At 69.2% G+C, this 110,357-nt stretch carries 98 protein-coding genes and 2 pseudogenes (2 of these 100 cut by a window edge); 47 read left to right on the top strand and 53 right to left on the bottom strand.

The features are described from left to right. Positions 1 to 1,117, top strand: partial view of an adenylosuccinate lyase gene (gene purB, locus Talka_RS03140; protein WP_143889656.1) — the 3' portion only. It extends 341 nt beyond the left edge of the window; 1,117 of the gene's 1,458 nt are visible here — the last part of the coding sequence; the start codon falls outside the window, past its left edge; it ends in the stop codon at positions 1,115 to 1,117. Positions 1,118 to 1,164: 47 nt separating this feature from the next. On the opposite strand, the gene Talka_RS03135 is transcribed toward purB, so the two are convergent. Next, positions 1,165 to 1,644: a DUF3717 domain-containing protein gene (locus Talka_RS03135; protein ID WP_143889655.1), complete on the bottom strand. Its 480-nt coding sequence runs from the start codon at positions 1,642 to 1,644 to the stop codon at positions 1,165 to 1,167. Positions 1,645 to 1,760: 116 nt separating this feature from the next. Further along, the gene (locus Talka_RS03130; protein WP_143889654.1) at positions 1,761 to 3,368 is read right to left on the bottom strand and encodes a M48 family metallopeptidase; all 1,608 of its coding nucleotides are present in this window, start codon (positions 3,366 to 3,368) and stop codon (positions 1,761 to 1,763) included. Positions 3,369 to 3,407: 39 nt separating this feature from the next. Here Talka_RS03130 and moaC point away from each other — a divergent pair, with 39 nt between their 5' ends. Further along, the gene (moaC, locus tag Talka_RS03125) at positions 3,408 to 3,920 is read left to right on the top strand and encodes a cyclic pyranopterin monophosphate synthase MoaC (protein ID WP_143889653.1); all 513 of its coding nucleotides are present in this window, start codon (positions 3,408 to 3,410) and stop codon (positions 3,918 to 3,920) included. Positions 3,921 to 3,956: 36 nt separating this feature from the next. Here the strand turns inward: moaC and Talka_RS03120 are convergent, their stop codons facing one another. The 7 genes from Talka_RS03120 to rsmI all read right to left on the bottom strand — a co-directional run bounded on the left by Talka_RS03120 (position 3,957) and on the right by rsmI (position 13,417). Next, positions 3,957 to 4,808 (bottom strand): 3-hydroxybutyryl-CoA dehydrogenase, encoded by an 852-nt coding sequence (locus tag Talka_RS03120; protein WP_143889652.1) that lies wholly within the window; start codon positions 4,806 to 4,808, stop codon positions 3,957 to 3,959. Between the two features lie 68 nt (positions 4,809 to 4,876). Next, entirely contained in the window at positions 4,877 to 6,568 is a 1,692-nt protein-coding gene (locus tag Talka_RS03115; protein WP_143889651.1) for a putative bifunctional diguanylate cyclase/phosphodiesterase, read from the bottom strand. Between the two features lie 11 nt (positions 6,569 to 6,579). Continuing rightward, the gene (locus Talka_RS03110) at positions 6,580 to 8,160 is read right to left on the bottom strand and encodes a methyl-accepting chemotaxis protein (protein WP_143889650.1); all 1,581 of its coding nucleotides are present in this window, start codon (positions 8,158 to 8,160) and stop codon (positions 6,580 to 6,582) included. Between the two features lie 302 nt (positions 8,161 to 8,462). Further along, a complete protein-coding gene (phaP, locus tag Talka_RS03105; protein WP_143889649.1) occupies positions 8,463 to 9,020 on the bottom strand; it encodes a TIGR01841 family phasin in 558 nt (185 codons plus the stop codon). Between the two features lie 115 nt (positions 9,021 to 9,135). Further along, positions 9,136 to 11,805 carry a bifunctional acetate--CoA ligase family protein/GNAT family N-acetyltransferase gene (locus Talka_RS03100; RefSeq protein ID WP_143889648.1) on the bottom strand — a complete coding sequence of 890 codons (2,670 nt, stop codon included), beginning with the start codon at positions 11,803 to 11,805 and terminating at the stop codon, positions 9,136 to 9,138. Then, positions 11,802 to 12,455 (bottom strand): DUF502 domain-containing protein, encoded by a 654-nt coding sequence (locus tag Talka_RS03095; protein ID WP_143889647.1) that lies wholly within the window; start codon positions 12,453 to 12,455, stop codon positions 11,802 to 11,804. Before Talka_RS03095 ends, Talka_RS03100 begins: the two co-directional genes overlap by 4 nt. Before the next feature lie 41 nt (positions 12,456 to 12,496). Then, on the bottom strand, positions 12,497 to 13,417 hold the full coding sequence (rsmI, locus tag Talka_RS03090) for a 16S rRNA (cytidine(1402)-2'-O)-methyltransferase (protein ID WP_143889646.1): 921 nt from the start codon (positions 13,415 to 13,417) through the stop codon (positions 12,497 to 12,499). Between rsmI and Talka_RS03085 the strand changes: the two genes are divergently transcribed. From Talka_RS03085 to Talka_RS03055, 7 genes are all read left to right on the top strand, one after another. Further along, complete coding sequence (locus Talka_RS03085; RefSeq protein ID WP_143889645.1) at positions 13,416 to 13,841, top strand: YraN family protein; 426 nt, start codon at positions 13,416 to 13,418, stop codon at positions 13,839 to 13,841. The two genes, rsmI and Talka_RS03085, sit on opposite strands and share 2 nt — an antisense overlap. Before the next feature lie 18 nt (positions 13,842 to 13,859). Further along, positions 13,860 to 14,465: an SIS domain-containing protein gene (locus Talka_RS03080; RefSeq protein ID WP_143889644.1), complete on the top strand. Its 606-nt coding sequence runs from the start codon at positions 13,860 to 13,862 to the stop codon at positions 14,463 to 14,465. Then, positions 14,462 to 15,133 carry a BON domain-containing protein gene (locus tag Talka_RS03075; RefSeq protein ID WP_143889643.1) on the top strand — a complete coding sequence of 224 codons (672 nt, stop codon included), beginning with the start codon at positions 14,462 to 14,464 and terminating at the stop codon, positions 15,131 to 15,133. Before Talka_RS03080 ends, Talka_RS03075 begins: the two co-directional genes overlap by 4 nt. Before the next feature lie 82 nt (positions 15,134 to 15,215). Continuing rightward, on the top strand, positions 15,216 to 16,106 hold the full coding sequence (locus Talka_RS03070) for a sulfite exporter TauE/SafE family protein (protein WP_143889642.1): 891 nt from the start codon (positions 15,216 to 15,218) through the stop codon (positions 16,104 to 16,106). Between the two features lie 168 nt (positions 16,107 to 16,274). Beyond that, on the top strand, positions 16,275 to 17,126 hold the full coding sequence (soxA, locus tag Talka_RS03065; protein ID WP_143889641.1) for a sulfur oxidation c-type cytochrome SoxA: 852 nt from the start codon (positions 16,275 to 16,277) through the stop codon (positions 17,124 to 17,126). A gap of 17 nt (positions 17,127 to 17,143) precedes the next feature. Next, on the top strand, positions 17,144 to 17,815 hold the full coding sequence (gene soxX, locus Talka_RS03060; protein WP_143889640.1) for a sulfur oxidation c-type cytochrome SoxX: 672 nt from the start codon (positions 17,144 to 17,146) through the stop codon (positions 17,813 to 17,815). An 8-nt stretch (positions 17,816 to 17,823) separates the two neighbouring features. After that, positions 17,824 to 18,852 carry an MBL fold metallo-hydrolase gene (locus Talka_RS03055; protein WP_143889639.1) on the top strand — a complete coding sequence of 343 codons (1,029 nt, stop codon included), beginning with the start codon at positions 17,824 to 17,826 and terminating at the stop codon, positions 18,850 to 18,852. 168 nt (positions 18,853 to 19,020) lie between these two features. Here the strand turns inward: Talka_RS03055 and Talka_RS03050 are convergent, their stop codons facing one another. Genes Talka_RS03050 through Talka_RS03040 form a run of 3 tightly spaced genes read right to left on the bottom strand, consistent with a single transcriptional unit; the run spans position 19,021 to position 22,176 of the window. After that, positions 19,021 to 19,944: an NAD(P)-dependent oxidoreductase gene (locus tag Talka_RS03050; protein WP_143889638.1), complete on the bottom strand. Its 924-nt coding sequence runs from the start codon at positions 19,942 to 19,944 to the stop codon at positions 19,021 to 19,023. A gap of 6 nt (positions 19,945 to 19,950) precedes the next feature. Continuing rightward, the gene (locus Talka_RS03045) at positions 19,951 to 21,087 is read right to left on the bottom strand and encodes a PilT/PilU family type 4a pilus ATPase (protein WP_143889762.1); all 1,137 of its coding nucleotides are present in this window, start codon (positions 21,085 to 21,087) and stop codon (positions 19,951 to 19,953) included. Positions 21,088 to 21,132: 45 nt separating this feature from the next. After that, positions 21,133 to 22,176: a type IV pilus twitching motility protein PilT gene (locus tag Talka_RS03040; RefSeq protein ID WP_143889637.1), complete on the bottom strand. Its 1,044-nt coding sequence runs from the start codon at positions 22,174 to 22,176 to the stop codon at positions 21,133 to 21,135. Between the two features lie 72 nt (positions 22,177 to 22,248). On the opposite strand from Talka_RS03040, the gene Talka_RS03035 reads away from it, so the two are divergent. Next, on the top strand, positions 22,249 to 22,980 hold the full coding sequence (locus tag Talka_RS03035; RefSeq protein ID WP_143889636.1) for a YggS family pyridoxal phosphate-dependent enzyme: 732 nt from the start codon (positions 22,249 to 22,251) through the stop codon (positions 22,978 to 22,980). Positions 22,981 to 23,040: 60 nt separating this feature from the next. Here the strand turns inward: Talka_RS03035 and putA are convergent, their stop codons facing one another. Next, positions 23,041 to 26,673 carry a bifunctional proline dehydrogenase/L-glutamate gamma-semialdehyde dehydrogenase PutA gene (gene putA / locus Talka_RS03030; RefSeq protein ID WP_143889635.1) on the bottom strand — a complete coding sequence of 1,211 codons (3,633 nt, stop codon included), beginning with the start codon at positions 26,671 to 26,673 and terminating at the stop codon, positions 23,041 to 23,043. Positions 26,674 to 26,777: 104 nt separating this feature from the next. Here putA and Talka_RS03025 point away from each other — a divergent pair, with 104 nt between their 5' ends. Continuing rightward, the gene (locus Talka_RS03025) at positions 26,778 to 27,281 is read left to right on the top strand and encodes an Lrp/AsnC ligand binding domain-containing protein (protein ID WP_143889634.1); all 504 of its coding nucleotides are present in this window, start codon (positions 26,778 to 26,780) and stop codon (positions 27,279 to 27,281) included. 11 nt (positions 27,282 to 27,292) lie between these two features. Next, positions 27,293 to 29,125 carry a chorismate-binding protein gene (locus Talka_RS03020; protein WP_143889633.1) on the top strand — a complete coding sequence of 611 codons (1,833 nt, stop codon included), beginning with the start codon at positions 27,293 to 27,295 and terminating at the stop codon, positions 29,123 to 29,125. Positions 29,126 to 29,184: 59 nt separating this feature from the next. Here Talka_RS03020 and Talka_RS03015 read toward each other — a convergent pair whose 3' ends face one another. From Talka_RS03015 to Talka_RS03005, 3 genes and pseudogenes are all read right to left on the bottom strand, one after another. Further along, entirely contained in the window at positions 29,185 to 29,529 is a 345-nt protein-coding gene (locus Talka_RS03015) for a RidA family protein (protein ID WP_143889632.1), read from the bottom strand. Between the two features lie 34 nt (positions 29,530 to 29,563). Further along, a pseudogene (locus tag Talka_RS03010) lies at positions 29,564 to 29,881 on the bottom strand (delta(1)-pyrroline-2-carboxylate reductase family protein); the annotation flags it as partial. A gap of 24 nt (positions 29,882 to 29,905) precedes the next feature. Next, on the bottom strand, positions 29,906 to 31,600 hold the full coding sequence (locus Talka_RS03005; RefSeq protein WP_143889631.1) for a sensor histidine kinase: 1,695 nt from the start codon (positions 31,598 to 31,600) through the stop codon (positions 29,906 to 29,908). 158 nt (positions 31,601 to 31,758) lie between these two features. Between Talka_RS03005 and Talka_RS12270 the strand changes: the two genes are divergently transcribed. The 4 genes from Talka_RS12270 (at position 31,759) to Talka_RS02985 (ending at position 35,457) form a co-directional block, all read left to right on the top strand. Next, positions 31,759 to 32,169 carry a DUF2946 domain-containing protein gene (locus tag Talka_RS12270; RefSeq protein WP_143889630.1) on the top strand — a complete coding sequence of 137 codons (411 nt, stop codon included), beginning with the start codon at positions 31,759 to 31,761 and terminating at the stop codon, positions 32,167 to 32,169. A 259-nt stretch (positions 32,170 to 32,428) separates the two neighbouring features. Beyond that, positions 32,429 to 33,847, top strand: coding sequence for a c-type cytochrome (locus tag Talka_RS02995; protein WP_246100543.1), 1,419 nt, complete (start codon positions 32,429 to 32,431; stop codon positions 33,845 to 33,847). A gap of 210 nt (positions 33,848 to 34,057) precedes the next feature. Then, positions 34,058 to 35,071 (top strand): hypothetical protein, encoded by a 1,014-nt coding sequence (locus tag Talka_RS02990; RefSeq protein ID WP_246100542.1) that lies wholly within the window; start codon positions 34,058 to 34,060, stop codon positions 35,069 to 35,071. A gap of 11 nt (positions 35,072 to 35,082) precedes the next feature. Then, on the top strand, positions 35,083 to 35,457 hold the full coding sequence (locus Talka_RS02985) for a c-type cytochrome (protein WP_143889629.1): 375 nt from the start codon (positions 35,083 to 35,085) through the stop codon (positions 35,455 to 35,457). A gap of 69 nt (positions 35,458 to 35,526) precedes the next feature. On the opposite strand, the gene Talka_RS02980 is transcribed toward Talka_RS02985, so the two are convergent. Then, positions 35,527 to 37,026 carry an FAD-linked oxidase C-terminal domain-containing protein gene (locus Talka_RS02980; RefSeq protein ID WP_143889628.1) on the bottom strand — a complete coding sequence of 500 codons (1,500 nt, stop codon included), beginning with the start codon at positions 37,024 to 37,026 and terminating at the stop codon, positions 35,527 to 35,529. 192 nt (positions 37,027 to 37,218) lie between these two features. Here Talka_RS02980 and Talka_RS02975 point away from each other — a divergent pair, with 192 nt between their 5' ends. Continuing rightward, complete coding sequence (locus tag Talka_RS02975; protein ID WP_143889627.1) at positions 37,219 to 37,644, top strand: Hsp20/alpha crystallin family protein; 426 nt, start codon at positions 37,219 to 37,221, stop codon at positions 37,642 to 37,644. A gap of 56 nt (positions 37,645 to 37,700) precedes the next feature. On the opposite strand, the gene Talka_RS02970 is transcribed toward Talka_RS02975, so the two are convergent. From Talka_RS02970 to purU, 3 genes are read right to left on the bottom strand one after another with little or no spacing between them, the layout of a single operon-like run. Beyond that, on the bottom strand, positions 37,701 to 38,573 hold the full coding sequence (locus tag Talka_RS02970) for a LysR substrate-binding domain-containing protein (RefSeq protein WP_143889626.1): 873 nt from the start codon (positions 38,571 to 38,573) through the stop codon (positions 37,701 to 37,703). Between the two features lie 16 nt (positions 38,574 to 38,589). Continuing rightward, positions 38,590 to 40,056, bottom strand: coding sequence for an ATP-binding protein (locus tag Talka_RS02965; protein ID WP_143889625.1), 1,467 nt, complete (start codon positions 40,054 to 40,056; stop codon positions 38,590 to 38,592). Positions 40,057 to 40,110: 54 nt separating this feature from the next. Further along, on the bottom strand, positions 40,111 to 40,959 hold the full coding sequence (purU, locus tag Talka_RS02960) for a formyltetrahydrofolate deformylase (protein WP_143889624.1): 849 nt from the start codon (positions 40,957 to 40,959) through the stop codon (positions 40,111 to 40,113). A 105-nt stretch (positions 40,960 to 41,064) separates the two neighbouring features. Between purU and glmU the strand changes: the two are divergent. Continuing rightward, positions 41,065 to 42,483: pseudogene (gene glmU, locus Talka_RS02955) on the top strand (bifunctional UDP-N-acetylglucosamine diphosphorylase/glucosamine-1-phosphate N-acetyltransferase GlmU); the annotation flags it as partial. 92 nt (positions 42,484 to 42,575) lie between these two features. Here the strand turns inward: glmU and Talka_RS02950 are convergent. Beyond that, entirely contained in the window at positions 42,576 to 43,112 is a 537-nt protein-coding gene (locus Talka_RS02950) for an Lrp/AsnC family transcriptional regulator (protein WP_143889623.1), read from the bottom strand. Between the two features lie 131 nt (positions 43,113 to 43,243). On the opposite strand from Talka_RS02950, the gene glmS reads away from it, so the two are divergent. Beyond that, positions 43,244 to 45,160: a glutamine--fructose-6-phosphate transaminase (isomerizing) gene (glmS, locus tag Talka_RS02945; RefSeq protein WP_143889622.1), complete on the top strand. Its 1,917-nt coding sequence runs from the start codon at positions 43,244 to 43,246 to the stop codon at positions 45,158 to 45,160. Between the two features lie 199 nt (positions 45,161 to 45,359). After that, positions 45,360 to 46,325 carry a metal ABC transporter solute-binding protein, Zn/Mn family gene (locus Talka_RS02940; RefSeq protein WP_143889621.1) on the top strand — a complete coding sequence of 322 codons (966 nt, stop codon included), beginning with the start codon at positions 45,360 to 45,362 and terminating at the stop codon, positions 46,323 to 46,325. 27 nt (positions 46,326 to 46,352) lie between these two features. Here the strand turns inward: Talka_RS02940 and selD are convergent, their stop codons facing one another. Then, on the bottom strand, positions 46,353 to 47,429 hold the full coding sequence (gene selD / locus Talka_RS02935) for a selenide, water dikinase SelD (protein ID WP_143889620.1): 1,077 nt from the start codon (positions 47,427 to 47,429) through the stop codon (positions 46,353 to 46,355). A 29-nt stretch (positions 47,430 to 47,458) separates the two neighbouring features. On the opposite strand from selD, the gene mnmH reads away from it, so the two are divergent. After that, a complete protein-coding gene (gene mnmH / locus Talka_RS02930; protein WP_143889619.1) occupies positions 47,459 to 48,523 on the top strand; it encodes a tRNA 2-selenouridine(34) synthase MnmH in 1,065 nt (354 codons plus the stop codon). 10 nt (positions 48,524 to 48,533) lie between these two features. Here mnmH and Talka_RS02925 read toward each other — a convergent pair whose 3' ends face one another. The 6 genes from Talka_RS02925 to ugpB all read right to left on the bottom strand — a co-directional run bounded on the left by Talka_RS02925 (position 48,534) and on the right by ugpB (position 55,857). After that, positions 48,534 to 50,768: a TonB-dependent receptor plug domain-containing protein gene (locus Talka_RS02925; protein ID WP_143889618.1), complete on the bottom strand. Its 2,235-nt coding sequence runs from the start codon at positions 50,766 to 50,768 to the stop codon at positions 48,534 to 48,536. 145 nt (positions 50,769 to 50,913) lie between these two features. Then, complete coding sequence (gene ugpQ / locus Talka_RS02920) at positions 50,914 to 51,708, bottom strand: glycerophosphodiester phosphodiesterase (protein WP_143889617.1); 795 nt, start codon at positions 51,706 to 51,708, stop codon at positions 50,914 to 50,916. A 16-nt stretch (positions 51,709 to 51,724) separates the two neighbouring features. Continuing rightward, on the bottom strand, positions 51,725 to 52,741 hold the full coding sequence (gene ugpC, locus Talka_RS02915) for a sn-glycerol-3-phosphate ABC transporter ATP-binding protein UgpC (protein WP_143889616.1): 1,017 nt from the start codon (positions 52,739 to 52,741) through the stop codon (positions 51,725 to 51,727). A gap of 18 nt (positions 52,742 to 52,759) precedes the next feature. Beyond that, positions 52,760 to 53,614 carry a sn-glycerol-3-phosphate ABC transporter permease UgpE gene (gene ugpE / locus Talka_RS02910; protein ID WP_143889615.1) on the bottom strand — a complete coding sequence of 285 codons (855 nt, stop codon included), beginning with the start codon at positions 53,612 to 53,614 and terminating at the stop codon, positions 52,760 to 52,762. Positions 53,615 to 53,623: 9 nt separating this feature from the next. After that, positions 53,624 to 54,505: a sn-glycerol-3-phosphate ABC transporter permease UgpA gene (gene ugpA, locus Talka_RS02905; protein ID WP_143889614.1), complete on the bottom strand. Its 882-nt coding sequence runs from the start codon at positions 54,503 to 54,505 to the stop codon at positions 53,624 to 53,626. Positions 54,506 to 54,537: 32 nt separating this feature from the next. Continuing rightward, positions 54,538 to 55,857 (bottom strand): sn-glycerol-3-phosphate ABC transporter substrate-binding protein UgpB, encoded by a 1,320-nt coding sequence (gene ugpB / locus Talka_RS02900; protein ID WP_143889613.1) that lies wholly within the window; start codon positions 55,855 to 55,857, stop codon positions 54,538 to 54,540. A 251-nt stretch (positions 55,858 to 56,108) separates the two neighbouring features. Here ugpB and Talka_RS12215 point away from each other — a divergent pair, with 251 nt between their 5' ends. Further along, a complete protein-coding gene (locus Talka_RS12215; protein WP_221933840.1) occupies positions 56,109 to 57,386 on the top strand; it encodes a methyl-accepting chemotaxis protein in 1,278 nt (425 codons plus the stop codon). Here Talka_RS12215 and glpD read toward each other — a convergent pair. After that, positions 57,377 to 58,903 carry a glycerol-3-phosphate dehydrogenase gene (gene glpD / locus Talka_RS02890; protein WP_246100541.1) on the bottom strand — a complete coding sequence of 509 codons (1,527 nt, stop codon included), beginning with the start codon at positions 58,901 to 58,903 and terminating at the stop codon, positions 57,377 to 57,379. The genes Talka_RS12215 and glpD overlap by 10 nt on opposite strands. A 124-nt stretch (positions 58,904 to 59,027) precedes the next feature. On the opposite strand from glpD, the gene Talka_RS02885 reads away from it, so the two are divergent. The 5 genes from Talka_RS02885 to Talka_RS02865 all read left to right on the top strand — a co-directional run bounded on the left by Talka_RS02885 (position 59,028) and on the right by Talka_RS02865 (position 64,406). After that, a complete protein-coding gene (locus Talka_RS02885) occupies positions 59,028 to 59,822 on the top strand; it encodes a DeoR/GlpR family DNA-binding transcription regulator (protein ID WP_143889610.1) in 795 nt (264 codons plus the stop codon). An 8-nt stretch (positions 59,823 to 59,830) separates the two neighbouring features. After that, on the top strand, positions 59,831 to 61,369 hold the full coding sequence (glpK, locus tag Talka_RS02880) for a glycerol kinase GlpK (protein ID WP_143889609.1): 1,539 nt from the start codon (positions 59,831 to 59,833) through the stop codon (positions 61,367 to 61,369). An 11-nt stretch (positions 61,370 to 61,380) separates the two neighbouring features. Beyond that, positions 61,381 to 62,157: a hydroxypyruvate isomerase gene (gene hyi, locus Talka_RS02875; protein ID WP_143889608.1), complete on the top strand. Its 777-nt coding sequence runs from the start codon at positions 61,381 to 61,383 to the stop codon at positions 62,155 to 62,157. Next, positions 62,136 to 63,446, top strand: coding sequence for a glycerate kinase type-2 family protein (locus tag Talka_RS02870; protein WP_143889607.1), 1,311 nt, complete (start codon positions 62,136 to 62,138; stop codon positions 63,444 to 63,446). Before hyi ends, Talka_RS02870 begins: the two co-directional genes overlap by 22 nt. 132 nt (positions 63,447 to 63,578) lie before the next feature. Beyond that, on the top strand, positions 63,579 to 64,406 hold the full coding sequence (locus tag Talka_RS02865) for a sulfite exporter TauE/SafE family protein (protein ID WP_143889606.1): 828 nt from the start codon (positions 63,579 to 63,581) through the stop codon (positions 64,404 to 64,406). Here Talka_RS02865 and cobA read toward each other — a convergent pair. The 7 genes from cobA to Talka_RS02830 form a co-directional block, all read right to left on the bottom strand. After that, positions 64,387 to 65,148, bottom strand: a complete 762-nt coding sequence (gene cobA / locus Talka_RS02860; protein ID WP_143889605.1) for a uroporphyrinogen-III C-methyltransferase — start codon at positions 65,146 to 65,148, stop codon at positions 64,387 to 64,389. The two genes, Talka_RS02865 and cobA, sit on opposite strands and share 20 nt — an antisense overlap. Before the next feature lie 4 nt (positions 65,149 to 65,152). Beyond that, on the bottom strand, positions 65,153 to 66,436 hold the full coding sequence (locus tag Talka_RS02855; RefSeq protein WP_143889604.1) for a sulfate adenylyltransferase subunit 1: 1,284 nt from the start codon (positions 66,434 to 66,436) through the stop codon (positions 65,153 to 65,155). A 28-nt stretch (positions 66,437 to 66,464) separates the two neighbouring features. After that, positions 66,465 to 67,424, bottom strand: a complete 960-nt coding sequence (gene cysD / locus Talka_RS02850) for a sulfate adenylyltransferase subunit CysD (protein WP_246100540.1) — start codon at positions 67,422 to 67,424, stop codon at positions 66,465 to 66,467. Continuing rightward, positions 67,421 to 68,227 carry a phosphoadenylyl-sulfate reductase gene (locus Talka_RS02845; RefSeq protein ID WP_143889602.1) on the bottom strand — a complete coding sequence of 269 codons (807 nt, stop codon included), beginning with the start codon at positions 68,225 to 68,227 and terminating at the stop codon, positions 67,421 to 67,423. Before Talka_RS02845 ends, cysD begins: the two co-directional genes overlap by 4 nt. Further along, positions 68,224 to 68,712: a DUF934 domain-containing protein gene (locus tag Talka_RS02840; RefSeq protein WP_143889601.1), complete on the bottom strand. Its 489-nt coding sequence runs from the start codon at positions 68,710 to 68,712 to the stop codon at positions 68,224 to 68,226. The genes Talka_RS02845 and Talka_RS02840 overlap by 4 nt, the downstream gene beginning before the upstream one ends. After that, positions 68,709 to 70,442: a nitrite/sulfite reductase gene (locus tag Talka_RS02835; protein ID WP_143889600.1), complete on the bottom strand. Its 1,734-nt coding sequence runs from the start codon at positions 70,440 to 70,442 to the stop codon at positions 68,709 to 68,711. The genes Talka_RS02840 and Talka_RS02835 overlap by 4 nt, the downstream gene beginning before the upstream one ends. Before the next feature lie 101 nt (positions 70,443 to 70,543). After that, entirely contained in the window at positions 70,544 to 70,975 is a 432-nt protein-coding gene (locus Talka_RS02830; RefSeq protein WP_246100539.1) for a sirohydrochlorin chelatase, read from the bottom strand. 193 nt (positions 70,976 to 71,168) lie between these two features. Between Talka_RS02830 and aptA the strand changes: the two genes are divergently transcribed. Further along, positions 71,169 to 72,488: an omega-aminotransferase AptA gene (gene aptA, locus Talka_RS02825; RefSeq protein ID WP_221933850.1), complete on the top strand. Its 1,320-nt coding sequence runs from the start codon at positions 71,169 to 71,171 to the stop codon at positions 72,486 to 72,488. Between the two features lie 16 nt (positions 72,489 to 72,504). On the opposite strand, the gene metW is transcribed toward aptA, so the two are convergent. Beyond that, a complete protein-coding gene (gene metW, locus Talka_RS02820) occupies positions 72,505 to 73,092 on the bottom strand; it encodes a methionine biosynthesis protein MetW (protein WP_143889598.1) in 588 nt (195 codons plus the stop codon). Then, positions 73,089 to 74,294 (bottom strand): homoserine O-succinyltransferase MetX, encoded by a 1,206-nt coding sequence (gene metX, locus Talka_RS02815; protein WP_281289638.1) that lies wholly within the window; start codon positions 74,292 to 74,294, stop codon positions 73,089 to 73,091. The genes metW and metX overlap by 4 nt, the downstream gene beginning before the upstream one ends. A 407-nt stretch (positions 74,295 to 74,701) precedes the next feature. Between metX and Talka_RS02810 the strand changes: the two genes are divergently transcribed. Further along, positions 74,702 to 75,076, top strand: coding sequence for an RNA recognition motif domain-containing protein (locus Talka_RS02810; protein ID WP_143889596.1), 375 nt, complete (start codon positions 74,702 to 74,704; stop codon positions 75,074 to 75,076). Here Talka_RS02810 and lptC read toward each other — a convergent pair. The 4 genes from lptC to Talka_RS02790 form a co-directional block, all read right to left on the bottom strand. Beyond that, positions 75,070 to 75,723, bottom strand: coding sequence for an LPS export ABC transporter periplasmic protein LptC (gene lptC / locus Talka_RS02805; RefSeq protein WP_185970040.1), 654 nt, complete (start codon positions 75,721 to 75,723; stop codon positions 75,070 to 75,072). The two genes, Talka_RS02810 and lptC, sit on opposite strands and share 7 nt — an antisense overlap. Beyond that, a complete protein-coding gene (locus Talka_RS02800; protein WP_143889594.1) occupies positions 75,714 to 76,262 on the bottom strand; it encodes a KdsC family phosphatase in 549 nt (182 codons plus the stop codon). Before Talka_RS02800 ends, lptC begins: the two co-directional genes overlap by 10 nt. After that, a complete protein-coding gene (locus Talka_RS02795; protein ID WP_143889757.1) occupies positions 76,262 to 77,170 on the bottom strand; it encodes a KpsF/GutQ family sugar-phosphate isomerase in 909 nt (302 codons plus the stop codon). The genes Talka_RS02800 and Talka_RS02795 overlap by 1 nt, the downstream gene beginning before the upstream one ends. 98 nt (positions 77,171 to 77,268) lie before the next feature. Next, on the bottom strand, positions 77,269 to 78,915 hold the full coding sequence (locus tag Talka_RS02790) for an ATP-binding protein (RefSeq protein ID WP_143889593.1): 1,647 nt from the start codon (positions 78,913 to 78,915) through the stop codon (positions 77,269 to 77,271). A 160-nt stretch (positions 78,916 to 79,075) separates the two neighbouring features. Here Talka_RS02790 and Talka_RS02785 point away from each other — a divergent pair, with 160 nt between their 5' ends. From Talka_RS02785 to Talka_RS02750, 8 genes are all read left to right on the top strand, one after another. Continuing rightward, complete coding sequence (locus Talka_RS02785; RefSeq protein WP_143889592.1) at positions 79,076 to 81,058, top strand: monovalent cation:proton antiporter family protein; 1,983 nt, start codon at positions 79,076 to 79,078, stop codon at positions 81,056 to 81,058. Positions 81,059 to 81,069: 11 nt separating this feature from the next. After that, positions 81,070 to 81,615, top strand: coding sequence for an adenine phosphoribosyltransferase (locus tag Talka_RS02780; RefSeq protein ID WP_143889591.1), 546 nt, complete (start codon positions 81,070 to 81,072; stop codon positions 81,613 to 81,615). Between the two features lie 113 nt (positions 81,616 to 81,728). Then, positions 81,729 to 82,220, top strand: a complete 492-nt coding sequence (locus Talka_RS02775) for a chemotaxis protein CheW (RefSeq protein ID WP_143889590.1) — start codon at positions 81,729 to 81,731, stop codon at positions 82,218 to 82,220. A gap of 55 nt (positions 82,221 to 82,275) precedes the next feature. Further along, a complete protein-coding gene (locus Talka_RS02770) occupies positions 82,276 to 83,586 on the top strand; it encodes a methyl-accepting chemotaxis protein (protein WP_281289637.1) in 1,311 nt (436 codons plus the stop codon). A gap of 21 nt (positions 83,587 to 83,607) precedes the next feature. Beyond that, positions 83,608 to 85,413, top strand: a complete 1,806-nt coding sequence (locus Talka_RS02765; protein ID WP_143889588.1) for a methyl-accepting chemotaxis protein — start codon at positions 83,608 to 83,610, stop codon at positions 85,411 to 85,413. Between the two features lie 211 nt (positions 85,414 to 85,624). Further along, entirely contained in the window at positions 85,625 to 87,574 is a 1,950-nt protein-coding gene (locus tag Talka_RS02760; RefSeq protein ID WP_143889587.1) for a methyl-accepting chemotaxis protein, read from the top strand. 151 nt (positions 87,575 to 87,725) lie between these two features. After that, positions 87,726 to 89,837, top strand: coding sequence for a putative bifunctional diguanylate cyclase/phosphodiesterase (locus Talka_RS02755; protein WP_185970039.1), 2,112 nt, complete (start codon positions 87,726 to 87,728; stop codon positions 89,835 to 89,837). A gap of 38 nt (positions 89,838 to 89,875) precedes the next feature. After that, entirely contained in the window at positions 89,876 to 91,381 is a 1,506-nt protein-coding gene (locus Talka_RS02750) for a M20/M25/M40 family metallo-hydrolase (RefSeq protein WP_143889585.1), read from the top strand. A 37-nt stretch (positions 91,382 to 91,418) separates the two neighbouring features. Here the strand turns inward: Talka_RS02750 and Talka_RS02745 are convergent, their stop codons facing one another. Genes Talka_RS02745 through Talka_RS02735 form a run of 3 tightly spaced genes read right to left on the bottom strand, consistent with a single transcriptional unit; the run spans position 91,419 to position 93,419 of the window. Continuing rightward, positions 91,419 to 91,817, bottom strand: a complete 399-nt coding sequence (locus Talka_RS02745) for a HEPN domain-containing protein (RefSeq protein ID WP_143889584.1) — start codon at positions 91,815 to 91,817, stop codon at positions 91,419 to 91,421. After that, entirely contained in the window at positions 91,814 to 92,200 is a 387-nt protein-coding gene (locus Talka_RS02740) for a nucleotidyltransferase domain-containing protein (protein ID WP_143889583.1), read from the bottom strand. The genes Talka_RS02745 and Talka_RS02740 overlap by 4 nt, the downstream gene beginning before the upstream one ends. Positions 92,201 to 92,225: 25 nt before the next feature. Then, on the bottom strand, positions 92,226 to 93,419 hold the full coding sequence (locus tag Talka_RS02735) for an MFS transporter (RefSeq protein ID WP_143889582.1): 1,194 nt from the start codon (positions 93,417 to 93,419) through the stop codon (positions 92,226 to 92,228). A gap of 151 nt (positions 93,420 to 93,570) precedes the next feature. On the opposite strand from Talka_RS02735, the gene gshA reads away from it, so the two are divergent. The 4 genes from gshA to Talka_RS02715 are packed head-to-tail and all read left to right on the top strand — an operon-like array spanning position 93,571 to position 98,159. Further along, positions 93,571 to 94,866, top strand: a complete 1,296-nt coding sequence (gene gshA / locus Talka_RS02730) for a glutamate--cysteine ligase (protein WP_143889581.1) — start codon at positions 93,571 to 93,573, stop codon at positions 94,864 to 94,866. A gap of 43 nt (positions 94,867 to 94,909) precedes the next feature. Further along, the gene (locus Talka_RS02725; RefSeq protein ID WP_342781037.1) at positions 94,910 to 96,790 is read left to right on the top strand and encodes a potassium transporter Kup; all 1,881 of its coding nucleotides are present in this window, start codon (positions 94,910 to 94,912) and stop codon (positions 96,788 to 96,790) included. Positions 96,791 to 96,816: 26 nt separating this feature from the next. Continuing rightward, on the top strand, positions 96,817 to 97,785 hold the full coding sequence (gshB, locus tag Talka_RS02720; protein ID WP_143889579.1) for a glutathione synthase: 969 nt from the start codon (positions 96,817 to 96,819) through the stop codon (positions 97,783 to 97,785). A 2-nt stretch (positions 97,786 to 97,787) separates the two neighbouring features. After that, complete coding sequence (locus tag Talka_RS02715) at positions 97,788 to 98,159, top strand: VanZ family protein (protein WP_246100538.1); 372 nt, start codon at positions 97,788 to 97,790, stop codon at positions 98,157 to 98,159. Here Talka_RS02715 and Talka_RS02710 read toward each other — a convergent pair. Next, positions 98,104 to 98,451 (bottom strand): DMT family transporter, encoded by a 348-nt coding sequence (locus Talka_RS02710; protein WP_143889578.1) that lies wholly within the window; start codon positions 98,449 to 98,451, stop codon positions 98,104 to 98,106. The two genes, Talka_RS02715 and Talka_RS02710, sit on opposite strands and share 56 nt — an antisense overlap. 31 nt (positions 98,452 to 98,482) lie before the next feature. Then, positions 98,483 to 100,003 (bottom strand): MFS transporter, encoded by a 1,521-nt coding sequence (locus Talka_RS02705; RefSeq protein WP_143889577.1) that lies wholly within the window; start codon positions 100,001 to 100,003, stop codon positions 98,483 to 98,485. 32 nt (positions 100,004 to 100,035) lie between these two features. Between Talka_RS02705 and pyrF the strand changes: the two genes are divergently transcribed. After that, positions 100,036 to 100,902 (top strand): orotidine-5'-phosphate decarboxylase, encoded by an 867-nt coding sequence (gene pyrF / locus Talka_RS02700; protein WP_143889576.1) that lies wholly within the window; start codon positions 100,036 to 100,038, stop codon positions 100,900 to 100,902. A gap of 6 nt (positions 100,903 to 100,908) precedes the next feature. Here the strand turns inward: pyrF and Talka_RS02695 are convergent, their stop codons facing one another. From Talka_RS02695 to sucC, 3 genes are all read right to left on the bottom strand, one after another. Continuing rightward, a complete protein-coding gene (locus Talka_RS02695) occupies positions 100,909 to 101,673 on the bottom strand; it encodes a PP2C family protein-serine/threonine phosphatase (RefSeq protein ID WP_143889575.1) in 765 nt (254 codons plus the stop codon). Positions 101,674 to 101,759: 86 nt separating this feature from the next. Continuing rightward, on the bottom strand, positions 101,760 to 102,653 hold the full coding sequence (gene sucD, locus Talka_RS02690) for a succinate--CoA ligase subunit alpha (RefSeq protein WP_143889574.1): 894 nt from the start codon (positions 102,651 to 102,653) through the stop codon (positions 101,760 to 101,762). A gap of 28 nt (positions 102,654 to 102,681) precedes the next feature. Continuing rightward, positions 102,682 to 103,851: an ADP-forming succinate--CoA ligase subunit beta gene (sucC, locus tag Talka_RS02685; RefSeq protein ID WP_143889573.1), complete on the bottom strand. Its 1,170-nt coding sequence runs from the start codon at positions 103,849 to 103,851 to the stop codon at positions 102,682 to 102,684. Between the two features lie 152 nt (positions 103,852 to 104,003). Here sucC and argC point away from each other — a divergent pair, with 152 nt between their 5' ends. Next, the gene (argC, locus tag Talka_RS02680) at positions 104,004 to 104,924 is read left to right on the top strand and encodes an N-acetyl-gamma-glutamyl-phosphate reductase (RefSeq protein ID WP_143889572.1); all 921 of its coding nucleotides are present in this window, start codon (positions 104,004 to 104,006) and stop codon (positions 104,922 to 104,924) included. A 10-nt stretch (positions 104,925 to 104,934) separates the two neighbouring features. On the opposite strand, the gene Talka_RS02675 is transcribed toward argC, so the two are convergent. Together Talka_RS02675 and Talka_RS02670 are read right to left on the bottom strand one after the other, a co-directional pair. After that, the gene (locus tag Talka_RS02675) at positions 104,935 to 105,885 is read right to left on the bottom strand and encodes an alpha-E domain-containing protein (RefSeq protein WP_143889571.1); all 951 of its coding nucleotides are present in this window, start codon (positions 105,883 to 105,885) and stop codon (positions 104,935 to 104,937) included. A 20-nt stretch (positions 105,886 to 105,905) separates the two neighbouring features. Continuing rightward, a complete protein-coding gene (locus Talka_RS02670; RefSeq protein ID WP_143889570.1) occupies positions 105,906 to 107,354 on the bottom strand; it encodes a circularly permuted type 2 ATP-grasp protein in 1,449 nt (482 codons plus the stop codon). Between the two features lie 69 nt (positions 107,355 to 107,423). Between Talka_RS02670 and Talka_RS02665 the strand changes: the two genes are divergently transcribed. Continuing rightward, positions 107,424 to 108,170, top strand: coding sequence for a proteasome-type protease (locus Talka_RS02665; protein ID WP_143889569.1), 747 nt, complete (start codon positions 107,424 to 107,426; stop codon positions 108,168 to 108,170). A gap of 16 nt (positions 108,171 to 108,186) precedes the next feature. Here Talka_RS02665 and Talka_RS02660 read toward each other — a convergent pair whose 3' ends face one another. After that, positions 108,187 to 108,378 (bottom strand): hypothetical protein, encoded by a 192-nt coding sequence (locus Talka_RS02660; protein ID WP_143889568.1) that lies wholly within the window; start codon positions 108,376 to 108,378, stop codon positions 108,187 to 108,189. Positions 108,379 to 108,564: 186 nt separating this feature from the next. Between Talka_RS02660 and Talka_RS02655 the strand changes: the two genes are divergently transcribed. From Talka_RS02655 to lnt, 3 genes are all read left to right on the top strand, one after another. Then, a complete protein-coding gene (locus Talka_RS02655) occupies positions 108,565 to 109,233 on the top strand; it encodes a GNAT family N-acetyltransferase (protein ID WP_143889567.1) in 669 nt (222 codons plus the stop codon). 124 nt (positions 109,234 to 109,357) lie between these two features. Further along, on the top strand, positions 109,358 to 110,161 hold the full coding sequence (locus Talka_RS02650) for a CorC family transporter (RefSeq protein WP_143889756.1): 804 nt from the start codon (positions 109,358 to 109,360) through the stop codon (positions 110,159 to 110,161). After that, a protein-coding gene (lnt, locus tag Talka_RS02645; protein ID WP_143889566.1) for an apolipoprotein N-acyltransferase crosses the window boundary here: on the top strand, positions 110,158 to 110,357 show its 5' end (the start). Its footprint extends 1,420 nt past the window's final position; only the first 200 of its 1,620 coding nucleotides appear in the window; its start codon is at positions 110,158 to 110,160; its stop codon lies beyond the right edge, outside the window. Before Talka_RS02650 ends, lnt begins: the two co-directional genes overlap by 4 nt.

Genomic DNA, 110,357 nt, shown 5'->3' with positions numbered 1-110,357 from the left:
GCTGGGCGTGCCGGGGGTGTTCGCCGGCTGGCCGGAGCTGCAGCGCGTCGGCGAGTTCGTGCACTTCGCCTGCACCAGCGAGGACATCAACAACACCAGCCACGCGCTGCAGCTGCAGGCCGGCCGCGCGGTGCTGCTGCAGGGCTTGGAGGCGATCGTGGCGCGGCTGCGCGAGCTGGCGCATGCGTGGGCCGAGGCGCCGATGCTGTCGCGCACGCATGGCCAGACCGCCAGCCCCACCACGGTGGGCAAGGAGCTGGCCAACGTGGTGGCGCGGCTCGAGACGGCGCGCGAGCGCATCGCCGCAGTGCCGCTGCGCGCCAAGATGAACGGGGCGGTGGGCAACTACAACGCGCACCTGGCGGCCTACCCGGAGGTGGATTGGGAAGCGTTTGCGCGCAGCGTGGTGGAAACGCCGGCGCCGGGGCCGGACACGCCGCCGGAGGCGCCGATCGGCCTCGGGCTGACGTTTCAGCCCTACAGCATCCAGATCGAGCCGCACGACTACATGGCCGAGCTGTTCGACGCCGTGGCGCGCAGCAACACCATCCTCGTCGATCTGGCGCGCGACGTCTGGGGCTACATCAGCCTGGGCTACTTCAAGCAGAAGCTCAAGGCCGGCGAGATCGGCTCCTCGACGATGCCGCACAAGGTCAATCCGATCGACTTCGAGAACGCCGAGGGCAACCTGGGGCTGGCCAACGCGCTGCTGCGCCACCTGAGCGAAAAGCTGCCGGTGAGCCGCTGGCAGCGCGACCTGACCGACTCCACCGTGCTGCGCAACATGGGCGTGGCGCTGGGCTACGCGGTGCTGGCGCACCAGTCGCTGCTGACGGGGCTGGCCAAGCTGGAGCTCAACCCTGCGGCGCTGGCGGCCGACCTGGACGCCGCGTGGGAGGTGCTGGCCGAGCCGATCCAGACCGTGATGCGGCGCTACGGCGTGCCGGGCGCCTACGAGCGGCTGAAGGAGGCCACGCGCGGCCAGCAAGTCACGCGCGAGGCGCTGCACGCGCTGATCGACGGCTTGCCGATTCCCGACGCGGAAAAGGCGCGCCTGCGCGCGCTCACCCCCGCCGGCTACACCGGCAAGGCTGCCGAGCTGGCGCGGCGGATTTGACGGCGCGCCGGGCCCGCCCGGGCCAGCGTGCGGCGGCCGCGCGGGCGTCAGGGGGCCGGGCGGGTTGCGTCCGGCGGCGCGACGGGGGCCGTGCAGGGTTCGGACGGCGCGTTCGCGCCCCGCCGTTCCACCGCCCGCTCGGCGTAGAGGTTGAAGCGCCAGGCGCTGCCGTCGCGCGTGATGCGACGCCAGACGGCGCGCTTCTCGCCCGGGGTCATCGCCGGCCAGCGCGTCACCTCCTCGTGCGTGCGGCCACAGCCTTTGCAGACCGCATCGCCCTGGTTGGTGGAGCAGATGGCGATGCACGGCGTGTCCGGCGTGGTGTCGTACCACGCTTTCCAGGCCGCCCAGGCGGCGCGCGGCATGGTGCGCTCATCCGCCTCGTCTTCGCCATAGTGGATCAGCAGCGCATAGACCTCCGCCAGCGCGCGCAGCGGCGCGGGCAGCGTCACCCCGTCGGGCGAGGGTTCGCGCTGGCGCCAGTAGTTGATCGCAGCCTCGATGTCGGAGATGTGGATGCCGGCCATGGGCGTCGTCGTGTCGGCGGTGCGGGCGCACCCGTGGGGTGCGGGACGCGGATGATAGCGGCTGCGCCGCCCGGGCGCGCCAGCCGCTCCACAGCCACGGCAACGGGTGGCCGCCATCAGCGTCGCCGCCGCGCCGCTTCCTGCTCGCGCAGCAGCGTCTCGACGTGGCGCACGCGCGCGTCCAGCACCGCCAGTTCCTGCCAGTCTTCGCCGCGTTGCTGGGCGGCCAGCCGCTGCGCGGCGCGAAAGCGCTCCAGCGCACCGGCGTAGTCCAGCTGCGCCAGCCGCGCCTCGCCCTCGGCGCGGCCGGCGCGCACCGGCTGGCCGAGCGCGCGTTGCAGGCCCGCCAGAGCGTCCCAGGCGGCGCCGTCGTGGGGGTGCTGCACGCACCACGCCTGCAGCCGCGCGGCGGCGTCGCGCGCCAGCTCCCCATCCGTCAGCGCCGCCGCTGGCGCGGCCAGCAGCAGCGCGGCGCGCGTGCCGTCGGCCAGCGCCGCACGCACCAGCCCCGGCAGGCGCGCGCGCTCGGGCGTTGGCAGCGCCGGCTCGGCGTGCAGCCGGGTCAGCAGCTCCAACTGCAGTGCGTCGGCGGCGCGGCGCAGCGCGGCGCTGCCGCCGGCGTCGCGCAGGGCCGCCAGCGCCCGCAGCGCGCCGTCCACGTCGCGCAGCAAGCCGGCAGCCAGCGCCGCCGCATAAGCGCTGGCGGCGTCATGGATGCGGGTTTGGGCGTGCACGCGCAGCCGCTCGGCGCTGGGGTCGGCCAGCACGCGCGCGCGCGCCGCCATCGCTTGGTGCCAGTCGGCGGGCGCCGCAGTGGAGGCGGCGCCCTGGACAGGCAGCAGCCCCAGCCGCGCGCGCATGTCGGCGATGCGCTCGCTGGTCAGCGGGTGGCTGCGCAGGTAGGGGAAGCTGCCGTCGTCGTTGAGGCGCGCGGACTGCTGCAGCCGCTCGAACATGCCGATGAAGCCATGGCCATCAAACCCGGCGGCCAGCAGCACCGCCAGGCCGAGCCGGTCGGCCTCGCGCTCCATGTCGCGCGAGAAGTTGAGTTGGCCCTGCAGCGCCATCGCCTGGCCGCCGGCGATGGCGGCGCTGGCGATGTCGGCGTTCCTGGCGGCGCTGGCGGCCAGCGCCCCCAGGATCATCGCCGCCAGCACCAGCGGCGCCTGCTGGCTCTGGCGTGTCAGCAGCCGGGCGATGTGCCGCTGCGTGACGTGGCAGAGTTCGTGCGCCAGCACGCTGGCCAGCTCCTCGGGCCGCTGGGTCACGCCGATCAGGCCCAGGTGCACGCCGAAGTAGCCGCCCGGCAGCGCAAAGGCGTTGACGGTGGGGTCGCGCCCGAGCAGCAACCGCCAGGCGTAGCGCTGCGCCATGTCGTCGCTGAGCTCGCCGCGCTGGCGCGCGCCGTCCAGCAACGGCGTCCACAGCGCCTGCAGCAGTTCCTGCAGCGGCGCATCGTCCAGGTAGGCCGGGTCGCGGTAGAGCGCGCGCGCGATCTGGTCGCCCAGCTCGCGCTCCTCGGCCAACGTCATGTCGCCGCCGTCGCCCAGCGCCGGCAGCGCCGCCTGCGCGCGCGCCGGGCCCGCCAGCCACGGCAGCAGCGCGGCGGCGGTGGCGGCGCCGAAGGCGCTGCCGAGCACCGTGCGCAGCCAGTCGCGCCGGTGCAGGCAGCCGCCCACCGGACGCCAGCGCGGCGCGCCGCGCTCGCTTGTCGTTGTGCTCATGCCCCGTATGATGCGGCAAACCGCGCGACAATTCCGCGCATGGATACGCCGACGACCTCCTCGCCGCTGACCCACTTCGACGCGCAGGGCCAGGCCCACATGGTGGACGTGGGCGCCAAAGCCGCCACGCACCGCATCGCCGTGGCCGAGGGGCGCATCCGCATGCAGCCGGCCACGCTGGCGCTGATCCGGCAGGGCAGCGCGAAGAAGGGCGACGTGCTGGGCGTGGCGCGCATTGCCGGCATCATGGCGGCCAAGCGCACCAGCGACCTGATCCCGCTGTGCCATCCGGTCGCGCTGACGCGCGTGGCGCTGGAGCTCGAGCCGGAGGATGAGCCGCCCGCGGTGCGCGTGCGCGCCACGGCGGAGACGGTGGGCCCCACCGGCGTGGAGATGGAGGCGCTGACCGCGGTGCAGGTGGCGCTGCTGACGATCTACGACATGTGCAAGGCCGCCGACCGCGGCATGGTGATCGGCGACGTGCGCCTGCTGGAAAAGCATGGCGGCAAGTCCGGCTCCTTCGTCGCTGGGCCGCGGCCGCCGGCGGTCTGAGCCGCCCCGGGGCCGTCCGAACCCCGGGCGCGGCGGTCAGGCGTAGGTATAGACGCCGCGGCCGGTCTTGCGGCCCAGGCGCCCGGCGGCCACCATTTCCTTCAGCAGCGGGCAGGGACGGTACTTGCTGTCGTTAAACTCGGCGAAAAAGACGTTCATCACCGCCAGGCACACGTCCAGCCCGATCATGTCGGCCAGCGCCAGCGGCCCGATCGGATGGTTGCAGCCCAGCTTCATGCCGGCGTCGATGTCCTCGGGGCTGGCCAGCCCCTCGGCCAGCACGAAAAAGGCCTCGTTGATCATCGGCACCAGGATGCGGTTGACGACGAAGCCGGGCGCGTTCTTGACCGTGATCGGCGTCTTGCCGAGCTTGAGCGCCAGCTCGCGCACGGCGTCGTGCGTGGCGTCGCTGGTCTGCAGGCCGCGGATGATTTCCACCAGCGCCATCACCGGCACCGGGTTGAAGAAGTGCATGCCGACGACGCGCTCGGCCCGAGCGGTGACGGCGGCCAGCTGCGTGATGCTGATCGAGCTGGTGTTGGTGGCGATGATGGCCGCGGGCGCCAGCAGGCCGTCGAGCTGGCGCAGGATGCGGATCTTGAGCTCGAGGTTTTCGGTGGCGGCCTCGATGACCAGCGGCGCGCCCCGCAGATCGTCGTAGCTCGTCGAGGTGCGGATGCGCGCCAGCGCGGCGTCCTTGTCGGCGGGGCCAATCGCGCCTTTCTTGATGAGGCGATCCAGGCTGGCGGCGATGCCCTGCTGCGCCCGCGCCAAGGCGGCTTCGTGCACATCGATCAGCGTGACCGGCAGCCCGGCCTGCGCGCAAACCTGCGCGATGCCGTGCCCCATGGTGCCGGCGCCCACAATCCCGACGGAGGAAAACGTCATGGACTCAACCCCTGATGCGTTCGCAACCAACAGCCAACATCATACGGGGCGGCCCGGCGGCGGGTCTGTCAACTGGCTGACATGGTCAGCGGCTGATCGCGCCGCGCCAGCGCTTCCAGGGCTTGCGCCGGCATCGGCGGCGCCCAGGCAAAGCCTTGAAAGCGCTGACAGCCCAGGGTTCGCAGCCGCTGCCATTGATCCGGCGTTTCCACCCCTTCGGCCACGCAATCGACCTGCAGCGCCTGGCCGATGGCCAAGATGGCCTGCACGATCGGTTCGGCGCGCGGGGCGCGGCCCAACGCGGCGATAAAGGCGCGGTCGATTTTGAGTTCCGCCAGCGGTAGCGCCAGCAGCCGCTGCAGCGAGGAGTAACCGGTGCCGAAGTCGTCCAGCGACAAGCCAAACCCCAGCGCGCCCAGCTCATCCAGGGTGCGCTGCACCTGAGCTTCATCGTCAAAAACGGCTTCCTCGGTGATTTCCAGCCGCACCTGGCCGGGTCGCAGCGCTGCAGGTTGCAGCAACGTGCGCAAGTGCGTCACCAAATCCGGACAACGAAATTGCTGCGGACTCAAATTGCACGACAGCTGCAGCCGGGCCAGCAAGGGGTCGGCTTGCCAGCGCTGCGCCAGCTCCAGCGTTTGGCGAATGGCGGTCAAGCCGATGGCGGGGGCCAAGCCGAGCTCCACCGCCGCCGTCCAGAACGCGCCCGGGGGCAGGCAGCCGCGTTGCGGATGCAGCCAGCGCAGCGAGGCTTCCGCGCCGACCAGATGACCTTGCGCATCGACCTGCGGTTGCAGGTGGATGGTGAACTGCCCAGCTTCCAAGCCCTGGCGCAAGTCTTGGCTGAGCTGCGCCAGCGTCCAGTCGCGCCCATGCGGCAGCGCGGCCTCATCCACCACCGCCGCCGAGCCGTGCCGCTTGGCGTGCACCAGCGCGAGGTCGGCGCGCGCCAGTTCCTCGTCCGGGTTGGCGGCAGGCACGCAGCAGACGCGCACGCCGGCGCGCAGGCGCACCCGAACGCGGTGAGGGCCGACGGCGAATTCCTGCTCGGTGGCTTGGCGCAGCCAGCGCTCGATCAGAGCGGCGGCGCCATCGGCGTCGGGCGTTTCGACCAGCAGCACAAACTCGTCGCCGGTCCAGCGAAACACCTCCGCTTGGGCGGGCGCGCGCTCCTGCAGCCGCTGCCCCACTTGATGCAACAGCTCATCGCCGACGCGGAGGCCGGCGGTGTCGTTGAGGATGTGAAAGCGCTCGATGTCGGCGATGGCCAACACGTGCAAGCGGGAGGGGTCGCAGGCTGGCGCGGCGCCGCTGAGGCGTCGGCGCAGCGCCTGGCCGTTGCGCAGACCCGTAACGGGATCGTAAAACGCCAGGCGCTGCAGTTCGCGCTCGTGGCGCAGCTGGGGACGGATGTCGCGTAGTCGCCCAACGTAGTAGCGCCGTCCGTGCTGGTGCACTTCGGTGACCGAAAGCATCACATCCACGTTTTCGCCGTTGCGGTGGCGCGCCTGCAAGACTCGATCCTGGCCGATGATGCGCGCCTGCCCCGTGCGGGCGTAGGCTTGCAGGTAGCCATCATGGCGGCCCGCGTGTTCGGGCGGCATCAGCACGCTGACGTTGCAGCCGCGCAGCTCCGCCTCGCGCCAGCCCAGCAGCCGCTCCAAGCCCGGGTTGACCAGCTCGATGGCGCCGCATTCGTCGATGACGACGATGCCGTCTTCCAGCGAGCGGATCAGCGCCTGAAAAAATTCCGAGCGCATCGGGGCAAGCCTCAGGGCTGATCGATGCGAAACAGCCCCACGCCGTGTTGCAGTTGCTGGCTTTGCTCGCGCAAGGCGGCGGCGGAGGCGGCCACCTGCTCCACCATCGCGGCGTTGCGCTGCGTGATGTCGTCCAGCTGCTGCACCGCTTGCTGCAACTGCCCCAGGGCCGCCAGCTGCTGCTGGCTGGCGTTGGCAATTTCTTGCGCCAGCGCGCGCGCCCCGGCCACGTCGTCTTGCAGGCCGACGATGCGCAGGCGCGTGCGGTCGGACTGCTCAGCGCCGTCGGCGATGGCTTGCACGGCCTCTTCGATCAGGGCTTTGATGTCTTTGGCGGCTTGGCCGCTGCGCTGCGCCAGCGCGCGCACCTCGCTGGCCACCACGGCAAAACCGCGCCCGGCCTCGCCAGCGCGCGCTGCTTCCACCGCGGCGTTGAGCGCCAGGATGTTGGTCTGAAACGCAATATTCTCAATGATGTGCGTGATCTGCGCAATGCGCTCGGCGGTGGCGCGGGTGCGTTCCATGGCCGCGCGCAGCGCCTCAGTCTGCTGCACGGCTTGACGGGCGGCGTCGCTGGCGGTCTGGGTTTGCTGCGCGGCCTGCTGCGCCGATTGAGTCGTGGCGCGCACCGTCTCCAGCAGCTCGGTCAAGCTGGCGGCGGATTGTTGCAGGCTGCTGGCCTGCGCCTCACTGCGGCTGGACAGCTCTTGATTGGCGGCGGCGATTTCTTGCGCGGCGGCGTCCAGCCGGGCGGCTTCGTCGCGAATGTCGCGCACCACTCCGAAAACGTTCAAGCCCGCCTGGCGCAGCGCGCGCAGCAGTGAGCCAAACGGCTCGGGCGCCTGGGTGGACTCGCGCGCCAGGTCGAGGTCGCCGCCGGCGATGCGCCGCGCCAGTTCGTGCGCACGCTGCCCCGGCGCCAGCGTGCGCGCATGCAGCCAGCGCCACAGTGCCAGAGCCAGGCCGATGTCGATGCCCAGCTCCAGCAGCAGCGGCAACCGTGGCACTCCGAGCAACGCTGCGGCATGGTGCCCGAGTAAAGCGGAGACGGTCAACATCCCCAGCAGCGCCAGCAAAATCCAGCCCGAGAGACTGGGGCGCAGCAGCCGCATCAGCGCGGCGCGCCAGCCGAGCGGCACCGGCTGGCCGGCGCGCAGCGCCACGGTGCGGCGGCCGGTTTCGGCTTCGCGTCGCAGGCGGGCGTAGAGCGCTTCGGCGGCGGCGATCTGTTCAGGGCTGGCTTCGGTGCGCACCGACAGGTAACCCACCGGCTGGCCGCGGTGCAGCAGCGGCGTGGCGTTGGCCAGCACCCAGTAGTGATCGCCGTTTTTGCGCCGGTTTTTGACCAAGCCGCTCCACGGCTGACCGGCCTTGAGGGTGGCCCACATGTCCCGAAAGGCCTCAGCCGGCATGTCGGGATGGCGCACGATGTTGTGCGGCTGGCCGAGCAGCTCCTCACGGCTAAAGCCGCTGACCTCCACAAACATCGGGTTGCAATACGTGATGCGCCCTTTGAGGTCGGTGGTGGAGACGAGCGTGTAGCCTTTGGGGAAGGGGTAAAGCCGTTGGGTGACAGGGAGATTGACGCGCATAGGGACACACGCCTTTTTAAAAATTGATGATACCTTTCGCGGGGGGGCAATAGAGTTTGCCTATTTTGTCGCTTTGGTGATAGTTCTAATTTTAGGAAAGGCTTTTCGGGGTATGTCTATTGTGGCGATCCCCCAAGGGTTTGAACCGATGGCGCGGCGATGACCGCCGCCTGTTTGTCGTTTTTGATTCATGGGATGGTCAAACAGGTGAAATAAAAAACCACCCCAAGGGTGGGGTGGTTTCGACGCGCAAGCGCGGCGTCGCGCTGGCGGCGGTGCCGAAAGCGGCGTGGATGCGGCGATCAGGCCGCCGCCGCTTTGCTGCTGGAACGCGGCGCCTTGGTGGCGGCCACCGCGGTGTTGGCCACGGCTTTCAGATTGGCGTCGGCCAGCTCTGCGGCCTGCTTGACCGCCTTTTGCACCGACTCCATCGCCGCCGCGGCGGTGCTGACGGCCTGCTTCATGGCCGCCACCGCAGGCTCGGCGCCTTGCGGCGCGTTTTTCACCAGGCCGTCCAGCGCCGCCAAAAATTGTTTGTGGGTTTCTTGCGCTTGCGCTTCCAGCACTTTGGCCCACTCGGCCTGCACGCCGGAGGCGATGTCATACATTTGGCGGTGGTAGGCGGCCACCCGCTCGCCCATCGGCTGCAGCATGGCGTTGTGCAGCGCCACCAGGTCCTGCATATCTTTGACGGCCAGCGCGGTCTGCGTGTGCTCGGCGGTTTCGGACAACAGGGTTTTGGCGGTCTGCAAATTTAGCTCAGCCAGCTTTTCCACGCCGGCGAAGGTTTTGTCGGCCAGGTCAAAAACGGTGGCCACGTGCTTTTTGTGCAGCGCGACGATTTGCTCGACGGTCATCATGGCGGGACTCCTCGTGGGACAGGGAATGTTGCAGTGCAACAAAGCCGAAGTATAGGGATCCCGTGTGACAACGCAAGGGCTTTGGTTGCGTTGCAACAAACGATCCGACGAACGGTCAAGCCGCGGCAGGCTCGGTTTGCAGCGGCAGCTCCACCCAGCGCAAATCGGGGTCGTGCGGGTGCGGCTGCACCTGAAAGCCCAAGCGCGCCAGCAGCGCCAGCATGGCAGTGTTTTCGCGCAGCACCTGGCCGACGATGCGGCGCGTGCCGTGCGCGCGCAGGTAGCGGATGAGTTTGTCCATCAGGATGCGCCCCAGTCCACGGCCTTTGAGGTCGGAGCGCACCAGGATGCCGTATTCGGCGCTGTCGTTGTCGGGGTCGCACAGCGCGCGCACCACGCCGATGGTTTCCTCGCCGCCGCCGTCGGTGCGCGCGCGGGTGGCGATGAAGGCCATTTCGCGGTCGTAGTCGATTTGCGTCAGGCGCGCCAGTTCGGTGTGCTCAAAGCTGCGGCGGGTGTAGAACAGCCGCAGGCGCAGGTCTTCGGCATCGACTTGGTCGAGGAAGGCCCGGTGTTGCGCCTCGTCTTCCGGTCGAATTGGGCGCAGCGTCAGCGGCTGGCCGCCCCAAGTGAGGGTTTCGATCAGTTCCTGGGGGTAAGGCCGGATGGCAAAGCGCGCCGCGCCACCCGGGCGGCTGGCGCTGACGCGCACGCGCGCATCCAGCGCCACCGCGCCGTGCGCATCCACCACCAGCGGGTTGATGTCGAGTTCGGCGATCTCCGGCACGTCAGCCAGCAGCTGTGCCACCGCCAGCAGCGCGGCGTGGATGCTGGGCCGGTGCGCCGGCGGCACGTCGCGCCAGCCGCGCAGCAGCCGGGCGATGCGCGTGCGTTCGATCAGCGCCTCGGCCAGCGTGACGTTGAGCGGCGGCAGCGCCACCGCACGGTCGCCCAACACTTCCACCGCCGTGCCGCCAGCGCCAAACAGGATCACGGGGCCGAACAGCGGATCGATGGTGGCGCCGACGATCAGCTCGTGCGCGTGGCGGCGCTGCACCATCGGCTGCACCGCAAAGCCCTCCAGCCGCGCTTGCGGGCGCGCCGCGGCCACGCGCTGCAGCATCGCCGCGGCGGCGCTGCGCACCTCCTCAGCGTCAAGCAAGTTCAGCCGCACGCCGCCGACGTCGGATTTGTGCGTGATGTCGGGCGAGAGGATCTTGAGCACCACCGGATAGCCCAGCGCCTCGGCGGCTTCGACCGCGGCTTGCGGCTCGGGCGGCACTGGGCGCACCGGCGTGACCGGAATGCCAGCCAGCGCCAACAGCTGCTTGGCCTGTGGCTCGGTCAGCCACTCGCGCCCTTCGGCCAGCGCCTGCCGCACCAGCGCCTGGATTGCCGGCAGGTCCAGCCCAATGCCGGGCGGCGCTGGCGGCGTCTCCAGCAGCTCGGCCTGGTGGCGGTGATACTGCCGCAAGAAGGAAAACGCCCGCACCGCTTCTTCGGGCGTGGCAAAGTCGGGGATGCCGGCGCTGCGGAAGCGCTGGCGCGCGGTCTGCACCGCGCCGCTGCCAAGCCAGCAGCCCAGCACGCGCGGCGGGCGCTCGCTGGCCAATGGCAGCAGTGCCTCGGCGACCTCGTCGCTTGGCACGATGGCGGTGGGAGCCTGAATCAGCAGGATGGCGCTGTCACGGTCTTCGCGCAGGATGCGCAGCGCCTCCACGTAGCGCTGCGCCGGCGCGTCGCCGATGATATCGACCGGGTTGGCGCGCGACCAGTTGCCGGGCAGCACGGCATCGAGCCGCTGGATGAGGGTTTCGTCCAGCGCGGCCAGCTCCACCCCCATGTGGGCCGCGGCATCGGCGGCCATGACGCCGGCGCCGCCGCCGTTGGTCAGGATCAGCAGCCGCTCGCTGCGGTTGTCGCGGAAGCGCGCCAGGATTTCCACTGCCAAAAACAGCTGGTGCAGCGTGTGCACCCGCAGCATGCCGGCGCGCGAGATGGCGGCGTCGAACACGTCGTCGGCCCCCGCCAGCGCGCCGGTGTGCGACGAGGCCGCGCGCGCCCCCTGCGCCGAGCGGCCGGCCTTGACCAGCACCACCGGCTTGTTGCGCGCCGCAGCGCGCGCCGCGGACATGAATTTGCGCGGCGCGCTGATGGATTCCACATACATCAAAATGGCGCGCGTGCGCGGGTCGCTGGCCAGGTAGTCCAGCATGTCGCCGAAGTCCACATCGGCGTGCTCGCCCAACGAGACAAAGTGCGAAAAGCCGATGCCGCGCTGGCCAGCCCAATCCAGCAGCGCGGTGACCAGCGCGCCGGACTGCGACACGAAAGCGATGTTGCCGGGCGCGGCGTTGGCGTGCGCGAAGCTGGCGTTGAGGCCCAGGTGCGGCACCAGCATGCCGATGCAATTGGGCCCGAGGATGCGCAGCGTGTGCGGGCGCGCGGCCTGCAGCATGGCCTGCTTCTGCTCGCGGCTGAGGCCCGCGGTGATGACGACGGCGGCGCGGCAGCCGCGCGTGCCCAGCTCACCGATCAGCCCTGGCACCGTGGCCGGGGGCGTGCAGATCACCGCCAAATCAGGCGCGGCAGGCAGCTCGGCCACGCTGGCGGCCACGGGGGCGCCCAGTTCGGGGCGGCGCGGATTGACCGCCATGAGCTCGCCCTGAAAGTGGCCCAGCAGATTGCGCCAGACGGTGGCCCCAACGCTGCCAGGGCGGTCGGAGGCGCCCACGACGGCCACCCGCTGGGGCTGAAACATCGCTTCGAGGTTGCGCACGGTCATGGGGCGAGCTCCTTGGACGGTGAGCGAACGGATGGATTGGGGTTGGCAGGCGACGCCGAGGGCGTCGCGCCCGGCGCCATCCAGGCGATCAGCGACTGGCGCATGGCTTCTTCCACGCTCATGGCGATCGGCGTCACCCAAGCCCGCGGCACGAACATGGTGTAGCCCCCGATCATGTAGCCCATCGGCAGATAGACCGCGACGCGGTCGCCGCGCAAAAAACCTTCTGGCAAACCGTGGTCGTGGGGGCGGGTCACCAGGCCGACCACCTCCCACTCGGCGCCGGGCGGGCGCACCACCACCACCTGTTGCGCCGGGCGGTCGTGGCGGTGTGGGGCAAAATAGTCGGCAAAGCTTTTCAGCGAGGTGTAGATGCTTTTGACCACCGGCAGGTTGGTGAACGGCAGCTCGATCCAGCCCAGCACCCGCGAGGCTGCTTGGCTCGACACCAAGACGCCCACCAGCAGCACCAGCGCCAGCGTCAGCACCAGCCCCAGGCCAGGGAAATAAACTTCGCCGATCAGCGGGCGCAACAGTTGCAAGGCCAGCCGCTCCGAGCCGACCACCAGCGCCCACAGAAGGTAAAGCGTCAGCGCCAACGGCAGCAACGCCAGCAAGCCGCGCAGCAGCAGTTGGGACAGGCGTCGCATCATGGGCTCGTGACCCCAGCCGGGGCGTGGACGATGGGTTGTTATTCGGCGGCGGCGGCTGCCGCATAAAGCGCTTCCCGCGGCACGCCGGTGAGCTTGGCCGCCAGCCGAGCGGCCCGTGCGGGCGGCAATTCCTCCAGCAGTAACGATAGCACGCGTTGCACCTCGGGCGTGACAACTTCGTGATCGTGCCGCTGATCCATGTCAAAGGGATGAAGCAGCAGCGTGAATTCTCCTTTGCGGCGCTGCGGGTCGGTGGCCAGCCAGCCCGGCAGTTGCGCGCACGGCAGCGTGACGATTTCCTCGAATTGCTTGGTCAGCTCGCGTCCGACCGTGACCCGTCGCGAGCCCAGCGCGGCCAGCTCGCCGGCCAGTCGATCGATGCGGTGCGGCGCCTCCAACAGCAGCAGCGCGGTGGGCACAGCGGCCCAGCGCTGCCAAGCTTCAGCGCGCGCGCGCCCCTGAGCTGGCAAGAATCCCACCAGCGTCACCGCGCCGTCGGTCAGCCCCGCCACGCTCAGCAGCGCGGTGACGCTGCTGGCGCCCGGCACCGGCGCGCAGCGCAAGCCGGCGGCCTGCACCGCGGCGCAAAGGCGAGCGCCGGGATCGCTGATGCCGGGCGTGCCGGCGTCGCTGACGTAGGCGATGCGCTGGCCGGCGCGCAGCCGCTCCACCACGGCTGAGGCCGCGGACGCTTCGTTGTGCTCATGCAACGCCAGCAACGGACGCTGCAAGCCGTAGCCGGCCAGCAGCTGCGCGGTGCGGCGCGTGTCTTCGCACGCCACGGCATCGGCCAGCGCCAGCACGTGCAAGGCGCGCAGCGTGATGTCGGCGCGGTTGCCAATGGGGGTGGCCACCACATACAGCGTCCCCGCCGGATAATGTTGGCCGGCAGCCAGTTCGACCCAAGGCGGCGCACCCGTGTGCCGGGGCGGCGCGGCGGCGCAAGCACGATCGGCCATGTCAGTGTTCTCACTTCGCGACGACAAAGTCGGCGCTTCCACCACCAAGGCGCGCGGCGACGCCGCCGAGGCGCTGGCGCTGCGCTACTTGCTGGCGCAGGGTTTGCGCCTGGTGCGACGCAATGTGCGCACACCCGGACGCGGCGGTGGCGAGCTGGATCTGATTATGGCCGAGCCCGATGGCACGCTGGTGTTTGTGGAAGTCCGCCAGCGCAGCCGCGCCGACCACGGCGGCGCAGCCGCCAGCGTCAGTTGGCCAAAGCGGCGCCGCATCATCGCGGCGGCGCGGCATTTCTTGCTGCGGCTGGGCCGCTTGCCCCCGTGCCGGTTCGATGTGGTGGTCATCGATGGCGAGCTTGACGGCGCCGCGCCGCCGCGCATCGAATGGCTGCGCGCGGCCTTCGACGCCGAGGGTTGGAGCTGACCGCGTAAGATTGGGGTCATGCTCACCCCGCGCATCCAGCAACACTTTGTGGAAGGCGCCGACTTGCACTACCAGTGCGCGCAGGCGCTTGCGCCAGCGTTGGAGGCGGCGGCGATGACGCTGGTGCAGTGCCTGACGGCCGGCGGCAAGGTCTTGATCGCGGGTCACGGTGCGGCCGCGGCGTTGGCGCCGCTGTTGGCCGCGCAGCTGGTGGGTCGCTTTGAGCGCGAACGGCCCGAGTTGCCGGCGGTGGCGGTTGGCGCGCCGCTGGCGCCGGCGGCGGTCGCGGCGTCGCCCGAGGCGGCGGCCTGGTTCACCACGCGGCAGCTGCGGGCGCTGGGGTTGCCTGGCGACGTGTTGGTGTGGCTCAGCGCTGCGGCGCCCGGCGAGGAAGCGGTGGCGTGGGTGCAGGCGGCGCACGAGCGCGACATGACGGTGGTGGCGTTCACCAGCGCGCGGGCAGGCGATGTGCCCGATGCGCTGCGCGACGGCGACGTGTGGGTCGCGGTGCCGGCGGAGCGCCCCGCGCGCGTGCTGGAGGCGCAGTTGGCGGCCCTGCATGCTTTGTGCGATGCGCTGGATGCGCAGCTGCTGGGCGAAGAAGAAATGGAGGTGACCGGATGAAGTCGATCCCGAAACGAGCGCTGCGGCGCCACGCGGCGCTGGGGCTGCTGATGGCGGCCACGCTGGGCGGATCGTTAAGCGGCTGCGCGCCGCTGGTGGCCGGAGCCGCGGTGGGCGGCACGGTGCTGGTGGCCACCGACCGCCGCACCACCGCCACCCAGCTGGAGGATCAAACCATCGAGCTCAAAGTCGCCAATCGCGTGCGCGAGCAGCTGGGCGAGCGCGCGCGGGTCAACGCCACCAGCTTCAACCGCAAGGTGTTGCTGACCGGCGAAGTCGCTTCGGAGGCCGACCGCCAGGCCGTGTTGCGCATCGTGCAGGGCGTGGAAAATGTGATGGGTGTGGTGGACGAGCTGGCGGTGATGGGCTCGCCGTCGCTGTCGGCGCGCTCCTCCGATGCGTTGCTGACGGCGCGCGTCAAGGCTGCTTTTGTCGATGCGCGCGACTTGTCGGCCAACGCGATCAAGGTCACCACCGAACGCGGCACGGTGTATCTGATGGGGCTGGTGACGGCGCGCGAGGCGCAGCGCGCCGCCGAGGTGGCGCGCGCCGTGCCCGGCGTGCAGCGCGTGGTGCGCGTCTTTGAAATCATCAGCGAGGCCGAACTGGCGCGGTTGCAGCCGCCTGCGCCCAAGCCGGACGAAGGCGCCGCAAGCGGGGGGCACTGAAAATCCCGCCGCCACCCAAGCGGTGTGGGTGGTGCGACTTTCCTCCTTGCGCCTCTCGATATCCATGTAAGATGATAACGAGATGCGCGTCGATCCATCGAAACCTTCGGCCTCGCCCGCCACGGGTGAGGCGGCTTTGTTGATCCCTTCTCGGTTGAGGATTCCCAGCGCCAAGCGCGCGGCCTTCGTTTGGGGTGCTGCGATCGGAACGCTGGGCGGTCTGGTCGGCCTAGGGGGAGCCGAATTTCGCTTGCCGGTTTTGGTGGGGCGCTTCGGCTGGGCCACGCTGTCAGCCATCGTGGTCAACAAAATCATGAGCCTGATCGTGGTGCTGGCCGCGCTGGCGATGCGCGCGCTGGCCGTGCCGCTGGAGCTGCTATGGACGCATGCTTCGGTGGTGCTGAATGTGCTGGCTGGCAGCCTGGTGGGCGCGTGGTGGGCCGCAGGGTGGGTGATGCGGCTGCCCCGGCGAGTGCTCGACGCGGTGGTTGGTGGGCTGTTGGTGCTGCTGGCGTTGTGGATGCTGGGGCATGCTTGGCACCCTGAATGGAGCGGCGCGGCGCTGCACGGGATGACGCCGCTGGCGCGTGTGGGGCTGGGCGTGGTCGCAGGCATGGCGATCGGCGCCGTGGCCGCGGTGCTGGGGGTGGCTGGCGGCGAGCTGCTGATTCCCACCCTAGTGCTGCTGTGGGGGCTGGACGTGAAGCTGGCCGGCAGCCTGTCGTTGTGCATCAGTTTGCCCACCATGCTGGCGGGCTTGCTGCGCTACCGCCGAGGGCCAGCCTGGCAAGCCGCGATGGCGGCGCGGGGGTGGTTGCTGGTCATGGCGGCGGGTTCGGTGTGTGGGGTTGCACTTGGGGTTGCGGCGCTGGGTTGGATTCCCGCCCGGCCCTTGCTTGCTCTGCTGGCGCTGCTGCTGCTGATCTCGGCAATCAAGGTGTTTGGCCACGCGCGCCGCGCGGTTGGGGGTTGACTCCAGCTGGGCGAGGGTGGGTCTCTTAGGGTTTTCGATATCTTCATTTAAAGATAACGTCTGCTATATTCGTGATTGCTTATAGAGTGAAGGCAACGCAGCGCTGGGCGGTCGCAGGTTTCAAGCGAGGCCGCAACCGAGCGCGGCAAGCCAAGGAGAACGCCGACGATGAGCAAGCAGCGCACATTCCGGAGCGGTCGCCACGCGGCGTGGGCGGTGGCCCTGCTGGCCTGCAGCTGGGTGGCGATCGCCAAGGCGTCCGACGACCAGTTCGCCGCCTTTCGCGACATGCTGTCCGAAGACAACCCCGGAGAGTTCTGGATCGACGCGGGGCGCGAGCTGTTCCACAAGCCCCGCGGCCCCAAACAGCGATCCCTGGAGGCGTGCGACTTCGGATTGGGTCCGGGCGTGCTCAAAGGGGCATATGCCCAATTGCCCCGCTATTTTGCCGATACAGGGCGGGTGCAAACGCTGGAGGGGCGTTTGGTGACCTGCATGGTGCGGCTGCAGGGGTTTAAAGAAGAAGATATTCTGCGTCCAACTTATTTGAATTCGGCCGAAGAAAACAGCCGCCGCGATGAGTTGACGCAGCTGGCTGCTTATGTGGCGTCCCAATCGAATGGCATGCCGTTCAAGCCGCCGATGCAGCATCCCAAAGAAAAGCAAGCGTATGCGCTTGGTGAATACGTGTTTCACCGCCGCATGGGCATGATGGATTTGTCTTGCGCCCATTGTCATGGCGAGCGCGCGCGGGGTCAGCAGCTGCGTGGCGTGGATTTGCCCATCATGACCGATCCCGCCACCGCCGGCAAAGTCACAACGGCCTTCCCTGCCTATGTGCTGAAAGATTCCAACGTGCGCACTTGGTGGTGGCGTAACCATCGCTGCAATCTGGCGATGCGGCTGCCGTGGCTCAAGCTGGGCTCTGACATCGATGCGGCGCTGACGCTTTATCAAGTCATGACCGGCAGCCAAAGTGGTGCGCCGATTCAAGTGCCGGGACTCAAACCCCGCGCCTAAAACGAGGAAGGGAGCTGATGAAGACGATGTCAACTCCATGGCTGATGCGCCGCATGTGCGCCGCGACGGTGCTTGTTTTGGGCGTCTGGGACGTATCAACGGCGTACGCACAATCCAGTGTCAAAGTGGATGAGCGTGCCTTTGTGCGCGCGGCCAAGTCCAGTTATCTGGCGGCTTCGCCGCAAGAGTGGCAGCGCCTGTTTGATCCCACTTTGGCGATTTGCAACGCGACAGGGGATGCGCCGAACGAGCGGCAGGCGCTGCAAATCATGAAGCGCGAGCAAGCCTCGATCCATTATCCGTCCAATGGCCAACTGATGGGCGATTGGCGCCGCGGCAAGGAATGGGCTGAGCAGACCCACGGGGGGCGGATCGGCATCGCAGGGTTTGCTGATGCGGATGATCCGCGCAAGCCCAACGGCGCCAATTGCTATGCATGCCATGCCATCGATCCGGCGTTTCCCCAGGCCGGCAATATGGGGCCGCCGCTGACCCATTACGGACGCCTGCGAGGGGTGACCCCCGAGGTGGTGCGCGCCACCTACGACAAGATTTTCAACGCCAAAGCCACCAACCCATGTTCGATCATGCCGCGCTACGGCGGCAAAGATCGATTGTTGACACCTGAGCAAGTAGCCGACATTGTCGCGTTTTTGCTCGATCCGCAGTCGCCGGTCAACAAGGAGTAAGTTCCACCATGCACACAACGACAAAGCCGTCCCGTTGGTCGCGCCGCGCCGTGATGGGTTGGGGCGTGGCCGCCGGGTTGGCCGGCTTGGCCAGGGCCGCCGCTGCGGACTGGCCGCTGGTCGGCAGCGACCCTGCTCGAGGGCCCGCGGTACCCGACGTGCCAGCGCGCCGCTTTTCCGAGCACGTTTGGGGTGTGATTGCGCGCGAAGCCATGCCCACCGAAGACAACCTTGGGCTTTTTACCAACAGCTACTTCATCATCACCCGCAAAGGGGTGGTGGTCTATGACACCGGGGCGTCGATGCAAATCGGCGAGATGCTGATTCGCCAACTGCGGCGCATCACGTCCAAGCCCGTGGTGGCAGTGATCAACTCGCATTGGCATGGCGATCACTGGCTTGGTAACCAAGCCTTTGTGGAAGCGTTTGGGCGTGATTTGCCGATCTATGCCTTACGCGGCTGTCGTGAGGGCACCCAAGGCGCCATTGGCGAGGAATGGGTGCGACGGCTGACTCAATGGACGAATCAAGCGATCCGTGGCACGCAGGCGGTGCCGCCGAATCGCGATCTTGAGCATGGCCAAGTGCTCGATTTTGGCGATGTGCGGTTGCGGGCGCACCATTACACGCCCTGTCACACGCCTTATGATCTCAGCATGGAGGTGATCGGCGAGGGTGTGACGCTCATCGGTGACGTCGCAACGAATCGTCGCATTTCCAATATGGAAGATGGCTCGTTTGAGGGTGCGATCGAATACATGAAGCGCATCGAAGCGCAAACGCGCACCCGTTTATGGTGCTCCGGTCATGGCGAGCCGGATGCAAGCCAAGTGCGTTGGAATAGAACATTGTTTGAAGGAATTTGGGAAGCGGCGTTGGAAGCGGCGAAAGATGCCGCAGGGCCTGAACAGGCCAAAGCCTTGGCTCTGCGCCATCCTAAAGTCGTGGCCACTCGGCCCGGCACGATCGGCTTTGCTGCCAATATTGGCAAGTTTTGTTCGCTCGCTTATCTGGAGGCCGAGAAAAAGGCTTTTTAAAGCAAGCGAACAGCGCGCCGACATGCGCGTCCTGCACGAATCCTGGCTCTCCGGCGCTAAGGAATCACTGTCAGACACTGGCGCTGGTTTGGAGGGCGGCCTGTTGGGGCCGCCCTCATTTTTTGCAAGCGGGCGATGCGCTGGTGGGGCGTGAGCCGGCTTGGCGCTTCAGCGCAGGCGGCGGATCAGGCTGGAGGTGTCCCAGCGCCCGCCGCCCATGGCTTGCACGTCGGCGTAGAACTGATCCACCAGCGCCGTGACAGGCAGGCGCGCGCCGTTGCGCCGCGCTTCTTGCAGCACCAGCCCGAGGTCTTTGCGCATCCAATCCACCGCAAAGCCAAAGTCAAAACGGTCTTCCAGCATGGTGAGGCCGCGATGATCCATCTGCCAGCTCTGCGCCGCGCCTTGCCGGATCACCTCTAGCACCCGTGGCATGTCCAGGCCAGCACGTTGGCCGAAGGCGAGGGCCTCCGCCAAGCCCTGTAACAGGCCGGCAATGCAAATTTGATTGACCATTTTGGTCAGCTGGCCAGCGCCGCTGGGCCCCAGGTGCGTCACCGCGCGTGCGTAGGCCATCATGACGGGGCGCGCGCGTTCGAACGGTTCGGCATCGCCGCCCACCATAATGGTGAGCCGGCCCTGCTCGGCGCCAGACTGCCCGCCCGACACTGGCGCGTCGAGAAAATGGCAGCCCAGGGCCTGCGCGGCGGCATGCAGCTCGCGCGCCACTTCGGCAGAGGCCGTGGTGTGATCCACCAGCACGGCGCCAGCGTCCACACCGGCTAGGACGCCATCCGAGCCAAGGATCACGCTGCGCAGATCGGCATCGGCGCCCACGCATGTCATCACGAATGCCGCGCCCTGGGCCGCTTCGCGCGGGGTGGTCGCGACCCGCACGCGGCACTGTCCCCGCTCGGCCATGGCCTGCGCCAGAGCTTCGGCCTTGGCCATGGTGCGGTTATAGACCGTGACCTCATGGCCGGCCAGCGCCACGTGTGCGGCCATGGGCCAACCCATGACCCCAAGGCCGATGAAGGCCACGCGCTGGGCTGGGATAGGTTCGTAGGCGGTTTTGGGTTGAACGGTGGGCATCGGCTTTCAAAGGATTTGCAGGTGCTCGGTGCCTGCGGCCAGGTCGGTGTTGCGGGCGCGGCGGCTTTCCAGCTTGATGCGCAGCTTCAGGTCGGTTTGCGAGTCGGCGTGGCGCACCGCCTGCTCATACGAGATGAGCCCGGCTTCGAAGGCGTCGAACAGCGCTTGGTCAAACGTTTGCATCCCCAATTCGGTGCTGCGCTTCATGATGTTTTTGATGCCCTGGATGTCGCCTTCCATGATGAGGTCGGCGATCAGCGGGGTGTTGAGCAGCACTTCGACGATGGCCACCCGACCCTTGCCGTCTTCGCGCGGCAGCAGACGCTGCGCCACCATGCCGCGCAGGTTCAGCGAGACATCCTTGAGCAATTGAGCATGCCGCTCGGGCGGAAAGAAGTTGATGATGCGCTCCATGGCCTGGTTGGCGCTGTTGGCGTGCAGCGTGGCCAGGCAAAGGTGGCCGGTTTCGGAAAAGGCGATCGCGTGTTCCATGGTCTCGCGATCGCGGATTTCGCCCATCAAAATCACGTTGGGCGCTTGGCGCAGCGAGTTTTTCAGCGCGATTTCCCAACTGTCGGTGTCCAGCCCCACCTCGCGTTGCGTGACGATGCAGTTTTTGTGCGTGTGCACGAACTCCACCGGATCCTCGATGGTGACGATGTGATCGTGCGTGTGCTCGTTGCGCCAGTCCACCATCGCGGCGAGCGTCGTGGATTTGCCGGTGCCGGTGCCGCCGACGACGATGCAAATGCCGCGTTTGGCCAGCGCCAGCTGCTTGAGCACTTGCGGCAGCCCCAGCTCATCAATGGTGGGAATTTTGGACGGAATGGTGCGCAGCACCAAGCCAACCTTGCCCATTTGCACGAAAGCGTTGACGCGAAACCGCCCGATGCCAGCGGGGCTGATGGCGAAGTTGCACTCCTTGGTGCGTTCAAATTCCGCCGCCTGCTTGTCGTTCATGATGGCGCGCGCCAGCGCCTGCGTGTGCTGACCGGTCAGCGGCTGTGGCGAGATTTTGGTGATGACGCCATCGACTTTGATCGCCGGAGGAAAATCAGCCGTTAAAAACAAGTCGCTGCCGCCGCGGCTGAGCATCAGCCGCAGCAGCTCGTGCACGAAGTGGGTGGCCTCGTCGCGTTCCATGGCTGGGGCGGACTGCGGGGTGTTCACGGCGGGATCTGCATGCGGTCAAAGCGGAAAATTCTCGGGATTTTTGGCTTTGCCACGCGCCTCGGCTGCGGTGATGGCGTTGCGCCGCACCAGCTCGATCAGCGCCTGATCCAGGGTTTGCATGCCGTATTGCTGGCCGGTTTGGATGGCCGAATACATTTGCGCCACCTTGTTTTCGCGAATCAGGTTGCGGATGGCGGGCGTGCCGATCATGATTTCGTGCGCTGCAACGCGGCCTTTGCCATCGGCGGTCTTGAGCAGCGTCTGCGAGATCACCCCCACCAGCGACTCCGACAGCATGGCGCGGATCATTTCTTTTTCCTCGGCCGGAAAGACATCGACGATGCGGTCGATGGTCTTGGCCGCGCTCGACGTGTGCAGCGTGCCAAACACGAGGTGGCCGGTTTCGGCGGCGGTCATCGCCAACCGGATGGTTTCCAGGTCGCGCATTTCGCCCACCAGGATGACGTCGGGGTCCTCGCGCAGCGCTGAGCGCAGCGCAGCGGCGAACGAATGCGTCATCGGCCCCACTTCGCGTTGGTTAACCAGGCATTTTTTGGATTCGTGGACAAATTCGATCGGATCTTCGATCGTCAAAATGTGCCCGTAGGCGTTTTCGTTGCGGTGGTTGACCATGGCCGCCAGCGTGGTGGATTTGCCGGAGCCGGTGGGGCCGGTGACCAGCACCAGCCCGCGCGGCTTCATCGCCAGTTCGGCAAAGATGCGCGGGCAGCCGAGTTCCTCCAGCGTCAGCACTTTGGACGGGATGGTGCGAAACACCGCGGCGGCCCCGCGGTGCTGGTTGAACGCGTTGACGCGAAAGCGCGACAGACCCGCAATCTCAAACGAGAAGTCCACCTCCAAAAACTCTTCATACGCCTTGCGCTGCGCGTCGGTCATGATGTCATAGACCATCGCGTGCACCTGCTTGTGATCGAGCGGCTCGACGTTGATGCGGCGCACGTCGCCGTGCACCCGTATCATCGGCGGCAGGCCGGCTGAGAGATGCAAGTCGGAGGCTTTATTCTTGACGGCAAAGGCCAACAGTTGCGTGACGTCCATCCTCGCTCCCTACCCGGATGGGGTTGAGTTGTAGGCGGCTTGCTCCACACCCGTGGAATCCAACGCACCATTATGGCAACGATTGCGGATCGCCTCCAAGCCGTGCGTGAGCGCATCGCGCGCGCCTGCGCTGCCGCCGGGCGCGACCCGGCCGCGGTGCGGCTGCTGGCGGTGTCCAAGACCTTCGGCCCGGCGGCGGTGGCCGAGGCCGCTGCCGCCGGCCAGCGCGCCTTCGGCGAGAACTACGTGCAGGAAGGCGTGGAGAAGATCGCCGCGCTGCGCGAGGCCGGCGTGGCCGGCCTGGAGTGGCACTGCATCGGGCCGCTGCAGAGCAACAAGACACGGCTGGTGGCCGAGCACTTCGACTGGGTGCAGTCGGTCGATCGGCTCAAGATCGCGCAGCGCTTGAGCGCGCAGCGCCCGGCGCACTTGCCGCCACTGCAGGTGTGCCTGCAGGTCAACGTCGATGGCGCGCCGACCAAGGCGGGCGTGGCGCCGGCCGAGGCGCTGGCGCTGGCGCAGGCGGTGGCGGCGCTGCCGCGGCTGCGGCTGCGCGGGCTGATGGGCATCCCCGACCCGCAGCCGGATGCGGCGGCGATGCGGCGCGTGTTCGCGCAGGCCGCGCAGCTGTTTCACCAGCTGCGCGCGCAGCTCGGCGCGCCCGAGGACTTCGACACGCTGTCGATGGGCATGAGCGACGACCTGGAGCTGGCCATCGCCGAGGGCAGCACGCTGGTGCGCGTCGGCAGCGCGATCTTCGGGCGGCGGGCCTACGCCGCCGAGTCGGCTGACCCGGCGGCTTGAGCGGCGCCGGACCGCGCCCCGGTCGCGGCGGTCGTGCCGGGCACCGGCGTCGGCCGCGCCTCAGTCCAGCGCCATCAGCGTGGCGTTGCCGCCAGCGGCGGCGGTGTTGACGCTGACGCTGCGCTCGGTCAGCAGCCCCGCGGGCGGCTGCGCCGCGTCGGGCGCGCCGGTGACGACCGGCACCACCGGCCCGGGCCGCGCTGCCAGCGCCTGCTGCAGCGCCACCAGCCGCTCGGCGTCGCCGTCGAACCACGCCACCTCCGGCGCCGCCGGCAGGGCGGCCAGCGCCGCGTCCAAGGGGGCGGCCTCATCCAGCTCCAGCGGCTGGCCGCCCAGCGCCTGCACCACGTCGGCCATCGCGCGGCGCGTGGCGGCCTCGCGTGCCACGCACAGCACGCTCCGGCGCGGCCGCAGCGTCCAGGTGTCGCGCTGGCCCGTGGGGCCGCGCAGCACCACCGGCGCGCGCCAGTCCGACGGTTCCTCCGCCCCGACGAAGGCGCGCGCCCGTGCCACCGCGTCGGCGGGCGGGTCGGCCAGCAGCCGGTAGAGGTACAGCGGCCCGCCGGCCTTCGGCCCGGTGCCTGAGAGCCCTTCACCGCCAAACGGCTGCACCCCGACCACCGCGCCGATCATGTTGCGGTTGACGTAGTGGTTGCCGGCGCGTACCCGCTGCGTCAGCGCCTCGATCGTCTCGTCGATGCGGCTGTGCACGCCGAACGTCAGGCCGTAGCCGGTGGCGTGGATGGCCTCGATCAGCGCCGGCAGCTGCTCGCGCCGCCAGCGCAGCACGTGCAGCACGGGGCCGAACACCTCGCGCTCCGGCAGGCGCAGGCCGTCCAGCTCGATCAGCGTCGGCGGCACGAAGGTGCCGGCCTGCGCCTGCGGCGGCAGCGGCAGCTGCCAGACGGCGGCGCCGCGCGCGCGCATCGCCTCGACGTGGGCGACGATGCCGGCGCGCGCCGCTTCGTCGATCACCGGGCCGACGTCGGTGGCCAGCCGGGTGGGCGCGCCCAGGCGCAGCTCGCGCATCGCGCCGCGCAGCATCGCCAGCAGGCGCGGCGCGGCCTCCTCCTGCACGCACAGCACGCGCAGCGCCGAGCAGCGCTGGCCGGCGCTGTCGAACGCGGAGGCGAGCACGTCCTGCACCACCTGCTCCGGCAGCGCCGACGTGTCCACGACCATGGCGTTCTGGCCGCCGGTCTCGGCGATCAGCGGCACCGGCTGCGCGCGCCCGTCCGCGCCGGTGCGCGTGCGGCCCGCCAGTGCCCGCTGCAACAGCCGCGCCACCTCGGTGGAGCCGGTGAACACCACGCCGGCGATGCGCGCGTCGGCCACCAGCGCCGCGCCGACCGTCTCGCCGGGGCCGGGCAGCAGCTGCAGCACGTCGCGCGGCACGCCGGCCTCGTGCAGCAGCGCGGTCATGCGCGCGGCCACCAGCGGCGTCTGCTCCGCCGGCTTGGCCAGCACCGGGTTGCCGGCGGCCAGCGCGGCGGCGATCTGCCCGGTGAAGATCGCCAGCGGAAAGTTCCACGGGCTGATGCACGCCACCGGCCCGAGCGGCCGGGCCGCGCGCGGCCAGTGCGCGTCGGTGATCTGCGCGGCGTCGAAGCGCAGGAAGTCGATCGCCTCGCGCACCTCGGCCACCGCGTTGGCGGCGGTCTTGCCGGCCTCGCGCATCAGCAGCGCCACGAACGCCGGCATCTGCGCCTGCAGCGCATCCGCCGCACGGCGCAGGATGGCGGCGCGCGCCTCGGGCGCGGTGGCGGCCCAGCGCGGTGCGGCGGTCTGCGCCGCGGCCACGGCGGGGGCGACGTCGTCGGGGCTGGCGTCCACCACCGTGCCGACCCCGTCGCCGTGGTCGGCGGGGTTGACGACGGGGCGCGCCGCGCCTCCGCCAGCGGGCGTCAGCCCTTCAGCCAGCAGCGGGCTGGCGTGCAGCGGCGCGGCGCGGCTCGCGTCCAGCGCGCGCTGCAGGGTGGCGAGCGTCCCTTCGTCGTTCAGATCCAGCCCGGCGCTGTTGACGCGTGCCTCGCCATACAGCGCCGCCGGGGCCGGGATGCGGGGATGCGGCAGGCCCACGGCACCTTGCGCGCGCGCCCAGCCCTCGACGGTGGCCACGGGGTCTTCCACCAGCGACGCGAGCGGCACGGCCACGTCCGCGATGCGGTGCACGAACGAAGTGTTGGCGCCGTTTTCCAGCAGGCGGCGCACCAGGTAGGCCAGCAGCGTCTCGTGCGTGCCGACCGGGGCGTAGATGCGGCAGGGGCGGCCCAGGCCCCCGGCCTCCACCGGCGCCACCACCTGCTCGTAGAGCGGCTCGCCCATGCCGTGCAGGCACTGGAACTCGTACTGGTGCGGGTGCCAGGCGGCGGGGTCGGCCATCTCGTGGATCGCCGCCAGCGTCTGCGCGTTGTGGGTGGCGAACTGCGGGAACACCGCCTCCGGCGCGGCCAGCAGCCGCCGCGCGCAGGCCAGGTACGCCACGTCGGTGTAGGCTTTGCGGGTGTAAACCGGGTAATCCAGCCCGTCGAGCTGGGCGCGCTTGATCTCGCTGTCCCAGTAGGCGCCCTTGACCAGCCGCACCAGCAGCCGCCGCCCGCTGCGCCGCGCCAGCGCGATCACATGATCGACCACCGCCGGCGCGCGCTTCTGATACGCCTGGATGACGAAGCCCAGGCCCGCCCAGCCGGCCAGCGACGGCTCGTGCGCCAGGCGCTCGAGCAAATCCAGCGACAGCTCCAGCCGCTCGCTTTCCTCGGCGTCGATGTGCAGGCCGATGTCGACGGCGCGCGCCGCTTCGGCCAGCGTGCGCAGCCGCGGGTAGAGCTCCTCCATCACGCGCGCATACTGGGCGCGGCTGTAGCGCGGGTGCAGCGCCGACAGCTTGATCGACACGCCCGGGCCGTCGATCACGCCGCGGCCGGCGTTGGCCGCGCCAATGGCCTCGATCGCGGCGTGGTAGGCGTCGAAGTAGCGCTGCGCGTCTTCCTCGGTCAGCGCCGCCTCGCCGAGCATGTCGTAGGAGTAGCGAAAGCCCTGCGCCTCGCGCGCGCGGGCGCGCTGGAGCGCCTGCTCGATCGTCTGCCCGGTGACGAACTGCTCGCCGAGCAGCCGCATCGCCATGTCCACCGCGCGGCGGATCAGCGGCTCGCCGCCCTTGCGCAGCAGGCCGGTGAGCGCCGCGCCCAGCCCCTCCTCGCTGTGGGTGGCGGTCAGGCGTCCGGTCAGCAGCAGGCCCCAGGTGGCGGCGTTGACGAAGGCCGAGGGGCTGCGGCCCAGGTGGGCGCGCCAGTCGCCGCGGCCGATCTTGTCGCGGATCAGCGCGTCGCGTGTGGCGGCATCCGGGATGCGCAGCAGCGCCTCGGCCAGGCACATCAGCGCCACGCCTTCCTGCGACGACAGGGCGTATTCCTGCAGCAGCGCCTGCACCAGCCCCTCGCGGCCGCGCTGCGGGGCGCGCCGGCGCAGCCCCTCGGCCAGCCGCCGCGCCAGCGCCGCCACGCGCGCGCCGGTGGCGGCGTCCAGCCGGGCCTCATCCAGCAGCGGCGGCAGCAGTTCAGGTTCCGGCGCGCGCGCGCGTGCCGGCAGCGCCGCCATGGTCGGGGCGCGCGCGATCGGACCGTCGGCCAGCGGCAGGGTGGAGGGCGCGGGCACAACCGCGCCCGGGTTGGCAGCATTCAGAGGCGTCCCCATGGGTGCAAGCAGAAACGCAGCGTTAAACTTGGCGCTAGTCTGCTGGGTTTGCGGCTAAATAGGATTTGTTTTTTGTGGATTTTGGTGAAATTGGATGCTGATTGATGTCGGGTTTATCCAAATCTTCTTTGGCTTTGCCGCCGGGTCTCGACCGCTTGGATCTGCGCATCCTGGACGTGCTGCAGCGCGACGGTCGCATCACCAACCAGCGGCTGGCGCAGACCGTGGGTTTGTCGCCGGCGGCGGCGCTGGCGCGGGTGCAGCGGCTGGTGCGCGACGGCGTGATCCTCGGGTATGAAGCGCGGCTCAACCCGGCCAAGCTGGGCGCGGGCTTGCTGGTGTTCGTGGAGGTGTTGTTGGATCGCACCACGCCCAACGTGTTTGAGCATTTCAAGGCTGCGGTGCAGGCCGCGCCGCAGGTACTGGAGTGCCACATGGTGGCTGGCGGTTTTGACTACCTGCTCAAGACGCGCGTGGCCGACATGGCCGATTACCGCCGCTTTGCGGGCGACGTGCTGTGGCAACTGCCTGGCGTGCGCGAGACCCGAACGTATGCGGTGATGGAAGAAGTCAAGCATGAGCAGCGCCTGCCGCTGCCCCACGTGTGAGGCCCGCGGGCATGACGGTGCAAGCGTGGGTTGATTTTGCCGATCCCCTGCAGCCCGCCGGGCCGCGCTGGCGTTGGCATCTGCAGCAGCCGGTGCGCGTGTGGGTGGCGCGCACGCCGGCGGAAGTGCCGGCTTTGCTGGATGAGGTGCACGCCGCGGCCTGTGGCGGGCTGTGGTGCGTCGGCTGGGTGGCTTACGAGGCTGCACAAGCCTGGTGGCCTCGCTTGCCATGGCGCGCGTTGCCGCCGGGCTCAGCCTACGCGCTGTGGGCAGCCTACGCGGATGCGCAGCCTTGGGCGCCGCAGGCCCACAGCTTCGAGGCGGGCTGGCGGCTGGACTCGTGGCAGCGCCCGTGGACGGCTGATCAGGCGCGCGTGGCTCTGGCCACCATTCGTCAGCGCATCGAGCAAGGGGTGTGCTATCAAGTCAACCTGACCGAACGGCGGCGCGCGTCGTGGTGCGCGGACGACCCGGCGCAAACCCCGTTGGCGCTGCGCGCCTGGTTTGACCGTCTGCGCGATGCGCAGCCGGGCGGCTACGCCATGCTGCTGGAGGCTGCGCCGCTGGCGGTGCAGCCATGGGCGCTGCTGAGCCTGTCGCCGGAACTTTTTGTCGATTGGCACGGCTCGACGCTGACGGCGCAGCCGATGAAGGGCACCGCGCCGCGCCAGCCCGACCCGCAGGCCGACCGGGCCGCCGCCCAGCGGCTGCGCGACGACCCCAAGGAGCGCGCCGAAAACATCATGATCGTCGATCTGCTGCGCAACGATTTGGGCCGGGTGGCCCGCACCGGCAGCGTGCGCGTCACCGAATTGTTGGCCTTGCAGGCGCTGCCGACGGTGTGGCAGATGACCAGCACCGTGCAGGCTGAGGCGCGGGCCGGGCTGCGGCTGTCGGAGTTGATGGCGGCGGTCTTTCCATGCGGCTCGGTGACCGGCGCGCCCAAAGGGGAGGCGATGCGGCTGATCGGCGAGCTGGAGCGCGACCCGCGCGGCGTCTATTGCGGCGCGCTGGGGTTGATGCAGCCCGGAGGACGCGTCACGCTCAACGTGCCAATTCGCACCTTGGCGCTGCACGGCTCGCCGCAACGCGCCTGGGTGAGCTACGGCGTGGGCAGCGGGGTGACCTGGGATTCGGATCCCGAAGCGGAATTGCGCGAATGGGAGGCCAAAACGCAGCTGCTGCACCGAGCGGCCCAGCCGTTTGAATTGCTGGAATCGCTGCGGTTGCAAGAGGGCCGCCCGCTGCGCTGGCGGGCCCACTGGCGGCGCACCTGGGCGGCGGCGCTGGCGTTTGGCTGGCCATGGGCTGAGCGGCAGGTGCGGGCGGTGCGACGGCGCTGGCTGCAAGCGGTGGCGACCTTGGCACGGCAGCGCCCCAGCGGCGTGCACAAGGTGCGCGTGCGGCTCAATCGCGCCGGTCAAGTGCAGGCTGAAGCGGCGCCGCTGGCGCCGTGGCCGCACCCGGCGCGCGTCACGCTGGCCCGCGCGCCGCTGCAGGTGGCCGATGCGTTGTTGGTGCGTCACAAGACCACGCTGCGCCAGCATTACGAGGCGCATCGCGCGCCGCCCGGGTACGTGGATGTGCTGCTCTACAACGAGCGCGGCGAGCTGACTGAGGGCACGCTGGCCAACATCGCCGCGCGGCTCGATGGGGTGTGGGTGACGCCGCCGGTGCGCTGCGGGCTGTTGCCCGGCGTCATGCGCGCGCAGCTGCTGCGCCAAGGGCGGCTGCAGGAGCGGGTGCTGACGCTGGATGACGTGCCGCGCGTGCAGGCGTGGGCGTGGCTCAACAGCGTGCGCGGTTGGGTGGAGGTCGAGCTGGATCCTGGCCCTTCATCCTGATCGGGCCACGGTCGCTCGACCTGATCGGTGACGGCGGCGGCGCTGTCGTGTGGCGCAGGCTACAGCGCCGCCGTGGCCACGATTTCCACTTTCCACTCTGGCCGGGCCAGCCGGGCCTGCACGGTGGCGCGAGGAGGGGTGTGCCCGGCGGGCACCCAAGCGTCCCAGGCGCGGTTCATGCCGTCGTAATCGGCCATGTCGGCCAGATAAATCTGCACCATCAACAACTTGCTTTTGTCGGTGCCGGCACGGGCCAGCAGCGCGTCGATGGCCGCCAGCACCTGGCGCGTTTGTCCTTCGATATCCTGCGTCGCGTCCTCGGGCACCTGGCCCGCCAGATAAACCGTGCCGTGGTGGATGGCCATTTCCGACAAACGGGGGCCGACATCGAAGCGTTGCACCATCGAAATGATCTCCTTGGAAAAGCGGCGCAAAAGGTCAAAGGGGCGCCCGCGCCAGCGCGCAGCGGGCCGCGGCCAAGTCCCAGCCGGCCCAGCCGCAGCTTTTGAAGAACACCGATCCGCCAGCGCGGCGGGCGCGTTGCCACGCTGGCGTGTCGCGCACCACATCCGCCAGCGTCGGCAGGGCTGCCACGTCAAGGCCCGCCTGCAGCAGATCGCCGGCCTCGTGGTCGGCATCGCGGGTGTCTATCACCAGCGTACCGGTGGCGGCTAGATGCCGGCAGACGTCTGGCGCCCATTCCACCATGCGCGGGGTGAAGGCGCCGACCGCGGCGACGAAGGCGTCGGGGCGTGGCGGCCGCATCGAGCACTGCTGCGGTCACGGCTCGTCCCCGCCGGCGGGGGCCGTGTCGTCCAGCGACGGCAAAGCGAAGGTGAAAGTGGCGCCGGCGTCGGGCCGGCCTTCGGCTTGAATCCAGCCGCCGTGGCGCTCGACGATGCGTCGCGCCAGCGCCAAGCCGATGCCGGTGCCGTCGAAGTCCTGCGCGCGGTGCAGGCGCTGAAACATGCCAAACAGCCGCTCGGCCTGCGCCGGATCAAAGCCCACGCCGTTATCCCGCACCCAAAACACCGCCAATGGAGTGCCGTCAGGACGGCGTTGAAGTTCGCCGCCGACTTCGATGACGGCGGGGTGGCGCGGGCGCGAATATTTCAAGGCGTTGGCCAGCAGGTTGTCCCACACCCGCGCCAGCAGCAGCGGGTCGCCGTGGACGGCAGGCAGCGCCGCCGGCAGGCGCAACTCGATTTCATCTTCCGGGCGCTGCAGCGCGGGGTCGTGCAGCACGCGGTTGAGGCTGGCGCGCAGCAGGCTGAGCATGTCCACTGGTTGCCACTGCAGCGCAGCATGGCCGGTGCGCGCAAACGCCAGCAAGCCCTCGATCAGCCGGCCCATATGGGCGGCGGCGTTCTCGATCGTGCGCAGATCCTCGGCCACCTCCGGGGTCGGCGGCGCGCCCAGATCCTCGCGCAGCAGCTGCACGTAGCTGGTGATGTGGCGCAGCGGCGCGCGCAGGTCGTGGGAGACGGAAGAGGCGAACGCCTCCAAGTCCTCCACCGCCGCCTGCAGCGCCTGCGTGCGCTGCTGCACTTTGCGCTCCAGCGCTTGGTTGAGCTCGCGCAGCAACTCCTCCAGCCGACGCACTTCGGTCATGTCGCGCACCAGGCAGGCGGTACCCAAAGGCTGCCCGTCAGTGTCGCTCAACGCCGTAAAGACCACTTGCGCCCACAGCCGCGAACCGTCGTAGCGGCGCAGCCAGCCCATCGATTCGCTTTGCCCCAGCAGTGCGGCGCGTTCCAGGGCCTGTGGCGTGTCGGCTGGCAAGGGGTGCGGCGCATCGTCGCCGTCGGGGCCTGGGGTGCCCAGCACCGCCTGCGCTGGGTAGCCCAGCAGCCGCTCGGCGCTGGCGGGCCATTCGCAGATCGCTCCGTGGGCGTCGAGAAAAAAAATGGCCGCCTCCCGCAGTCCATCGGCCCATGCGATCCAGCGAGCCAGAGGCAGCGGTGGAGCGTGCTGGGGAGCGCGCAGCGAGGGGGGCGTCAAGGGGTTGGCGAGCTGGGCATCCCGTGGCGCGGCGGCGGCCTGCGCGCGCGCCAGCAACAGCAATCCAACCACGCGGCCGTGCAGCCGGTCGGGCTCCAGCCGCACGTTCCATTGGCGGGTGGCGTCGCCGCCAGGGTCGGGCAAGACCCATTCCGCGCGCTCGCCCCGCAGCGCGGAGGCCGCCCACGGCCACAACGCTTGCAGCCAACCGTCTTGCAGCGCGTCGTGCCACAGGCGGGTGCGCGCCGCCTGCGGCGTGAGGGGCGGACGCAGCAACGCCTGCGCGGCAGGGTTGGCGGCCTGCACCCGCAGTTGCGCGTCCAAGATCAGCACTGCTTCAGGCAGACCCAGCAGCAACCGCCATGCGGCGCGCTCGGGCTCGTCTAAGACCTCCGGTTGAGGCTGCGGCGGCAGCGCTGCGAAGAACGCCGGAGGCAGTTGCGATGGCCAAGGATCGCGCGGCAGCGACTGCATGAAGTTAACTTTAGCAAACCGCAATGACTTGGGTTGCAAGTCCGAGCCAGGCTTGAATCGGGCCACGCGTGAGACCCATGCCTAAGGGTTCTCCCTAGTAAGGGCCTTTTGTTGTTGCTTTTTACAATAGATAATCATATCTTGATATTTATCAATCAATGGACTGGGCCGTCTTGCGGGGCGTTTCTCCACGCTGGCGCTCAACCCTTCTTTGGGGGTTGGTGGGTGTCATGCTGTGGGCTGCCATCGCACCCAGCGTGTCGCGTTGGTTGCAGTTGCAGCGCGGCGTGTGGGCGGAAGTCTGTTCCGCACAAGGGACGCGCTGGATGCTTTTGCCCGCCGAGGCGCCAGATTCGACTTCTCAAAACGCACCCGATCCCCACGAGCCCGCATGTGGCTATTGCTTGCTGCCCTGGCGTTGGCCAGCGTTGCCGGTTGATCCGGCGCTGGTATTGGCGCCGCTATGGGACGTTTGCGGCGGGCCGATTGCGGTGCGCCAGATGGGCTTGCCGTGGATCGATGCGCGCCCGGGGTCGTGGTGGAGTCGTGCGCCTCCACGGCGGTTTTGACAGCCCTTTCTTTTTTTCGAGCGAAAAGACGGCTGCGGACGGGGCGCATGGTCTCGTTGAAAAGCCGTAGGGGTCGGCTGCGGCCGCAAGAGGCCGTATCGGGCGCCCGTCTTTGGCATGGCAGACGCCACGCGCCACAACGCTGGCTCCAACGACATCTCGACGACGTTGCTCGTAGCGGATCTGAACGCGATCGAACGCGTCGCGCGCAAGCCGATGCGCAAGGCGGATCGGCCCACACGAATTCTTGGCGGAGTGCATGATGGAAATTCTTGGCTTTTACCCAACCTGGTATGTGCCTGGTATAGGCACGGCTTGGGTGATGGGGATCATTGGTGTGATCCATGTGGTGGCTTCCCACACCTCGGTGGGAGCCTCCTTTTTGTTCGCCTTGCTCGAAACCAAAGCCTACCGCGAGAACAAGCCGCAATGGATGGAGTTCATCAAGAAGTACGGCATGTTTTTGCTGGTCTTTTCCTACATTATTGGATCGATCACTGGGCCCGGCATCTGGTATGCCATCACGGTGGCCAGTCCGCGCGGTGTTGGTGGATTGATTCATAACTTTGTATGGGTATGGGCGGCGGAATGGGTTTACTTCACCGTGGAGGTGATCGGCGTTTATGCGCTGGTTTACCTGATTGGTAAAGTGGATGCGAAAACCCATTTGAAGCTGACCTGGTCGTTTGCGCTGGCGTCGTGGGCGACCATGTTGTTGATTGTGGGGATCCTTTCTTTCATGATGTGGCCCGGGCATGACGGGTGGTACCTGACCGGCTCCACCAACGACGCGTTCTACAACTTAAACTTCTTTGCTCATTTGGGTACTCGCACCGGATCGATGTTCGTCATGGCGGTGGTGGTCGGACTGATGGTGGCCAGTCGCATGCGGGATTTGGAGTTGCGCCGCGAAGTGGTGCGCTTTTTGGCGCCCATAGGCCTGGTGGGCGGCTTGTTCGCAGTGATGATGTTTTTTTACTATCTGCAGACCCTGCCGCAAAACGCCATCGTGATGCTGCATGCGCACCTCAAGCCCGTCTATGCGCAAGGCATGGTCGCCGTTTTTGCGGTGGCAACGTTGTGGTTGCTGTTTGCGTGGTGGCAACCGCAGCGCATTCATGCTTCCTTGGCGGCTGCGGTGTTTCTTTTTGTGGCAATCGTCGGGGTCTGGCCCGAAGAGCGCATGCGCGAATCCATGCGCAAGCCCTATGTGGCAGGGCAATACATCTACAGCAATCAGGTGATTGCGCGCGACGTGCCCGGCAAGGGCATTGAAGCGGAAGTGGATCGTCTAGCTGAGCACGGGTATTTGAAGCTGCACCCCTTTGTGCCCGAGCGGTTGCGTACCGTGACTGATCAAAATCGACTGGAGGTTGGTCAACTGCTGACTAAAATCGCTTGCGCCAATTGCCACGCGTTGGAGCCCGGTGCGCCGCTGCGTAACATCCCGGACAAACTGCACCGCGCTGTTGATGAGGATTTGATCTTGGCTTTTTTACAGGGCCCGCTCAAGCACGGCACACAGCCCTATATGCCGCGTATTGATTTGCCCGAGGAAGAGGCGCGAGCCGTGGCGCATTATTTGGCTGCCGTTAACCGTGGTGACAACGTAGAGCGGCTGATTGCGCAGCAGCGCCGCCAGGTTTCGGCGCAATGGACTTCGGCTCAGGAGGAGTGACCCATGATGGACACTGGAATGATCATGCAGGCGCTGCGCGATCCTGCTGGATTGCCGGCGCCTCCCGTATTGTTTCAAATACTGATGGTAATCACCTGGGCGCTGCACATTGCTTTTGTGCATCTTACTTTGGGATCTGCTGGGGTGGCCATTGTGGCGTTCCACCGATCTCGAGGTCCTCAAGATTCATGGTTGCGGCTGTCATGGACCATGACCAAGGTTGCCAAAGTGGGGGTGTCCTTGTTGATCGTGCTCGGGGTGGCTCCGTTGCTGTTCACACAGGTGATTTATGACCCTCAATGGTACGTCTCGAATGTCTTATCAGGCGCCTGGGTAATCGCTTTTATTGCCACATTGATTGTGGGCTACTGTGCTTGGTTTGTGTTTTATTACGCCAACCGAGAGGGGGCGCGCCGGCATGTGGTGATGTGGGCTTGGCTGGCCTTGGCGTTGTTTGTGCTGGATGGGCTCATCATGCATGCCTTGGCCTATCAGGCGCTGCGCCCACAGGACTGGGTGTCGTGGTATGCCCCCGGTGGAATCGTGGACACCAGCGGCAGCCGTTTGCACGCTATTGACTGGCCGCGATTTGTTTTCATGATCAGCTTGTCGTTGCCGGCGGTGGGGGTGTTTCTTTTGGCGTACGCCCAGTATGTCGGGGCGCGATCCGACCGAACCTCTGAGGAGCGTGAGTGGGTGGCGCGTTTGGGGCGGCGGCTCGCTGTAGCCGGTTGGGGATTGAGCGCACTGACCTGGCTGATCTGGCAGTGGTCGCAGCCGGAGCTTCTGCGCGGACACCCCGTCGGTTGGGCGCTGGGGGCATCCTTGGTGGCGATGGGGCTGTGGCTTTGGCGCTGGGCGCCGGGCCGCGCTGGGTGGGGGCCCTTGGCCGCAGGGGTGGCGGTGTTGCTGTTGCTGGCCGTCTGGCGCGAGGTTGTGCGGGTGGCGCTGCTAGGGCAGCATGGCTACTCGATTCTGGACTACCCCGTGCACCCGGATGAGCCCTCCACGTGGTTGTTCTTCAGCACGCTGCTGGGGATCGGAGGGCTGGTGGGCGGCTTTTATTTGACGCTGCTGTATCGAGCCGGTCGCACGGTGGGCCTATATCGGGCGGAGCCGGTGGTGGCGCGCCTGGGCACGGCGGCGGTGGCGGTGTTGGTGCTCTGGATTGCCGTTTTCTTTCTTTACGGCATCGTGATTTGGTTACGAAATTCGTTTCTGTGAGGAGTGCAAGGATGACGCAAACAAGCACGTGCGGCAAAGGTTGGCGCCGGTTCGTTGTCGTGGCGCTGGGTTGGGGCTTGTGGGCTTCCACCCAGGCCCAAACCCCGTTGGCTGGCGTAGGGCCGGCCGATATTGGGGCCGGTAAAAAACGCGCTGCGGTCTGTTTTGCCTGCCATGGCGAGCAGGGGATCTCGGTGTTGCCAGCAACGCCTCACCTGGCGGGTCAACCTGCCGATTACCTGCAAAAGGCGCTGCTGGCCTATCGTGATGGATCGCGCCAAGATCCCACGATGACAGCCATGGCCAAGCCTTTGACCGATCGGGATATCGTCAACATCGCCGCTTATTACGAGGCGCAAGGCAAAGTGGTGCCGTCGCGCCGCTGACGCGACCCGCCTCGGGCTCAACGCTGCGCGGCTCCCGCCGCATGGAGGGTGTGGGGCGGGATGTCACGTTCAAAACCGCGGCAGTTCCGGGTGCGGCAGCCGCCCGCCGCGCACCAGCATCTTGCCGTACTCGGCGCAGCGGTGCAGTGTGGGGATGACCTTGCCGGGGTTGAGCAGCCCGTGCGGGTCGAACGCGCGCTTGACGGCCAGCATCTGCTCGCGCTCCTCCGGACTGAACTGCACGCACATGCTGTTGAGCTTTTCGACGCCGACGCCGTGCTCGCCGGTGATGGTGCCGCCTATGGCCACGCTGGTTTCCAGAATCTCCGCGCCAAAGGCTTCCGCGCGGCGCAGCTGATCCGGGTCGTTGGCGTCGAACAGGATCAGCGGGTGCAGGTTGCCGTCGCCGGCGTGGAACACGTTGACGCAGCGCAGCCCATATTTGCCTTCCATCGCCGCGATGGCCTCCAGGATGTCGGCCAGGCGCTTGCGCGGGATGGTGGAGTCCATGCACATGTAGTCCGGGCTGATGCGCCCGCTGGCCGGAAAGGCGTTCTTGCGCCCGCTCCAGAAGCGCAGCCGCTCGGCCTCGTCGCGGCTGACGGCAATGCGGGTGGCGCCCGCCTGGCGCAGCACCGCGCTCATGCGCTCGATCTCCTCGGCCACCTCTTCGGGCGTGCCGTCGGACTCGCACAGCAGGATGGCCTCGGCCTCCAGGTCGTAGCCGGCGTGGACGAAGTCCTCCACCGCCGCGATCATCGGCTTGTCCATCATCTCCAGCCCCGCCGGGATGATGCCGGCCGCGATCACCGCGGCCACCGCGTCGCCGGCGGCGCGCACGCTGGCAAAGCTGGCCATGATGCAGCGCGCCAGCGGGGGGCGCGGGATGAGGCGCACCACCACCTCGACGACCACCGCCAGCATCCCCTCCGAGCCGATCACCAGCGGCAGCAGATCCAGTCCCGGGGCGTCCGGCGCCCGGCTGCCGAAGGTGACCGGCTCGCCTTCCACCGTGAAGCCGCGCACCTGCAGCACATTGTGCAGCGTCAGGCCGTATTTCAAGCAATGCACGCCGCCGGAATTTTCGGCAACGTTGCCGCCGATGGTGCAGGCGATCTGGCTGCTCGGGTCCGGCGCGTAGTAGAGGCCGTGGGGCGCGGCGGCCTCGCTGATGGCCAGGTTGCGCACGCCGGCCTGCACGGTGGCGGTCTGCGTCAGCGGGTCGATGGCCACGATGCGGTTGAACCTGGCCAGCGACAGCGTCACGCCCAGCGGGTGCGGCATCGCTCCGCCCGACAGCCCGGTGCCGGCGCCGCGCGCCACCACCGGCACCTTCAGCAGATGGCAGGTGCGCAGCACCGCCTGCACCTGCTCCTCGGTTTCCGGCAGCGCCACCGCCAGCGGCCGCTCGCGGTAGGCGGTCAGGCCGTCGCATTCATACGGGGTGGTTTCCTCCGGCGTCCACAGCAGGGCGTGCGCGGGCAGCACGGCGGCCAGCGCGCGCACCACTTCGGCTTGACGCGCGGCGCGTTCGGAGGTTTCGGCGGGCAAGGGCAGTTTCGCGTTCATGATCGGCCAGTGTAGGGCAAGGCCGCGCCGGCGGTTGTGAAAGTTGACGCAAGCCCACTTGAAAGAGGCGCATCAAAGCCCCATTCTCTTGTGCAGACGTTGAAATCGGCGCGGCTCGTTGAAGTGGAGGCAACGCGTCGCTGCCGGCCGGTTTTTCCTCCACGCTTTGAATGGTCAAGAGGAGATCTGGATATGAGCAATCTGCTTCCACGCCGCATGAGTCTGTTTGACGAGTTTTTCCGCGATTTGGCGCCGGGCTTCTACATCCGTCCGCTGCATGGCGATCCGCTGCCGCAGCAGATCAAGGTGGATGTGAAAGAAAACGATCAGGCGTATGTCATCTCGGCTGAAATGCCCGGGGTTGGCAAGGACAACATCCACGTTACGGTGGAAAACAACGTCGTGACGATCGGGGCGGAAATCAAGCAGGAGGACGCCAAGCGCGACGGCGAAAAAGTGCTGCACAGCGAGCGCTATTACGGCCAGGTGTCGCGCAGCTTCGCGCTGCCCAGCGATGTGGATGAGTCCGCCGCCAGTGCCAAATACGAAAACGGCGTCTTGACGCTGACGCTGCCGAAGAAAACCGCGGTGGCTGGCAAGCGCATCCGCATCGAGTAAAAGGCGGTGGCGTGACGGCCCTGCGGGCGCGGGCCGATGCCCGCACACCCGCGGATTCAGGGCATCGCCTGGCGCAGCCAGGCGGCAAACGTCGCGCACTCCCAGCGCTCCATCGCCCCCGCGCGCCAGCACAGGTAGTGCGCGTGGGGGCTGGGCACGTTGTGCGGGTACAGCCGCACCAGCGTGCCGTTGTCCAGCCACGGCGCGCCGAGCTTCAAGCGCACCAGCGCCACGCCCATGCCGGCGGCGGCGCCGTCGCACATCAGCCCGATGTCGTTGAATTGCGAGCCGTCGGCCGGCTCCGGCCAGTCCAGGTGGTGCGCGGCGAACCAGGTGCGCCACGGCTCCAGCGGGCTGCGCAGCAGCGGCACGCCCTGCAGGTCCTCGGGCTTGTCGAACGGCCCGTGCTCGCGGGCGAACGCGGGCGAGGCCAGCGGCGTGACCTCGTCCTTCAGGATGCACATGAACTCGACGTCCTGGTAGCGCCCGGTGCCGAAGCGGATCGTGAGGTCGGCATCCTCGGCCACCACGTCCAGCAGCGGGATGCTGACCTGCAGCGTCAGGTCGATCTCCGGATAGGCCTCGGCGAACTGGCGCAGCCGCGGCATCAGGATCGAGCGCGCAAAGGTCGGCGTGACCGCCAGCCGCAGCTTGCGCCGCCCGGGCGTGGCGCCGCGGCTCGGAAAGCGCTGCAGGCAGGCCAGCGCCTCGCGCACCTGCGCCAGGTATTCGCTGCCCTCGGTGGTGAGCGAAAAGTCCGCGCGCCCGAACAGCTTGACGCCGAGCTGCTGCTCCAGCTGGCGGATGCGGTGGCTGACGGCGCTGGGGGTGACACACAGCTCGTCGGCGGCCTGCGTGACGCTGCGCAGGCGCGCCAGCGCCTCGAACGTCAGCAGGCACTGGATCGGGGGGATGCGCGGCGCGGGCATGGCAGGGGAACCGAAATCAGGCGAACAAGGGGCCGTCGCCGGCGAGCGCCTCGGCGGCGCCCAGCCAGAGGCACAGCAGGGGCGCCGGTACGCGCATGACGGGGGTGGGGCGGTCGGCGCCAGCGGCTGGCACCCCTTCGGCGGGGCCGAAGTCGTCCAGCGCCTTGGTGACCACGTAGGCGCGCGCCACCGGACGGCTCTGGCACAGCTCCCGCAAGCCGCGCAGTTCGCGGGCGCCGGTGTGCCGGGCGCGGTACTTCACCTCGAAGGCCAGCAGCTCGTGGCCGGCTTGCGCCAGCAGATCGACCTCCGGGTCGCGCCGGCCGCGCCAGTAGCTGAACCGGATCCCTTGTCCGTGCTGCCGGCCGACCAGGTGATTCAGCACCGCCGTCTCGGTGGCCACGCCCAGCGCGGCGGGGTCTTCCAGCATCGCCTTGCCGCGCAGCATGACCGCCGGGGCGATGGCCGGATCGGCCAGATAGACCTTGAAGCGCCCGCGCAGCACGTCCTTGCCGTAGCCGAACGGCGGCAGGCGGTGGATCAGGTGCGTGGCCTGCAGCAGCTCGATGAAGTGCTGCGCCGTCGGTCGCTTGACCTGCAGGTTGTTGCACAGGTCGGTCATGTCCAGCAGGCCACCGTCGTGCAGACACAAATAGAGGAAGGTGTGCTCCAGATCCAGCACGCGGCGCACGCCGAACAGCGCGGTCATGTCGCGCTTGAGCACCTTGTCGATGATGTCCTCGCGCAGCAGGCGCTGGGCCTGCGTGACGCTGTCGATCAGCGCCGTCTGCGGAAAGCCGCCGCGCACCAGGTACTCGTGAAAGTGCCCGACGTAAGGCGCGGCGCGCTGGCCGATGCGCCGGAATTCGGCCGCATCCCAATCGAACAGGCTTTGCAGCGACGGCGGCATCGGCAACTCCGGCAGCGCCAGCCGCTTGATTTGGAGGTACTCATGGAACGACAGGGTGGTCAGGCGGATGGTGTGCCAGCGGCCGACGCCGGATTCCACGCCTTCGCCCGCCTGCAGCGGCATGGCCGAGCCGGTGAAGGCGATGCGGCGGTCGCGGCGGAAGTCCACCTGATGCTTGATCCATGTACCCCAATCCCGGATGAACTGGGCCTCGTCCAGCAGCAGGATCTCGGGGCCGTCGGCCCGCGGCTCGCGTTCGCGCCACGCCTGCAGGGTGGCTTCCACGCCCGCCAGCTTCAGGATCGGGTGATCGAACGTGGCGTACAGGATGTTGGCGGCGGGAACCCCGTCCTGCAGCAGGGCCTGCACGGCCTGCAGCAGCAGCGTCGTCTTGCCGACCTGGCGGGCGCCGCTGAGCAGCACGGCGCGCGGCGCCGGGGGGCTGCGCAGCCATCCGAGCAGTTCCCCGAACGCGGCCCGGCGCCAAGCCGGCAGCTCCGCCGGCGGCTCGCCGTGCCACCACGGGTTGAACTGCGCCAGCACGGCGCCAATCTCGGCTTCCGTGACCTTCATGCTCGAAATTTTGCTTGCAGACGCTTTTTAGTGCAACTGTGATTGCACTAAATGTCAGCGGAACACCACCGTGCGCTGGCCGTTGAGCAGCACGCGGTGCTCGCTGTGCCACTTGACGGCGCGCGCCAGCACCTGGCTTTCGGTGTCGCGGCCGATGGCGGTGAGGTCCTCCACCGTCATCGCGTGATCGACGCGCGCCACGTCCTGCTCGATGATCGGGCCTTCGTCGAGGTCGGCGGTGACGTAGTGCGCGGTGGCGCCGATCAGCTTGACGCCGCGCTCGTGCGCCTGGTGGTAGGGGCGCGCGCCCTTGAAGCTCGGCAGGAAGCTGTGGTGGATGTTGATGGCGCGCCCGGCCAGCCGCTCGCACATGCCGTCCGACAGGATCTGCATGTAGCGCGCCAGCACCACCAGCTCGGCGCCTTCCTGCTCGATGATCTCGAGCTGGCGCGCCTCGGCCTGCGGCTTGGTGGCGGCCGTCACCGGAATGTGGTGGAACGGGATGTCGTAGCTGGCGGCGAGCTGGTAGAAGTCGCGGTGGTTGCTGATGATGGCGCAGATGTCCAGCCGCAGCAGGCCGCTCTTCCAGCGAAACAGCAGGTCGTTCAGGCAGTGGCCCTGCTGGCTGACGAAGATGACGGTGCGCATCGGCTCGTGCCACGGGTGCAGGCTGCACGCCATGCCGTGCGCCTGCGCGAACTCGCCGGTGCGCGCGCGCAGGCCCGCGGTGTCGCGCCCCGGGCAGGTGAACTGCACGCGCATGAAGAAGCGGCCGCTGTCGCGGTCGTTGAACTGGGCGGCCTCCTCGATGTTGCCGCCCAGCTCCAGCAGGAACCCGGAGACGGCGTGCACGATGCCCGGGCGGTCCCGGCACGACAGGGTGAGCACGTAGGTGTCTTGCATGGGACGCGATTGTCGCAGGCGTGCCGGCCTGATAATTGCGCCCAGACCTCGAGGTGGCGTGGCTGGGCGACCACGCGACCAAGCCCAGTGTTGGAGGAAACGACGTTGGACGCGACCGCAACCGCAAACCCCGCCACGCCGCTGGAGGTGGTGGTGCTGGCCGCCGGCAAGGGCACGCGGATGAAGAGCCGCACGCCGAAGGTGCTGCACCGGCTGGCGGGGCGGCCGCTGCTCGAGCACGTGCTGGCGCGCGCCGCCCGGCTGGGGGCGCGGGCCGTGTGGGTGGTGACCGGCCACGAGGCCGAGGCGGTGGAGGCTGCGCTGCCGGCGCTGGCGCCTGGCCTGGCGGTGCGGCCGGTGCGCCAGCAGCCGCAGCTCGGCACCGGGCACGCGGTGCAGCAGGCCCTGCCGCACGTCGGCGACGACGCGGTGGTGCTGGTGCTCAGCGGCGACGTGCCGCTGACCGAGGACGCGACGCTGCGCGCGCTCTTGGCGGCGCGCGCCGCCGCCGGGCCAGACGCGCTGGCGCTGCTGACCGTCACGCTGGCCGATCCCACCGGCTACGGCCGCGTGCTGCGCGCAGACGACGGCGCCATCCGCGCCATCGTCGAGGAGAAGGACGCCACCGACGCGCAGCGCGCGCTGAAGGAGGTTTACAGCGGCATCCTGGCGGCGCCGGCGCGCCGGCTGCGGGGGTGGCTGGCGCGCCTGTCCAACGCCAACGCGCAGGGCGAGTACTACCTGACCGACGTGGTGGCGCACGCGGTGGCTGACGGCGTGCCGGTGATGGCGCACTGCATCGACGACGCGCTGCAGGTGGCCGGCGTCAACAGCCCGGCGCAGCTGGCGGCGCTGGAGCGCGCGCACCAACGCCGGCTGGCCGAGGCGCTGCTGGCGCAGGGCGTGCGGCTGGCGGACCCCGACCGGCTCGACGTGCGCGGCGAGCTGGTCTGCGGGCAGGACGTCGAGATCGACGTCGGCTGCGTGTTCGAGGGCCGCGTCGAGCTTGGCGACGGGGTGCGCATCGGCGCCTACTGCGTCATCGGCGAGGCCCGCATCGAGGCCGGGGCGCAGATCCACCCGTTCACGCACATCGACGGGGCCGGCGGCGCGGTGGTCGTCGGCGCGCAGGCGCGCGTTGGGCCGTTCGCGCGCCTGCGCCCGGGCGCGGTGCTCGGGCCCGAGGTGCACGTCGGCAACTTCGTCGAGGTCAAGAACAGCACGCTGGGCGCCGGCGCCAAGGCCAACCACCTGGCCTACCTCGGCGATGCCACGGTGGGCGCGCGCGTCAACTACGGCGCGGGCAGCATCACCGCCAACTACGATGGGGCACGCAAGCACCGCACCGTGATCGGCGACGACGTGCACGTGGGCAGCAACTGCGTGCTGGTGGCGCCGGTGACGCTGGGGGCGGGCGGCACCATCGGCGCCGGCAGCGTCGTCACCAAGGACACGCCGCCCGGGGCGCTGACGGTGGCGCGTGCCCGGCAGATGAGCGTGACGGGCTGGACGCGCCCGACCCAAGCGACGGCATCATCCAAGGCGTCCGCCCTGGCCCCGAATCCGCAAGCCCACCCTGAGCCTGCCGACCCGCGCAGCGCGGGGTAAGCTGGTTTTTAGAAGCGCGTTGGGACGGGGAGCGCGGCCTGCTGCGCGGTTGGCAGCGGCAGGCGAGGATGGAATTTGGCGCGCCGCACGCTGAAGTAGGCCTTGACGGCGCGCACCTGCAGCGCCGCGGTGAACAGCCGCTGGGCGAGTGCGTGGTAGGCCGGCATGTCGGCCACCGTGACGACGAGCACGAAGTCCGGCCCGGCGCTGGTGCGGTAGCACTGCTGTACCGCGTCCTCGGCGCAGGCGTGGCGCTCGAACGCCTGCAGCGCGGCGGCGTCCTGGCGCTCCAGCGCCACCTCGACGATCGCCGTCAGGCCGTGGCCGAGCGCGGCGGCCAGCGCCTCGGGCCGCAGGATCGCCACGCGCCGCTCGATCAGCCCGGCGTTCTCGAGCCGGCGCACGCGCCGCAGCGCGGTCGGCGCGGAGACGCCCGCGCGCCGCCCGAGCGCCGCCCAGGACAGGCTGGCGTCGTCCTGCAGCGCGGCCAGCAGCGCCAAGTCCACGGCGTCGATGGAAGAATCGTTCGTCGAGCTCGATGTCATGCAAAGAAAGGGCAAACAAGGTCCAGTTTGCACAAGATGTTCATTAAAGTCAACGAAACGAAATCCGTTTGCATGCACGCCACGCTAGGCTGATGGCTGCCTCGTCATCCAAAGCGAAAGGGTTTGCGATCATGTGCGGCATCGTCGGCGCGGTGGCCTCCACCGACATCGTCAGCGTGCTGCTGCAGGGGCTGCAGCGGCTGGAATACCGTGGCTACGACTCGTGCGGCCTGGCGCTGCACCTGGGCGCGCCGGTGGACGGCGCGCTGCCGCCCGGCGGCGGCCTGTGGCGCGCGCGCAGCACCGCGCGCGTGGCCGAACTGGCCACCCAGGTGCAGGGCAAGCGCGGCGCCACCGGCATCGCGCACACGCGCTGGGCCACGCACGGCGCGCCGACCCCCGCCAACGCCCACCCGCACGTCAGCCACGGGCCCGGCGCGCCGGGCGCCGGGCGGCCGCCGCGCGTGGCGCTGGTGCACAACGGCATCATCGAGAACCACGACGAGCTGCGCGCCGAGCTGCAGGCGCGCGGCTACGCGTTCGAGAGTCAGACCGACACCGAGGTCATCGCGCACCTGATCGACAGCCTCTACGACGGCGACCTGGCCGAAGCCGTGCGGCGCGCTGCGCAGCGGCTGCAGGGCGCCTACGCGATCGCGGTGCTGCATCACGACGAGCCGCAGCGGCTGGTCGGTGCGCGCGCCGGCTCCCCGCTGGTGCTGGGCGTCGGGGCGGCGGCGGACGGCGCGCCGACGCCGCTGTTTCTGGCCAGCGATGCGCTGGCGCTGACCGGCGTGGCCGAGCGCTTCGTCTTCCTCGCCGAGGGCGACGTGATCGACGTGCAGCTGGGGCGCTGGCGCATCCTCGACGCCGGCGGCCGGCCGCTGCCGGAGGACGCGCGCCCGGTGCGCACGCTGGAGCTCGGCAGCCAGGACGTGACGCTCGGCCCCTACCGCCACTACATGCAGAAGGAAATCTTTGAGCAGCCGCGCGCGCTGGCCGACACGCTGGAGGGCGTGGAGGGCATCGTGCCGGAGCTGTTCGACGACCACGGCATCCGCTCGCGCGCGGCCTGGCGCGTGTTCGCCGACATCGACCGCGTGCTGATCGTGGCCTGCGGCACCAGCCACTACGCCGGTTGCGTGGCGCGCTACTGGCTGGAGGCGATCGCCGGCGTGCCCACCGTGGTGGAGATCGCCAGCGAATACCGTTACCGCACGAGCGTGGCCGACCCGCGCACGCTGGTGGTGGGGGTCAGCCAGAGCGGCGAGACCGCCGACACGCTGGCCGCCCTGCGGCACGCGCAGGCGCTGGGCATGCGCCAGACGCTGGCGATCTGCAACGTCGCCACCAGTGCCATGGTGCGCGAGTGCGAGCTGGCTTACGTCACGCGCGCGGGCGTGGAGATCGGCGTGGCCAGCACCAAGGCGTTCACGACGCAGCTGGCGGCGCTGTTCCTGCTGACGCTCGTGCTGGCGCAGGCCAAGGGGCGCCTGAGCCCCGAGGACGAGGCGCGCCACCTGCGCGCGCTGCGCCACCTGCCGGCGGCGCTGCAGGCGGTGCTGGCGCTGGAGCCGCAGGTCATCCGCTGGGCCGAGGACTTCGCCGCCAAGGAGCACGCGCTGTTCCTCGGCCGCGGGCCGCACTACCCGATCGCGCTGGAGGGGGCGCTCAAGCTCAAGGAAATCAGCTACATCCACGCCGAGGGCTACCCGGCCGGCGAGCTCAAGCACGGGCCGCTGGCGCTGGTGACCGGCGCGATGCCGGTGGTCACGGTGGCGCCCAACGATGCGCTGCTGGAAAAGCTCAAGAGCAACATGCAGGAGGTGCGCGCGCGCGGCGGCGTGCTCTACGTGTTGGCCGATGCCGACACGCGCATCGTCAGCGGCGAGGGCCTGCACGTCATCCGCATGCCGGAGCACTACGGCGACTTGAGCCCGATCCTGCACGTGGCGCCGCTGCAACTGCTGGCCTACCACACCGCCTGCCTGCGCGGCACCGACGTGGACAAGCCGCGCAACCTGGCCAAAAGCGTCACCGTGGAGTAACGCAGCGCCTGTTCTACCGCAACGCCAGCAGGGCAGGCGGCGGCCCTGCGCGTGCGGGGCAAGCCGCGGAAAGCGCGCCGTGGCTTGGGCCGCGGCAGGGGGCTTGACGGCTTGGCTATGCTGAAAAAGGGGCTGCCGCCGCTGCGTCTGACGTCGGCTGGCCAGCCCCGAACCGTCACACCAGAGGAGGGTTCCTGCGATGCCACGATCCACCACGATCCGTTTGAACCCACGCCGGGCCTGGCTGACTCTGCTGGCCGCCAGCGCGCTGGCGGCGGGCGTGCCAGCCGCGCGCGCGGAAAACCCCGTGCCGCTGCCGGTGGTGGCCAGTTTCAGCCTGCTGGCCGACTGGGTGCGCCAGGTTGGCGGCGAGCGCGTCGCGGTGCACGCGCTGGTCGGCCCGGAGGCCGACGCGCACGTGTTCCAGCCGAGCCCGGCGGACGCGCGCCGCGTCGCCGCCGCTCGGCTGGTGTTCGCCCACGGCCTGGGTTATGAGGGTTGGATGGAACGGCTGCTGCGCAACGCCGCCTATCGAGGCCAGGTGGTGCGGGTGGCCGACGGCTTGCCCGAGCCGCTCAAGGCTGATCACCGCCACAGCCACGGTCATGGCCACGGGGGACACGACCATGGCGCTTTCGACCCGCACGCCTGGCAGGACGCGCGCAACGTGGTGCACTACGTCGGGCGCATCGAGCAGGCGCTGTGCGCCGCCGACCCGGCCGGCTGCGAGCTCTACCGCGAGCGCGCGGCGCGCTACGTGCGCGAGCTGCAGGCGCTGGATGCCGAGATCCGCGCCGCCTGGGAGCCGATTGCGCCGGCGCAGCGCAAGGTCGTCACCTCGCACGAGGCGTTCCGCTACTACGGGCGCGCCTACGGCGTGACGTTCCTCGCGGCGCAGGGCGTCAGCACCGCCAGCGAGCCGTCCGCCGCCGGCGTGGCGCGGCTGATCCGCCAGATCCAGGCCGAGGGCGTGCGCGCGGTGTTCGTCGAGCGCCTGACCGACCCGCGGCTGGTGGAGCGCGTGGCGCGCGAGGCCGGCGTGCGCCCCTCCCCGGTGCCGCTGTATTCCGATGCGCTGTCCAAGGCCGACGGCCCGGCGCCCGACTACCTCAGCCTGATGCGCCACAACACCCGCGCGATGGTGCAGGCCATCCGCGGCCAGTGAGGCGCGGGCGGCAGCGTGCGCCGCCTCTTAATGCACGCGCAGCGTCGGCTTCGCCGCGGCGGGCGCGGTCATGCGCCCGATCACCCAGCCGGGCTGGCCCTGCGCCTGCGTAAAGGCGGCCTGCACCGCCTCCAGCGCCGGCGGCGCGCAGGCCACCAGCAGCCCGCCGCTGGTCTGCGGGTCGGTCAGCAGCGTCTGCCACGTTGCGCGTTCGGATTCGGGCAGCGCCGTCAGATCGACCTCGTGCCCGTAGCTGGCCCAGTTGCGTGCGGATGCCCCGGTGGCGATGCCCTGCGCGACGAAGGCGCGGCTAAGCTCCAGCACCGGCACCGCCGCGGCCTGCACGTGCGCGTCCAGCCGCGCCGCGCGCGCCATCTCCAGCAGATGGCCGGCCAGCCCGAAGCCGGTGACGTCGGTCATGGCGTGCACCTGCGGCAGCGCCGCCAGCGCCGCGCCGGCGCGGTTCAGCAGCGTCGTCCAGCGCCGCATCGGCGCGTAGCCGTCCGCGTCCAGCAACCCCTTCTTGAGCGCGGCCGACAGCACGCCAATGCCCAGCGGCTTGCCCAGCACCAGCACGTCGCCGGGCTGCGCGCCGGCGTTGGTCTTGACCTGCCGCGGGTGCACGGTGCCGATGGCCGCCAACCCGTAGATCGGCTCCACGGTGTCGATCGAGTGCCCGCCGGCCAGCGCCACGCCGGCGTCGCGGCAGGCCGCCGCACCGCCTTCCAGCACGCGCGCGATCACCTCGTGCGGCAGCTGGTTGACCGGCATGCCCACCAGCGCCAGCGCCAGCAACGGCTGGCCGCCCATCGCATAGACGTCCGACAGCGCGTTGGTGGCGGCGATGGCGCCGAAGTCGAACGCATCGTCCACCACCGGCGTGAAGAAGTCGGTGGTGGCCACCAGCGCCAGGTCGTCGCGCAGCTGCCAGACGGCCGCATCGTCGCTGGTGGCGGTGCCGACCAGCAGCTGCGGCGGCGCCAGGTGCGGCGGCACCTGCGCCAGCAGGCGCTGCAGCACCGCCGGGGCGATCTTGCAGCCGCAGCCGCCGCCGTGGGCCCACTGGGTCAGCCGATGCGGATCGCGTGCAAGGTCGGAGCTCATGCTGGATTCCCGTTACAGTTTTAAAAATCATGGCCACCAAGCCCGATATTGTCACGCTGGAGGCGCTGGACGCCTTCGACGCCCTGATCGACGCGCGCAGCCCGAGCGAGTACGCCGAGGACCACCTGCCCGGCGCCGTCAGCTGCCCGGTGCTGGACGACGACCAGCGCCGCCTCGTCGGCACGCTCTACAAGCAGCGCGGCCCGTTCGAGGCGCGCCGCATCGGCGGCGTCTGGGTGGCGCGCAACATCGCGCGCCACGTCGAGGCGTGGATGCAGGACAAGCCGGCCCACTGGCGCCCGCTGGTGTATTGCTGGCGCGGCGGGCAGCGCAGCGGCTCGTTCGTGCTGTGGCTGCGCCAGATCGGCTGGGCGGCGGCGCAGCTGCAGGGCGGCTACAAGGCGTACCGCCGCTGGGTGGTGCAGCAGCTGGCCGAGCTGCCGCCGCGCCTGGCCTGGCGCGTGCTGGCCGGCCCCACCGGCAGCGGCAAGACGCGGCTGCTGCACGCGCTGGCCGCCGCCGGCGCGCAGGTGCTGGACTTGGAGGGACTGGCGCGCCACCGCGGCTCGATCCTGGGCGCCTGGCCGGACGGCCAGCCGCAGCCGAGCCAGAAGGCGTTCGACACGGCGCTGGTGGCGGCGCTGCGCCGGCTGGATCCGGCGCGCCCGGTGTGGGTGGAGGCCGAAAGCCGCAAGATCGGCCTGGTGCAGCTGCCCGAGGCGCTGCATCAGGCCCTGCAGCAGGCCCCGCGCGTGCAGCTGCAGGTGCCGTTCGAGGCGCGGCTGGCGCTGGTGCTGCAGGACTACGCGTGGCTGGGCCGCGACCCGCAGGCGCTGGCGCGGCGGCTGCAGGCGCTGCGCGGGTTGCAGCCGGGCGAGGTGCTGCAGCGCTGGCAGGTCTGGGCGCGGCAGGGCCGGCTGCCGGAGCTGTTCGCCGACCTGATGACGCGGCACTACGACCCGCTGTACCAGCGCCACCTGCGCGCCGACGATGCGCGCGCCACGATGCTGGTGCTGCCGGGGCTGGATGAGGCCACGCTGGCGCAGGCCGCGGCGCAGCTGCTGGCCGGCGGCCTGGCGCGGGTCGGGTCTTAAGCCGGGGCGTTTAGAACGCCACCTGATACGCCAGCCAAAGCGAGCGGCCTGGCCCAGGCACCGCGATGCCCCATTGCGGCACATTGGGCGGCGACGGGTTGGTCATCGTCGTGCCTTGCCCCACATACGCCCCGCCGGTGGGCAAGGCGTAGAGACGGTCGAACACGTTGTCGATGCCAAACTCCAGCTTGCCTCGGCCCAGGCGGTAAGCGGCGCGCACGTTCATCAGCCCGTAGCCAGGCGTCGGCACTTCGTTGCGCACGCTCGAAACATCTGTCTTGGCCTTGACCGCCACCCATTCCACGGTGCTTTCCCATGCGCCCGTTTGGTGCGTCAGGCTCAGGCGGGCGTTGAGCGGCATGATGGCGTAGAGTCCGTCGCCGCTGCGGCGGTTGCGGCCCTTGAGGTGGCTGAGCTGGCCGCGCAGTTCCCAGCGGTTGGCAGGGTCGTGGGCCAGCAGCGCGCGGCCCGAGAGATCCAGTCCATACAAGCGTGCCGGCACGTTGGCGTAGCGCAGCAGCACGAAACGCCGCTCACCGGACTGACCTGGCAGCCGCTCGGCGTCAATGAAGTCGCGCACCTGGGTGACATGGGGCTCGACCTTGATCGCCCAAGCGTCGTTGGCTGCCTTCCACTGAGCGCTGGCCGAGGCGGTGTAAGCCCGCTCAGAGCGCAGGTTCGGGTTGCCGACGTAGCCGTTGCCGTCGCCGACGAAGTTGTTCATCAGCGCTGCCATCTGCCACGTGGACCATGGGTAGAGCTCATACAGGCCCGGGGCGCGCTCTCGACGTGCCAAGCCGAACTCGAGCTCAAACGTGGAGCGCGGCTGGTGGCGCGCCGACAACACCACGTCGTGCGTGGTGAAACGCCGCCGTCGATCCAACGCGTTGAACGCCTGCGCGTCTTGCGTTTGCCGGCCCATGGCATTGGGCGCGTCGCTGTAGCCTTGCACCGGCCCGGCATCGGTGCGCACGCGCTCGACGCGCAGACCGGCTTGCGCGCTCCACAGCGGTGCAGGGCTCCACTGAACCTCGGCGTAGAGCGCGTGGCGGTCGCGCTGGCCATCGCGGATGTTCCAGAAGGTGCCGGGCCACATGCCGCCGCCCGACGGCGGCCAATAGTCGTCCAACCGGAAGCGGTGCAGCTCGGCGCCGGCGCGCACGACCGTCTGCTCGCTCACAGCCCATTCGGCCTGCACCTTGGCGCCGGTGGTGGCGCTGTCGGTCAGCATCGGCATGCCCGCGGCGCACTGCGGTCCCAACGGGCTGCATGGGCGACCGTCCACGCTGGAGCCGCCGCCCGAGGCCATGCCATACCAGTAGCGCTTGTCGGGGCCAAAGTCCATGGCGTGCTGCACCTTGTCGTGCCACAGGCGGGCTTGCCACTGGCCCCACGCCGTGCGTTGCTGATACCGTAGGTTCAACTTCGTGCTGTCATTGCCCAACAGATCCATGCGCTGGTTGGGATACAGCTGATACGGCATGTCTTGCGCATACAGCTTGGCTTCCCACAGGTGCGCGCCGTCCTGCCAAGCCAAGCCAAGGATATGGTTGCGCGTGCGGTAGGCGCTGGAGCCGACTTCATCGCGCGGCAGGGCATGGCCCGCGCGCCCGGTGAAATCATACGTCTTGAACGCTGCGCCGGCGCGGTAGTTGTCCGCTTCAGCCGCGGCCAAACGGTAGCTGAGGCTCCAATGCTGCGTGGCGTGCTGCGCTCCCAGGCGCAGGCCCCAGGCGTGGCCATTGCTGCGGGCGTACAGTCCAAGGTCGCCCTGGGTTTGCGTTTGGCCTGCAGCGGCAAACGTCGGCGCTGGCGTCTGCGCCGCCACCACGCCGCCGATGGCATCGCCCCCCGCCGACACCGGCGCCAGGCCGGCCCAGACTTGCAAGCGTTCCACCTGGCTGGGGTCGAGGTAGGACAGCGGCGTGTTCATGTGGTTGGGGCAAGCGGCATACAAATCCATGCCATCGATTTGCAGCCGCAGCCGCTCATCGCCCAGGCCACGCAGGACGGGCAAGCGTGACAGGCCGCCGGCTTCCAGCGTGTAGGCGCCGGGCACTTCCGCGAGCGCTTCGCTGACGTCGGCGCTGACCGGGCGCGCGCGGCGGGGTTGCACTGCCTGTCCACGGGGCAGGTCGGTCTCGCGCGGCGCATGAACCTGCACGTCCGGCAGCGCCGCATCGGCCTGCGCCTGCGCTGCAGCGGCGGGGCTCCAGGCCAGCGCGGCGGTGGCAACGGCGGACATCACCAAGGCCCCATGTGGGGCGGGCCGGCGGATGGCGTTGGACTTCGTCGGCACCTGGGTCTCCTTCTTCGCAACACCGAGGGTTGAACGTTTGGCGTGCGAGTGTGCGGCGACCGTGCCGTCGGGTCAAACCCGTTGATTTTGATCAAGCGTTGGCGGGCCGGCCCGGCCCCAGGGTTTCCACCTCATCGGTGATGATCGCATCCAGCCCCCAGCCGAGCAGCGTTTCGGCGCGGACGGCATCGTTGACGGTGTAGGCCAGCGTGCACCAGCCCATCGAGCGCAGCTGAGCCAGCAGCCCGGCGTTGCAGAGACGGTGGTTCAACACCACCGCCACGCAGCCCAGACTGCGCGCCACGGCCCAGCAGCCGGGCCACAAACGATCCAGCAGCAGGCCGCGCGGCAGCTGCGGGGCTGCCTCTTGCGCCGCTTGCAAGGCGGCGGGCTGAAACGAGGTCAACAGCGGCCAAGCCGGCCCACCGGGCTGGCCGGCGCCGTGCGCGCGCCACAGCGCCCCTGCGGCGCGCGCCACTTCGGCGCCGGTGCGCGTTTCCGTACCGGGCGACGGCTTGATTTCCAGGTTGAGCCAGGCCCCACGCTCCAGCGCCCATGCGGCCAGGCGATCCAAGCGCAGCAGCGGCTCGCCCGCAAAGGCAGGACTGTGCCAGCGCCCCGCATCCAGCTGCGCCAGCTCGGCCCATGGCAACGCGCCGGCTGGGCCGCGCCCGTTGGTGGTGCGCTCCAACGTCGCGTCGTGCAGCAAAAATGGCACGCCGTCGGCGGAGAGCTTGACGTCGCATTCAAACGCGCGCCAGCCCGACCGCCAGCCCAGTTCAAACGCCGCCAGCGTGTTTTCAGGCGCCTTTTTGCCGGCGCCACGGTGCGCGATCCAGCGCGGCAAGGGCCATGCGCCTTCAGCGTGTGCTGGGGTGAGGTGCATCGTCCCGTCCCTTACCTTAGATGCGCTGGCCGGTGGCGGCGTCGAAGTGGTGCAGCCTGTCATCCATGGGGCGCACATGCAGCGTGTCACCCACCTGCGGGTGGCAGGGGTGGCTTTCGGCTACGCGCACGGTGATCGGCTGGCCGTGGGTGCGCCCATGGATGAGCCGCTCCGCGCCGAGCAGCTCCAGTGCCTCCACCGTCACCGGCCAGCCTTGGCCGGTTTCGTCCACCAACAAGTGCTCGGGCCGCACGCCAAGCAGCCGCCCCGGCGCGCTGCCCGGCACGTCACGCAACAGATTCATCGCCGGCGAGCCAATGAAGGTGGCCACAAACGTGGTGGCGGGGCGGTGATACACCTCCTCGGGCGTGTCGAACTGCTCCATGCGACCGGCGTTCATGACCATGACGCGCTGCGCCAGCGTCATGGCCTCCACCTGGTCGTGCGTCACAAACAGGCTGGTGATGCCCAAGTCTCGATGCAGCTTTTGGATTTCCAGCCGCGTCTGCACGCGCAGCTTGGCGTCGAGGTTGGACAGTGGCTCGTCGAACAGGAACACCTGTGGCTGGCGCACGATGGCGCGCCCCATCGCCACGCGCTGGCGCTGCCCGCCCGAGAGTTGGCGCGGCTTGCGCGTCAGCAGCGCATCCAGCTCCAGAATGCGCGCGGCTTGCTCGACGCGGCGGCGGATCTCATCTTTGGGCACGCCGCGCAGCTTCAGGCCATAGGCCATGTTGTCGAACACCGACATGTGCGGATACAGCGCGTAATTCTGGAACACCATCGCGATGTCGCGCTGCGCAGGCTCCAGGTTGTTGACCACACGGGTGCCGATCCGAATGGTGCCGTCGGTGACGGTCTCCAGCCCTGCCACCATGCGCAGCAACGTCGATTTGCCGCAGCCGGACGGCCCGACGATGACGACGAACTCGCCATCGTGGACATCGGCGCTGAGGCCATGGATGGCGGTGAAGCTTGGGTGGCGTGCGGTGTCGTAGCGCTTGACGACACGGTCGAAATGCAAACTGGCCATGCGGATAGGGGTCAGACGTTATTTTTCGCTATCGACGAGGCCCTTGACGAACCAGCGTTGCATCGCCAGCACGACCACGGCCGGGGGCAGCATCGCCAGCATGGCGGTGGCCATCACGATGTTCCATTCGGTGTAGGCTTCGCCGGCGATCAGGCGTTTGATGCCGAGCACGATCGGGTACATTGACTCGTCGGTGGTCACCAGCAGCGGCCACAAGTATTGGTTCCAGCCGTAAATGAACTGAATGACGAACAGCGCCGCGATGCTGGTACGCGACATCGGCAGCAGCACGTCCCAAAAGAAGCGCAGCGGCCCAGCGCCATCGACGCGCGCGGCTTCCACCAATTCGTCAGGCACCGTCAGAAAAAACTGCCGGAACAGAAAAGTGGCGGTCGCCGAGGCGATCAGCGGAATGGTCAAGCCGGCGTAGCTGTTGAGCATGCCAAGGCCGGCGATCACTTCGTAGGTGGGGCCGATGCGCACTTCCACCGGCAGCATCAGCGTGACAAAGATCGCCCAAAACACCAGCCCCCGCAGCGGAAAACGGAAATAGACGATGGCAAACGCCGACAGCAGCGAAATGATGATCTTGCCGATGGCGATCGACAGCGCCATGATGAGGCTGACGCCCAACATCGGCAGCGCCGGCGCAAAGCGGCTGCCGGCGCTGGTTTCGCCGCCGAACAGGGCCAGACGGTAATTTTCCAGCGCGTGGGCGCCTGGCAGCAGCGACAAGGGGCGGCTGGTGGCGATTTGCTCGGCGCTTTGGGTGCTGGCCACCAGCGTCAGCAAGACGGGAAAGGCCACGATGGCCACACCCAGAATCAAAACGGCGTGAGCCAGCGCGTCAAGCCAAGGGCGTCGTTCAACCATGGGCGTTGCTCAATATTGGACGCGTCGTTCGATGTAGCGGAATTGGATCACGGTCAGACCGATCACAATAGCCATCAAAATGACCGACTGAGCCGCCGAGCCGCCCATGTCCAGCGCTTTAAAGCCGTCGTGATACACCTTGTAAACCAGGATGGCGGTGTCTTTGCCTGGGCCTCCTTGGGTGGTGGCATCCACAATGGCAAAGGTATCGAAAAAGGCATAAACGACGTTGATGACCAACAAAAAGAACGTGGTGGGCGACAGCAGCGGAAAGACGATCGTCCAAAAGCGCCGCCATGGGCTGGCGCCATCGAGCGTGGCGGCCTCGATCAGCGAGCGCGGGATCGCTTGCAAGCCAGCCAGAAAAAACAAAAAGTTGTAGGAAATTTGCTTCCACACGGCGGCCAGCACGATCAAGGCCAGCGCGTGCTGGCTGTTGAGCCGGTGGTTCCAATCGATGCCCACGCCCTGCAACGCCCACGCCACCACGCCCATCGGCGAGGCAAACATGAACATCCACAGCACGCCCGCCACCGCCGGCGCCACCGCGTACGGCCAAATCAGCAGCGTTTTATACCAACGCGCGCCGCGCACCACGCGGTCAGCCATCACCGCCAGCAGCAGCGACACCGACAGGCCAATGGCTGCCACCAACAGGGAAAAGATCGCCGTCACCTGAAACGACTGCACGTAGGTGGGGTCGCTCCAAAGACGGCGGAAGTTTTCCAGTCCGACAAAGGTGACCGATTGGCCGAATGCGTCTTGCTCCAACACGCTTTGCAGCAGCGCCTGGCCCGCCGGCCAAAAGAAAAAGATGGCCACGATGGCCAACTGCGGGGCCACCAGCAGCCATGGCAGCCAGCGGCCCTGAAAACGAACGCGTTTTTCCATCGTGGCGCGTGACTCAGCTCACTCAACCGTCGTCACAGGCGGCCCTGATTGGCGCGCTGGAACCGCTCCAACTGCTCATTGCCGCGGCGCACCGCATCATCCAGCGCTTGTTTGGCGCTTTTCTTGCCGGCCCACACCTGCTCCAGCTCTTCGTCCACGATGGTGCGGATCTGCACAAAATTGCCCAAGCGGATACCGCGCGACTTGTCGGTGGTCTTGCGAATCATTTGCTCCACCGACACATCGGTGCCGGGGTTTTGCTTGTAAAAGCCCGATTTTTCGGTCAGCTCATAAGCCGCTTTGGTGACCGGCAGGTAGCCGGTGCGCTGGTGGCTCTTGGCCGCCACCTCCGGCTTGGACAGGTAAGCGAAAAATTGCGCCACGCCCTTGTAGTCCGACTCTTTTTTGCCAGCCATCACCCAGAGGCTGGCGCCGCCAATGATGGTGTTTTGCGGCGCGCCGGGCACGTCGGGGTAATACGGCAGGGTGGAGATGCCAAAATCGAACTTGGCGTTGCGCTTGACGTTGCCATACAGCGCCGACGAGCCGGTCATCATCGCGCATTCGCCCGACACGTAGGTGGCGTCCGCCGCGTTGCCGCGCCCCTTGTAAACGAACAAGCCCTGCTGCGCCATGTTGGCCAGGTTTTCAATGTGACGCACGTGCAGCGGGCTGTTGAACGCCAGCCGCGCGTCCAGGCCGCCAAAGCCGTTGTTCTTGGTGGCGAACTCCACGTTGTGCCAGGTCGAAAAGCTTTCGAGCTGCGTCCAGCCTTGCCAGCTGGTGGTGAACGGGCATTTGTGCCCGGATGCTTTCAGCTTGGCCGCCGCCAGCGCCACTTCCGGCCAGCTCTTTGGCGGTTTGTTGGGGTCCAGGCCAGCGGCTTTGAAGGCGTCCTTGTTGTAGTGCAGCACCGTGGTGGAGCTGTTGAACGGAAAGCTCAGCATTTGACCGTTGGGCGCCGTGTAGTAGCCCTTGACCGCATCGACGTAGGCGTTGGGGTCGAAGGTCACGCCGGCTTTTTTCATCACCTCGGCCACCGGCACGATGGCGTTGCGGCTGGCCATCATGGTGGCGGTGCCGACTTCAAACACTTGCAGGATGTGCGGCGCGTTGCCGGCGCGAAACGCGGCGATGGCGGCCGTCATCGACTCGTCGTAGCTGCCCTTGAAGACAGGCACCACCTTGTAGTCCTTTTGGCTGGCGTTGAACTCGTTGGCCAGGTCATTGACCCATTCGCCCAGGGCTCCGCCCATCGAGTGCCACCAGACGATTTCGGTTTGCGCGTGGACGGCGGTGACGCCCAGAGCCGCAGCGGTGGCGGCCAGCCAGTGCCGAAGGCGGAAGGCCATAACGTGACTCCTGTCAAAAGGGGTTGAGGGTGAACGGGAGCGAAAACATTCTATCAAGAGCGCAATCATCCGCGCGTTTTATGACAAAAATTTGAACGGCGGCACGGCGCCTCCAGGTTTTCCCCATTGAACCCTACCCAGGGTGGTATGGCAGCATCGCGGGCTCGATCGACCCATTCCCTCTTTTTCATCGAAAGGCTGTGATGCGCTGGAGGAGAACAACCGTTTGGCCTGCGGGGGCGGCCCGCCGTGTGTTGACGTCGTTGGAAGCCGGCAATGCCGTGGCGTGGTTGGATGAGCGCGCCCGTATCGTGCGCTGCAATGCGCGCTATGCCGAGCTGTATGACGCCGCGGATCCAGCCGCGTTGTGCGGCCAATCGGTGGCTGCCTGGCACGGACAGGGATCGTCAGAGCAAGCGCACTGGCAGCGCGTTTGGGCCACACTGCAGGAGGGCCGCACGGTCAAGGATATTTTCCGCCGCTGCTGCGTGCACGGGCGGGCCATTGTGGTAGGGGTGTCCTACAACCCGGTGCGCGACCGGCGCGGTCGCTTGCAGGGGGTCTATGCCATTGAGGCCGACGTGACCGAGCGGCTGGATGCCCAGCAACGGGCGCATGACTTGGAAGCGGCGTTGCAGCGCACCACCGCCATCATCGAGTTTGACACCCAAGGCACGGTGCGCTACGCCAACGAGGCGTTTGTGCGCACCATGGGTTACGCCAGCGCGGCCGAAGTGGTGGGCCAGCATCACCGCATTTTTTGCGCGCCGGACTACGCCGCCAGCCCTCAGTATGCGGCGTTTTGGCAGCGGCTGCGCGAAGGGCGCCCGTTCGTCGATCGCATCGAGCGCCGTCGCAAGGACGGCAGCGTGGTCTGGCTGCAGGCATCTTACAACCCGATTACCGACGCGCACGGGCGTGTGGTGGGGGTGGTCAAGCTGGCCTACGACATTACCGAGCGGGTGTTGCGCTCGCAGCGGTTGGTGCAATCGGTCCAGCAGGCGCATGGCATCGCGCAGCGCTCCGACGAGCAGGCCGCGCAGGCCCAGAGCATTGTGCAAGAGACCGCGCAGCGCATCGCCGAGATGGCTGCCGCCCTGCAAGGCACCGCCCAGGACACGGCGCAAATGGACGGCCAGATCCAGCGCATCTCGGGCATCGTGCAGCAAATCCAGGATATTGCGTTTCAGACCAATATCTTGGCGCTCAACGCCGCGATCGAAGCCGCCCGCGCCGGGGAAGCGGGTCGGGGTTTCGCGGTGGTGGCCGATGCGGTGCGCCGTCTGGCGGAGAATACGCGCGAGGCTACCGTGGACATTGCGCGCACGATCGAGCAGTTTCGCGTCCATACGGGTCACACGGTGCAAGCGGTGCAGCAGGGCTTGCAGCGAGTGGATGAAGTGGTGCAACTGGCCCGTCAGGCTCAAGAGACCATGCGCGTCATCAAGCACATGGCGCGCGACTACGCCAGCTCGATCACGGCCTTGCAAAACGAATTCGAACAGGCCGAGCGCGACGCTCAGGTTTGAAACCAGGCGGCCACGCGCGCGCGCGCCGTGGCATCCAGGTGCAAGCCCAGCTTGCTGCGGCGCCACAACACGTCGTCGGCGCTGCGCGCCCACTCCTGCCGCACGAGGTGGCGCAGCTCGGCTTCAAACAGTCCTGGCGCCACTTCGCGTCCAAGGTCGGCCGGCCCTTGCGTGTCGCGCAGCCACTTCAGCGCCAGGGTGCCGTAGCTGCGCGCCCAGCGCTTGGCCACCGCGGTTGGCAGCCAGGGGTAACGCTGTTGCAAATGCTCCGTGAAGCGTTGGCGGGCTTGCATCGGCGTGGCGCTGGGGCCAATGAGGTCGTCGAAGTCACCGCCCGGCAGCGCGACGCGGCGCGTCCAGTCCGCGACTTTCCCCAGTCCCAAATGAGGAGCGAGGCGTTGCGCCGCTTCCAGCGCCAACGTGCGGTAGGTGGTGAGCTTGCCACCCCAGACAGTCAAAAGGGGCGCCCCGGGTTCGACGTCCCATTCGAGCCGGTAGTCGCGCGTGACCGCGGAGGCGTCGGCGCCGTCGTCCAGCAGCGGGCGCACGCCGCTGTAGTGCCAGACCACGTCGTCGGGGTGTACCGGGTGCCGCAGGTAACGGCTGGCCTCGCGGCACAGGTAGGCGATTTCCTGCGTATCGGCGATCGCTTGCCCCGGGTCGCCGTGGTGCTCCACATCCGTGGTGCCGATCAGGGTGTAGCGTTCTTCATAAGGAATGGCGAACAGCACCCGGCGGTCGGTGGCTTGTAACAAATACGCCGTCTCGTGCTGCGGCAGGCGCGGCACCACGATGTGGCTGCCGCGCACCAGCCGCAAGTGACAGCCGGGGCGCAAGCCCGCCTGCCCTTGCAAAAACGCCTCTGCCCAGGGGCCTGCGGCATTGACCACCACGCGCGCGCGCACTTCGTGCAGCCGGCCGTCCGTGCCGCGCAGGCGTGCGCGCCAATGCTGCGGCAGGCGCTGCAGCTGCTCACAGCGGGTGTGCGTCAGCACGGTGGCGCCACGTTGCGCCGCATCCAGTGCGTTGAGCACCACCAGGCGCGCGTCGTCCACCCAGCCGTCGCTGTAGGCGAACGCTTGCCGCCACTGGGGCTGCAACGCCGCGCCGGCAGGATGAAGCTGCAGATCCAGCGCTTGCGAGGCGGGCAGCAGCTCGCGCCGGGCCAGGTGGTCGTAAAGCCACAAGCCGAGCCGAATCATCCACATCGGGCGCATGCCGGCGTCGTGCGGCATGACCAGGCGCAGCGGCTCGATCACGTGGGGCGCGATGCGCAGCAAGACCTCGCGTTCCGCCAAGGCTTTGCGCACCAAACCCAACTCGCCGTATTCGAGGTAGCGCAAGCCGCCGTGGATCAGCTTGGTGGAGGCGGACGACGTGTGCGCGGCCAGATCATGCTGCTCGCACAGCAGCACGCGCACGCCGCGGCCCGCCAAATCGCGCGCGATGCCGCAGCCGTTGATGCCGCCGCCGACGATCAGCACATCGACGTCAGCGGGCAAGGTCGCAGGGGCCATAGAGGGCAGCATGGTAGGGCGAGGGCGAACAACAATACTTTTTCGATGATAGTTGAGTTTGATCGTTTCTGTTCGAATTCGATCCAAAGCCCTTCATCCCCAGGGGCTGCGCTACCATTTCGGCATGGCTGCTTCTGCCGCGCCGCGTCGGCGCGCCCTCAACCCGCGTCAAAGCGAGCTGCTGGCTGCCGTGCGACAAGCCGGCGCACTAACCATTGAAGCGCTGGCGCAGCGCTTTGGCGTGACGCTGCAGACGGTGCGTCGCGACGTGCGCGAGCTGGAGCAGCGCGGGTTGCTGGCGCGCTACCATGGCGGCGTGCGCACGCCGGTTTCGACGGTGGAAAACCTCGGCTACCAGCAGCGCCAGGGGCTCAACGCCGCGGCCAAGGAGGCGATTGCGCGCGCGGTCGCGCGCGACGTGCCGGCGGGCTGCTCGTTGATTCTCAACATCGGCACCACCACCGAGGCGGTGGCGCGCGCGCTGCTGCAGCATCGGGGGTTGCGCGTCATCACCAACAACCTCAACGTGGCGGCCATTTTGGCCGACAACCCTGATTGCGAGGTCATCATCGCCGGCGGTGTGGTGCGCGCACGCGATCGCGGGATTGTCGGCGAGGTCACGATTGATTTTCTGCGACAGTTTCGCGTGGATATCGCGCTCATTGGCATTTCGGCCATCGAAGCCGACGGCACGCTGCGCGATTACGACGTGCGCGAAGTCAAGGCGGCGCGCACCATCATCGAGCATGCCCGCCAGGTGTGGCTGTGCGCCGACCACAGCAAGTTTGGCCGCCCGGCCATGGTAGAGGTTGGCCACATCGGCGAGTTGACGCGCCTCTACACCGACCGCGCGCCGCCGCCGCCGTTTGACGCTTTGCTGCGCGAGGCCGACGTGGCCTGCGTTGTGGCCGGGGAGTGAACGCCGCCATGGATGTGTTGCTGGCGCTTGATCAGGGCACCACGAGTTCGCGCACCCTGGCGTTTGACCGCCAGGGGCATGTGCTGGCGCAAGCGCAGTGTGAATTCACCCAGCATTTTCCGCAGCCGGGCTGGGTGGAGCACGATGCCGAAGAAATTTGGCAAACGCAGCGCCGCACCCTGGTGGAGGTGCTGCGCCAGCTTGGGCCCAAGGTGCGGCATGTGCGGGCGCTGGGCATCACCAACCAACGCGAAACCACCGTGGTGTGGGAGCGCGCCACGGGCCGGCCGGTGCACCGCGCCATTGTCTGGCAAGATCGCCGCGCTGAGGAGGCTTGCGCGCGCTGGCGCGCGCAAGGATGGCAGCCGCGCGTGCAGGCGCTGACCGGCTTGCGGCTGGATGCGTATTTCTCGGCCGGTAAGCTGCGCTGGTTGCTGGATCACGTGCCCGGCTTGCGCGCCCGAGCTGAGGCGGGCGAACTGGCGTTTGGCACGATCGACAGCTGGCTGCTCTACCGTCTGACCGGCGGGCGGGTGCACGCCACCGACGTCAGCAACGCCGCGCGCACCTTGCTGTGGGATTTGCGCGCGCAAGCCTGGAGCGCGGAGCTGCTGCAGGCGCTGGAGGTGCCCGCCGCGTGGCTGCCGACGGTGCATCCATCCTGCCACCTCTTTGGCGAGCTGGATCCCGCCGTGTTGCAAGCCCCTGATTTGACGCTGCCGCCGCTGCCGATCGCGGGGGTGGCCGGCGATCAGCAGGCCGCCCTGGTCGGGCAGGCTTGCCTGGAGGCGGGCTTGGCCAAAAACACCTACGGCACCGGCTGCTTCATGCTGCTGCACACCGGGGCGCAGGCGGTTGCATCCCAGCACGGGCTGCTGGCCACGGCTGCGGCGCAGCCGCCGCAGGCGCCCGCCGCATTTGCGTTGGAGGGCAGCGTCTTCGTCGGCGGCGCGGTGGTGCAGTGGCTACGCGACGGCCTGCGCGCCATTCGCGCCAGCGCCGAGGTGCAGGCACTGGCCGAAAGCGTGCCGGATGCGGGCGGCGTGGTGTTGGTGCCGGCCTTCACGGGCCTGGGGGCGCCGTATTGGCAGCCGCACGCCACCGGGGCGCTGGTCGGGCTGACGCGCGGCACGACGGTGGCGCATATCGCGCGCGCGGCGCTGGAGTCGATCGCCTTCCAGAGCGCCGAGTTGTTGCAGGCGATGAACGCCGACGCCCAAGCCCATGGGGCACAGCCGGTGCGCGAGTTGCGGGTGGACGGCGGGGCTGCCGTCAACGATTTGCTGATGCAGTTTCAAGCGGACTTGCTGGGCATCCCTGTGCTGCGCCCCGCGGTGACGGAAACCACGGCGCTGGGGGCGGCCTGGTTGGCCGGACTGGGCGCGGGCGTCTATGCCGGGCCGCAGGAACTGCGCGCGCTGTGGCGGCTGCAGCGCCGCTTCGAGCCGCAGCGCAGCCGCGATTGGGCCGAGTCGGCGTTGGAGCGATGGCGGCGCGCGGTGCGGCAAGTGCTGGCCGGCGTCGAGCGGATCGCGGGGTCGGATTGAGAGCGGACGCCATGTTGCGTTGGGCGGCCAATCTTACGATGTTGTTTACCGAGCGGCCATTGTTGGAGCGACCGACGGCGGCGGCGCGCGCGGGCTTTGCGGCGGTGGAGGTGCAGTTCCCCTACGACGCGCCGGTGGAGGACTGGCGCGCCGCGCTGCGCGAGGCTGGCGTGCCGCTGGTGCTGCACAACCTGCCGGCTGGCGACTGGGCCGGCGGCGAGCGCGGCATCGCCTGCCACCCGGACCGCGTGGCCGAGTTCCGCGACGGCGTGGCGCGCGCGCTGGACTACGCACGGGCGCTGGCGGTGCCGCGCCTCAACGTCATCGCCGGCCTTGCCCCGCCGCACGTGCCGGCGGTGGAGGCGCGCCAGGTGCTGGTGGACAACCTGCGCTGGGCGGCGCGCGCGCTGCAGCCGCACGGCATCCAGCTGCTGCTGGAGCCGATCAACACCTTCGACGTGCCCGGCTTCTTCATCCACCGCACGGCGCAGGCGCTGGAGGTGCTCGACGCTGCGGGCGCCCCCAACGTTGCGCTGCTTTACGACATCTATCATGCGCAACGCATGGAAGGTGAGCTGATCGGCACGCTGCGGCGCCATTGGGCGCGCATCGGCCACGTGCAGATCGCCGACAACCCGGGCCGGCACGAGCCCGGCAGCGGCGAGATCGCCTGGGAGGCGGTGCTCGGCGAGCTGGACCGGCTGGGCTACGACGGCTGGGTTGGCTGCGAATACCACCCGCGCACGACGACCGAGGAGGGGCTGGGATGGCGGGCGCGCTGGGCCTGAGCGACGCGCAGGCGCGCGCGCTGCTGCGGCGGTTGTTCGACGCCGCGGTGCGGCGCGCGCAGCCGCAGGCGCTGCTGCCGTCCTGGCTGCCGGCGCCGCCGCGCGGCCGCACGGTGGTGGTGGGGGCCGGCAAGGCCAGCGCGGCGATGGCCGCGGCGCTGCAGGCGCACTGGCCGGCGGATCGGCCACTGCAAGGGCTGGTGGTGACGCGCTATGGCCACACGCCGCCCGGCGCCGCGGGCGGGCGCATCGAGATCGTGGAGGCCGCGCACCCGGTGCCGGACGAAGCCGGCTGGCAAGCGGCGCAGCGCATGCTCGCGCTGGTGCAGGGGCTGACCGCCGACGATCTCGTCATCGCGCTGATGTCGGGCGGCGGCTCGGCGCTGCTGCCGCTGGCGCAGCCGGGCGTGACGCTGGCGGACGTGCAGGCCATCGCCCGCGCGCTGCTGCGCAGCGGCGCCACCATCGACGAGATGAACGGCGTGCGCAAGCACCTGTCGGCGATCCAGGGCGGGCGGCTGGCGGCGGCGTGCGCGCCGGCCAAGGTGGTGACGCTGGCCATCAGCGACGTGCCGGGCGACGACCCGGCGGTGATCGCCAGCGGCCCCACGGTGCCGGACCCCACCACCTGCGCCGACGCGTTGGCCGTGGCGCGGCGCTACGGCGTGACGCTGCCGCCGGCGGCCGAGCAGGGGCTCATCAGCGGCGCGTGGGAGACCCCCAAGCCGGGTGACGCGCGCCTGCGCGGGCACGAGGTGCACGTGATCGCCACCCCGCGCGCCAGCCTGCAGGCCGCGGCGGAGGCCGCCCGCGCGGCCGGACTGGCCGCGCACGTGCTGGCGGACGACCTGGAGGGCGAAAGCCGCGTCGTCGGCCAGCTGCACGCGGCGCTGGCGCGCTCGGTGGCGCGCCACGGCACGCCGTGGGCGGCGCCGTGCGTGCTGCTGTCGGGCGGCGAGACGACGGTGACGGTGGGCGGTGCGGCGGGCCGCGGCGGGCGCGCCACCGAATTCTTGCTCGGCGCCGCGCTGGCGCTGCGCGGCGAGCCGGGCGTGTGGGCGCTGGCGGCCGACACCGACGGCATCGACGGCAGCGAGGACAACGCCGGCGCGTTCGTCGCGCCGGATACGCTTGCGCGCGCGCAGGCGCTGGGCGTGTCGGCGCGCGCGCACCTGGACGGCCACGACGCCTACACCTTCTTCGCGCAGCTGGGCGACCTGCTGGTGACGGGGCCGACCTACACCAACGTCAACGACTTCCGTGCGTTGCTGGTGTTGCCGCTAAGTTGAAACCCGGCATGGCCATGCGCTCGCGATGGTTGCGCCGCTGGATTTTCCCCTGCCCTCTTTATTTCTTGAATTGATAAGAAAAAGACAAAAAAGTCGTTGGAGTTTCGATGCGTCGGCTCTAGAGTGCGCCCCATGACGATCGAATGGGCTTATGTGGTGGGCGGCGCGGCGGTGGGGCTGGTGGTCGGCCTCACGGGCGTCGGCGGCGGCTCGTTGATGACCCCGCTGCTGATCTATGGCTTTGGCGTGCAGCCGCACCTGGCGGTCGGCACCGACTTGCTGTTTGCCGCGCTGACCAAAAGCGCCGGCGCCGTGTCGTTTGCGCGGCACCGTCTGGTGCCATGGCGCGTGGTGGCGCAGCTCACTGGCGGTGGGCTCCTTGGGGCTGCCGTGATGCTGGTGGCGTTGGCGCACTGGGGCGCTGCCAACCCGGCGGTGCACGCAGCGATGAAAGTGACGCTGGGCATCATGCTGTGGCTGACGGCGGCGGCCACCGCCTACAAGGTCATCCGGGCCGGGTGGTGGTGGCGCAGCCGCGCCGACACCGCCGCGGCGCGCGCCGTGGCGCACGCGTCCGTATCGCTCGAGGAGCAGCAGCGTCCCCGTTGGGCTTGGGGGCCGTGGCTGATGGGAGCGACCATTGGAGCCTTGGTGACGTTGACATCGGTCGGAGCGGGCGCCGTCGGGGTGGCGGTGCTGATGCTGCTGTATCCCCAGCTCCCGCTGGCGCGCCTGGTGGCCGCCGACGTCACCTACGCGGTGCCGCTGACGCTGGTGGCGGGCCTGGGTCACGCCGCGCTGGGGTCGGTGGACTGGGGGTTGCTGGCGTGGCTGTTGACCGGCTCGCTGCCGGGCATCTGGCTCGGCAGCCGGCTGGTGTCGAAAGCGCCGGTGACGCTGGTGCGCTCGCTGCTGTCGCTGCTGCTGGCGTGGGTCGGCTTCAAGCTGGTGTCGCTTTAAGCGCGGCAGGACGGCTGTCCAGTGTCAGGGCGGCGCCGATGGCGTCGGACGCAAGCTCAGCCGCTCCAGCGCCCACGGTCACCACGGTGGGCCGTCCGCTGTGCAGCACGCTGGCCTGCGCAAGGGTGGCCAGCGTATGCGCGGTGACGATCGCATCCGGCCAGCCCGCCCGCGAGACCACCTGCACCGGGGTGTCGGCGTGCCAGCCTGCAGCTTGCAGCTGCCGCGCCAGCGCCGGCAGTTGTCGTCCGGCCATGTAGAACACTTCGGTGTCGGCGTGCTGGCCGGCTTGCAGCTTGTGCTCGCGGGTCATGGCAGTCGTGAGGGCCACGCTGCGACCGTGGCCGCGGCGCGTCAGCGGACGCTGCGCATCGGCGGCGGCGGCCAACGCCGCGGTGACGCCGGGCACCACCACGGTCTCGTGCCCGGCGGTGCGCACCACCGCCAGCTCCTCCTCCAGCCGTCCGAAGATGCTTGGGTCGCCGCCCTTGAGCCGCACCACCAGCCGGCAGCGCGCCGCGTGACGCAGCAGTAGAGCGTGGATCACTTCTTGCGCGGTGGCGCGGCCAAAGCCGCGTTTGCCGACCCCCAGCCAGCGCGCTTGGGGTGCCAGCGCGCGCAGCGCCGGGTCGGTCAGCGCATCGGCCAACACCACGTCGGCTTGCGCCAGCAGCCGCGCGCCGCGCAGCGTGATCAGGTCGGCAGCGCCGGCGCCCGCGCCCACAAACGCGACGGTGCCCATGGGCTTATGCCACCAGCAGCGCCGCCAGCGTGCGGTGCGTGCCAGGATCGACCATCAACAGCGCGCCGCGCTCGGGCCCAGCGCTGGCAAAGGGGCGCAGCGGCAGCGGCTCGGCGGCTTCGATGACCACGCGGCCCAGGTCGTTGGGCGCAAGCTGCGCGTCGCCGGCGGGCTGCAGCGTGTCCAGATCAAGCCGGTGCTCGATGGCTGCCAAGCGCGCCTGCACCCAGCGGTGGCCGTGGCGCAGCCACGCGCGCTGGCCGACGATGGCCGGCTCTTCGTCCAGCCACGCCGCGGTGGCGGCAAAGCGCCGCTGGCCGAGCAGCGTCTGCGGCGCGCCGAGCCAGTCGCCGCGCGAGACGTCCAGCGCTCGATCCAGCACGAGGCCGACCGACTGGCCCGCCTGCGCCTGCGCCAGTTCAGTGCCGCCGTGATGCCGGATGGCGGCCACGCGCGCCCGCTGGCCGCTGGGGTGAACCTGCACCTCCTCACCGACGCGCACCCGGCCGGCGGTCAGCCGACCCCAGTGGATGCGGGGCTGGTGCCCGGTGCCGTCGCCGTCGCGCTGCACCCACTGCACCGGCAGGCTCCAGGGCTCCTCGCGCGGCGGTTTCGGCACCGGCAGCGTCTCCAGCAGCTCCAGCAAGGACGGGCCCTGATACCAGGGAACCCCCAGCCGCTGGGTGACGTTGTGGCCGTGCAGCGCCGAGATCGGCAGCACCGCGGTGGGTTTTAGCCCCGCTTGGGCGCTGAAAGTCTGCAGCGCTTCGGCCACGGCGCCGAAGGTGGCGGCGGCGTCAGCCACGGCGTCGATCTTGTTGACCGCCAGGATCAGGTGCGCCACCCCCAGCCGATGCGCCAGCAGCAGGTGGCGCCGCGTCTGCGGCAGCAGCTGCAGCGGGCGGCGCCGCAGATCCAGCTTGGTGGGATCCACCAGCACGATGGCGGCGTGGCTGCCGGCGGCGGCGGTGACCATGTTGCGCGTGTACTGCTCGTGGCCCGGCGCATCGGCCAGGATGAACTTGCGCCGCGGGGTGGCGAAGTAGCGGTGCGCCACGTCGATGGTGATGCCCTGCTCGCGCTCGGCCTCCAGGCCGTCGGTCAGCAGGGCCAGTTCCAGCGTGTCGCCGGTGGCGCTGCGCTGGCGCAGCGCGTCGAGCTGGTCAGTCATGAGCGCCTGCGCATCCAGCAACAGGCGCCCGATCAGGGTGCTTTTGCCGTCATCGACGCTGCCGGCAGTCAGCACGCGCAGCGCGGCGTGGGTGGCAGGGGTCGGTTCCTGGGGCATGGCGGTCAGCGTTCTCAGCGATGAGGGTTCAGAAGTAGCCTTCGCGCTTGCGCCGCTCCATGGCGGCGTCGCTGGCGCGGTCGTCGATGCGAGTGGCGCCGCGTTCGCTGATGCGGCTGGCCAGCGTTTCGCGCACGATGGCTTCGGCATCTGCGGCATGGCTTTCCACCGGGCAGGTGCAGCTCATGTCGCCGACGGTGCGAAAGCGCACCGACAGCGTCTCCACCCGTTCATCGGGCTGCGGCGGGGTCAGGGGGGTGACCGGCACCAGCAGGCCGCCGCGGCGCACCACGGCGCGCTCGTGCGCCCAGTACAGGCTGGGCAGCGCGATGCGCTCGCGCGCGATGTAGGCCCACACGTCCAGCTCGGTCCAGTTGCTGATCGGAAAGGCGCGCATGTGCTCGCCCGGGTGCAGCCGGGTGTTGAACAGCGTCCACAGTTCGGGCCGCTGGGCCTTGGGCTGCCACTGGCCGAAGGCGTCGCGGTGACTGAACAGCCGCTCCTTGGCGCGCGCCTTCTCTTCGTCGCGGCGCGCCCCGCCGATGAGCACGTCGAGGCGGTGCGCCTCGATCGTTTCCAGCAGGGTGACGCTTTGCGCGGCGTTGCGCGAGGCGTGCGCATCGGCCAGGCGCACGCTGCCGCGGCGGATGGAGTCCTCCACGTGGCCGATGAGGAGCGCATCGCCGTGCTCGGCCACCAGCGCGTCGCGAAAGGCGATGACCTCCGGGAAGTTGTGCCCGGTGTCGATGTGCAGCAGCGGCAGCGGCAGCCGGCCCCGCCAGCGGCCGTCGGCGCCACGGCGCTGAAACGCCTTGCGCGCCAGATGCAGCACGACGCAGGAATCCTTGCCGCCGGAAAACAGCAGCGCCGGGCGTTCGAAGGCCGCCACCGCCTCGCGCAGGATGAAGATGGCCTCCTCCTCCAGCGCGTCAAGGTGGGGCCAGTGCAGGATAGGTTGCAAGGTTTGAGGAAGGACAGGGGCGTTCACGGCTGGCTCCGGGCCATGGGAGGGTTTGACGGCAGGGCAGCGGCGCCGCTGAGGTGCAGGCCGCATTCGCGCAGGGCGTCGCGTTCCCACCACCAGCGACCGGCGCGCAGATCCTCGCCAACGGCGATCGGACGCGTGCACGGCGCGCAGCCGATGCTGGGCATGAAAGCGTCGTGCAGCGGGTGGTAAGGCACGCCATGGGTTTGCAGGTAGTGCCACACGTCGGCCCAGCGCCAGTCGGCCAGGGGGCTGTATTTGGCGCGGCCCGCCTCGTCCAGGGCCACCTTCTCCACCGCCGCGCGTGCGTCCGACTGCTCGCGCCGCAGCCCGGTGATCCAGGCGGTGCGGCCCGCCAGCATGCGGCGCAGCGGCTCCACCTTGCGCAGGCCGCAGCAGGCGTGGCGCAAAGCCTGGCTGCGATACATGGCGTGCGGGCCGTGTTCGGCCTCGAATGCCCGCACCGCCTCCGGATCGGGCCGCCAGACCTCAAACCGCAAGTCCCAGTGCACTTCGGCGCGCTGGCGCAGATCGTGGGTTTCGTTGTGCAGCCGTCCGGTGTCGATCAGGGCCACCGCCACCGGCAGACCGTGGCGCGCGATCAGGTCGGTGATGACCATGTCTTCGGCGCCGAGGCTGCTGGCCTGCACGATGCGGCCGGCGTGGGTCTGAGCGGCTTGGCGCAGCAGCGCCAAGGTGGCCTGCAGTCGCTCGTCGAAACCGTCCAGCCGGCGTGCGTAAAGCGCAAACGCCCGCCCTGGCTGCGGCGGCTCGATGCGGATCGTGGGGATGGATGCCTCGCTCATGGTCGGCCTGACACTCTCAGGTGGCGAACGTCGGGTTGGGCAAAGGCGGCGAACCAGCGCAGCGCTTGCTGCGCCACCGCAGCCGATTGCCCGGGGCGTAGCTCCGCGGCGTCGAAGCCGCAGCGCCACAGTTGCAGCACTTGATCGGCCAAGATGTCGCCAACCGCGCGGATTTGCCCGCCAAAACCGTGGCGCGCGCGCAGCAGCCGCGCCTGGCTGTAGGCGCGCCCATCGGTCCAGATCGGAAAGTTCAGCGCCACCAGCTCCAGCCGCGGCAGGTCGCGGCGCAACGCGTCCAGCGGCTGATCGTTGGGCCACAGCACTCCGACCGGCAGTTCGGCTGGCCAATGGGCGCGCACCGCCCGCCATTGCTCAGCCCGCAGCAGCAGGCCGGCGCGCGGCGCGGGGGCGGGGTCATGGGGATCGGCGCGGCGCCACGGGTCGCGGCTGGGGTCGATGAGGTGAAACCGGGGCATGGCGTTCATGGAGCCACCTCCTCCAGCGGGGCGGCGCTGCGCTGGCGCACCGCGTCGGTGGCGGCGCGAAACGGCGCCAAGCCCACCCGTTGCACTGTGTCCAGCAGCCGCTCGTGCGGCTGCCGCAACGCCAGGTAGGTGTCGAGCACCGCCTGCAGCGCATCGGCGATTTCGTCGGCGGCAAACGCCGGGCCGACCACGCGCCCGGGGCGCGGCGGGCCGTGACGCGTCTGGCCGTCGGAGCCGCCGAGCGTGAGCTGATACCACTCTTGGCCATCCTTATCCACGCCGAGGATGCCGATGTGGCCGCTGTGGTGGTGGCCGCAGGAATTCATGCAGCCGCTGATGTGCAGGGCAAGGTCGCCCAGTGCTTCCAGCTCGTCGGGATCCTGGTAGCGCTGCAGCACCTGCAGCGCGATCGGCGTGGTGCGCGCATTGGCCAGCGCGCACAAGTCGCCGCCGGGGCACGCGATCAAATCGGTGAGCAGCCCGCGGTGCGGCTGCGCCATGCCCAGCGCCCGCGCGGCTTGCCATAGCTGCGGCAGGTCTTGCAGGCGCACCCACGGCAGCAGCAGGTTCTGCTCGTGCGTGACGCGCGCCTGTCCGGCGCTGAAGCGCTCGGCGAGGTCGGCCACGGCGTCGAGCTGCTCGGCGCTGACGTCGCCGGGCGCCCAGCCGGGGCGCTTGAGCGACAGCGTCACCGCGGCCATGTTCGGCCAGCGATGCGCATGCACCTGGCGGGCGCGCCAGCGCACGTAGGCGGGGTCGCTGCGGGTCTCTTCGATGGCGGCGGAGGCGATCCAGTCGTGCGGCGGCTCGAACCGCGCCGCCTCGGCGGCCAGATCCTGCTCGCGCAGACGCAGCGCAGGTCCTAGCGCGTCGTCGCGGCGCAGCGCCTCGTATTCGGTGCGCACGGCGTCGATGAACGCTTGGCCCTCAGCCTTGACGAGAATCTTCAAGCGCGCCTTGTAGAGGTTGTCGCGCCGACCGTAGAGGTTGTAGATGCGCACGATGGCTTCGAGAAACCGCACGATCTCGGCCCACGGCACGAACTCGGCCAAGACAGGCGCAATCAGCGGCGTGCGCCCCATGCCACCGCCGGCGCGCACGCGAAAGCCCACCGCGCCTTCGGCATTGCGGTGCAGCTGCAGGCCGATGTCGTGCCAGGCAAGGGCGGCGCGGTCGTCCGGGCTGCCGGTGACGGCGATCTTGAATTTGCGCGGCAAATAGGCGAATTCCGGGTGCAGCGTGCTCCAGCGCCGCAACAGCTCGCAATACGGCCGCGGATCGACCTCCTCGTCCGGGGCGATGCCGGCCAGCGCGTCGCTGGTGATGTTGCGGATGCAGTTGCCGCTGGTTTGAATGCCGTGCAGGCCGGCTTCGGCCAGTACGTCCATGACGTCGGCGGCGCGCTCCAGCGGGATCCAGTTGAACTGAATGTTTTGCCGGGTGGTGAAGTGGCCGTAGCCGCCGCGGCCGGCATGGGGGCCGTCGGTGGCGCGGTCGAACTCGCGTGCCACGCGCGCCAGCGTGCGCAATTGGCGGCTGTTGAGCTCGCCATACGGGATGGCCACGCGCAGCATCGGCGCGTGGCGCTGCAGATACCAACCGTTTTGCAGCCGCAGCGGCTTGAAGTCATCGGCGCTGAGCTCACCGCGTAAGTGGCGTTGCAGCTGGTCGCGAAACTGCGCGGCGCGCTGGCGCAACAAGATCAGGTCGGCTTCAGAAGGGTGCTTCATCGGGGCGGGCTGGCAACGATTTCGTCACGACACGCCCCGAATTGTGAGTCTTGGTTATGAAAAAACAAACGAAAAGATGGTTTTATATCTATAACCCCAGGTCATGAGCCCGGGTCTAACCGAGGAGGGGCATTCAGGTGACGCAGGGCGATGGAGGCCAGCGCCTGCACCAACAGCTCATCGTTGCCGACGGTTGGCGCCAACGTCCAGCGCACGCCGGGGTGCGCCGACACCAAAGCAGCCACGCGCTGCGGAACGTCGCGCTGCACGTGCCCGCCGCTGCCCAGGAACAGTGGCAGCACCACCACGTGGCGGCAGCCGGCTGCAGCCAGCGTCGCGCCGGCCTGAGCTGGGTTGGGCGTCAGCCGTTCCAAAAACGCCAGCTGCACCGCCAGGGCGGGTTGAGCGGCGCGCACGTGCGCGACCACGCGTTCAAACGGCGCCGCCCAGGCTGGGTCGCGTGCGCCATGCGCCAGCAGCAGCAAGCCGTCGGCTGCAGGTGGTGCGGTCTGCATGCGGGCGGATGGTTCCATCACGACGGGCATGGGACGGATAATGACACGGCGCTGAAGCCAGCGGGCCGCGGCGTGGGCTTTTCCCCCTGCGCGGACGTCCGCATTCCTGATGTGTGAGGTTGCCGTGGATCTTTCCGAGCTGTCTGGCGGCGTGCCCGCCGCGCGCCCTGTTCCCACCAGCGCCGAGCTGCAGCCCGGCGGCGCCGAATGGATGGCGGCGCACTGGATGCCCTTCACCGGCAACCGCCAGTTCAAGGCCGACCCGCGCCTGATCGTCGCCGCCGACGGCGCCTACCTGATCGACCGCGACGGGCGGCGCGTCTTCGACGGCCTGTCGGGCCTGTGGTGCACGGGGCTGGGCCACGGGCGGCGCGAGATCGTCGAGGCGGTGCAGCGCCAGGTCGCCACGCTGGACTACTCGCCGGCGTTCCAGTTCGGCCACCCGCTGTCGTTCGAGCTGGCCAACCGCATCGTCGAGCGGTTGCCGGCCGGGCTGGAGCGCGTGCTGTTCACCGCCTCGGGCTCGGAGGCGGCGGACACGGCGCTCAAGATCGCGCGCGCCTACTGGCGGCTGCGCGGCCAGGCCAGCAAGACGCGCCTGATCGGCCGCGCCAAGGGCTACCACGGCGTCAACTTCGGCGGCATTGCGGTCGGCGGTATCGTCGGCAACCGCAAGCTCTTCGGCGCGACGCTGGAGACCGACCACCTGCCGCACACGCAGCCGCCGGCGGGGGCGTTCTTCCGCGGCCAGCCGCCCGCGGACGGCGGCGGACTTTACCCCGGCGCGGCGCTGGCCGACGAGCTGCTGCGCCTGATCGAGCTGCACGACGCCTCGACGATCGCCGCGGTGATCGTCGAGCCATTTTCCGGCTCGGCCGGCGTGGTGGTGCCGCCGGCGGGCTACCTGCAGCGGCTGCGCGAGATCTGCACCCGGCACGACATCTTGCTGATCTTTGATGAGGTCATCACCGGCTTCGGGCGCTGCGGCGCTTGGACCGGAGCGGAGGCGTTCGGCGTCGTGCCGGACATGATCAACTTCGCCAAGCAGGTCACCAACGGCGTGCAGCCGCTGGGCGGCGTGGCGGTTCGGCGCGAGATTTACGACACCTTCATGGCCGCCGGCGGGCCCGAGTACGCGCTGGAGCTGCCGCACGGCTACACCTACTCGGCCCACCCGGTGGCGTGCGCGGCGGGCCTGGCGTCGCTGCACCTGCTGCAGCAGGATGCGGCGATCGAGCGCGTGCGGGCGCTCGCCCCCGTCTTCGAGGCCAAGGTGCACGGCCTGCGCGGGGCCAGCCCCCATCTGCTCGACATCCGCAACTACGGGCTGGCGGCGGGGCTGACGCTGGCCGCCGCGCCGGGCGAGCCGCTCAAGCGCCCGTTCGAGCTGGCGATGCGGATGTGGGCCAAGGGCTTCTACGTGCGCTACGGCGGCGACACGGTGCAGCTGGCCCCGCCGTTCATCAGCACCGAGGCGGAGATCGACCGCCTCATCGATGCGCTGGGCGAGGCGCTGCGCACGCTGCCGTAAGAGGCGCGGCGGCTTTTTAGCGCTGCGTCAGCTTGAACACCGCGGTGCTGGCCAGCAGGTTCGGCCAGCGCCGCACCACGCGCCCGTGGTCGTCGATGCCGAAGGCGTCTTCCACGTGCAGGCCCAGGCGCTGCGCCAGCACCTCGAAGTCCGCAAACGTGCCGACGCGGATGTTGGGCGTGTCGTACCACTGATACGGCAGCCGCTTGGTCACCGGCATGCGCCCGGCCAGCACGCGCAGGCGGTTGGGCCAGTGCGCGAAGTTGGGGAAGGCCACGATGGCGCTGCGGCCCACGCGCGCAGTCTCGCGCAGCATCGTCTCGGCGTTGCGCAGGTGCGGCAGCGTGTCGATCTGCAGCACGACGTCGAAGCTGCCATCGGCGAACATCGACAGGCCTTCCTCGAGGTTGAACTGCAGCACGTCCAGCCCGCGCTTGAGGCACGCGAGCACCTGGGCGTCGTCCAGCTCGATGCCGTAGCCGTGGCAGCCGCGCGCCTCGCGCAGGTGCGCCAGCAGCGCGCCGTCGCCGCAGCCGAGGTCGAGCACGCGCGCGCCGTGCGGCACCAGGCCCGCGATCAGGTGCTGGATCTGGCGGTCGCTCATGCGGCGCCTCCATCGGTGGGTAGCTGCAGACCGGCGCCGACGCGGTGCTCGAAGTAGGCGCGCACGGCGGCGTGGTAGCGCGCGTCGTCGAGCAGGAAGGCGTCGTGCCCGTGCGGCGCGTCGATCTCGGCGTAGCTGACGGCGCGGCGGTTGTCCAGCAGGGCCTTGACGATCTCGCGGCTGCGCGCCGGCGAAAAGCGCCAGTCGGTGCTGAACGAGACGACCAGGAAGTCGGCCTGCGCGCGCGCCAGCGCCGCCGACAGGTCGCCGTCGAACTCGCGCGCCGGGTCGAAGTAGTCCAGCGCGCGCGTGATCAGCAGATAGGTGTTGGCGTCGAAGTATTCGCTGAACTTGTCGCCCTGGTGGCGCAGATAGCTCTCGATCTCGAACTCGATGTCCTGCGTCGTGTAGCGGTAGGCCAGTCGCTCGGCGGCTTCCGCGTCGCCGGCGCGCAGCGCCTGCGCGAGCGGGCGCAGGCGGCGGCCGAACTTGCTGTTCATCACGTCGTCGCTCAGGTAGGTGATGTGGCCGATCATGCGCGCGATGCGCAGCCCCCGGCGCGGCTTGGTGCCGTGGCGCAGATAGTGCCCGCCGTGGAAGTCCGGGTCGCTGACGATGGCGCGGCGCGCCACCTCGTTGAAGGCGATGTTTTCCGCCGTTAGGTTGGGGGCGCTGGCAATGACGACCGCGTGGCGCACGCGCTGCGGATACTGCAGCGTCCAGCTGAGCGCCTGCATGCCACCCAAGCTGCCGCCCATGACGGCGGCCAGCCGCTCGATGCCGAGTGCGTCCAGCAGCCGCGCCTGCGCCTCGACCCAGTCCTCCACCGTCACGACGGGGAAATCCGCGCCCCACGGCTGGCCGGTGGCGGGGTTGAGGTGCGTCGGCCCGGTGGAGCCGAAGCACGAGCCGACGTTGTTGACGCCGATGACGAAAAAGCGGCGCGTGTCCACCGGCTTGCCCGGGCCGACCATGTTGTGCCACCAGCCCTCGCTCTTGGGCAGTGGCTGGCCGCGCTCATCGGCATACTGCCCGGTGACGTGGTGGCTGGCGTTGAGGGCGTGGCAGATCAGCACCGCGTTGTCGCGCGCGGCGTTGAGTTGGCCATACGTTTCGTAAACCAGCTCGAAGCTGGGCAACTGCGCGCCGCTGCGCAGACGCAGCGGCGCGTTGAACACCATGCGTTCGGGGCGGACGATCACGGACGGGTTCCTTGCGCCTAAGGCGCCGTTGGCTATCCAGATGGCGCCGTGATCGAGGGGGGCTTGCGCCGCAACAGCCTGGGCCGTCGCGTTCCTCTTTAGCGGCATTTGTCAAGCGCCCGCAAGCGGGTTCAAATCGGCGCCAACTTCAGTATAACCCGGTCGCTGGCTGGGCATCGGTGTTGATGGGTGTTGTTTTTCACGCGGATAAAGCGGCTTGCTGGGTCGGCAGCGCAGGTCAGGCTTTCCTGCCGCCGCGCAATCGGCGTATGATGCAGGCACGGGCAAGCGTTCGCGTGGACGCTTGCGCCGAGTTGAGAAAGTGATCGGTTGGTTTCGCGCGCAGCAGGTTTGCCGTCGGGGCTCCGTCGCTTGAGTGTGTTGGTTTTGTCAGAAGGAGCCTTGAGATGGGCAACAAGTTGTATGTCGGCAACCTGCCGTATTCGGTGCGTGACGGCGATTTGCAGCAGGCGTTCAGCGCTTACGGTCAGGTCACCAGCGCCAAGGTGATGATGGAGCGCGACACGGGCCGCTCCAAGGGTTTTGGGTTTGTCGAGATGGGCAGCGACGCCGAAGCGCAGGCTGCGATCGCCGGCATGAACGGCCAGTCGTTCGGCGGGCGCAACCTCGTGGTCAACGAAGCGCGTCCGATGGAGCCGCGCCCGCCGCGCGGCGGCGGCTTCGGCGGCGGTCGGCGCGAAGGCGGCTTCGGCGAGGGACAGTTTCGCAGTCCCTACGGCGGCCCGCGTCGGCGCGAGGGCGGCGGCTACGGCGGCTATTGAGTTGCTTGGCTTCTTAGCACGGCTGGCCCGCGCGGGGTGAGCGTGGCGCGGATTTGTCCAGTCAGCTCTCCCTGCTGTTGGCGTTCGTCGTAACGCCCGCGCAAAGCGGACAGGGTGTCGCCGTCGCGGGTCAGGCGCAGCGGCATCTCCGAGACCCAAAGACCGGTTTCGGCGTCCCAGGTCAAATGCTCGCCGCGCAGCTCGAGCCGCGCCCCCGGGTGGCCCGGCAGCGGCTGGCGGCGGTAAATCACCTGGCCTTCGAGCACATGCAGCCGGCGCGCGTCGTCGATCGTGACGCGCCGCGCCTGTCCTTCGCTGCGCTGCGCAGTGGTTGGATTGAGTTGCATCCAGCGCACATGGTGCATTTCGGTGCGGCCCTCAGCCGGGTAGTGCAGCATTGCAGCACCACGCCACTCGGCGCTAAGCCGCCCGTGCGCGTCGTAGCGGCGCAGGGTAAAACCGTGCAGCACGTTATCTGGCTCGCCCGGGCGCAAGGCGCGTGCGGAGGGCGGCTCGCTGCCCGCTTGACGCTGCACAACCACCCAGGTGGCCAACGCCAAGGCGCCCATCAACAGCAGCGGCAAGGACAGCGACAGCGCATCCCATGCGCGCACCCACCACGGCAAGCCCTTGGCTTTCATGTCCATGCTTCTTCCAGGAGGGCGCGGTAGCATCCGGCGGCCACCAGCAGCAGGTCGCAGAACTCGCGCGCAGCGCCGCCGCCGGCGGGCGCGGCGGTGACGTGGTGCACGCGCGCGCGCACCTCGGCGTGCGCCGAAGGCGGCGCGGCGCTGAAGGCGCAGCGGCGCAGCAGCGGCAGGTCCGGCCAGTCGTCGCCGATGGCGGCGGCCTGACTCCAGTCCAGCCCGAGCTCGGCCAGGATGGCCTCAGCCGCGGGGCGCTTGTCCTCGGCGCCGAAGCGCGCGTGGCGCACGCCCAGCGCCTGCAGCCGGGCGCGCAGCGCCGGCGCGTCGCGGCCGGTGACGACCGCTGGCTCGATGCCCGCGCGGCGCAGCAGCTTCAGGCCGTGGCCGTCCAGCGTGTGGAAGCGCTTGAGCTGCTCGCCGGCGGGGCCGTAGAACAGCCCGCCGTCGGTCAGCACGCCGTCAACGTCGAAGAAGGCCACGCGCACCTCCTGCGCGCGCAGCAGCAATTCGGGAGCGAAGGTCAGCACCGGCGTGTCCATCAGATCACCTTGGCGCGCATCAGGTCATGGGAATTGACCGCGCCGGCGAGCCGCCCGTCGTCATCGACCACCAACACGCAGTGGATGCGGTGGCGCTCCATCAGCTCGGCGGCCTCCACCGCCAGCGCCTGCGCGCGCACGCTGCGCGGGTCGCGGTGCATCACCTCGGCGGCGGTCAGCTGCCTCAGGTCGGCGCCTGGGCGTCCCTCGATCAGGCGGCGCAGGTCGCCGTCGGTGAAGATGCCCACCGGGCGGCCATCGTCGTCGGTGAGCGCCACCGCACCGAGCCCGCCGGCGCTCATGGCGCGCATCATTTCGGGTAGCGTCGCCGCCGGCGCCACGCAGGGCGTTTGCTCCAGCGGTCGCATCACGTCCTGCACCCGCGTCAGCAGCCGCCGGCCCAGCGCGCCGCCGGGGTGCGAGCGCGCGAAATCGTCCGGCTGAAAGCCGCGCGCGCTCAGCAGCGCCACCGCCAGCGCGTCGCCCATCGCCAGCTGCGCCGTGGTGCTGGCCGTCGGCGCCAGGTTGTGCGGACACGCCTCGCGCTCCACGCCGGTGTCGAGCACCACGTCGGCGTGCCGCGCCAGCGTGGAGTCGGCGCGCCCGGTCAGGGCCACCAGCGGCACGCCCATGCGCTTGATCAGCGGCAGGATGACCGTCAGCTCGTCGCTTTCGCCGCTGTTGCTGATCGCCAGCACCGCATCGGCCGCCGTGATCATGCCGAGGTCGCCGTGGCTGGCCTCGGCCGGGTGCACGAACAGCGCCGGCGTGCCGGTGGAGGCCAGCGTCGCGGCGATCTTGCGGCCGACGTGGCCGCTCTTGCCCATGCCAGTGACGACGACGCGCCCGCGGCAGCCGAGCAGCAGCCGCACCGCCTGCGCGAAGCGGCCATCGAGCCGCGCGGCCATCGCCTGCAGCCCGGCGATCTCGGTGGCCAGCGCCTCGCGGGCCAGCGCGATCAGGCGGGCGTCGTCGGGGGTGGAGGACGAAGACAGGTTGGACGTGGTCACTCAGTTTCCCCCATCGGGTGCCGCCACCGCGCCACCTCCCACCCGACGATCTGGCGCTTCGTGGGGCTGAACTCCACGCCGAGTTCGATCACCTCCTCGATGCCCGGCGCGCCGCGGTGCTTGGCGGCGTAATCCTTGGCCTTGAGCTGGCGCATCGCCTCGCCGGTGGGGGCGTCGCCGTCGATGACCTTGAACTCGATCACCCACGCGCGGCCCGCATGGCGGATGACGAGGTCGCACTGCCCCGGGTTGGAGACTTCCTCCGGCACGATGTCGAGCCCGAGGCTTGCCAAGTGGCTGTAGAAGACGCTGGCGTAGTAGCCCTCATACTGGGCGATGGGGTTGGCGCGCACCCAATCGTGCGGGATGCTGGCGTAGAGCCGCTCGAAGTGCGCGCGCAAGCCCTCGGCATCGCCGTCGGTCAGCAGGTCATACAGATCGTTGGCCAGACGGCTAACCAGCGAGGCGTCGGGCATCCAAGCCTTCAACAGCCGGTCGTTGAGCGCGTAGCGCACCTCCTGGTTCGGCACCCGCAGGGTGTAGACGGTGCGGCTGGCTTTGCGTTGCTGGCTGTCAATCGTCAAGTATCCCGTTTGCCACAGCAGCGCCTCGGGCTCGATGCGCTCCACATCAAAAGCGCCCAGCAAGTCATCATCCGCCAGCAGCCGCTCCAGCTGCGGGGTGTAGAAACCCCGGCGCTTTAGCCACTCCACGAGAAACGTCGGCGTGCCGGTCTCAAACCAGTGCGCGCGAAACTGCCGATTGCGCAGCAGCAGCAGCACGTCAAACGGGTTGTAAACGCTGGTGGGGCCCCAGCGGTAGCCGTTGTACCAGCGCCGGATCTCCTCGCGGTCCAGCGGCTGGCCCTCTTGCTTGGCAGCCTCCAGCTCCGGCGCAAACACCGTGTCGATATCCTCCTCGGTGTAGCCGCAGATGGTGCCGTATTCGGGATCCAGCGTCAGGTCGTAGAGGTTGTTGAGGCCTGAAAAGATCGAGACCTTGCTGAACTTGGACACCCCCGTCAGCAGCACGAAGCGCAGGTCGGCGTCTCTTCCCTTGATGACGCTGTAGAGGTTTCTCAAGCCCTCGCGCATGGCGCGGGCGATCTCAGGGGCTTCGAGGTTGTCGAGGATCGGCTTGTCGTATTCATCGACCAGCACCACGGCCTGGCGGTGGTGGGTCTCAGCGGCGCGCTCGATCAGCGCATCGAAGCGCAGCGGGATGTCGGTCTGCGGCGGCGGAAGCTCCACGCCCAGATGACGGGCGTTGGCCTCCAGCTGCGCGTGGATGTGCTCTTCCAGCTGTTCGCGCCGCTGCAGCCGCCCGGCGGCAAAGCTCAGCCGAATCACCGGGTGGGGCTTGGCCCAGTCCCAGCGGTCGGCCAGGAAGAGCCGCTCGCGCGGGGCGGTGCCGTCCGCGCCGTCGTGCGCGTCGAACAGCTGCCGCTTGCCCTCGAACGCGCAGGCGATGGTGTCCAGCAGCAGGCTCTTGCCGAAGCGGCGCGGGCGGGAGAGAAAGTAGAACTTGCCGCTGTCCGCCAGGCGCGCGACGAGCGGCGTCTTGTCCACGTAGTAATAGCCGCCCTCGCGGATGTCGCGCAGGGTCTGGATGCCGATCGGCAGTTTGCGGCGCAAGAGCGTCATGGCGGGATCGAGGCTGTCACGCAGTCCGCGTGGGAGGTGCGCACCACTGATGCGAACATGCCAATGTTTAGCCTAGCATGAACAGGGGGCGGCGCGTCTTCGCCCGACCGGCTGGGTTGGGCTGTCGGGCCGTGGCTAGACCCCGATAAGATCGTAGGCCGTGAACGCCCTCGACCTCGCCCTGCTGTTCCTGCTCGCCGCCGTGCTGGGCGTGGTGGGGTGCCGGCTGCTGAAGCTGCCGCCGCTGATCGGCTACCTGGCGGTGGGGGTGCTGATCGGGCCGCATGCGCTGGCGCTGGCGCAGAACTCCGCCGGGCTGCGCTATCTGGCGGAGTTCGGCGTCGTGTTCCTGATGTTCGCGATCGGGCTGGAGTTCAGCCTGCCGAAGCTGCGCGCGATGAAGCGCTTCGTCTTCGGGCTCGGCACGGCGCAGGTGAGCCTGACGGTGCTGCTGACGACGCTGGCCTCGCTCGCGCTGGGCTGGCTGCTGCCCGGCTGGTGGGGCCTGCAGTGGCCGATGGCGGTGGCGATGGGCGGCGTGATGGCGATGAGCAGCACCGCCATCGTGATGAAGCTGATGGCCGACCGGCTGGAGCTGGAGACCGAGCACGGCCAGCGCATCGTCGGCATCCTGCTGTTCCAGGACTTGGCGGTGGTGCCGCTGCTGGTGCTGATTCCGGCGCTGGGCGCGCCGGGCGAGGAGCTGGCCTGGGCGCTGCTGCTGGCGCTGCTAAAGGCGGCGGCGCTGCTGGCGCTGCTGCTGACCGGCGGGCAGCGGCTGATGCGCTGGTGGCTGACCCTGGTGGCGCGGCGCAAGAGCCAGGAGCTGTTCATGCTGAACCTGCTGCTGGTGACGCTGGGGCTGGCGTGGCTGACCGAGCATGCCGGGCTGTCGCTGGCGCTGGGCGCGTTCGTGGCCGGCATGCTGATCGCCGAGACCGAGTACCGCCATCAGGTCGAGACCGACATCCGACCGTTCCACGACGTGCTGCTCGGGCTGTTCTTCATCACCATCGGCATGATGCTGGACTGGCGCATCGTGCTGGAGCGCTGGCCGCTGGTGTTGCTGCTGCTGGTGCTGTCGCTGGCGTTCAAGACGGCGCTGATCGCGCTGCTGGCGCGCGCGTTCGGCGCCAGCCCCGGCACGGCGCTGCGCACTGGGCTGTACCTGATGCAGGCCGGCGAGTTCGGGCTGGTGCTGCTGCAGCTGGCCAACCAGCACGGGCTGGTGCCGCCGGCGCTGTTCAACCCGACGCTGGCGTCGATGATCCTGTCGATGTTGCTGACGCCGCTGGTGATCCAGCACAGCAACGCGATCGTCACGCGCCTGGTCGGCAGCGACTGGCTGCTGCAGTCGGTGCAGATGACGCAGATCGCGCGCAAGGCGATGGCCGCCGACAAGCACGTCATCATCTGCGGCTACGGCCGCTGCGGGCAGAACCTGGCGCGCATGCTGGAGACCGAGGGCATCCCCTACATGGCGCTGGACCTCGACCCCGACCGCGTGCGCCAAGCCGCCGCGGCCGGCCACTCGGTGGTGTTCGGCGATGCGGCGCGGCTGCAGGCGCTGATGGCCGCCGGGCTGGCGCGCGCCAGCGCGGTGGCGGTCACCTACCTGGATACGCCCAGCGCGCTGAAGGTGTTGCACCACGTGCGCGAGCACGCGCCGCACGTGCCGGTGGTGGTGCGCACGGTGGATGACACGGATCTGGCCCGGCTGCAGGCCGCCGGTGCCGCCGAGGTGGTGCCGGAGGCCATCGAAGCCAGCCTGATGCTGGCCAGCCACGCGCTGGCGCTGGTGGGCGTGCCGCTGCGGCGCGTGGTGCGGCTGGTGCAGGAGCAGCGCGCGGCGCGCTACCAGCTGCTGCGCGGCTACTTCCACGGCGCTGACGACGACCTCGACGAGCAGGCGCAGGCGCGTCTGGCCACGGTGGTGCTGCCGCCGGGCGGCCCCACGGTCGGCGCACGGCTGGGCGATCTGGCGCTGCACGCGGTGGGCGTGCAGGTGATGGACGTGCGCCGCGCCGACGGCCGCCGCGCCCAACCCGCCGATGACCTGATGCTGCAGGGCGGCGACGCGGTGGTGCTCTATGGCGTGCCGGAGGCGCTGGCGCTGGCCGAAAGCCGGCTGCTGGCGGGATAATCGCGCACGCCATGGACACCGCCGCTTACCTCCGCTCGCACATCCGCACCGTGCCCGACTGGCCCGCGCCGGGCGTGCAGTTCCGCGACATCACGCCGCTGCTGCAGGATCCCAAGGTCTTTCGCGTGCTGATCGACGCCTTCGTGCACCGCTACATGGACCGCGCGCTGCGCCCGGACGTGGTGGCGGGGTTGGACGCGCGCGGCTTCATCATCGGCTCGGTGGTGGCCTACGAGCTCGGCGTCGGCTTCGTGCCGATCCGCAAGAAGGGCAAGCTGCCGTTCACCACGGTGGAGGAGACTTACGAGCTGGAGTACGGCAGCGCCACCGTCGAGCTGCACACCGACGCGGTCAAGCCCGGCGACCGCGTGCTGCTGATCGACGACCTGATCGCCACCGGCGGCACGATGATGGCCGGCAAGAAGCTGCTGGAAAAGCTCGGCGCCACGGTGATGGAGGGCGCGGCCATCGTCACGCTGCCGGAGCTGGGCGGCGAGCAGCGCCTGCGCGAGGCCGGGCTGTCCCTCTACACCTTGGTCAGCTTCAGCGGGCACTGAGGCGCGCTCTTGATGTTCATCAAAACGCACCCGAAGGCCCCGCGGCGAGGTTGCACCCCTGTCACCGTTTTGGCGGATACTTGGCACTCACGCCGATGACGAGGAGTCCGAGCATGACCGCAACCGCCGCTCACGAACCCCATGCCCAGGCCGCGCGCGCCAGCGCGGAATACCTCACCTTTCGCCTGGGCGCTGAGGAATACGGCATCGACATCCTGCGCGTGCAGGAAATCCGCTCCTTCGAACCTCCCACCCGCATCGCCAATGCGCCGGCGCACATGCTGGGCGTGGTCAACCTGCGCGGCGTCATCGTGCCGGTGGTCGATCTGCGCCTCAAGCTGGGCTGCGCCCAAGCGGAATACAACGGGCTGACGGTGGTCATCGTGCTCAACGTCAAAGGGCGTGTGGTCGGCGCGGTGGTCGATTCGGTCTCTGACGTGCTGGAGCTGCCGCGCGACCAAATCCGCCCGGCGCCCGAAATGGCCTCCAGCACCGTCGATACCGCTTTCATCACCGGGATTGCCAGCGTCGGCGAGCGCATGCTGATCCTGATGGACATTGAAGCGCTGATGTCGGCGCCCGACATGGGCCTCATCGAGGTTTGAACCGGCGCGGGGCGCGCGCCGCCCCAGGGGGTCTGGCATGGGTGGACTGGACTGGATGCGCGCCTTTAGCGTGCGGGCGCGCATGCTGGGGGCGATTGCGGTGGTGCTGGCGCTGCTGTCGGCGTTGGCCGGCGTGGGCGTGTGGGCGGTGCACCATATGCAGATCGCGCAGCACGAGGCGTTGACCCTGGCGTGGATCGCCGCCGGCGACGGCGGCAACGAGGCGTTTGCGCAGCAGATGATTCAGCTCACCGAGCATGGCGAGCAGATCCGGGCGCAGGCGCTGTGGGCGCTGGCGGCGGCGCTGGTGGTGGCGATGGCCATCGTGGCCCCCACCACCTGGATGAATTTGCGCAGCATCGTGCGCCCGGTGCAGCAAGCGCAGGCGCTGGCTCAGGCCATTGCGCGCGGCGACCTCACCACCCCCGCAGACACGCAGGGCCGTGACGAGCTGGCCGCGCTGATGCGCAGCCTGGCCGACATGCAGGCCGCCTTGGCGCACACTGTTGGCGAGGTGCGCGCCAGCGCCGAGGGTCTGCGCGCCGCCGCGGCCTCGGTGGCCGGCGGCAGCCAAGACCTGGCGCAGCGCACCGAGCAGACCGCCGAGCATCTGCGCCAAAGCGTGACCCGCATCGATGACCTGACGCGCCACGTCGCCGCCAGCAGCGAAGCGGCGCAGGCCGCCATTGACCTGGCGCGGCGCAACGCTGAGGTGGCCGAGCGCGGCGGCCAAGCGGTTGGGCAGGTGGTGGCCACCATGGAGGGCATTCAGGCCGCCAGCCGCAAGATCGCCGACATCATTGGCGTCATCGACGGCATCGCGTTTCAGACGAACATCCTTGCGCTCAACGCCGCGGTGGAAGCGGCGCGCGCCGGTGAGGCGGGCCGGGGCTTTGCGGTGGTGGCTGGCGAGGTGCGCCAGCTGGCGCAACGAAGCGCTCAGGCGGCCAAGGAAATCAAAACGCTGATCGAAGCCAGCGTGGCCCAGGTCGGCGCTGGCACCGCCCAAGTTCACGCTGCGGGGGCGACCATTGGCGACATCGTCGCCAACGCCGAGCAGGTCTCGGCCTTCATCCGCGAAATTAGCGCGGCCACGCAACAGCAGGCGCAGGGCTTGGCGCAGATCAACGACGCCGTGGCCGAAGTCGATCAGATGACGCAGCAGAACACGGCGCTCGTGGCGCGCAGCACCGAGACCGCCTCGGACCTGCGAGCGCAGGCGGAGCGTTTGGCCCAAACCGTGGCGGTGTTTCGCCTGCCCTCGGACTCGAGCGGCGGGTTGTCCCAGCCAAGGCCAGCCCTCGACGCGACGGACGCCGTCCCCACCCATCCGGCGGCGCTGCCGCGCCCCCGCCTGACCCATTGAGACCCAACGAGGAGCACCCCGATGGCGATACGCGACTGGAAAATTGGCATCCGATTGAGCCTGGGCTTTGGCTTCATGATGCTGGCGCTGCTGGTGGTGCTGGGCACCGCGGTATGGTCGGCGCGGCATGTGGATGAGCACGTGCGGCGGTCCGATGCGCTGACGGAGCTGGCGCGCATCGCCGAAAAATGGCCGGCGTTGACCCGGCTGCAAGTCACCCGCACCCAGGCGGTGGCCCGCTTTGGCGACAACCCCGAGCTGCTGAACCACTTTCAACAGCAGATCGCCGGCACCAGCGAACTGGTGAGCCAGCTTGAAAAGCAGCTGGCTGAGCGGATTCAAATCAGCGGCCAGGTCGCGGCGTTTGAACGCGTGCGTCAATTGCGCGCCGCGCAGATCGCCGCGCGCGACGAGGTGATGGCCGCGGTGCGTGCCGGCGACATGGAGCGCGCGCGGGCGCTGACGGCCTCGCGCTACGAGCCGGCGGCGGAAGCTTACCTGAAAGCCCAGCAGGAGCTGGCCGATGCGCTGGTGGCCGAAGCCAACACCGTCATCGACGAAGCGCGCGAGGCCGCTGAGCTGGGCGAAAAGCTGGAACTCATCATCACCGCGCTGGCCCTGGTGGTGGGCACGCTGGTGGCGGTGTCGCTCACGCGCGGCATCACCCGCCCGCTGCGCGAAGCGGTGACGGTGGCCGGGGCCATCGCCCAGGGTGACCTGACGCAGCGACTGCACACCGGCCGCGGCGACGAGGTCGGCGAGCTGCTGCGCGCGCTGGAGGCGATGCAGAGCGCGTTGCGCCAGGCCGTGGGCCGCATCCGCGGCTCGGCCGACAGCGTGGCCACCGCGGCGGTGCAGATCGCGCAAGGCAATCAGGATTTGTCGGCGCGCACGGAAAGCGCCGCCGCCAGCTTGGAGCAGACCTCGGCCAGCATGCAGCAGCTGACCGACGCCGTGCGGCACAGTGCCGAAGCCGCCCGCACCGCCAATCAAGTGGCGCAGCAGGCGTCCGACGCCGCCCAGCGCGGCGGCGCGGCGGTGCGCGAGGTGATCGGCACCATGCAAGGCATCGAAAGCAGCAGCCAAAAGATCGCCGACATCATCCAGGTCATCGACGGCATCGCGTTTCAGACGAATATCCTTGCGCTCAACGCCGCGGTGGAGGCCGCGCGCGCCGGCGAGGCGGGCCGCGGCTTTGCGGTGGTGGCCGGCGAAGTGCGCGCGCTGGCGCAACGCAGCGCCCAGGCCGCCAAGGAAATCAAGGCGCTGATCGAAGAAAGCGTGGCGCGCGTGCAACAAGGCAGCCAGCAGGTGGACGCCGCTGGCCGCACGGTGGAGGAGATCGTGCAAGCGATCCAGCGCGTCGCCGACATGATCGGGGAAGTGACCGCCGCCACCACCGAGCAGAGCGACAGCATCGTGCAGGTCAACGCGGCGGTGGCGCAGCTGGATCAAACCACGCAGCAAAACGCTGCCCTGGTGGAGCAGGCGACGGCAGCAGCCGACAGCCTGCGCCAGCAGGCCGACGAGCTGCTGCGGGTGGTGGCGCAATTTCGCACCGGTGAGCAGCTGCCGGTACCGGCCGGCGCCCCAGCGTCTGCCGTGCGGCCCAGTCTGCCGCGCGGCGTTGTGCGCAAGCCAGCCGCCGCGCCCAAGCCGCTGCCGACGCCGTCCCGCCGAGAGCCAACCTTGCCCAAGCCTGCAGCAGCGTCATCCCCGCGCGGCTCTGGCTCTGGGCCGACAACGACCTCTTCGCCGGCGCCGAGCGGCCCCGGCGCAGCTTCGGCCCGTTCCGGGGCCGACGAAGGCGATTGGGAGACGTTTTAATCGGAACCGTTTGCGCCGTGGCAGCCTGACCCAAGGCGCTTGGCGTGTCACTGACTTGATATAGCATCGTCTCAAACTGGCCTCGGGCCGGCTTGCAACCGGGGCTGAAGGCCTTAAGCGGTGGCGGTGTCCCGCCCGCGGCCCCGCCAAGGCGTGCCCGCTGCCCAGTGCGATCCCGTTGGTTGACGCAGGACGTAGGAGGGAACTGGCCATGGCGCAAGTGCGATGGAGTTTCGAGTGGCGCGTGCTGTTCCGCTTGGGGGCGGTGATTGCCGCAGTCGTGGTGGCGCTGCTCGGGGTGCGCTTGTGGAGCCAGCAAGCCACGATGCTGGCCGACCGCAAGGCCAGTCTGCAATTGCAGACGCAGCAATATGCGCGCGAGGCGCAGCGGCTGTTTGAGAGCGCGGCAGCCACCGCCGCGGCGATGGCCTCGGCGCTGGATGAGCTGCGCCGCAGCGGGCACGCCGACCGCAAGGTGGCCAACGACATCGTGCGCGGCGGCCTGATCAGCAACCCGCTGATCATTGGCGCTTCCACGGCCTGGGAGCCCAACGCTTTTGATGGCAAGGACGCCGAATTTGTCAACGCCGACGCCCTGCACGACGAAACCGGGCGCCTGATTCCATGGTGGTTTCGCAGCGGCAGCAAAATCGGCAGCGAAAAACTGATCGATTACGAAAAACCTGGCGCGGGGGATTGGTATGTGGTGCCGCGGCAAAAAAAGCGCCAGGTCATCAGCGAGCCCTACCCATACCCTGTCGAGGGCAAGGATGTGCTGATGGTCACGATCAGCCAGCCGATTCTGGAGGGCGAGCGTTTTTTGGGTTTGACCACCGTCGATGTGCCGTTGGATACCCTGTCCGACCGCGTGGCGCGGCAACGCCTGTATGACAGCGGCCACATGATGCTGGTGTCAGACCAAGCCGCCATCGTTGCTCACCCGCAAGCGGAGCGCAATGGTCAGACGCTGCAGCAGGCAGGTTATCCGCAGGAGGTGGTGGAGGCGGTGCGGCAGGGTCGCGATGGGGTGTGGGAGGTTGGGGGCCAGCTGTATGCGGTGGAGTCGCTGGAGGTGGCGCAGACGGGGCAGAGCTGGGCGGTGGTCAGTGTGGTGCCCAAGGCGGAGGTGGTGGCGCCGCTGCGGCGCGATGCGTGGCTGGGGGCGGGGCTGGGCTTGGTGGCGCTGCTGCTGGTGCTGGGGGCGATGGGCTGGGAGCTGAAGCGCTCGGTGCTGGGTCCGCTGGGCGATGACCCGCACGAAGTGGCGCGGCACGTCACGCGGGTGGCCGAAGGGGACTTGAGCGGGGCGGACTGGCGTGGTCACGAGCTGGCGCCGGGCAGCGTGGTGCGGGCGGTGCGCGACATGGAAGAGCGGCTGGCGCAGACCATTCGCCAGATTCGGCAAGGCTCGGAGCAAGTCACGGCGGCGGCGCAAGAAATTGCGCAAGGCAACCGGGATTTGTCGGCGCGCACGGAAAGCGCGGCGGCCAGCCTGCAGCAGACGGCGGCCAGCGTGCAGCATCTCACCGAAGGCGTGCGTCACAGTGCGCAAGCGGCGCGCACGGCCAGCGAGCTGGCGCAGCAAGCGGCGGCGGCGGCGCAGCAAGGCGGGCAGCGCGTGGGGCAAGTGGTGGCCACCATGGGCAGCATCGAGCAAGCCAGCCAGAAGATGGCCGACATCATTGGCGTGATTGATGGGATAGCGTTTCAGACCAACATCTTGGCGCTGAATGCGGCGGTGGAGGCGGCGCGCGCAGGCGAGGCGGGGCGTGGCTTTGCGGTGGTGGCTGCGGAGGTGCGGGCGCTGGCGCAGAGGAGTGCGCAGGCGGCCAAGGAGATCAAGGAGCTGATTGAGCAAAGCGTGGCGCGGGTCAAGGCTGGGGGGCAGGAGGTGCAGCAAGCTGGGCAGACGATGGGCGAGATTGTGCGGGCCATCGAGCGGGTGGTGGGGGTGATCGGGGAGGTGACGGCGGCGGCCAGCGAGCAGAGCCAGAGCTTAAGCGAGGTCAACACGGCGGTGGGGCAGCTGGATCAAGCCACGCAGCAGAATGCGGCGCTGGTGGAGCAGATGACGGCGGCGGCGGAGAGCTTGCGGCAGCAGGCGCAAGACCTGCTGCAAGCGGTGGCGCGGTTCCGGCTGGCCGAGTCCGCCCGCGGCTGAAAAAGGCAGAGCGGGCGGCGCAGGCGCGACACCTCAGGGTTGTCCCGGCTGCGGAGCGCGGCGGCGGCTTGTTTAGACTAGTGCGGTGGATTCAGCCGCCGAACCGATGGGCGCTCCTCTCATTCCTTCCGTTTTGCCAGGTTTGGCCAGTGTGGCGGCCGATGAGGCCGCGCGCTCGGGCCGGTTGTCGCTGGCGGAGCTGCTCGATCATCTGCAACACGCGCTGGTGGTGCTCGATGGGTGCGGGCATGTGGTCGGCTACAACCGCAGCGCGCTGACGTTGCTGGAGCTGCCCGAAGACCTGATGGCGCGCGCGCCGCTCATCGACGAAGTGGTGCGTTGGCAGGTTGAGCGCGGCGACCTCAAAGGCCAGCCTGAGCGCCTGATCGAGCGGGTATGGCACCATCTGCGCGCCACGCAGGCCAGCGGCGAGCCGCACGTTTACAGCTACACCACCGCCAGCGGGCGCACGCTGCAAGGCTCGACCATTGCCTTGCCGGGCGGCGGTTGGGTGCGCATCTATACCGACGTTACGCGCCACGCGCAGACGCTGGCCGCGCTGCGTGAAAGCGAAGCCCGCCTGCGCAGCTTGACCGAGCTGTCAGCCGACTGGTTCTGGGAATGGGATGAGGAGGGCCGCTACACCCGCATGGAAGGGCGGGTGGTGCGCGAGCACGATATCGCGCCGCTGTTCCTCGGGCGGCGGCCTTGGGAGGTGGCGGCGCTGAACCGTCCTCGCCCCGAGGATTGGAACGCGTTGCTGCAAGCGGTTCGGCGGCGCGAGCCGTTTCAGCATTTTGAAGTGCAGCGCATCCTGCCCAACGGGCGCAGCCACTGGTTTGCGCTCAGCGGCGAGCCGGTGTATGACGCGCAGGGGGTGTTTCGGGGCTACCGCGGCATCGGACGTGACATCACCGCGCGCAAAGAGGCCGAGGCCACCATTCAACGACTGGCTTTTTACGATGGGCTGACTGGGTTGTGCAACCGCCGAGCCTTCCAGGATCGCCTGCTGCAAGCGCAGGCCAGCAGCGCGCGCAGCGGGCGCTGGGCCGCCTTGTGCTTCATCGACCTGGACGATTTCAAGGACATCAACGACGCGTTTGGCCACGCCGCCGGCGATGCGTTGCTGCGCGAGATGGCGCAGCGCTTGCGCGAGGCGGTGCGCGCCGACGATACCGTTGGACGGCTCGGCGGCGATGAGTTTGTGGTGCTGTTGGAGGATTTGCACGCCGACGAAGAGCAAGCGGCCTGGCGCGCCCAACAGGTCGCTGAAAAGCTGCGCCAGGCGCTGGAGCGGCCTGCCGTCATCGGCGGGCACGATCTGCAGGCCACGCCCAGCATCGGCATCACGCTGTTTCGCGGGCAAGCCGACAAGATCGAAGAGATTTTGGGCCGCGCCGACTTGGCGATGTATCACTCCAAGGCGGCTGGGCGCAACGCGGTGCGCTTTTTCGACCCCGCCATGCAGGCGCGCGTTGTGCAGCGCGCCACGCTGCAGCGCGAGCTGCGCCATGGCCTGCGCGACGGCGAGCTGGCGCTGTTTGGCCAGCCCATCGTCGATGCTCAAGCGCAGACTTGCGGGCAAGAGGCCTTGCTGCGTTGGCGCCACCCGGTGCGCGGCATGGTGCCGCCGGCGGAGTTCATCCCGGTGGCGGAGCAGACCGGGCTGATCCTGCCGATCGGCCAATGGGTGCTGCGCGAGGCCTGCCGCGTGCTGGCGCGCTGGGCCGCCGACCCGGCGCGCGCCGGCTGGACGCTGGCGGTCAACCTGAGCGCGCGCCAGCTGCGCCAGCCGGACTTCGTGGCCAGCGTGCAGGCCGCGCTGGCGGATGCCGGCGCCGACCCGCGCCGGCTGAAGCTGGAGCTGACCGAAAGCCTGCTGCTGCACGACGTGGAGGACACCATCGCGAAGATGGAGGCGCTCGCCAGCCTCGGCATCCAGTTCGCGCTGGACGACTTCGGCACCGGCTACTCGTCGCTTGCCTACCTCAAGCGCCTGCCGCTGACGCAGCTCAAGATCGACCGCAGCTTTGTGCGCGACCTGCTGAGCGACCCCAACGACGCGGCGATCGCCCGCACCATCCTGCAGCTGGCGCAGAGCCTGGAGATGGAGGTGGTGGCCGAGGGCGTGGAGACGGTTGGTCAATACGAAGTGCTGCGCGCGATGGGCTGCCGGCTGTTCCAGGGCTACCATTTCGGCCGGCCCGCGCCGCTGGAGCCGGCCGACCCGCCCGCCGCGGCGCCAGCCCAACCCGCGGGTTGAACCTGTTGTCGCACCCCCTTGCGTTTGATGCATCCATCATGAACGCCCGCCTGCCCGACCCCGCCCAGCCCGTGCTCGACCCGCACGCCACCCGCGCCCGCGTGGACGAGCGCTGGCAGCGCGACATCCTGCCGGCGCTCAAGCGCTACATCGAGATCCCGGCCAAGTCGCCGATGTTCGACCCCGACTGGGCCGCGCATGGCCACCTGGAGGCGGTGCTGCGCGACGCCGCCGAATGGGTGGCGCGCCAGCCGGTGGAAGGCTTGACGTTGGAGATCGTGCGCCTGCGCCGCCCGGACGGCACGCCGCGCACGCCGGTGCTGCTGTTCGAGGTGGCCGCGCGCGCCGGCGCCGACGGCACGCCCGCGCCGGGGAGCGGCCAGACGGTGCTGATTTACGGCCACCTGGACAAGCAGCCGGAGTTTTCCGGCTGGCGCAATGGGCTCGGCCCGTGGACGCCGCGCCTGATCGACGACCGCCTCTACGGCCGCGGCGGCGCCGACGACGGCTACGCGGTCTATGCGGCACTCGCCGCCATCGAGGCGCTGCAGGCCGCCGGCCGCTCGCACCCGCGCATCGTCGGCCTGATCGAAACCGGCGAGGAAAGCGGCTCACCCGATCTGCCGGCCACGCTCGAGGCGTTGCGCGCGCGCCTGGGCGACGTCGGGCTGGTGGTGTGCTTGGACAGCGGCGCCGGCAACTACGACCAGCTGTGGCTGACCACCAGCCTGCGCGGCATGGTCAGCGGCGTGCTGCGCGTGGACATCCTGACCGAGGGCGTGCACTCCGGCGACGCCTCGGGCGTGGTGCCGTCGTCGTTCCGCATCCTGCGCCATGTGCTGGAGCGGCTGGAGGACAGCGCCACCGGCCGCCTGCTGCCGGGCTTCTTTCACTGCGAGATCCCGGCTGAGCGCATCGAGCAGGCGCGCGCCACCGCGGCGATCCTGGGCGAGGCGGTCTGGCGGCGCTTTCCGTGGGCGCACCACGACTGCGGCGGCAGCACGGCGGTGGCGCTGCCGGTCACGACCGACCCGGTGGAGGCGCTGCTGAACCGCACCTGGCGCCCGACGCTGTCGGTGACCGGCGCCGAGGGGCTGCCGCCGCTGCGCGACGCCGGCAACGTGCTGCGTCCCTACACCGCGTTCAAGCTCAGCCTGCGCCTGCCGCCGCTGGTGGACGCGGGGCAGGCCGCGCAGCGCCTGAAAGCGCTGCTGGAGGACAACGCCCCCTACCAGGCGCGCGTGACCTTCGAGCCGGAAGGCGCCGCCAACGGCTGGAACGCGCCGGCCAGCGCCCCGTGGTTCGAGCAGGCCCTGCAGGCCGCCAGCCAGGCGCACTTCGGCGCGCCCTGCGCCATGCTCGGCCAGGGCGGCACGATCCCGCTGATGAACATGCTGAGCGCAGGCTTCCCGCGCGCGCAGATGATGGTCTGCGGCGTGCTCGGGCCGCAGAGCAACGCCCACGGCCCGAACGAGTTCCTGCACGTGCCCTACGCCCGCCGCCTGACCGCGGCGGTGGCCGAGGTCATCGCGCGGATGCCGTGACGGCACGCGGCGGGGTCTCGGCTTTGGCGGCTCGGATTCAGACCTCGTCCGTTTTCGGCACGGCCTGTCGCACCGCCTGCACGAAGCGCCGTGCCTGCTGCACCAGCTCCGCGGCCTCGGCCATGTCGATCGATTCCCCGGTGTAGTCCGCCAGCTGGCGCAGTTCCAGCGCGCGGTTGAGCTGGCGTCCGTACTCGCGCGGCATGCGGCCTGGTTTGACGATATGCAGGCCGAATGCGGCGATCAGGCCGCTGTGGGTGCGTGCCGCGGCCCCCGCTTCCATCTCTCCCAAGGCCGCCGTCAGGATCGCGCGCGCGGCATCGAACATCGCATCGTAGGCGCGGTTGACGGCGCCGTCGGCATCGCCGCGTTCCAGCAGGGCTTGCGCCGAAGCCGCCGCCACCTCGGACTTGGCCAGCAGGGCGGCGGCGTTCATGGTTCGAGGGGCCAGACCGCGCGGCCTTCGTCGGCGATGCGCTTCAGCAGCGCCGGGTTGGGGTGGCGCTGCGGCTGCAGCCACTCATCCTGCCACACGGGCAGCGGCGAGATGCGCACCCCGTGCTCCAGCAGGACGTCGAACGCGGCATCGGCCAGATCGAGCGCCACCGGCGCGCGGCGCGGCTGACGCGGCAGCAGCAGCGCCACGTCCACGTCGCTGTCGGGACGGTGATCGCCCCGTGCCCGGCTGCCGTACACCCACGCGGCCTGCAGCGGGTGACGGGGCGCGACCCGTGCCAGAAAGGCGTGCACGGCGCGCGCCGTCGGCGCGTCGAGCGTCGTGTCGGCACGGACGGGGGGCGTGAGCACGACGGCGGGCATGGTCTGGACGGGGTTTGCGGGCGTTCTATCGTAGCGAAACCGTCGCTGCCGCGCCACGGCTGCGCTGCCGCCACGCCAGCGCCAGCAGCGCCAGGCCGGTGATCGCCACCGGCACCGTGGAGCCGAGGTTGAGCCACCACCAGCCCTGCGTCGTCACCAGCGCGCCGGAGGCGAACGACGTCAGCGCCATCGTCGCAAAGACCCCGAAGTTGATCGCTGCCTGCGCGCGGTCCTTCTCCTCCGGGCGGTAGGCCTGCATCGCCAGCGTCGTGCTGCCGGTGAACAGGAAGTTCCAGCCGACGCCGAGCAGGAACAGCGCGATCAGGAACTGGTGCAGATCCTGCCCCGACAGCGCAATCGCGATGCAGGCGGCGTTCAGCAGCACGCCCACGCCCATGATGCGCAGCACGCCGAAGCGCTGGATCAGGTGCCCGGTGACGAAGCCCGGCGCGAACATGCCGATCACGTGCCACTCCAGCACCAGCGCCGCATCCGAAAACGGCATGCCGCAGGTCTGCATCGCCAGCGGGGTGGCGGCCATCAGCAGGTTCATGACGCCGTAGCCCAGCGCCGCGCCCAGCGCCGCCACCGCGAAGCGTGGCTCGCGCAGCAGCTCAAGCACGCTGCGGCCGCCCGCGGCCGCCCCGGCGGGGCGCGGCGGCTCGGCCGGAAAGCGGATGCCGGCCATCACCGCCATCGACAGCAGCGCCAACAGCGCCAGCGCCAGGTAGGCGCCGAGGAACGGCGTGCCAAGCACGTCGCGCGTGTGGTTGGCCAGGTTCGGCCCGACGATGGCGCCGATCAGCCCGCCGGCCAGCACCAGCGAGACGGCCTTCTCGCGCTGCGACGGCGCGGCCAGTTCCCCGGCGGCGAAGCGGTAGAGCTGCCCGTTGGCGCTGTAGTAGCCCGCCACCACCGTGGCCGTCACCAGCAGCGCGAAGCTGCCCAGCCACAGCGCCAGCGCCGCCAGCAACGCCGAGACGAACGCCACCGCCAGGCCCAGCTGGAATGCCACCTGCCGCCCCCAGCGCGCCTGCGAGCGCGCCACCAGCCCGGTGGACAGCGCCCCGCCGACCACGTAGCCCATCACCGGCAGCGTGGCCATCCAGCCGGCTGGCGCCAGGCTCAGGCCCACCAAGCCGTTGATGGCGATGAAGACGACGTTGTTGGTTAGAAACAGGCCTTGCGCGGCGGCCAGCAGCCAAAGATTCCGGTTCATCGTATGGGTTATACCGCAGCCCCGCGCCGGGCTACCTGGCTGACCCGAAGTGACAGCGGCGCCGGCATGGCCACGGGAGCTTTCTACAATCGGCGCATCGCGCGGGGCTGGCTGGCCCGGCGCTTCGCATTCCGTCGCGGAGGGCAACCCCATGGTTCCGCACCTGGTCACCGCGCTGACCGGCCCGATCAACGAGCTGGAGCAGCGCATCCTCGAATCTACCCCGGTCATCGAGCGCTGGTTCCGGCTGGAGTGGATGGAGCACACGCCGCCGTTCTACACCTCGGTGGACATCCGCAACGCCGGCTTCAAGCTGGCGCCGGTGGACACCAACCTGTTTCCCGGCGGCTGGAACAACCTGACGGCCGAGATGCTGCCGCTGGCGGTGCAGGCCGCCATGGCCGCGATCGAAAAGATCTGCCCGGAGGCCAAGAACCTGCTGCTGGTGCCGGAGAACCACACGCGCAACACGTTCTACCTGATGAACGTGGCGCAGCTGCAGCGCATCTTCTATTCGGCGGGGCTCAACGTGCGCATCGGCTCGCTCAACCCGGAGATCAAGGAGCCGACCACGATCGACCTGCCCGGCGGCGAGCGCATCGTGCTGGAGCCGATCGTGCGCGAGGGGCGGCGCATTGGGCTGAAGCACTTCGACCCCTGCACCATCCTGCTCAACAACGACCTCTCCGCCGGCGTGCCGGGTATCCTGGAGGATCTGCACGAGCAATATCTGCTGCCGCCGCTGCACGCCGGCTGGCACGTGCGGCGCAAGAGCAACCACTTCCGCGCCTACGAGGAGGTGGCCAAGCGCTTCGGCAAGCTGATCGGCATCGATCCATGGCTGATCAACCCGATGTTCACGCACTGCGGCGAGGTCAACTTCGCCGAGGGGCAGGGGCTGGAATGCCTGCAGACGCAGGTGGACGCGCTGCTGGCGCGCATCCGGCGTAAATACAAGGAATACGGCATCCAGGAGCGCCCGTTCGTCGTCGTCAAGGCCGACAACGGCACCTACGGCATGGGCGTCATGATGGTGCGCGACGCCGCCGAGCTGGCCCAGCTCAACCGCCGCACCAAGAACAAGATGAACATCATCAAGGACGGCCGCCAGGTCACCGGCGTACTGATCCAGGAGGGGGTCATCACGCACGAACAGATCAACGATGCCGTGGCCGAGCCGGTGGTTTACATGATGGACCGCTACGTGGTGGGGGGCTTCTACCGCGTGCACGCTGAGCGCGGCGTCGACGAGAACCTCAACGCCCCCGGGGCGAGCTTTGTGCCGCTGGCGTTCGAGAAGAGCGCGCTGCAGCCGCAGCCGGGCAGCCCGCCGGGGGCCAGCGTCCCCAACCGCTTCTACATGTACGGCGTGGTGGCGCGGCTGGCGATGCTGGCGGCGGCTTACGAGCTGGAGGCCACCGACCCTGAGGCGGAAGCCGAGGTTTGACGCCGTGGCTCACGGCACAACGCCTGCGCCGCGGGGTGGCAGGCTGGCCGCCTTGACGCTGGCGGCCCTCGGCGTCGTCTATGGGGACATCGGCACCAGCCCGCTGTATGCCCTCAAAGAGGTGTTTGCCACGGGCCGCGTGCCCGCCACGCCGGAGCACATTCTGGGCATCTTGTCGCTGATGTTTTGGCTGCTGACGCTGGTGGTGTCGCTGAAATACGTCACGCTGATTCTGCGGGCCGACAACCACGGCGAAGGCGGCTTGGTGGCGATGCTGGCGCTGGCTTCCATGGCTGTGCAAGATCGGCCCGTGCTGCGGCGCGCGCTGCTGGGGTTGGGGATGCTGGGCACCGCCATCTTTTTTGGCGATGGGGTGATCACGCCGGCCATCTCGGTGCTGTCGGCGGTGGAGGGACTGGAGGTGGCGGCCCCGGGGCTACAACCCTTCGTGGTGCCGCTGACACTGGCGGTGCTGACGGCGCTGTTTGCGCTGCAAAAACACGGCACCGCCCGCGTAGGGGCCTTGTTCGGGCCGGTGATGTTGCTGTGGTTTGCGGTGCTGGCGGCGCTGGGGTTGGGCCCCATCGTGCAGCACCCGCAGGTGCTGGCGGCGCTCAGTCCGCATCATGCGTGGCGGTTTGTCATTGAGCAGCCGGCGGTGGCGTTTGCAGCGCTGGCGGCCATCGTGCTGTGCGTCACCGGCGCGGAGGCCCTCTACGCCGACATGGGCCATTTTGGGCGCCGTCCGATCCGGCTGGCTTGGTTTGGTTGGGTCATGCCGGCGCTGGTGCTGAATTATTTTGGCCAGGGCGCGTTGCTGCTGGCCCATCCGCAAGACATCGATAACCCGTTTTTCGAGCTGGCCCCGCGATGGGCGTTGGCGCCGCTGGTGTTGCTGGCTACCGTGGCCACCGTCATTGCCTCGCAGGCGTTGATTTCGGCGGCTTTTTCGGTTACCAAGCAGGTGATTCAATTGGGCTACCTGCCGCGGCTGCGCATCATCCACACCTCGGCGCGCGCGGCAGGCCAGATTTATCTGCCGCTGGTCAATTGGGCGCTTTACGCCGGCGTGGTGGTGGCGGTGGCGGTGTTTGGCTCCAGCAGCGAGTTGGCGTCCGCTTACGGCATTGCCGTGACCCTCAACATGTTCATCACCACCGTGATGGCCTTTTTTGTCATCCGGTATGCCTGGCGCTATCCTTGGCTGCTGTGCGTCGCCGCCACCGGCTGCTTTCTGGCGTTGGATGGCGCGCTGCTGGCGGCCAACGCCGTCAAAGTGTTGGATGGAGGTTGGTTTCCGCTGGTCATCGGCGCGTTGATGTTGGGTCTCATGACAACCTGGAAGCGGGGACGCGAGCTGCTCAGCCAGCGGTTGCGCCAGGAGACGATCGATCTGCCGGCCTTCTTGGACTCCGTCTTTTTAAGCCCGCCGGTGCGGGTGCCGGGCACCGCGGTGTTTCTCCACGCCGAAAAAGGCAGCACCCCCCACGCTTTGCTGCACAACCTCAAGCACAACAAAGTGCTGCACGAAACCAATTTGTTTGTTACCGTGCGCCATCATGAAGTGCCGTGGATTGGCTTTGACAAGCGCGTGGAGGTCGAGCCGCTCGGGCGCGACTGTTGGCAGGTGGTGTTGCATTTTGGCTTTAAAAACGACCCCGATGTGCCGCAGGCGCTGGCGCTGTTGCGCGATCGCGGTATCCGGCTGGATGACATGGAGACCTCGTATTTCTTGTCGTGGGAGAAAATCATTCCGGTGGCCGTGCATGGCTTGGCGGGATGGCAGCTAAAGCTGTTTTCCAGTTTGCATCGCAACGCCGCCTCGGCCGCTGACTTTTTGCACCTGCCGGCCAATCGTGTGGTGGAGCTGGGTTCGCAAATCGAACTTGGCCAGAGCTTGGCCCGATCGGGCGATTCCAAATGAGGGCAGGCCAGCGCCTGCTGACAACCATGAAGCTGCTTTTTGTGGCCGATCCGCTGGAACAATTCAACATCGCCAAAGACTCCACCTACGCCATGATGCGCGCAGCGGCCACACGCGGCCATGCGCTGTGGGCGTGTGAGCCCGCCGACCTGAGCTGGCAACGGGGCGGGTGCGTTTCGGCAGTCGCCACTGCCGTGCATCTGACTGGCAGCGGGCAGCCCTGGTATCGGTGCGACGCGCCGCGCAGCGTGGTGCTGGCCGATTTTGATGCCGTGCTGATGCGCAAGGATCCGCCGTTTGATGCGGAGTATTTTTACGCCACGCACCTGCTGCAGCAGGCCGAGCGCGAGGGCGCGCGCGTCTTCAACCGCCCGGCAGCGCTGCGCGACCATCCCGAGAAGCTGGCGCTGATGGAGTTTGCGGAGTGGGCGCCGCCGACGCTGGTGACGCGCTCGACGCAGGCGATCCGCGCCTTCCACGCCGAGCACCGCGACATCATCCTCAAACCCTTGGATGGCATGGGTGGACGCGGTATTTTTCGGGTTGGGCCCGACGGCCTTAACCTCGGCGCCATCGTCGAGCTGCTTACGCAGCATGGTCGCACCACCGTCATGGCGCAACGGTTCGTTCCCGCCATCGCCCAGGGCGACAAACGCGTGCTCGTGATCGGCGGCGAACCAGTGCCGTTTTGCCTGGCGCGCATCCCGCAGGGCGGGGAGGTGCGTGGCAACCTCGCCGCCGGCGGGCGCGGCGTCGCCCAGCCGCTGTCGGAAGCCGACTGGGCCATCGCGCGGGCGCTCGGGCCCCGACTTGCGGCGCGGGGGTTGTTGCTGGTCGGCTTGGACATCATCGGGGAATACTTGACCGAAGTCAACGTCACCAGCCCCACGTGTTTTCAGGAGATTGCGCAACAAACCGGCTACGACGTGGCGACGCGCTTCATCGAAGCGCTGGAAGCGGTGGTGGCGGCGAAGGGGGCGCAAGCCGAGGTATGAGCATGTGCCCGAACCGACTGCGGCTGATGTTTGCTGCCGCGCTGCTGGCGGTGACGGTGCTGTCGCTGCTGCCGCCGCGCCACCTGCCGCAGGTCGCCTTCGACGTCTGGGACAAGGCGCAGCACGCGCTGGCCTACGCCGGTCTCGCGCTGCTGGCGTGGGCCGGCTGGCCGCGCGCGCCGTGGGCGGCCGTGGCCGCGGCGCTGCTGGCGCACGGCGCCGCCGTCGAGCTGGCCCAGCAGGCCAGCGGCTGGCGCCAGGGCGACCCGCTCGACTGGTTGGCCGACGCCGTGGGCGTGGCCGCCGCCGCGGCCGCGCTCAGTGCCCGCCGCCGGCGCGCGACCACAGGTTCAGCACCAGCACCCCGGCGATGATGAGGGCCATGCCGAACAGGCCGACGGCGTCGATGCGCTGATCGTACAGCCACCACGCCGCCAGCGTGATCAGCACGATGCCAAGCCCCGACCACACCGCGTAGGCGACGCCGACCGGGATGTGCCGCAGCACCAGCGACAGGCAGTAGAACGACAGGCCGTAGCCCGCCGCCACCACCAGCGAGGGCAGCGCGCGCGTGAACCCGTCGCTGGCCTTCAGCGCCGTCGTACCGACGACCTCCGCGACGATGGCCAGCGCCAGCAGCAGCCAGGGATGGAGAGAGGTCTTCACGGCATCAAAATCCTTCCATGATCAGTTGGAATCAATTTGAGTGTCGGAGGGGCACTGCACGCTTTCCTGATGATGAAGGTTCAGGTCGGGTTCGCAACCCCCAAGCGCTCAACAGCGCTAGCGCGCAAATCCCGGCCAGCAGCCAGAATGTGTCGGCGAACGCGGCCAGCCGCGCGGCCCTTTCAGCCGCTGGCAACGGATCGGTTGACGCCACTCCATGCGCCGCCAGCCGCCACTGCAGAAACACGCCGCTGAGGCTAACTCCGATGGCGCCGCCGAGCATGCGCAGCACCCCGATGGCGCTGGAGCCGTGCGGCAGCTGATGCGCGGACAGGCCACGCATGGCCCCGAGGTTGAGCGACGGCAGCACCAAGCCAAGCCCCAGCCGGCCTAGCACCGCCCATGCGGCCAGCAAGGCCAGCGGCGCGGTGGCGGGCGCCAGCGCGAAGGCGACGAACGACAGCGTCAACAACGCCAGCCCGGTGGCCACCAGCCGGTACGGCGGCAGACGGTCAGCCAGCCGTCCGACGGCGGCGATTGTCAGGGCCAAGGCCAGCCCCGCGGGCAGCAGCAGTGCGCCCACGGATGAGGCCGGCCATCCCAATCCCAGTTGCAAATACACCGGAAACAGGTAGGTTGATCCAAACAGCGCCGCGCCATAGATCAACGAAACCATGCTGCCCGCAGCAAACGCCCGCTGGGCAAAAACGTCCAACGACAACAGCGGCTGCGGATGGCCGAGGCGCGCGCGGCGCTGCTGCCACGCCACAAAGGCAACCACCAGCAGCGCGGCCAGCCCCAGAAGCGCCGCAGCGCGCTTGGGCGGGCCCGCATGCAGTGCGCTCAGCCCCAGCAGCAGTGCCAAAGTGGCGCTGCCCGCCAACCCCAAGCCGAGGCCATCCAGCGCCAAACGAGCCCGTGCAGGCATGCCACCGGGCGCGGTCGTCGGCACAAAACGCCGCGCCAGCGCCCAAGACAAGGCCGCAAACGGCACCACCAGAAAGAACAGCGATCGCCAGCCTCCGTGGTCGGCCAGCATCCCGCCGAGGCTGGGCCCCAGGGCGGGCGCCAGCACCACCCCCATGCCGAACACGCCACTGGCGCGACCCTGCTCGTGCGGTTCGAACGCGCGCATGATGATGATCGCCGGAATCGGCTGCACCGCGCCAGCGGCCAAGCCTTCCGCAAGCCGCGCCGCCAGCACCCAGGCATACCGATCCGCCAGCCCGCCGAACACGCCGCCAGCCGCCAGCAGCGCCATCGCCACCGCATAGGTGCGCCGAAAGCCCCAGCGCGCCAACAGCCACGGCGTGGTGAGCATGGCCATCACCGAGGCCGCCATAAAGCCGGAGCTGACCCATTGCGCTGCATCCTGCCCTAGCCCAAAATGGCGGCTTAGGTCAGGAATCGCCACATTGATGACGGTGGAGGACATCAGCGCCGCCACCGTGCCCATCATCACTGACAACAGCAGCCACCAGCGGTAACGCGGACCATAGCGCGCGCGCAGCGCCTGCGGGCTGCCGGCATCAGCCGAGGGGTTCGAAGACATGTCCGCATGGTAGCCCCTTCTACAATGCCATCATGATCTTCCTTGACATGCTGCTGCACGCGCAAGCGCGCCACCAAACGTATCTTTGCGTGGGGTTGGATCCCGACCCGGCGCGGTTGCCCGGGCGCTGGCGTGGTCGCGTGGAACATCTGTTTGATTTCTGCGCGGCCATCGTGGATGCCACCGCCGACCTCGTCTGCGCGTTCAAGCCGCAAATCGCATACTTTGCCGCGCACGGGGCGGAGGGGCAGCTTGAGCGGCTGCTGGCGCATATCCGCGTGGCCGCTCCCGAGGTGCCGATCATCCTGGACGCCAAGCGCGGCGATATCGGCAGCACCGCCGAGCAATATGCTAAGGAGGCGTTTGAGCGTTACGGGGCCGATGCGGTGACGCTGTCGCCGTTCATGGGCTTCGACTCGGTCGAGCCCTACCTGCGTTACCCCGGCAAGGGGGTGTTTTTGTTGTGCCGCACCAGCAACCCCGGCGGCGACGACCTGCAGGCGCAGCGCCTGGCCGACGTGCCGGGGCAGCCGCGGCTGTTTGAGCACATCGCGGCGTTGGCGCAAGGGCCGTGGAACCGCCATGGCCAGGTGGGGCTCGTGGTTGGCGCCACCTACCCGCAGGAAATCGAGCGTGTGCGCGCGATCGCCCCGACCGTGCCGCTGTTGATGCCGGGCGTCGGTGCGCAGGGCGGCGATGCGGTAGCCGCTGTCAGGGCGGGCTGGCGTGGCGACGCGACGGGGCGAACGACCGGGCCGGTGATCGTCAATGCATCGCGCGCCATCCTTTATGCCGCCGGGGGCGCTGACTACGCCGACGCGGCGCGCACGCAGGCCGAACGCCTGCGTGCGCTGTTGGCGACGGCGACGCAGCGCCACGCCCCGCAACGAGTCAACTGATCCCCATCAGCAAGGCGCCGGCCTGCGCTGCGCCAGCACCACCGCGATGTCGTCGGATCCGCCGGCCTGGCGGGCTGCGCGCACCAGCTGCTGGATCGTTTGATCGAGAGGGCCTGTTTCGCGCAGCAGCCGGGCCAGCGTCTCATCGGGCAGCGCGTCGGTCAGGCCGTCGCTGCACAGCAGCACCGTATCGCCGGGCTGCAGATCGCATCGCCCGATCTCGATGTCCACGCGCAAGCCCACGCCGATGGCGCGCGTGATCTCATGCCGGTGGGGCCACACGCGGGCCTGTTGCGGGGTCAGCCGCCCGGCGTCAAGCGCTTCCTGCACCCGCGAGTGGTCACGGGTGAGAAGCGTCAATTGCCCTTGGCGCAGTCGGTAGGCTCGCGAGTCGCCCACGTGCGCCACCACGGCGCGGTCGGGCGCGAGCCAAACCGCCACCACGGTGGTGGCCATGCCGCGCAGCGTGGGGTCAAGCCAGGCTCGCTGCAACACGGCCTGATGGGCGGCGTGCACGGCAACTTGCAGGCGCTGCGGATCCGGCGGGTTGTGGGCCTCGCGGTGGGTTGGGGCAAGAGCGGCGTGCAGCGTCTCGCAGCAGATGCGGGCGGCGACTTCTCCCGCTTGGTAACCCCCCACCCCATCGGCCACCACCGCCAAACCGAGTTCGGCGTCGAGCCGGATGACATCTTCGCAATGGTCCCGCCCAGGGCCGGCCTCGCAGGCGCTGGCGAAACACCAAAGCGAACGGGAGGCGGGCTGCGCAGGCATGGGTGGTCACGCGCTGCAAATGGCGTGACGGGACGGGCCGCTTGCGGGCATCCGCCGCTGCTTCAACGCCGCTTGCACGCCGTGCTCTACAGCAGGCTCTTGAGCAGCTTGCCCATCTCGGAGGGGTTGCGCGTGACCTTGAAGCCGCACTCCTCCATGATGGCGAGCTTGGCCTCGGCGGTGTCGGCGCCGCCGCTGATCAGCGCGCCGGCGTGGCCCATGCGCTTGCCCGGCGGCGCGGTGACGCCGGCGATGAAGCCGACCACGGGCTTCTTCATGTTGTCCTTGCACCAGCGCGCGGCCTCGGCTTCGTCCGGGCCGCCGATCTCGCCGATCATGATGACGGCGTCGGTGTCCGGGTCGTCGTTGAACATCTTCATGACGTCGATGTGCTTGAGGCCGTTGATCGGGTCACCGCCGATGCCCACCGCGCTGGACTGGCCCAGCCCGAGTTCGGTCAGCTGCGCCACCGCCTCGTAGGTCAGGGTACCGGAGCGCGACACCACGCCGATGCGGCCCTTGCGGTGGATGTGGCCCGGCATGATGCCGATCTTGATCTCCTCCGGCGTGATCAGGCCGGGGCAGTTCGGCCCGAGCAGCAGCGTCCTCTTGCCGCCGGCGGCCTCCTTGGCCTTCATCTTGTTGCGCACCATCAGCATGTCGCGCACCGGGATGCCCTCGGTGATGCAGACCACCAGGTCGAGGTCGGCCTCCACCGCCTCCCAGATGGCGTCCGCTGCACCCGCCGGCGGCACGTAGATGACGCTGACGGTGGCGCCGGTGGCCTCCTTGGCCTCGCGCACGCTGGCGTAGATCGGGATGCCCTCGAAGTTTTCGCCGGCCTTCTTCGGGTTGACGCCGGCCACGAAGCACTCGCGCCCGTTGGCGTAGTCGCGGCACATGCGGGTGTGGAACTGGCCGGTTTTGCCGGTGATGCCCTGGGTGATGACCTTGGTGTGCTTGTCGATCAGGATGGACATGGTGTCTTGCGCTCCGGGGTTGGCGTCCTCAGGCGGCCGAGGCGGCGGCGGCCACCACCTTCTGGGCGGCCTCGGCCATGGTGTCGGCGCTGATGATGGGCAGGCCGGACTCGGCCAGCATCTTCTTGCCCAGATCCTCGTTGGTGCCCTTCATGCGCACCACCAGCGGCACCTTCAGGCCCACCGCGCGCGCCGCGGCGATGACGCCCTCGGCGATGACGTCGCAGCGCATGATGCCGCCGAAGATGTTGACCAGGATCGCCTTGACGTTGGGGTTGCGCAGCATGATCTTGAACGCCTCGGTGACCTTCTCGGTGGTGGCGCCGCCGCCGACGTCGAGGAAGTTGGCCGGCTCGCCGCCGAACAGCTTGATGGTGTCCATCGTCGCCATCGCCAGGCCCGCGCCGTTGACCAGGCAGCCGATGTTGCCGTCCAGGCTGATGTAGGCAAGGTCATATTTGCTCGCCTCGACCTCGGCCGGGTCTTCCTCGTCAAAATCGCGCAAGGCGACGATTTCCGGATGGCGGAACAGCGCGTTGCTGTCGAAGTTGAACTTGGCGTCCAGCGCGATCAGGTTGCCTTGGCTGTCGCGGTTGAGCGGGTTGATCTCCACCAGCGACGCGTCGGTCTCCATGTAGCAGCGGTAGAGGTTCTTCAGCAGCCCCACCATCTGCTCGGCGGTGGCGCCCTCCATGCCGATGCCGCGCGCCAGCTCGCGCGCCTGCTCATCCGTCAGACCTGCCAGCGGATCCACGAACACCTTGACAATCTTCTCGGGCGTCCTGGCCGCCACCTCCTCGATGTCCATGCCGCCTTCGCTGGAGGCGATGATGGCCACCTTCTGCGTGGCGCGGTCGGTCAGCACCGAGACGTAGTATTCCTTGCCGATGTCGGCGCCTTCCTCGATGTAGAGGCGACGCACCTTCTGCCCCTCGGGGCCGGTCTGGTGCGTGACCAGCTGCATGCCCAGCATCTTGCCGGCCAGCTCGCGCACCTCGTCGATGCTGCGCGCCAGCTTGACGCCGCCGCCCTTGCCGCGGCCGCCGGCGTGGATCTGGGCCTTGACCACCCAGACCGGGCCGCCGAGCTTCTGCGCGGCCTCCACTGCCTCCTGCACCGTGAACGCCGGAATGCCCCGCGGCACCGGCACGCCGAACTGCCGTAAGATGTCCTTGCCTTGGTATTCGTGGATTTTCATGGGCTGTTGTCCGTCCGTTGGGTGGCCAAACGGCAAAACTGTATCATGGTGCGCTGCACCAACCTGAAGCGGAACTGACAACCATCAAGGCGGCGCGCACCGGCTTGGCGCGCGTTCGCCCGCGCCCGCTACCCTCCGGAGAACCCTGCACCATGCACCGCATCTTCATCGACGGCGAGGCCGGCACCACCGGACTGCAGATCCGTGCGCGCCTGCAGGGGCTGCCGGGGCTGGAGCTGCTGTCGATCGACCCGGCGCAGCGCAAGGATCCGCAGGCCAAGCGTGCGCTGATGGCGCAGGCCGATCTGGTGATCCTGTGCCTGCACGACGACGGCGCGCGCGAGTCGGTGGCGCTGATCGACGCGCTGCGCGCCGAGACCGGCCACGCCCCGCGCGTCATCGACGCCTCCACCGCGCACCGCGTGGCGCCGGGCTGGGTGTACGGCTTTGCGGAGCTGGCGCCGGGGCAGGCCGAGGCGATCCGCCGCGCCGAGCGCGTGGCCAACCCCGGCTGCTACGCCACGGGGGCGATCGCGCTGATCCACCCGCTGATCGACGCCGGCCTGCTGCCGCCGGACACCCCGCTGTGCCTGCCCAGCGTCAGTGGCTACACCGGCGGCGGCCGGCCGATGATCGAAGCCTACGAGGCTGGTCGCGCGCCGGCGTTCGAGCTGTATGCGCTGGGGTTGGAGCACAAGCACCTGCCGGAGATCATGGCCTACACCGGCCTGAAGCGCCGGCCGATCTTCGTGCCGTCGGTGGGCAACTTTCCGCAGGGCATGCTGGTGCAGCTGCCGTTGCATCTGGATCTGCTGCCGGGCCGGGTGCGCGCCGCCGACCTGCACGCGGCGCTGGCGGCGCACTACGCCGGCAGCGCCTGGGTGCGCGTGCTGCCGCCGACCGCCGACGGGCGGCTCGACGCCGTGGCGCTGGCGGGGCAGGATCATTTGGAGCTGCGCGTCTACGGCCACGACGGCCACCGCCACGCGCTGCTGGTGGCGCGGCTGGACAACCTCGGCAAGGGCGCCAGCGGCGCGGCGGTGCAGAACCTGCGCCTGATGCTGGGGCTGTGACGGCCGCCGCTCAGGGCGCGGCCGGCGCCTGGTGGCGCCAGAAGTACTGGCGCGCCAGCGCGTCGTGCAGCGCCGCCAGGTCGCGCTGGATGCCGTCCATGCGCGCGTGCAGTGCGCCCAGCGCCGCCTCGTCGCGCTCCAGCGCGCGCAGCCGGCGCCACAGCGCGCGCGCCACCGCCAGCGGCCCCTGGAAGTCCGGCAGCTGCGCCAGCCCCGTCTCCAGCTCGCCCAGGCAGTGCGCCACCGCGCGCGGAAAGCGCGCATCCAGCGTCAGGTAGCGCAGCACCGCCTCCGGCTGCACGCGCACGCCGACGTGCTGGCGGTACATCTGCAGCGCCGACAGCGCATGCAGCGTGCACAGCCACAGGCGCTCGCGCGCCATCTGCGCGCCGGCCGGATCCTCCGGCAACCGCACCGCCGAGTTGACGTCCAGGATGCGCGTGGTCATGTCGGCGCGCTCCAGCTGGTGGCCCAGCGCGATGAACTGCCACGCCAGGTCGCGGCTCATCGAGCCCTCCAGCAGTCCGACCACCGACTGCTGGCGCTCGACGACGCCGTTGAGCAGCTCCCAGCGCGCGCGCCGCCCGTCGCAGGCCGCCGCCGCCTGCTCGCGCACGAACAGGTGCAGCGCGTTGATGCGCTCCCAGATCTCCATCGGCAGCACCTCGCGGAAGGTGCGCGCGTTCTCGCGCGCGCGCTGCACGCTGGCCACGATGGAGCTGGGGTTGCGCTCGTCGGCGATGAGGAAGTGCATGATCGCGTCCTCCTCGGCCGTGTCGTGGTGCCAGGCGTAGAGCTCGTCCAGCCCGGCGGCCTTCAGCAGCACGTCCCAGCCGAACGAGGCGCCGCGCGGCAGATCCAGCAGCATCTGCGTGACGCTGTTGATGAAGCGGGCGGTGTTCTCGGCGCGCTCCAGGTAGCGCGCCATCCAGTAGAGGTTTTCCGCGACGCGGGACAGCATGGGGTGCTCCTCAAGGGGGGTCAGGCCCCGGTGTCGACGATCCAGGTGTCCTTGGCCCCGCCGCCCTGCGACGAGTTGACCACCAGCGAGCCGGCCTGCAGCGCCACGCGCGTCAGCCCGCCGGTGGTGACGTGCAGCTCGCGCGCCTGCAGCACGAACGGGCGCAGGTCCACGTGGCGCGGCTCCAGGTGATCGTCGATCCAGGTCGGCGCGGTCGACAGCGTCAGCGTCGGCTGCGCCATGTAGTTGCGCGGGTTGGCGCGGATCCGCTCGGCGAAGCGCGCGCGCTCGGCCGCGCTGGCGCGCGGGCCGATCAGCATGCCGTAGCCGCCGGACTCGTTGGCCGGCTTGACCACCAGCTCGTCCAGGTGCGCCAGCACGTAGTCGCACTGCTCGGGATCCATGCACAGCCAGCTCGGCACGTTCGGCAGGATCGGCTCCTCGCCGAGGTAGTAGCGGATGATCTGCGGCACGTAGGCGTAGACCACCTTGTCGTCGGCCACGCCGGCGCCCGGTGCGTTGGCGATGGCCACGTGGCCGGCGCGCCAGGCGCGCATCAAACCGGGGACGCCGAGCACCGAATCGGGGCGGAACACCTCCGGGTCGAGGAAGTCGTCGTCGATGCGGCGGTAGATCACGTCCACGCGGCGCAGCCCGGCCACCGTCTTCATGTAGACGCAGTCGTCGGCCTGCACCGTCAGGTCGCTGCCTTCCACCAGCACCGCGCCCATCTTCTGCGCCAGGTAGGAGTGCTCGAAGTAGGCCGAGTTGTAGACGCCCGGCGTCAGCACCGCGATCACCGGCCGGCTGCCCTGCCGCGGCGACAGCGCCGCCAGCGTCTCGTAGAGCCGCTCGGGATAGTCGTCCACCGGCAGGATGTCGCTGGCGCGGAACAGCTCCGGAAACAGCCGCTTCATCAGCTGGCGGTTTTCCAGCATGTACGACACCCCGGAGGGCACGCGCAGGTTGTCCTCCAGCACGTAGACGGTGCCATCGCGGTCGCGCACCAGATCGGTGCCGCAGATGTGCGCCCACACCCCAAAAGGGGGCGAAAACCCGCGGCAGGCGGCGCGGAAATTCTTCGAGCCGGCCAGCACCTCGGCTGGAAGGACGCCGTCGCGCACGATGCGCTGCGCGTTGTAGAGGTCGTCGATGAACAGGTTGAGCGCGCGCAGCCGCTGGCGCAGCCCGTCCTCGATGCGGCGCCACTCCGAGAGCGCCAGCACGCGCGGCACGATGTCGAACGGCCAGGCGCGGTCGATGTTGCCGGCATCGCTGTAGACGGTGAAGGTGATGCCGGCGGCCATGATGGCCGCATCCACCGCCCGTCGGCGCGCCGCCAGCTCCGCCGGCGGCAGCCGCGCCAGATGCTCCAGCAGCGCGCGCGCCGCCGGCCGTGGCTGCCCGTCCGGGCCGATCAGCTCGTCATAGAATCCCGCCCCCTGATAGTCGCGCCACAGCTCGTTCATGATTCACCTCGTGGCCCGGTCTTTGCAAGGAACGTGCCCGACCTTCCCGACCCCGACCGAAAGACGACGATGACCTACTGCGTGGGCATGCTGATGGACGCCGGGCTGGTGTTCCTCTCCGACACCCGCACCAACGCCGGCGTGGACCAGATCAACACCTTCCGCAAGATGGCGGTGTTCGAGCGACCCGGCGAGCGGGTGATGGTGCTGCTGTCGGCCGGCAACCTGGCGGTGACGCAGTCGGTGGTGACGCTGCTGCACGAGCGCATGGCGCAGGACGGCGACAGCCTGCTGCGCGCGCCCAACCTCTTCGAGGCCGCGCGCCACGTCGGCGACTGCGTGCGCGAGGTGCACCGGCGCGACGCCGAGTCGCTGCGCGCCTTCGGCATCGACTTCAACGTCAGCCTGATCTTCGGCGGCCAGATCGCCGGCGAGCCGCCGCGGCTGTTCAACGTCTACGCCGCCGGCAACTTCGTCGAGGCCACGCCCGACACGCCGTACTTCCAGATCGGCGAGTCCAAGTACGGCAAGCCGATCATCGACCGCGTCTTCCGCCACCACACGCCGCTGGAGGAGGCGGCCAAGTGCGCGCTGATCTCGATGGACTCGACGCTGAAGTCCAACCTGTCGGTGGGCATGCCGCTGGACCTGGCGATCCTGCGGCGCGACGAGCTGCGGCTGGCCTGCCTGCGCCGCATCGAGGCCGACGACCCGTACTTCCAGCGCCTGCGCGTCGGCTGGAGCGAGCGCATCCAGCAGGCCTTCACCGCGCTGCCGGGCCTGGAGGAAGCCGGCTGGTGCGACGGCCACGGCTGAGCCGTTGTGCCCACGCTCAGCCGGCGTCGATCAGCGCGTCGCCGTCCCGCCGCGCGGCGCCGCCGGCGCACAGGTCGTCGATCAGCGCCGTGCCCTGCGGCCCCTCGCACAGCACGTTGTTGGCCGACAGCCAGCCGCGCTCGAATACGCGCAGACCGGCGGGCAGGGCGGGGGAACCGCTGACGCAGTGGAGCGACAGGGATGGCAAAGCCCCGCCGATGCAGCTTCGGCTGAGGATGGCTGATTGTGGTGCAAGGGCGCCCGGGTCGATTCGGGCTGCGCACTCCGCCACCTTGTGCGTGCGATCTGGTGCTTGAGCGCTCGGCCCCAAGCTTCGTGCGGAAATAAGGGAAAACCCTAGTTTGAAATAGGCGCTTGCGGTAAAGTCCGGGTCATGGACAGCATTGCCGTGGCCTTGCCGCCGCAACGAACCGCCCCGCCGTGGCGGCGCTGGGGGCTGGCGCCCATTCGCACGCTGGCAGCCAGCGACCGCCAGGCCGTCCTGCAGCACTTGCTGTCGCTGGACGAGCGCGACCGCTACTTGCGCTTTGGCTACGCTGCGCAAGATGAGCACATTCGCCGCTACGTCGAGGGGTTGCGGTTTGGGCTGGATGAGGTGTTTGGCATCTTCAACCGGCGGCTGCAGCTGATCGCGATGGCGCACCTGGCCTACATGGTCACGCCGGGGCGCGGCAGCGAGGCCGCGGAGTTCGGCGTCAGCGTCAGTGCGCACGCGCGCGGGCGCGGCTACGGCCAGCGGCTGTTTGCGCGCGCGCTGTTGCATGCGCGCAACCACGGCGTGCGGCTGCTCTACATCCACGCGCTGAGCGAAAACGCCGCCATGCTGCACATCGCGCGCAAGGCGGGCGCTACCGTGGCGCAGCTGGCCGGCGAAAGCGAATGCCACCTGGAGCTGCCGCCGGCGGATTTTGACTCGCAATGGCGCGAGCTTTGGCAGGAAGAGCTGGCGCGCGCCGACTACGGTCTCAAAGCCCTGCGGGCACGGCTGCACCGCTGGCTGCGCGCGGGGCACGCACGGCTGGGCTTGCGATCGGGGCGTTGAGTGCAGCCACCGGGCTGTTGTATCCTTGACGTCATCGCAACCACCGTCCGCCTCTGTGGCCGACTCCGCTCATTCTGCGACGCGCCGGGCCGCTCGCTCCCGCACGCCTGATGCCCGCCCCCTCCTGCAACGCCTGGTCGAATTTCTGCATCCTGGCCCCGACTCTCGGGCTGAGTTGATCGCTGCGTTGGCCGAAGCCGAAGACAACCATGTCATCGGCGCGGATTCGCGCGTGATGCTGGAAGGGGTGCTGCGCATCGCCGACATGACGGCGCGCGACGTGATGGTGGCCGCCGCCCGCATGGACGCGCTGGACATCAACGCGCCATACCCGGAGCTGCTCAACGTCGTCATCGACACCGGGCACTCGCGCTTTCCGGTCTATGACGGCGAGCGCGACAACATCATCGGCATCCTGCTGGCCAAGGATCTGCTTAAATTGCAGCGCGCCCCGGAGCTCAACCTGCGCACGCTGCTGCGCCCGGCGGTGTTCGTGCCGGAGAGCAAGCCGCTCAACGACCTGCTGCGCGAATTCCGCGCCAACCGCAACCACCTGGCGATCGTGATCGACGAGTTCGGGCGCGTGGCCGGGCTGGTGACGATCGAGGACGTGCTGGAGGAGATCGTCGGCGACATCGAGGACGAGTTCGACGCCGACGACGAGCCGGAGGGCGACATCTTCGCGCTGGCCGACGGCACCTGGCGCATCAGCGGCGACACGCCGATCGAGCGCGTCAACGAGTGGTTCCAGGTGCGGCTGCCGGAGAGCGAGTTCGAGACCATCGGCGGCTTCGTCGCGCACGAGATGGGGCGCGTGCCGCGGCGCGGCGAGCGCTTCGAGGCGCAGGGCCTGAGCTTCACGGTGCAGCACGCGCGCGGCGGGGCGGTGCGCTGGTTCAAGGTGACCCGCCTGCCCGCCGCGCCATGAGGCCGGCGCGCGCGGCCCGGCTGGCGCCGGTCGCGCTGGCGCTGGCCGCCGGGCTGCTGCAGGCGTGGTCGGTGGCGTGGCCGTGGGGGCTGGAGCTGGCGCCGTGGCTGCGCCGCGGCGAGCCGGCCGGCTGGCTGCAGGTGGCCAGCCTCGCCGCCGCGGTGGCGCTGCTGGCGCGCAGCCCGGATGCGCGCGC

It is taken from the genome of Tepidimonas alkaliphilus, from assembly GCF_007556595.1.
Classification (GTDB): domain Bacteria; phylum Pseudomonadota; class Gammaproteobacteria; order Burkholderiales; family Burkholderiaceae_C; genus Tepidimonas; species Tepidimonas alkaliphila.
Note: the sequence above shows the minus strand (reverse complement) of the source record. Positions and strands in the feature narration are given on the sequence as shown.

What these genes read in the sequence shown, in the direction of transcription:
- Talka_RS03135 (WP_143889655.1), bottom strand. Translation starts at nt 1,644, where the DNA reads ATGGCCGGCATCCACATCTCCGACATCGAGGCTGCGATCAACTACTGG.
- Talka_RS03130 (WP_143889654.1), bottom strand. Translation starts at nt 3,368, where the DNA reads ATGAGCACAACGACAAGCGAGCGCGGCGCGCCGCGCTGGCGTCCGGTG.
- moaC (WP_143889653.1), top strand. Translation starts at nt 3,408, where the DNA reads ATGGATACGCCGACGACCTCCTCGCCGCTGACCCACTTCGACGCGCAG.
- Talka_RS03120 (WP_143889652.1), bottom strand. Translation starts at nt 4,808, where the DNA reads ATGACGTTTTCCTCCGTCGGGATTGTGGGCGCCGGCACCATGGGGCAC.
- Talka_RS03115 (WP_143889651.1), bottom strand. Translation starts at nt 6,568, where the DNA reads ATGCGCTCGGAATTTTTTCAGGCGCTGATCCGCTCGCTGGAAGACGGC.
- Talka_RS03110 (WP_143889650.1), bottom strand. Translation starts at nt 8,160, where the DNA reads ATGCGCGTCAATCTCCCTGTCACCCAACGGCTTTACCCCTTCCCCAAA.
- phaP (WP_143889649.1), bottom strand. Translation starts at nt 9,020, where the DNA reads ATGATGACCGTCGAGCAAATCGTCGCGCTGCACAAAAAGCACGTGGCC.
- Talka_RS03100 (WP_143889648.1), bottom strand. Translation starts at nt 11,805, where the DNA reads ATGACCGTGCGCAACCTCGAAGCGATGTTTCAGCCCCAGCGGGTGGCC.
- Talka_RS03095 (WP_143889647.1), bottom strand. Translation starts at nt 12,455, where the DNA reads ATGCGACGCCTGTCCCAACTGCTGCTGCGCGGCTTGCTGGCGTTGCTG.
- Talka_RS03085 (WP_143889645.1), top strand. Translation starts at nt 13,416, where the DNA reads ATGTCAGTGTTCTCACTTCGCGACGACAAAGTCGGCGCTTCCACCACC.
- rsmI (WP_143889646.1), bottom strand. Translation starts at nt 13,417, where the DNA reads ATGGCCGATCGTGCTTGCGCCGCCGCGCCGCCCCGGCACACGGGTGCG.
- Talka_RS03080 (WP_143889644.1), top strand. Translation starts at nt 13,860, where the DNA reads ATGCTCACCCCGCGCATCCAGCAACACTTTGTGGAAGGCGCCGACTTG.
- Talka_RS03075 (WP_143889643.1), top strand. Translation starts at nt 14,462, where the DNA reads ATGAAGTCGATCCCGAAACGAGCGCTGCGGCGCCACGCGGCGCTGGGG.
- Talka_RS03070 (WP_143889642.1), top strand. Translation starts at nt 15,216, where the DNA reads ATGCGCGTCGATCCATCGAAACCTTCGGCCTCGCCCGCCACGGGTGAG.
- soxA (WP_143889641.1), top strand. Translation starts at nt 16,275, where the DNA reads ATGAGCAAGCAGCGCACATTCCGGAGCGGTCGCCACGCGGCGTGGGCG.
- soxX (WP_143889640.1), top strand. Translation starts at nt 17,144, where the DNA reads ATGAAGACGATGTCAACTCCATGGCTGATGCGCCGCATGTGCGCCGCG.
- Talka_RS03055 (WP_143889639.1), top strand. Translation starts at nt 17,824, where the DNA reads ATGCACACAACGACAAAGCCGTCCCGTTGGTCGCGCCGCGCCGTGATG.
- Talka_RS03050 (WP_143889638.1), bottom strand. Translation starts at nt 19,944, where the DNA reads ATGCCCACCGTTCAACCCAAAACCGCCTACGAACCTATCCCAGCCCAG.
- Talka_RS03045 (WP_143889762.1), bottom strand. Translation starts at nt 21,087, where the DNA reads ATGGAACGCGACGAGGCCACCCACTTCGTGCACGAGCTGCTGCGGCTG.
- Talka_RS03040 (WP_143889637.1), bottom strand. Translation starts at nt 22,176, where the DNA reads ATGGACGTCACGCAACTGTTGGCCTTTGCCGTCAAGAATAAAGCCTCC.
- Talka_RS03035 (WP_143889636.1), top strand. Translation starts at nt 22,249, where the DNA reads ATGGCAACGATTGCGGATCGCCTCCAAGCCGTGCGTGAGCGCATCGCG.
- putA (WP_143889635.1), bottom strand. Translation starts at nt 26,673, where the DNA reads ATGGGGACGCCTCTGAATGCTGCCAACCCGGGCGCGGTTGTGCCCGCG.
- Talka_RS03025 (WP_143889634.1), top strand. Translation starts at nt 26,778, where the DNA reads ATGTCGGGTTTATCCAAATCTTCTTTGGCTTTGCCGCCGGGTCTCGAC.
- Talka_RS03020 (WP_143889633.1), top strand. Translation starts at nt 27,293, where the DNA reads ATGACGGTGCAAGCGTGGGTTGATTTTGCCGATCCCCTGCAGCCCGCC.
- Talka_RS03015 (WP_143889632.1), bottom strand. Translation starts at nt 29,529, where the DNA reads ATGGTGCAACGCTTCGATGTCGGCCCCCGTTTGTCGGAAATGGCCATC.
- Talka_RS03005 (WP_143889631.1), bottom strand. Translation starts at nt 31,600, where the DNA reads ATGCAGTCGCTGCCGCGCGATCCTTGGCCATCGCAACTGCCTCCGGCG.
- Talka_RS12270 (WP_143889630.1), top strand. Translation starts at nt 31,759, where the DNA reads ATGGACTGGGCCGTCTTGCGGGGCGTTTCTCCACGCTGGCGCTCAACC.
- Talka_RS02995 (WP_246100543.1), top strand. Translation starts at nt 32,429, where the DNA reads ATGATGGAAATTCTTGGCTTTTACCCAACCTGGTATGTGCCTGGTATA.
- Talka_RS02990 (WP_246100542.1), top strand. Translation starts at nt 34,058, where the DNA reads ATGACCAAGGTTGCCAAAGTGGGGGTGTCCTTGTTGATCGTGCTCGGG.
- Talka_RS02985 (WP_143889629.1), top strand. Translation starts at nt 35,083, where the DNA reads ATGACGCAAACAAGCACGTGCGGCAAAGGTTGGCGCCGGTTCGTTGTC.
- Talka_RS02980 (WP_143889628.1), bottom strand. Translation starts at nt 37,026, where the DNA reads ATGAACGCGAAACTGCCCTTGCCCGCCGAAACCTCCGAACGCGCCGCG.
- Talka_RS02975 (WP_143889627.1), top strand. Translation starts at nt 37,219, where the DNA reads ATGAGCAATCTGCTTCCACGCCGCATGAGTCTGTTTGACGAGTTTTTC.
- Talka_RS02970 (WP_143889626.1), bottom strand. Translation starts at nt 38,573, where the DNA reads ATGCCCGCGCCGCGCATCCCCCCGATCCAGTGCCTGCTGACGTTCGAG.
- Talka_RS02965 (WP_143889625.1), bottom strand. Translation starts at nt 40,056, where the DNA reads ATGAAGGTCACGGAAGCCGAGATTGGCGCCGTGCTGGCGCAGTTCAAC.
- purU (WP_143889624.1), bottom strand. Translation starts at nt 40,959, where the DNA reads ATGCAAGACACCTACGTGCTCACCCTGTCGTGCCGGGACCGCCCGGGC.
- Talka_RS02950 (WP_143889623.1), bottom strand. Translation starts at nt 43,112, where the DNA reads ATGACATCGAGCTCGACGAACGATTCTTCCATCGACGCCGTGGACTTG.
- glmS (WP_143889622.1), top strand. Translation starts at nt 43,244, where the DNA reads ATGTGCGGCATCGTCGGCGCGGTGGCCTCCACCGACATCGTCAGCGTG.
- Talka_RS02940 (WP_143889621.1), top strand. Translation starts at nt 45,360, where the DNA reads ATGCCACGATCCACCACGATCCGTTTGAACCCACGCCGGGCCTGGCTG.
- selD (WP_143889620.1), bottom strand. Translation starts at nt 47,429, where the DNA reads ATGAGCTCCGACCTTGCACGCGATCCGCATCGGCTGACCCAGTGGGCC.
- mnmH (WP_143889619.1), top strand. Translation starts at nt 47,459, where the DNA reads ATGGCCACCAAGCCCGATATTGTCACGCTGGAGGCGCTGGACGCCTTC.
- Talka_RS02925 (WP_143889618.1), bottom strand. Translation starts at nt 50,768, where the DNA reads ATGTCCGCCGTTGCCACCGCCGCGCTGGCCTGGAGCCCCGCCGCTGCA.
- ugpQ (WP_143889617.1), bottom strand. Translation starts at nt 51,708, where the DNA reads ATGCACCTCACCCCAGCACACGCTGAAGGCGCATGGCCCTTGCCGCGC.
- ugpC (WP_143889616.1), bottom strand. Translation starts at nt 52,741, where the DNA reads ATGGCCAGTTTGCATTTCGACCGTGTCGTCAAGCGCTACGACACCGCA.
- ugpE (WP_143889615.1), bottom strand. Translation starts at nt 53,614, where the DNA reads ATGGTTGAACGACGCCCTTGGCTTGACGCGCTGGCTCACGCCGTTTTG.
- ugpA (WP_143889614.1), bottom strand. Translation starts at nt 54,505, where the DNA reads ATGGAAAAACGCGTTCGTTTTCAGGGCCGCTGGCTGCCATGGCTGCTG.
- ugpB (WP_143889613.1), bottom strand. Translation starts at nt 55,857, where the DNA reads ATGGCCTTCCGCCTTCGGCACTGGCTGGCCGCCACCGCTGCGGCTCTG.
- glpD (WP_246100541.1), bottom strand. Translation starts at nt 58,903, where the DNA reads ATGGCCCCTGCGACCTTGCCCGCTGACGTCGATGTGCTGATCGTCGGC.
- Talka_RS02885 (WP_143889610.1), top strand. Translation starts at nt 59,028, where the DNA reads ATGGCTGCTTCTGCCGCGCCGCGTCGGCGCGCCCTCAACCCGCGTCAA.
- glpK (WP_143889609.1), top strand. Translation starts at nt 59,831, where the DNA reads ATGGATGTGTTGCTGGCGCTTGATCAGGGCACCACGAGTTCGCGCACC.
- hyi (WP_143889608.1), top strand. Translation starts at nt 61,381, where the DNA reads ATGTTGCGTTGGGCGGCCAATCTTACGATGTTGTTTACCGAGCGGCCA.
- Talka_RS02870 (WP_143889607.1), top strand. Translation starts at nt 62,136, where the DNA reads ATGGCGGGCGCGCTGGGCCTGAGCGACGCGCAGGCGCGCGCGCTGCTG.
- Talka_RS02865 (WP_143889606.1), top strand. Translation starts at nt 63,579, where the DNA reads ATGACGATCGAATGGGCTTATGTGGTGGGCGGCGCGGCGGTGGGGCTG.
- cobA (WP_143889605.1), bottom strand. Translation starts at nt 65,148, where the DNA reads ATGGGCACCGTCGCGTTTGTGGGCGCGGGCGCCGGCGCTGCCGACCTG.
- Talka_RS02855 (WP_143889604.1), bottom strand. Translation starts at nt 66,436, where the DNA reads ATGCCCCAGGAACCGACCCCTGCCACCCACGCCGCGCTGCGCGTGCTG.
- Talka_RS02845 (WP_143889602.1), bottom strand. Translation starts at nt 68,227, where the DNA reads ATGAGCGAGGCATCCATCCCCACGATCCGCATCGAGCCGCCGCAGCCA.
- Talka_RS02840 (WP_143889601.1), bottom strand. Translation starts at nt 68,712, where the DNA reads ATGAACGCCATGCCCCGGTTTCACCTCATCGACCCCAGCCGCGACCCG.
- Talka_RS02835 (WP_143889600.1), bottom strand. Translation starts at nt 70,442, where the DNA reads ATGAAGCACCCTTCTGAAGCCGACCTGATCTTGTTGCGCCAGCGCGCC.
- Talka_RS02830 (WP_246100539.1), bottom strand. Translation starts at nt 70,975, where the DNA reads ATGGAACCATCCGCCCGCATGCAGACCGCACCACCTGCAGCCGACGGC.
- aptA (WP_221933850.1), top strand. Translation starts at nt 71,169, where the DNA reads ATGGCGGCGCACTGGATGCCCTTCACCGGCAACCGCCAGTTCAAGGCC.
- metW (WP_143889598.1), bottom strand. Translation starts at nt 73,092, where the DNA reads ATGAGCGACCGCCAGATCCAGCACCTGATCGCGGGCCTGGTGCCGCAC.
- Talka_RS02810 (WP_143889596.1), top strand. Translation starts at nt 74,702, where the DNA reads ATGGGCAACAAGTTGTATGTCGGCAACCTGCCGTATTCGGTGCGTGAC.
- lptC (WP_185970040.1), bottom strand. Translation starts at nt 75,723, where the DNA reads ATGGACATGAAAGCCAAGGGCTTGCCGTGGTGGGTGCGCGCATGGGAT.
- Talka_RS02800 (WP_143889594.1), bottom strand. Translation starts at nt 76,262, where the DNA reads ATGGACACGCCGGTGCTGACCTTCGCTCCCGAATTGCTGCTGCGCGCG.
- Talka_RS02795 (WP_143889757.1), bottom strand. Translation starts at nt 77,170, where the DNA reads ATGGCCGCGCGGCTCGATGGCCGCTTCGCGCAGGCGGTGCGGCTGCTG.
- Talka_RS02790 (WP_143889593.1), bottom strand. Translation starts at nt 78,915, where the DNA reads ATGACGCTCTTGCGCCGCAAACTGCCGATCGGCATCCAGACCCTGCGC.
- Talka_RS02780 (WP_143889591.1), top strand. Translation starts at nt 81,070, where the DNA reads ATGGACACCGCCGCTTACCTCCGCTCGCACATCCGCACCGTGCCCGAC.
- Talka_RS02775 (WP_143889590.1), top strand. Translation starts at nt 81,729, where the DNA reads ATGACCGCAACCGCCGCTCACGAACCCCATGCCCAGGCCGCGCGCGCC.
- Talka_RS02770 (WP_281289637.1), top strand. Translation starts at nt 82,276, where the DNA reads ATGCGCGCCTTTAGCGTGCGGGCGCGCATGCTGGGGGCGATTGCGGTG.
- Talka_RS02765 (WP_143889588.1), top strand. Translation starts at nt 83,608, where the DNA reads ATGGCGATACGCGACTGGAAAATTGGCATCCGATTGAGCCTGGGCTTT.
- Talka_RS02760 (WP_143889587.1), top strand. Translation starts at nt 85,625, where the DNA reads ATGGCGCAAGTGCGATGGAGTTTCGAGTGGCGCGTGCTGTTCCGCTTG.
- Talka_RS02750 (WP_143889585.1), top strand. Translation starts at nt 89,876, where the DNA reads ATGAACGCCCGCCTGCCCGACCCCGCCCAGCCCGTGCTCGACCCGCAC.
- Talka_RS02745 (WP_143889584.1), bottom strand. Translation starts at nt 91,817, where the DNA reads ATGAACGCCGCCGCCCTGCTGGCCAAGTCCGAGGTGGCGGCGGCTTCG.
- Talka_RS02740 (WP_143889583.1), bottom strand. Translation starts at nt 92,200, where the DNA reads ATGCCCGCCGTCGTGCTCACGCCCCCCGTCCGTGCCGACACGACGCTC.
- Talka_RS02735 (WP_143889582.1), bottom strand. Translation starts at nt 93,419, where the DNA reads ATGAACCGGAATCTTTGGCTGCTGGCCGCCGCGCAAGGCCTGTTTCTA.
- gshA (WP_143889581.1), top strand. Translation starts at nt 93,571, where the DNA reads ATGGTTCCGCACCTGGTCACCGCGCTGACCGGCCCGATCAACGAGCTG.
- gshB (WP_143889579.1), top strand. Translation starts at nt 96,817, where the DNA reads ATGAAGCTGCTTTTTGTGGCCGATCCGCTGGAACAATTCAACATCGCC.
- Talka_RS02715 (WP_246100538.1), top strand. Translation starts at nt 97,788, where the DNA reads ATGTGCCCGAACCGACTGCGGCTGATGTTTGCTGCCGCGCTGCTGGCG.
- Talka_RS02705 (WP_143889577.1), bottom strand. Translation starts at nt 100,003, where the DNA reads ATGTCTTCGAACCCCTCGGCTGATGCCGGCAGCCCGCAGGCGCTGCGC.
- pyrF (WP_143889576.1), top strand. Translation starts at nt 100,036, where the DNA reads ATGATCTTCCTTGACATGCTGCTGCACGCGCAAGCGCGCCACCAAACG.
- Talka_RS02695 (WP_143889575.1), bottom strand. Translation starts at nt 101,673, where the DNA reads ATGCCTGCGCAGCCCGCCTCCCGTTCGCTTTGGTGTTTCGCCAGCGCC.
- sucD (WP_143889574.1), bottom strand. Translation starts at nt 102,653, where the DNA reads ATGTCCATCCTGATCGACAAGCACACCAAGGTCATCACCCAGGGCATC.
- sucC (WP_143889573.1), bottom strand. Translation starts at nt 103,851, where the DNA reads ATGAAAATCCACGAATACCAAGGCAAGGACATCTTACGGCAGTTCGGC.
- argC (WP_143889572.1), top strand. Translation starts at nt 104,004, where the DNA reads ATGCACCGCATCTTCATCGACGGCGAGGCCGGCACCACCGGACTGCAG.
- Talka_RS02675 (WP_143889571.1), bottom strand. Translation starts at nt 105,885, where the DNA reads ATGCTGTCCCGCGTCGCGGAAAACCTCTACTGGATGGCGCGCTACCTG.
- Talka_RS02670 (WP_143889570.1), bottom strand. Translation starts at nt 107,354, where the DNA reads ATGAACGAGCTGTGGCGCGACTATCAGGGGGCGGGATTCTATGACGAG.
- Talka_RS02665 (WP_143889569.1), top strand. Translation starts at nt 107,424, where the DNA reads ATGACCTACTGCGTGGGCATGCTGATGGACGCCGGGCTGGTGTTCCTC.
- Talka_RS02655 (WP_143889567.1), top strand. Translation starts at nt 108,565, where the DNA reads ATGGACAGCATTGCCGTGGCCTTGCCGCCGCAACGAACCGCCCCGCCG.